At 69.6% G+C, this 113,607-nt stretch carries 101 protein-coding genes, 3 pseudogenes and 1 riboswitch (2 of these 105 running past the window's edge); of the genes and pseudogenes, 48 read left to right on the top strand and 56 right to left on the bottom strand.

Translation table 11 applies throughout. From position 1 onward, the window contains the following. The 7 genes from IG84_RS0112000 to IG84_RS0111970 all read left to right on the top strand — a co-directional run. A protein-coding gene (locus IG84_RS0112000; protein ID WP_051861631.1) for an MFS transporter crosses the window boundary here: on the top strand, positions 1–819 show its 3' portion. The gene continues 591 nt to the left of window position 1, outside the view; only the last 819 of its 1,410 coding nucleotides appear in the window; the start codon falls outside the window, past its left edge; it ends in the stop codon at positions 817–819. A gap of 22 nt (positions 820–841) precedes the next feature. Beyond that, a complete protein-coding gene (locus tag IG84_RS0111995) occupies positions 842–2,323 on the top strand; it encodes an aldehyde dehydrogenase (protein ID WP_031054826.1) in 1,482 nt (493 codons plus the stop codon). Between the two features lie 72 nt (positions 2,324–2,395). Continuing rightward, positions 2,396–3,145 (top strand): SDR family NAD(P)-dependent oxidoreductase, encoded by a 750-nt coding sequence (locus tag IG84_RS0111990; RefSeq protein WP_051861630.1) that lies wholly within the window; start codon positions 2,396–2,398, stop codon positions 3,143–3,145. A 200-nt stretch (positions 3,146–3,345) separates the two neighbouring features. Continuing rightward, positions 3,346–4,125, top strand: coding sequence for an SDR family NAD(P)-dependent oxidoreductase (locus tag IG84_RS0111985; RefSeq protein WP_031054821.1), 780 nt, complete (start codon positions 3,346–3,348; stop codon positions 4,123–4,125). Positions 4,126–4,212: 87 nt separating this feature from the next. Next, positions 4,213–5,634 carry an MmgE/PrpD family protein gene (locus tag IG84_RS0111980; RefSeq protein WP_063761784.1) on the top strand — a complete coding sequence of 474 codons (1,422 nt, stop codon included), beginning with the start codon at positions 4,213–4,215 and terminating at the stop codon, positions 5,632–5,634. A 66-nt stretch (positions 5,635–5,700) separates the two neighbouring features. Continuing rightward, positions 5,701–7,053, top strand: a complete 1,353-nt coding sequence (locus IG84_RS0111975; protein ID WP_051861629.1) for an MFS transporter — start codon at positions 5,701–5,703, stop codon at positions 7,051–7,053. Between the two features lie 105 nt (positions 7,054–7,158). Next, positions 7,159–8,586: an MmgE/PrpD family protein gene (locus tag IG84_RS0111970; RefSeq protein ID WP_211266449.1), complete on the top strand. Its 1,428-nt coding sequence runs from the start codon at positions 7,159–7,161 to the stop codon at positions 8,584–8,586. Between the two features lie 170 nt (positions 8,587–8,756). Here the strand turns inward: IG84_RS0111970 and IG84_RS0111965 are convergent, their stop codons facing one another. The 11 genes from IG84_RS0111965 to IG84_RS0111915 form a co-directional block, all read right to left on the bottom strand. Beyond that, complete coding sequence (locus IG84_RS0111965) at positions 8,757–9,332, bottom strand: class I SAM-dependent methyltransferase (protein ID WP_031054811.1); 576 nt, start codon at positions 9,330–9,332, stop codon at positions 8,757–8,759. 99 nt (positions 9,333–9,431) lie between these two features. Further along, on the bottom strand, positions 9,432–9,869 hold the full coding sequence (locus tag IG84_RS0111960; RefSeq protein WP_031054808.1) for a hypothetical protein: 438 nt from the start codon (positions 9,867–9,869) through the stop codon (positions 9,432–9,434). Positions 9,870–9,958: 89 nt separating this feature from the next. Beyond that, positions 9,959–10,735 carry an aldo/keto reductase gene (locus IG84_RS0111955; RefSeq protein ID WP_031054807.1) on the bottom strand — a complete coding sequence of 259 codons (777 nt, stop codon included), beginning with the start codon at positions 10,733–10,735 and terminating at the stop codon, positions 9,959–9,961. Continuing rightward, positions 10,732–11,322 carry an AAA family ATPase gene (locus IG84_RS0111950; protein WP_245659315.1) on the bottom strand — a complete coding sequence of 197 codons (591 nt, stop codon included), beginning with the start codon at positions 11,320–11,322 and terminating at the stop codon, positions 10,732–10,734. The genes IG84_RS0111955 and IG84_RS0111950 overlap by 4 nt, the downstream gene beginning before the upstream one ends. After that, positions 11,319–11,921: a 3'-5' exonuclease gene (locus IG84_RS0111945; RefSeq protein WP_031054802.1), complete on the bottom strand. Its 603-nt coding sequence runs from the start codon at positions 11,919–11,921 to the stop codon at positions 11,319–11,321. The genes IG84_RS0111950 and IG84_RS0111945 overlap by 4 nt, the downstream gene beginning before the upstream one ends. After that, positions 11,918–13,108, bottom strand: coding sequence for a hypothetical protein (locus tag IG84_RS0111940; protein ID WP_031054800.1), 1,191 nt, complete (start codon positions 13,106–13,108; stop codon positions 11,918–11,920). Before IG84_RS0111940 ends, IG84_RS0111945 begins: the two co-directional genes overlap by 4 nt. 27 nt (positions 13,109–13,135) lie before the next feature. Continuing rightward, complete coding sequence (locus IG84_RS0111935) at positions 13,136–13,693, bottom strand: nucleoside-diphosphate kinase (protein WP_063761783.1); 558 nt, start codon at positions 13,691–13,693, stop codon at positions 13,136–13,138. After that, a complete protein-coding gene (locus IG84_RS0111930) occupies positions 13,690–14,709 on the bottom strand; it encodes a thymidylate synthase (protein ID WP_031054794.1) in 1,020 nt (339 codons plus the stop codon). The genes IG84_RS0111935 and IG84_RS0111930 overlap by 4 nt, the downstream gene beginning before the upstream one ends. A gap of 695 nt (positions 14,710–15,404) precedes the next feature. Then, the gene (locus IG84_RS0111925) at positions 15,405–15,803 is read right to left on the bottom strand and encodes a DUF6415 family natural product biosynthesis protein (protein ID WP_031054792.1); all 399 of its coding nucleotides are present in this window, start codon (positions 15,801–15,803) and stop codon (positions 15,405–15,407) included. After that, positions 15,803–16,252, bottom strand: a complete 450-nt coding sequence (locus tag IG84_RS0111920; RefSeq protein WP_031054790.1) for an ATP-binding protein — start codon at positions 16,250–16,252, stop codon at positions 15,803–15,805. The genes IG84_RS0111925 and IG84_RS0111920 overlap by 1 nt, the downstream gene beginning before the upstream one ends. Then, positions 16,252–16,764 carry a hypothetical protein gene (locus tag IG84_RS0111915; RefSeq protein WP_031054787.1) on the bottom strand — a complete coding sequence of 171 codons (513 nt, stop codon included), beginning with the start codon at positions 16,762–16,764 and terminating at the stop codon, positions 16,252–16,254. Before IG84_RS0111915 ends, IG84_RS0111920 begins: the two co-directional genes overlap by 1 nt. Before the next feature lie 239 nt (positions 16,765–17,003). Here IG84_RS0111915 and IG84_RS0111910 point away from each other — a divergent pair, with 239 nt between their 5' ends. From IG84_RS0111910 to IG84_RS41550, 4 genes are all read left to right on the top strand, one after another. Then, complete coding sequence (locus IG84_RS0111910; RefSeq protein WP_169749870.1) at positions 17,004–18,281, top strand: NsdA family TPR-like regulatory protein; 1,278 nt, start codon at positions 17,004–17,006, stop codon at positions 18,279–18,281. Further along, positions 18,278–18,817, top strand: a complete 540-nt coding sequence (locus tag IG84_RS0111905) for a GNAT family N-acetyltransferase (RefSeq protein ID WP_031054782.1) — start codon at positions 18,278–18,280, stop codon at positions 18,815–18,817. Before IG84_RS0111910 ends, IG84_RS0111905 begins: the two co-directional genes overlap by 4 nt. Before the next feature lie 290 nt (positions 18,818–19,107). After that, the gene (locus IG84_RS41555) at positions 19,108–19,419 is read left to right on the top strand and encodes a trypco2 family protein (protein ID WP_051861628.1); all 312 of its coding nucleotides are present in this window, start codon (positions 19,108–19,110) and stop codon (positions 19,417–19,419) included. A gap of 5 nt (positions 19,420–19,424) precedes the next feature. Continuing rightward, a complete protein-coding gene (locus tag IG84_RS41550; protein ID WP_031054779.1) occupies positions 19,425–23,480 on the top strand; it encodes a trypsin-like peptidase domain-containing protein in 4,056 nt (1,351 codons plus the stop codon). A gap of 226 nt (positions 23,481–23,706) precedes the next feature. Here IG84_RS41550 and IG84_RS0111890 read toward each other — a convergent pair whose 3' ends face one another. After that, the gene (locus IG84_RS0111890) at positions 23,707–24,120 is read right to left on the bottom strand and encodes a pyridoxamine 5'-phosphate oxidase family protein (protein ID WP_031054778.1); all 414 of its coding nucleotides are present in this window, start codon (positions 24,118–24,120) and stop codon (positions 23,707–23,709) included. 604 nt (positions 24,121–24,724) lie between these two features. On the opposite strand from IG84_RS0111890, the gene IG84_RS0111885 reads away from it, so the two are divergent. The 3 genes from IG84_RS0111885 to IG84_RS0111875 are packed head-to-tail and all read left to right on the top strand — an operon-like array spanning position 24,725 to position 27,629. Further along, a complete protein-coding gene (locus tag IG84_RS0111885; RefSeq protein ID WP_245659314.1) occupies positions 24,725–25,309 on the top strand; it encodes a hypothetical protein in 585 nt (194 codons plus the stop codon). A gap of 3 nt (positions 25,310–25,312) precedes the next feature. Beyond that, a complete protein-coding gene (locus IG84_RS0111880) occupies positions 25,313–26,473 on the top strand; it encodes an MAB_1171c family putative transporter (protein ID WP_245659313.1) in 1,161 nt (386 codons plus the stop codon). Next, positions 26,457–27,629, top strand: a complete 1,173-nt coding sequence (locus IG84_RS0111875) for an amidohydrolase family protein (RefSeq protein ID WP_031054771.1) — start codon at positions 26,457–26,459, stop codon at positions 27,627–27,629. The genes IG84_RS0111880 and IG84_RS0111875 overlap by 17 nt, the downstream gene beginning before the upstream one ends. Before the next feature lie 105 nt (positions 27,630–27,734). Here the strand turns inward: IG84_RS0111875 and IG84_RS0111870 are convergent, their stop codons facing one another. Beyond that, complete coding sequence (locus tag IG84_RS0111870; RefSeq protein ID WP_031054768.1) at positions 27,735–28,412, bottom strand: ankyrin repeat domain-containing protein; 678 nt, start codon at positions 28,410–28,412, stop codon at positions 27,735–27,737. 89 nt (positions 28,413–28,501) lie between these two features. Further along, on the bottom strand, positions 28,502–29,389 hold the full coding sequence (locus IG84_RS0111865; protein ID WP_031054767.1) for a helix-turn-helix domain-containing protein: 888 nt from the start codon (positions 29,387–29,389) through the stop codon (positions 28,502–28,504). A gap of 581 nt (positions 29,390–29,970) precedes the next feature. Between IG84_RS0111865 and IG84_RS41115 the strand changes: the two genes are divergently transcribed. From IG84_RS41115 to IG84_RS41110, 10 genes are all read left to right on the top strand, one after another. After that, on the top strand, positions 29,971–30,135 hold the full coding sequence (locus IG84_RS41115) for a hypothetical protein (protein WP_157848860.1): 165 nt from the start codon (positions 29,971–29,973) through the stop codon (positions 30,133–30,135). Positions 30,136–30,137: 2 nt separating this feature from the next. Next, positions 30,138–31,097: a hypothetical protein gene (locus IG84_RS0111855; protein ID WP_031054765.1), complete on the top strand. Its 960-nt coding sequence runs from the start codon at positions 30,138–30,140 to the stop codon at positions 31,095–31,097. Then, positions 31,097–31,804, top strand: a complete 708-nt coding sequence (locus IG84_RS0111850) for an ATP-binding protein (protein WP_031054763.1) — start codon at positions 31,097–31,099, stop codon at positions 31,802–31,804. Before IG84_RS0111855 ends, IG84_RS0111850 begins: the two co-directional genes overlap by 1 nt. A gap of 86 nt (positions 31,805–31,890) precedes the next feature. Next, entirely contained in the window at positions 31,891–32,445 is a 555-nt protein-coding gene (locus IG84_RS0111845; protein ID WP_031054760.1) for a WhiB family transcriptional regulator, read from the top strand. Beyond that, the gene (locus tag IG84_RS0111840; RefSeq protein WP_031054759.1) at positions 32,442–33,443 is read left to right on the top strand and encodes a DUF2637 domain-containing protein; all 1,002 of its coding nucleotides are present in this window, start codon (positions 32,442–32,444) and stop codon (positions 33,441–33,443) included. The genes IG84_RS0111845 and IG84_RS0111840 overlap by 4 nt, the downstream gene beginning before the upstream one ends. A gap of 158 nt (positions 33,444–33,601) precedes the next feature. Continuing rightward, the gene (locus IG84_RS0111835) at positions 33,602–33,826 is read left to right on the top strand and encodes a hypothetical protein (protein ID WP_031054757.1); all 225 of its coding nucleotides are present in this window, start codon (positions 33,602–33,604) and stop codon (positions 33,824–33,826) included. Between the two features lie 248 nt (positions 33,827–34,074). Beyond that, the gene (locus IG84_RS41815) at positions 34,075–34,449 is read left to right on the top strand and encodes a plasmid mobilization protein (RefSeq protein WP_031054755.1); all 375 of its coding nucleotides are present in this window, start codon (positions 34,075–34,077) and stop codon (positions 34,447–34,449) included. Positions 34,450–34,453: 4 nt separating this feature from the next. After that, a complete protein-coding gene (locus IG84_RS0111825; protein ID WP_031054753.1) occupies positions 34,454–36,187 on the top strand; it encodes a relaxase/mobilization nuclease domain-containing protein in 1,734 nt (577 codons plus the stop codon). Positions 36,188–36,257: 70 nt separating this feature from the next. Further along, positions 36,258–36,665 carry a hypothetical protein gene (locus IG84_RS0111820; RefSeq protein WP_031054752.1) on the top strand — a complete coding sequence of 136 codons (408 nt, stop codon included), beginning with the start codon at positions 36,258–36,260 and terminating at the stop codon, positions 36,663–36,665. A gap of 336 nt (positions 36,666–37,001) precedes the next feature. Next, positions 37,002–37,661 carry a hypothetical protein gene (locus IG84_RS41110; protein WP_157848859.1) on the top strand — a complete coding sequence of 220 codons (660 nt, stop codon included), beginning with the start codon at positions 37,002–37,004 and terminating at the stop codon, positions 37,659–37,661. A 706-nt stretch (positions 37,662–38,367) separates the two neighbouring features. On the opposite strand, the gene IG84_RS0111800 is transcribed toward IG84_RS41110, so the two are convergent. The 5 genes from IG84_RS0111800 to IG84_RS39775 all read right to left on the bottom strand — a co-directional run bounded on the left by IG84_RS0111800 (position 38,368) and on the right by IG84_RS39775 (position 42,041). Next, entirely contained in the window at positions 38,368–39,282 is a 915-nt protein-coding gene (locus IG84_RS0111800) for an SPDY domain-containing protein (RefSeq protein WP_031054749.1), read from the bottom strand. Then, positions 39,266–40,564 (bottom strand): hypothetical protein, encoded by a 1,299-nt coding sequence (locus IG84_RS42160; RefSeq protein ID WP_245659312.1) that lies wholly within the window; start codon positions 40,562–40,564, stop codon positions 39,266–39,268. The genes IG84_RS0111800 and IG84_RS42160 overlap by 17 nt, the downstream gene beginning before the upstream one ends. 1 nt (position 40,565) lies before the next feature. Further along, complete coding sequence (locus tag IG84_RS0111785) at positions 40,566–41,135, bottom strand: DUF4913 domain-containing protein (protein WP_031054748.1); 570 nt, start codon at positions 41,133–41,135, stop codon at positions 40,566–40,568. 93 nt (positions 41,136–41,228) lie between these two features. Beyond that, positions 41,229–41,393 (bottom strand): hypothetical protein, encoded by a 165-nt coding sequence (locus IG84_RS41810; protein WP_211266451.1) that lies wholly within the window; start codon positions 41,391–41,393, stop codon positions 41,229–41,231. A 360-nt stretch (positions 41,394–41,753) separates the two neighbouring features. Then, a complete protein-coding gene (locus IG84_RS39775) occupies positions 41,754–42,041 on the bottom strand; it encodes a hypothetical protein (protein ID WP_078648768.1) in 288 nt (95 codons plus the stop codon). Between the two features lie 48 nt (positions 42,042–42,089). Between IG84_RS39775 and IG84_RS0111770 the strand changes: the two genes are divergently transcribed. Continuing rightward, a complete protein-coding gene (locus tag IG84_RS0111770; RefSeq protein ID WP_031054744.1) occupies positions 42,090–43,106 on the top strand; it encodes a nucleotide kinase domain-containing protein in 1,017 nt (338 codons plus the stop codon). A 231-nt stretch (positions 43,107–43,337) separates the two neighbouring features. Here IG84_RS0111770 and IG84_RS0111765 read toward each other — a convergent pair whose 3' ends face one another. From IG84_RS0111765 to IG84_RS0111750, 4 genes are read right to left on the bottom strand one after another with little or no spacing between them, the layout of a single operon-like run. Continuing rightward, entirely contained in the window at positions 43,338–44,180 is an 843-nt protein-coding gene (locus IG84_RS0111765; protein ID WP_031054743.1) for a thymidylate synthase family protein, read from the bottom strand. Positions 44,181–44,232: 52 nt separating this feature from the next. Then, complete coding sequence (locus IG84_RS0111760; protein WP_051861626.1) at positions 44,233–45,147, bottom strand: ImmA/IrrE family metallo-endopeptidase; 915 nt, start codon at positions 45,145–45,147, stop codon at positions 44,233–44,235. Continuing rightward, positions 45,144–45,560 carry a helix-turn-helix domain-containing protein gene (locus tag IG84_RS0111755; protein WP_051861625.1) on the bottom strand — a complete coding sequence of 139 codons (417 nt, stop codon included), beginning with the start codon at positions 45,558–45,560 and terminating at the stop codon, positions 45,144–45,146. Before IG84_RS0111755 ends, IG84_RS0111760 begins: the two co-directional genes overlap by 4 nt. After that, positions 45,557–45,835: a phosphopantetheine-binding protein gene (locus tag IG84_RS0111750; RefSeq protein ID WP_037799987.1), complete on the bottom strand. Its 279-nt coding sequence runs from the start codon at positions 45,833–45,835 to the stop codon at positions 45,557–45,559. The genes IG84_RS0111755 and IG84_RS0111750 overlap by 4 nt, the downstream gene beginning before the upstream one ends. Positions 45,836–45,950: 115 nt before the next feature. On the opposite strand from IG84_RS0111750, the gene IG84_RS0111745 reads away from it, so the two are divergent. Continuing rightward, a complete protein-coding gene (locus IG84_RS0111745) occupies positions 45,951–46,829 on the top strand; it encodes a nucleoside triphosphate pyrophosphohydrolase family protein (RefSeq protein WP_031054733.1) in 879 nt (292 codons plus the stop codon). A gap of 129 nt (positions 46,830–46,958) precedes the next feature. Next, positions 46,959–48,122 carry a hypothetical protein gene (locus IG84_RS0111740; protein WP_031054731.1) on the top strand — a complete coding sequence of 388 codons (1,164 nt, stop codon included), beginning with the start codon at positions 46,959–46,961 and terminating at the stop codon, positions 48,120–48,122. A 79-nt stretch (positions 48,123–48,201) separates the two neighbouring features. Here the strand turns inward: IG84_RS0111740 and IG84_RS0111735 are convergent, their stop codons facing one another. The 12 genes and pseudogenes from IG84_RS0111735 to IG84_RS37900 form a co-directional block, all read right to left on the bottom strand. Beyond that, positions 48,202–49,386: a DnaB-like helicase N-terminal domain-containing protein gene (locus tag IG84_RS0111735; protein WP_037800040.1), complete on the bottom strand. Its 1,185-nt coding sequence runs from the start codon at positions 49,384–49,386 to the stop codon at positions 48,202–48,204. Positions 49,387–49,391: 5 nt separating this feature from the next. Continuing rightward, positions 49,392–49,589, bottom strand: a complete 198-nt coding sequence (locus IG84_RS37905; RefSeq protein WP_037799985.1) for a hypothetical protein — start codon at positions 49,587–49,589, stop codon at positions 49,392–49,394. An 85-nt stretch (positions 49,590–49,674) separates the two neighbouring features. Next, on the bottom strand, positions 49,675–51,471 hold the full coding sequence (locus tag IG84_RS0111725; protein WP_031054726.1) for a type IV secretory system conjugative DNA transfer family protein: 1,797 nt from the start codon (positions 51,469–51,471) through the stop codon (positions 49,675–49,677). Positions 51,472–51,584: 113 nt separating this feature from the next. Beyond that, positions 51,585–52,082, bottom strand: coding sequence for a hypothetical protein (locus IG84_RS0111720; protein WP_031054723.1), 498 nt, complete (start codon positions 52,080–52,082; stop codon positions 51,585–51,587). Between the two features lie 32 nt (positions 52,083–52,114). Beyond that, positions 52,115–52,579, bottom strand: coding sequence for a hypothetical protein (locus tag IG84_RS41105; protein ID WP_031054721.1), 465 nt, complete (start codon positions 52,577–52,579; stop codon positions 52,115–52,117). 317 nt (positions 52,580–52,896) lie between these two features. After that, on the bottom strand, positions 52,897–54,402 hold the full coding sequence (locus IG84_RS0111710) for an ATP-binding protein (protein WP_031054720.1): 1,506 nt from the start codon (positions 54,400–54,402) through the stop codon (positions 52,897–52,899). A 32-nt stretch (positions 54,403–54,434) separates the two neighbouring features. Continuing rightward, complete coding sequence (locus IG84_RS0111705) at positions 54,435–54,887, bottom strand: DUF6238 family protein (RefSeq protein WP_031054719.1); 453 nt, start codon at positions 54,885–54,887, stop codon at positions 54,435–54,437. Between the two features lie 24 nt (positions 54,888–54,911). Then, positions 54,912–56,381 (bottom strand): SCO6880 family protein, encoded by a 1,470-nt coding sequence (locus tag IG84_RS0111700; protein ID WP_031054717.1) that lies wholly within the window; start codon positions 56,379–56,381, stop codon positions 54,912–54,914. A 103-nt stretch (positions 56,382–56,484) separates the two neighbouring features. Continuing rightward, entirely contained in the window at positions 56,485–57,873 is a 1,389-nt protein-coding gene (locus IG84_RS0111695) for an SCO6881 family protein (RefSeq protein WP_037799983.1), read from the bottom strand. A 30-nt stretch (positions 57,874–57,903) separates the two neighbouring features. Continuing rightward, entirely contained in the window at positions 57,904–58,587 is a 684-nt protein-coding gene (locus IG84_RS0111690) for a hypothetical protein (protein WP_031054714.1), read from the bottom strand. Then, positions 58,587–58,895, bottom strand: coding sequence for a DUF6112 family protein (locus tag IG84_RS0111685; RefSeq protein WP_031054712.1), 309 nt, complete (start codon positions 58,893–58,895; stop codon positions 58,587–58,589). Before IG84_RS0111685 ends, IG84_RS0111690 begins: the two co-directional genes overlap by 1 nt. A 73-nt stretch (positions 58,896–58,968) precedes the next feature. Then, positions 58,969–60,100: pseudogene (locus tag IG84_RS37900) on the bottom strand (C40 family peptidase). Positions 60,101–60,711: 611 nt separating this feature from the next. Between IG84_RS37900 and IG84_RS0111675 the strand changes: the two are divergent. Next, positions 60,712–61,461 carry a DNA-methyltransferase gene (locus IG84_RS0111675; RefSeq protein ID WP_031054709.1) on the top strand — a complete coding sequence of 250 codons (750 nt, stop codon included), beginning with the start codon at positions 60,712–60,714 and terminating at the stop codon, positions 61,459–61,461. Positions 61,462–61,546: 85 nt separating this feature from the next. On the opposite strand, the gene IG84_RS0111670 is transcribed toward IG84_RS0111675, so the two are convergent. From IG84_RS0111670 to IG84_RS0111665, 3 genes are read right to left on the bottom strand one after another with little or no spacing between them, the layout of a single operon-like run. Further along, the gene (locus tag IG84_RS0111670; RefSeq protein ID WP_031054708.1) at positions 61,547–62,473 is read right to left on the bottom strand and encodes a DUF5655 domain-containing protein; all 927 of its coding nucleotides are present in this window, start codon (positions 62,471–62,473) and stop codon (positions 61,547–61,549) included. 56 nt (positions 62,474–62,529) lie between these two features. Continuing rightward, positions 62,530–62,892 (bottom strand): LexA family protein, encoded by a 363-nt coding sequence (locus IG84_RS42600; protein WP_281179335.1) that lies wholly within the window; start codon positions 62,890–62,892, stop codon positions 62,530–62,532. Between the two features lie 60 nt (positions 62,893–62,952). Next, entirely contained in the window at positions 62,953–63,213 is a 261-nt protein-coding gene (locus IG84_RS0111665) for a hypothetical protein (protein WP_037799981.1), read from the bottom strand. Between the two features lie 637 nt (positions 63,214–63,850). Here IG84_RS0111665 and IG84_RS0111660 point away from each other — a divergent pair. Then, positions 63,851–64,312: a hypothetical protein gene (locus IG84_RS0111660; RefSeq protein ID WP_157848858.1), complete on the top strand. Its 462-nt coding sequence runs from the start codon at positions 63,851–63,853 to the stop codon at positions 64,310–64,312. Positions 64,313–64,432: 120 nt separating this feature from the next. Here IG84_RS0111660 and IG84_RS0111655 read toward each other — a convergent pair whose 3' ends face one another. The 3 genes from IG84_RS0111655 to IG84_RS38855 form a co-directional block, all read right to left on the bottom strand. Beyond that, positions 64,433–64,612: a helix-turn-helix domain-containing protein gene (locus tag IG84_RS0111655; RefSeq protein ID WP_031054701.1), complete on the bottom strand. Its 180-nt coding sequence runs from the start codon at positions 64,610–64,612 to the stop codon at positions 64,433–64,435. A gap of 611 nt (positions 64,613–65,223) precedes the next feature. Next, positions 65,224–67,353: a hypothetical protein gene (locus tag IG84_RS41100; RefSeq protein ID WP_157848857.1), complete on the bottom strand. Its 2,130-nt coding sequence runs from the start codon at positions 67,351–67,353 to the stop codon at positions 65,224–65,226. Between the two features lie 62 nt (positions 67,354–67,415). Then, positions 67,416–67,673 carry an NlpC/P60 family protein gene (locus tag IG84_RS38855; protein WP_051861622.1) on the bottom strand — a complete coding sequence of 86 codons (258 nt, stop codon included), beginning with the start codon at positions 67,671–67,673 and terminating at the stop codon, positions 67,416–67,418. Between the two features lie 364 nt (positions 67,674–68,037). Here IG84_RS38855 and IG84_RS42155 point away from each other — a divergent pair. Both IG84_RS42155 and IG84_RS37890 read left to right on the top strand, forming a co-directional pair. After that, positions 68,038–68,197: pseudogene (locus tag IG84_RS42155) on the top strand (transcriptional regulator); the annotation flags it as partial. A gap of 240 nt (positions 68,198–68,437) precedes the next feature. Next, a complete protein-coding gene (locus tag IG84_RS37890; RefSeq protein ID WP_037799979.1) occupies positions 68,438–68,623 on the top strand; it encodes a helix-turn-helix domain-containing protein in 186 nt (61 codons plus the stop codon). A gap of 123 nt (positions 68,624–68,746) precedes the next feature. Here IG84_RS37890 and IG84_RS0111630 read toward each other — a convergent pair whose 3' ends face one another. Next, entirely contained in the window at positions 68,747–69,871 is a 1,125-nt protein-coding gene (locus tag IG84_RS0111630; RefSeq protein WP_031054694.1) for a tyrosine-type recombinase/integrase, read from the bottom strand. A gap of 116 nt (positions 69,872–69,987) precedes the next feature. Between IG84_RS0111630 and IG84_RS37885 the strand changes: the two are divergent. After that, a pseudogene (locus IG84_RS37885) lies at positions 69,988–71,190 on the top strand (MFS transporter); the annotation flags it as partial. A 21-nt stretch (positions 71,191–71,211) separates the two neighbouring features. On the opposite strand, the gene IG84_RS0111620 reads toward IG84_RS37885, so the two are convergent. Further along, the gene (locus tag IG84_RS0111620; RefSeq protein WP_037799976.1) at positions 71,212–72,117 is read right to left on the bottom strand and encodes a helix-turn-helix transcriptional regulator; all 906 of its coding nucleotides are present in this window, start codon (positions 72,115–72,117) and stop codon (positions 71,212–71,214) included. Between the two features lie 139 nt (positions 72,118–72,256). Here IG84_RS0111620 and IG84_RS0111615 point away from each other — a divergent pair, with 139 nt between their 5' ends. The 9 genes from IG84_RS0111615 (at position 72,257) to IG84_RS0111570 (ending at position 82,909) form a co-directional block, all read left to right on the top strand. Further along, entirely contained in the window at positions 72,257–73,540 is a 1,284-nt protein-coding gene (locus IG84_RS0111615; protein WP_078648766.1) for an MFS transporter, read from the top strand. 81 nt (positions 73,541–73,621) lie between these two features. Beyond that, complete coding sequence (locus IG84_RS0111610) at positions 73,622–74,644, top strand: zinc-dependent alcohol dehydrogenase family protein (protein ID WP_031054688.1); 1,023 nt, start codon at positions 73,622–73,624, stop codon at positions 74,642–74,644. 71 nt (positions 74,645–74,715) lie between these two features. Then, positions 74,716–75,429, top strand: a complete 714-nt coding sequence (locus IG84_RS0111605; protein WP_031054686.1) for an SDR family NAD(P)-dependent oxidoreductase — start codon at positions 74,716–74,718, stop codon at positions 75,427–75,429. 170 nt (positions 75,430–75,599) lie between these two features. Further along, entirely contained in the window at positions 75,600–76,247 is a 648-nt protein-coding gene (locus tag IG84_RS0111600) for a (2Fe-2S)-binding protein (RefSeq protein WP_031054677.1), read from the top strand. Between the two features lie 13 nt (positions 76,248–76,260). Then, positions 76,261–77,241, top strand: coding sequence for an FAD binding domain-containing protein (locus tag IG84_RS0111595; RefSeq protein ID WP_031054675.1), 981 nt, complete (start codon positions 76,261–76,263; stop codon positions 77,239–77,241). After that, positions 77,238–79,433 carry a xanthine dehydrogenase family protein molybdopterin-binding subunit gene (locus IG84_RS0111590; RefSeq protein WP_031054674.1) on the top strand — a complete coding sequence of 732 codons (2,196 nt, stop codon included), beginning with the start codon at positions 77,238–77,240 and terminating at the stop codon, positions 79,431–79,433. Before IG84_RS0111595 ends, IG84_RS0111590 begins: the two co-directional genes overlap by 4 nt. A 441-nt stretch (positions 79,434–79,874) precedes the next feature. Continuing rightward, complete coding sequence (locus IG84_RS0111580) at positions 79,875–80,663, top strand: SDR family NAD(P)-dependent oxidoreductase (protein WP_031054672.1); 789 nt, start codon at positions 79,875–79,877, stop codon at positions 80,661–80,663. A 46-nt stretch (positions 80,664–80,709) separates the two neighbouring features. After that, positions 80,710–81,855, top strand: coding sequence for a galactonate dehydratase (gene dgoD, locus IG84_RS0111575; RefSeq protein WP_031054670.1), 1,146 nt, complete (start codon positions 80,710–80,712; stop codon positions 81,853–81,855). Between the two features lie 334 nt (positions 81,856–82,189). Next, on the top strand, positions 82,190–82,909 hold the full coding sequence (locus IG84_RS0111570) for a FadR/GntR family transcriptional regulator (RefSeq protein ID WP_031054668.1): 720 nt from the start codon (positions 82,190–82,192) through the stop codon (positions 82,907–82,909). Between the two features lie 172 nt (positions 82,910–83,081). Here the strand turns inward: IG84_RS0111570 and IG84_RS0111565 are convergent, their stop codons facing one another. From IG84_RS0111565 to IG84_RS0111535, 7 genes are all read right to left on the bottom strand, one after another. Continuing rightward, positions 83,082–83,837: an SDR family NAD(P)-dependent oxidoreductase gene (locus IG84_RS0111565; RefSeq protein WP_031054666.1), complete on the bottom strand. Its 756-nt coding sequence runs from the start codon at positions 83,835–83,837 to the stop codon at positions 83,082–83,084. Further along, complete coding sequence (locus IG84_RS0111560; protein ID WP_031054664.1) at positions 83,834–84,805, bottom strand: fumarylacetoacetate hydrolase family protein; 972 nt, start codon at positions 84,803–84,805, stop codon at positions 83,834–83,836. Before IG84_RS0111560 ends, IG84_RS0111565 begins: the two co-directional genes overlap by 4 nt. Before the next feature lie 94 nt (positions 84,806–84,899). Beyond that, the gene (locus tag IG84_RS0111555; RefSeq protein ID WP_031054663.1) at positions 84,900–85,838 is read right to left on the bottom strand and encodes a VOC family protein; all 939 of its coding nucleotides are present in this window, start codon (positions 85,836–85,838) and stop codon (positions 84,900–84,902) included. A gap of 13 nt (positions 85,839–85,851) precedes the next feature. Next, complete coding sequence (locus tag IG84_RS0111550) at positions 85,852–86,850, bottom strand: amidohydrolase family protein (protein WP_031054661.1); 999 nt, start codon at positions 86,848–86,850, stop codon at positions 85,852–85,854. After that, positions 86,847–87,977, bottom strand: coding sequence for an FAD-dependent oxidoreductase (locus tag IG84_RS0111545; protein WP_031054660.1), 1,131 nt, complete (start codon positions 87,975–87,977; stop codon positions 86,847–86,849). The genes IG84_RS0111550 and IG84_RS0111545 overlap by 4 nt, the downstream gene beginning before the upstream one ends. Positions 87,978–88,000: 23 nt before the next feature. Beyond that, positions 88,001–88,963, bottom strand: coding sequence for a cyclase family protein (locus tag IG84_RS0111540; protein WP_031054658.1), 963 nt, complete (start codon positions 88,961–88,963; stop codon positions 88,001–88,003). Beyond that, a complete protein-coding gene (locus IG84_RS0111535) occupies positions 88,960–89,952 on the bottom strand; it encodes a fumarylacetoacetate hydrolase family protein (RefSeq protein ID WP_031054657.1) in 993 nt (330 codons plus the stop codon). The genes IG84_RS0111540 and IG84_RS0111535 overlap by 4 nt, the downstream gene beginning before the upstream one ends. A gap of 134 nt (positions 89,953–90,086) precedes the next feature. On the opposite strand from IG84_RS0111535, the gene IG84_RS0111530 reads away from it, so the two are divergent. Further along, entirely contained in the window at positions 90,087–91,001 is a 915-nt protein-coding gene (locus tag IG84_RS0111530) for a LysR family transcriptional regulator (RefSeq protein WP_031054655.1), read from the top strand. Positions 91,002–91,388: 387 nt separating this feature from the next. On the opposite strand, the gene IG84_RS0111520 is transcribed toward IG84_RS0111530, so the two are convergent. Further along, positions 91,389–92,474: a class I mannose-6-phosphate isomerase gene (locus IG84_RS0111520; protein WP_031054654.1), complete on the bottom strand. Its 1,086-nt coding sequence runs from the start codon at positions 92,472–92,474 to the stop codon at positions 91,389–91,391. 253 nt (positions 92,475–92,727) lie between these two features. On the opposite strand from IG84_RS0111520, the gene IG84_RS0111515 reads away from it, so the two are divergent. Then, positions 92,728–93,852, top strand: a complete 1,125-nt coding sequence (locus IG84_RS0111515) for an acyltransferase family protein (protein WP_051861621.1) — start codon at positions 92,728–92,730, stop codon at positions 93,850–93,852. 23 nt (positions 93,853–93,875) lie between these two features. On the opposite strand, the gene IG84_RS0111510 is transcribed toward IG84_RS0111515, so the two are convergent. Together IG84_RS0111510 and metE are read right to left on the bottom strand one after the other, a co-directional pair. Beyond that, positions 93,876–96,065, bottom strand: a complete 2,190-nt coding sequence (locus tag IG84_RS0111510; RefSeq protein ID WP_051861636.1) for an FUSC family protein — start codon at positions 96,063–96,065, stop codon at positions 93,876–93,878. Between the two features lie 232 nt (positions 96,066–96,297). Beyond that, on the bottom strand, positions 96,298–98,628 hold the full coding sequence (gene metE, locus IG84_RS0111505; RefSeq protein ID WP_031054648.1) for a 5-methyltetrahydropteroyltriglutamate--homocysteine S-methyltransferase: 2,331 nt from the start codon (positions 98,626–98,628) through the stop codon (positions 96,298–96,300). Between the two features lie 148 nt (positions 98,629–98,776). Further along, positions 98,777–98,992: riboswitch (cobalamin riboswitch) on the bottom strand. Positions 98,993–99,112: 120 nt separating this feature from the next. Between metE and IG84_RS0111500 the strand changes: the two genes are divergently transcribed. The 3 genes from IG84_RS0111500 to IG84_RS0111490 all read left to right on the top strand — a co-directional run bounded on the left by IG84_RS0111500 (position 99,113) and on the right by IG84_RS0111490 (position 109,543). Beyond that, a complete protein-coding gene (locus IG84_RS0111500) occupies positions 99,113–99,655 on the top strand; it encodes an enterochelin esterase domain-containing protein (protein ID WP_031054647.1) in 543 nt (180 codons plus the stop codon). A gap of 118 nt (positions 99,656–99,773) precedes the next feature. Beyond that, complete coding sequence (locus tag IG84_RS0111495) at positions 99,774–109,052, top strand: non-ribosomal peptide synthetase/type I polyketide synthase (protein WP_031054645.1); 9,279 nt, start codon at positions 99,774–99,776, stop codon at positions 109,050–109,052. Then, the gene (locus IG84_RS0111490) at positions 109,049–109,543 is read left to right on the top strand and encodes a DUF4188 domain-containing protein (RefSeq protein WP_031054641.1); all 495 of its coding nucleotides are present in this window, start codon (positions 109,049–109,051) and stop codon (positions 109,541–109,543) included. The genes IG84_RS0111495 and IG84_RS0111490 overlap by 4 nt, the downstream gene beginning before the upstream one ends. A 17-nt stretch (positions 109,544–109,560) precedes the next feature. Here the strand turns inward: IG84_RS0111490 and IG84_RS0111485 are convergent, their stop codons facing one another. From IG84_RS0111485 to IG84_RS0111475, 3 genes are read right to left on the bottom strand one after another with little or no spacing between them, the layout of a single operon-like run. Next, positions 109,561–110,241 carry a TetR/AcrR family transcriptional regulator gene (locus tag IG84_RS0111485; RefSeq protein ID WP_078648764.1) on the bottom strand — a complete coding sequence of 227 codons (681 nt, stop codon included), beginning with the start codon at positions 110,239–110,241 and terminating at the stop codon, positions 109,561–109,563. After that, positions 110,238–110,432 (bottom strand): ferredoxin, encoded by a 195-nt coding sequence (locus tag IG84_RS0111480; RefSeq protein ID WP_031054638.1) that lies wholly within the window; start codon positions 110,430–110,432, stop codon positions 110,238–110,240. The genes IG84_RS0111485 and IG84_RS0111480 overlap by 4 nt, the downstream gene beginning before the upstream one ends. Positions 110,433–110,476: 44 nt before the next feature. Next, positions 110,477–111,700 carry a cytochrome P450 gene (locus IG84_RS0111475; RefSeq protein WP_031054637.1) on the bottom strand — a complete coding sequence of 408 codons (1,224 nt, stop codon included), beginning with the start codon at positions 111,698–111,700 and terminating at the stop codon, positions 110,477–110,479. A gap of 224 nt (positions 111,701–111,924) precedes the next feature. Between IG84_RS0111475 and IG84_RS0111470 the strand changes: the two genes are divergently transcribed. Continuing rightward, positions 111,925–113,229, top strand: a complete 1,305-nt coding sequence (locus tag IG84_RS0111470) for an extracellular solute-binding protein (RefSeq protein WP_031054634.1) — start codon at positions 111,925–111,927, stop codon at positions 113,227–113,229. 10 nt (positions 113,230–113,239) lie between these two features. Continuing rightward, positions 113,240–113,607 carry the 5' end (the start) of a carbohydrate ABC transporter permease gene (locus IG84_RS0111465; RefSeq protein WP_051861619.1) on the top strand. It continues 526 nt past the right edge of the window, so only the first 368 of its 894 coding nucleotides appear in the window; the start codon lies at positions 113,240–113,242; the stop codon falls past the right edge of the window.

Genomic DNA, 113,607 nt, shown 5'->3' with positions numbered 1-113,607 from the left:
TGGGGCTGGCGGGTCCCGTTCATCGGGAGCATTGTGATCGTCGCGACAGCGGTGTTCATCCGGCTCAAGCTGGAGGAGACGCCGGCCTTCGCCGACAACAAAAACGCCGAGGCTGCGACGCCCGCAGAAGCCGGCTCCCGCCGCAGCGGAATCCGCGTGCTCAAGACGCACCCGCGCCAGGTGATCGGGCTGATGCTCGCTTGGGCCGGCACGACGCTGAGCTTCTATCTGATCGCGGTGTACGGGCTCAGCTACCTGCCCTCCGCGACCGGCATGTCCGCCCAGACGGCGACGGTCATCATGGTGGTCGCGAACGGCCTCTCCGCCGTCTTCGCGATCGCTGGAGGGTACGTCTGCGACCGCATCGGGCGGCGCCGCGTCTGGCGCATCGGCCTCGGCGGTTGCTTCGTCGGCATCGTGCTCTTCTTCACCGCCGCGGTCCCCAATCCGGTCGTCACCGGAGCCATTGTCGCCCTCGTGATGTGCTCCATCCAGTTCCTCAGCGGCGCCCAACCCGCCCTGTTCGCCGAGCAGTTCCCCACGCAGGTCCGCTTCACCGGCATGGCGCTCGCCTACACCGGCGCCAACGTGCTGTTCGCGGCCCCGGCACCGTTCGTCGCCGCCGGCCTGACGGCACTCGGCGGCAGCAAGCTCGTCATGGCCGTGAACCTCGTCGTCCTGGTGGTGTCCGCCGTCGCCGTCCAGACGTGCCGCGAAGGCGGAAACCGCGACCTGGGCCCGGACATGGAAGCGACGCGGCCGTCCGGCAGACCCGAGACCTCACCCGCAATGACCGCCAGCAACATCCCGCAGCAGTGAACCGCCAGTAAGGACACGCAACATGAAGCAGTACCTCCAGTACATCGACGGCGCCTGGGTACAGCCGGACAGCGGCGCCTGGATCGACTCGACGGACCCCTACCGCGGCGAGACCTGGGCCCGCATCGCCCGCGGCAACGCCACCGACGCGGAGCGCGCCGTCAGCGCCGCCCACCGCGCTATGACGCAGGGACCGTGGTCCACCATGACCGCGTCCGAACGCGGCAGGGTGCTGCGCCGCGTCGGGGACGCGATCACCGAGCACGCCCAGACCCTGATCGAGACCGAGGTACGCGACAACGGCAAGCTGCTCGCGGAGGTCACCGGCCAGATGAAGGCCGTGGCCGAGTGCTGGTACTACTACGCGGGCCTCGCCGACAAGATCGAAGGCTCCTCGATCCCCCTGGAGAAGGCCAACTCGGTCGCCTTCACGCGCCGCGAGCCGGTGGGTGTCGTCGCCGCCCTCACCGCGTGGAACTCCCCGCTGTGGTTCGCCACCGTGAAGGCGGCCCCGGCCATGGCCGCCGGCTGCGCCGTGGTCGTCAAGCCCTCGGAGTACGCCTCCGCCAGCACCTTGGAGCTCGCTGAACTGCTCGCCGGTGCGGGCGTGCCCGCCGGGGTGTTCAACGTCGTCACCGGCCTGGGACCGGACGTGGGCGCGCCCCTGGTGGAGCACCCCGACGTGGCGAAGATCGCGTTCACCGGCTCCGACACGACCGGCGCGAAGCTGTACGAGACGGCCGCACGGGGCGTCAAGCGGGTCTCGCTGGAACTGGGCGGCAAGTCACCGAACATCGTCTTCGAGGACGCCGACCTCGACCTGGCCGCGGTCGGTGTCGTCTCCGGCATCTTCGGCGCGGGCGGTCAGATGTGTGCCGCGGGCTCCCGCCTCCTCGTCCACTCCTCCGTCAAGGAGGAGTTCCTCGCCAAGGTCGTCGAGCTCGCCAAGGGCATCCGGCTCGGCGACCCCATGGACCCGGACACGAACGTGGGCCCGATCTCCACCCGGGCCCAGTACGAGAAGGTCCTCCACTACCTCGGCGTCGCCGAGCAGGACGGTGCCCGCCGCATCCTGGGCGGCAGCCCGGCAACCGGCCCCGGACTGACCGGCGGTCAGTTCGTCGAGCCCACGATCTTCACCGATGTCACCAACGACATGCGGATCGCCCAGGAAGAGGTCTTCGGCCCGATCCTCTGCGTACTCGACTTCGACGACGAGGAAGAGGCGGTTCGGATCGCCAACGACATCCCGTACGGGCTCGTCGCAGGGGTCTGGACGCGCGGCATCGGCCGGGCCATGCGCATGTCCAAGGCGCTCAACGTAGGCAGCGTCTGGGTCAACACCTACCGGACGTACAGCTACATGGTGCCGTTCGGCGGCATGAAGCGGTCCGGGCTCGGGCGCGAGCACGGCGTCGAGGCCGTGGACGCGTACCTGGAGACCAAGAGCGTCGTGCTGTCCACGGACGACGACGCCCCGGCCAACGCGTTCGTGATGCGCTGACCTCACCGTCGCGCCCCTGCCCACGACTGGCAGACCACCCCCTCTCACACATCTACTGGATGGAGCAGAAGCATGAGCAGCGCACCGATACCGGACGATGCCCCGCGCGGCCGACTGCGCGGTCGCCGCATCGCGGTGACCGGCGCGGCATCCGGCATCGGACGGGCCACCGCACGACTCTTCGCACAGGAAGGTGCTTCCCTCGCACTCCTGGACAGGGATCCGACCGGCCTGAAGGAGATCGCCCAGGAGACCGGAGGGTCCGGCTTCGAGGTGGACATCACTGCGGAGGACGAGGTGGCGGCCGCCGCCGAGCGCGCGGCCGTGGAGCTGGGCGGTGTCGATGGCGTGGTGAACGCGGCCGGCATCATGTTCCGCGGGCGGGCCGCCGACGTACCGGCGGCCGACTGGCGCCGAGTCCTGGAGGTGAACCTGACCGGCACGTACCTCGTGACCCGCAGCTTCCTGCCCTGGCTGACCCGCGAGTCCGCCGCGAGCGTCGTCAACATCGCCTCCGCGCAGGGCCTGCTGCCCAACGCCCCGGGCTACACGGCCTACGCCGCGTCCAAGGGTGGGATCATCGCCCTGACGAAGGCCCTGGCCGCCGAACTCGCGCCGCACGTCCGGGTGAACTGCATCTCCCCGGGCATGGTGGACACCGCCATGGCCGACGGGCACCGCGACGGCGCATCGAACTATGCCCTCAAGCGCATCGCCGACCCGAGCGAGATCGCGGCCGCCCTCCTCTTTCTCACGAGCACCGACGCCTCCTACGTCACCGGCTCAGTCCTGGGCGTCGACGGGGGCCGCGCATTCCACTGAGGACGCCTTCTGCCGCCGCCCCCTGGCGTGCGGCGGCACCGGGTGGAGAACCGACGACGACCACCCGCGTCACCACGTCTGCGCGTGACGCTTCCGCGGACCCATCCGCTCACCCATGACGGCACCACCCCTGACGGGCCGGCACCTCCTGCCGTGCTGCCCAGTTCCGCATGCCCACACCAAAGTTGAGGAGTACACCTATGCCCGGACGGCTCGACGGCAAGGTCGCCATCATCACCGGAGCGGCGCGCGGCCAGGGTCTCGCCGCGACCCGTATCTTCCAGGCGGAGGGCGCCAAGGTCGCCATGCTCGACCTCGACGGCGAGAAGGCCGCGGCGGCGGCCGGGGAGCTCGGTGTCCCCGGGCTGCTCCCGCTGACCTGCGACGTCGCCGACTCCGCCAGCGTCCGTACGGCGGTGGAGCGCGTCGTGGAGGAGTTCGGGCGGATCGACGTCCTCTACAACAACGCTGGCGCGAACTTCCGCAGGCCCGGACCGCGCGACGACTCCCAGGACGGCCCGACGATCGACCTCACCGAGGAACTGTTCGACAAGTCCATCGGTGTCAACCTCAAGAGCGTCTTCCTGATGGGGAAGTACGTCCTGCCGCACATGATCGAGGGCGGCGGCGGATCGGTCATCAACGTCGCCTCGCTGGCCGGGCACTGGATCGGCGCCCCCAACCATGCCTACACCGCCGCCAAGGCCGGCGTCGTCGGCCTCACACGAGCCATGGCCCAGACCTACGGCGTCAATGGGATCCGCGCCAACGTCATCACGCCCGGCCTGATCCAGACCGAACTCGTTGCGAACATCCTCGCCGACGAGACCTGGCGGGAGAGCTACGCGCAAGGCACGCCGCTGCGCAAGCTGGGCGAGCCCGAGGACATCGCGCGCGTGGCCCTCTTCCTCGCCTCGGACGACTCCGCGTTCATGACCGGCTCCGTGCTGACTGCCGACGCGGGCTACATGGTCCGGTAGTCCGCCAAACGATGCCCTCACCATGTTCCGGCCCGGGTGCGGCCGGGCCGGGACGCCCCTCAGCACACATCGATCCGGAGGAGACCCATGACGCACTCCACCAGCGTGTCGGACCACCCTGTTGACCTGTCCGCCATTTTGGCCGAGTTCGCCGCAGAGGCCGTTTACGAGAAGCTGCCGCTGCCCGCCGTGGAGGGCGCCAAGAAGTCGCTCCTCGACACGCTCGGCGTGATCCTCGCGGCCAGCGGCACGGAGCCCGCGGCACGCGCCGCCGTCGATGTCGTCCGGGACGTCGGCGGGGGCCCGCAGGCCACCGTCCTCGGCCACGGTTTCCAAGCCCCCGCGGTCATGGCAGCGTTCGCCAACGGTGCCATGGCGCACTGCCTCAACTTCGACGACCAGACACCCTGGGGCCAGCACTCCGGCACCTCCATCGTCCCCGCCGCGCTTGCCGTCGTGGAACGGCAGGGCGGGATCTCCGGCAAGGACCTGATCGCCGCTGTCGCGGTTGGGCAGGACCTCTTCACCCGACTGCGGAGGCACGTCGGCTGGCGCCAGGACTGGAACCTGTCGTCCGTCATCGGTGTCCTCGCCGCCACGGCCACGGCCGGACGCCTGCTGAACCTCCCGCCCGACCGGCTCACCCACGCCTTCAGCTTCGGTGCCGTCCAGTCCGGTGGCTTCATGGACATGGTGAGCGGCCCCGGCAGTGAACTCGGCGGCATGTACGCGGGATTCTCGGCCAAGGGCGGTGTGCTCGCCGCGCTTCTCGCGCAGCGCGGGGCGAAGGGCACGGGCACCCTCTTCGAGGGAACCAACGGCTTCTTCGCCACCTACTTCGGCGGCAGCTACGACCGGGAGAAGATCCTCGAGAACCTCGGCGGGGAGTACTACGGAGCCGCCACGCTCTACAAGCCGTGGGCGGCGGTCGGGACCGCGCACAGCCACATCCACGCGACGCTGGAAGCCATGGTCCGCCACGGCCTGAGCCGCGATGACATCCAGGAGGTGCGCGTCCACGTAGGGGACTGCCACGAGGGACTGTGTGCGCCACTGGAGGCACGGCGGGCGCCGGCCACCCTCATGGACGCGCGTTTCAGCCTGCCGTTCCTGGTGGCGATGGCGGCCGTGCATGGCGACCTGAAAACCCGAGACCTGACACAGGAGGCGCTGAAGGACCAGCGTGTCCTCGACTTCGCGCGCAAGGTCGTGGCCGTGCCCGACCCCGCCCTCGACTGGAAGGATGAACTTCCCAGTGGGCGCGTCGAGATCGTGACCCGGGACGGACGAGTCGTCCAGCAGGGCGGCGAGCACACACCCGGCTCGGCCAGCAGGCCGTTGACCTGGAACGACATCACCGGGAAGTTCGCGGACTGCGCCGCACTGGCCGCCGTACCGCCCTCTCCGGAGCAGATCGCCGCGACCCAGCGCACGGCGGCGAACCTCGAAACGGCCGACGACGCGGCGGAACTGGTCCGGTCCCTCACACGGACCCCGTACGGGCACTGATCTCCCTCCCGCAGGCCCTTCGCCCCTAGTGGAAGTCCTCGACAACAACGAAGTTGGACGGAGTTCATGGCCACAGGCGACACCGCACCACCATCGGGCGTCGACGGTCCCGGCGTCATCCGCAAGGTGAAGCGATCCATTCTGCCGATCGCGTTCCTGCTCTACATGTTCAGCTACATGGATCGCTCCACCATCAGCTACGCGGAGCTGACGATGTCGAAGGACCTCGGCATCGGCCTCGCCACGTACGCGGCGGCCGCGTCCGTGTTCTTCATCGTGTACGTGCTTCTGGAAGTACCCAGCAACATCGTCATGGCGAAGGTCGGGGCCCGCGCCTGGCTCTCCCGCATCGCGATCACCTGGGGAGTTGTCACCCTGCTCACCGGCTTTATCGCCAACACGACACACCTGTACATCGCCCGGGTCGCCCTGGGCATCGCGGAGGCGGGCCTCTTCCCGGGCCTCGTTCTCTATCTCACCTACTGGTTCCTCAGTCAGGACCGCAGCCGGGCGCTGGCCGGCATGGTGTTCGCCCAGCCCGTCGGACTCATCGTCGGCAGTGTGAGCGCCGGCCTGATCCTGGATCACGTCGACTGGTTCGGGCTGGCGTCGTGGCGGTGGTTGTTCGTCCTACAGGGCCTGCCGCCGATCCTCCTGGGCATGTGGACCTTCTTCCGCATGGCCGACCGCCCCGCCAAGGCCCGATGGCTGACCAGCGTGGAATCCACCTGGCTCGATGGCGAGATCAACGCCGACTATCAGTCCAGGGACGGCGCGGAGGCGGAAGCACCCAGTCATCCCGAACTGCGCGCCGTTAGGAACCCCCGGGTTCTCCACCTGGCCGTCGTATCGTTCCTCGGCGGTGTCGGCACCTACGGGATGACCTTCTTCCTCCCGCAGATCGTTGCGCAATTGGACCCCGAATACTCGCCCACCAACATCGGCTTCATAGGAGCCCTTCCCTACGTGTGCGCGGCGCTGGCCATGCTGTTCGTCGCACGCTTCTCCGACCGCACCGGCCAACGCAAGGCTGCGGTCATGGGCTGCCTGATCACAGCCGTTGTGGGCCTCGTCCTGACCATGGTTTACCGCAATGTTCCCGTGCCGGGCCTCATCGGACTGTGTTTGTTTGCCATCGGCATCGTCTCGTACCTCCCACCCTTCTTCGCCCTTGCCACCGAAGTTCTCAGCCGTGCTCAGAGCGCCGTGGGCCTCGCCGTCATCAACTCGGTGGCCTCACTTGGAGGGTTCGTCGGGCCGCTGCTCATCGCGAAGGTGGCCAAGGAAGGCAACACCGCGTTCGGGCTCGTCGTTCCGGCGGTGAGCCTGGCTGTCGCCATCGTGTTGATGGGGTGCCTGCGGTGGCGCAGCGGCCCGGAGATGCCGGAGAGAGGATTGGAACCGACGGTGGTCGGCTGAACCCCGCCGCATACACGGAGTTGAAGTCGACCGGCCTGCCGCAGGATGTTGCTGACCGGCTCGCCTGCGGCGCCGTCGACTGTCTTCGTGACAGCCCCTTGAGGAATGAACGAGCAGCCCACAACCGAGGTACACATGGCCTTTCCGACCACTGACATCGTTCACCAGCTGGCGGCGTGCGCTGCCGAGACCCGGTACGAGGATCTTCCGCCTGAGGCTGCTGAGGCGGCCAAGAAGAGCATCCTCGACACACTCGGCGTGATCCTCGCGGCCAGCGGCACGGAGCCAGCCGTGCGCGGTGTCATCGACTTGGTCATGGAAAGCGGAGGTCGCCCGGAGTCATCCGTTCTCGCATTCGGGGGTAAGGCCCCGGCCATGGCGGCATCGTTCGCCAACGGTGCCATGGCGCACTGCCTCGACTACGACGACCAGACACCGTGGGGCCAGCACTGCTCCAGCTCGATCGTCCCGGCAGTATTCGCTGTTGCCGAACGGCAGGGTGGCGTCCGGGGCGCGGACCTGATCGCCGCGGTCGCGGCCGGCCAGGATCTGTTCGCCCGGTTGCGTCGCAACGTCGGCTGGCGCAAGGACTGGAACTTGTCGACCGTGCTCGGCGTCTTCGCCGCGACCGCGGCGGCGGGCCGCGTCCTCGGTCTGCCTGGCGAGCGCCTGGCCGACGCCCTGGGTATTGCGAGCATGCAGTCCAGCGGTGTCATGGAGGTGGTTGCGGGCACGGGCAGTGATCTACGGGCCATGTACGCGGGGTTCTCCGCCAGGGGGGCGGTCACGGCGGCCCTCCTCGCGCAGAAGGGCATCACGGGTGTCCCGGACGTCTTCGAAGGCGGACACGGCGTCTTCCGCACGTATTTCGATGGTGTGTACGACCGCGAGGCGATCCTGGCCGGACTGGGCACGGACTATCAGGGTGGCGGAACGCTCTACAAGCCCTGGCCCGCGGTCGGTACGGCCCACAGCCATATCCACGCCGCCATCGGCCTCATGGCCGACCACGGCCTGGCCTCGGACGACATCGATGAGGTCCGCGTGCATGTCGGTGATTACCACGACCTGATGTGCCGTCCCCTCGATGCCCGACGCGCCCCATCCACGCTTGTCGACGCGAAGTTCAGCCTCCCGTTTCTGGTGGCCGTCGCCGCCACTCGCGGGACTGTACGGGTGGCGGACTTCCTGCCCGACGCGCTTCGGAACCCCGAGGTGCTGAACATGGCGCGCAAGGTCGTGCCTATAGCTGACGAAAGCCTCGACTGGAAGATGGAACTCCCTCCGGGACGAGTGGAGCTGAGGCTCAGAGATGGTCGTCACGTCACCCGAACCGGCACCGAAGTGCCGGGCAGCACGGAGGCCCCCATGACGTGGGGCGACATTATCCGCAAGTTCGAGGACTGTGCGTCCGCGGCGGCGAGTGCCCCATCCCCAGAACAGGTCCGCATGGCGGTCCGGCTTGTCCGCGACCTCGACACGTCGGACGACGCCACAGAAGTGGTCCGGGCTCTCTCCGCGGCCCCGGGATGACCAAACACCTCAACGCTGAAGAGGTGTGCCCGAGCGGTCAGACCGCCGAGGGGCTCCACCGCGTGATCAAAGCGCAGCTGGGTGTGCTGGCACCTCACGCTCCGCGGCGTCGGTGAGCGACACGGGCCGCACTTCCGCCATGGGTGTGTCCCCTCGGTGCCGGTTGCGGTTCAAGGGCGTAGGGCGTAACAGCGGAGTACGTCGAGGTCAGCGGTGCGCACTACGGACCAGCCTGCGGTGAGGACTTCGGATTCTTCCGGAGTGATCCCGAGGTCCTGGAGGGGATGGGTGGCTGCTCGTCGGCCGGCGACCTCGGTGACGACCCAGAAGGTCCCGCCAGGCGCGAGGAGCCGGTGGATACGGTCGACGAAGGCCGGCTTGTCGTCCATCCACCGGTAGACCAGGCGGCAGGTGATGGCCGCGTACGCGGGATCCGGCAAAGCACTGAGATCGTCGGCGGTGATGTCCAGGCACTTCCAGACCGGCCCGAGGCCGGGCCCGGTGTCTTGGGAGGCGGCGAGGGCGATTGCGCTGGGGGAGCAGTCGACGCCGGTCGTGCGGTACCCGAGTTCGCGGTGGAGATGCCGAGCCAGGGCGCCGTCGCCGCAGCCGATGTCGAGGGCCGGGCGCGCACAGCCGGGACCGAGGTGTTCATCCAACAACTGGGTCTCAGCATCGTTGAGCTGCCGATAACGGCGGCCTTCGGCCCACAACGGCTCCCAGTAGGCGGCGGTATCGGTGGTCATGGCTCTCCTTCACGGGTCCAGGCAGTGCTGCGGGGTGTTCTGCGGGTCTCAGGCAGCGGGGTGGCCTAGCGCCGCCACCTCGCGCGGGGCTCCAGCTCGTCATCTCTGCATGAGCCTCGGTGGTGTGGCGGTGCGCACCACATCCCCTTCGATGTAGGCCGTCTCGCCGGTGGCGAGGGCCTGGAGCCCGACCAAGGCCCGTAGCCGGCCCTTCGGCGTCAGCTTGTCGATGACTTGCAGGGTGGGAAGCACACGCACCTCAGCCCGTGGGTCGCGGTAGATGAGCTGCTCGACGTCCTTGCGGGGCATCGGCTCGGTCGCCAGCACATGGGTGATGACCTTCCTCCGCCGCATCTGCACCCAGGCCAGCGCGACGCGCCGCACCAAAGGGAGGCCGCCCGGGACGCCATGGAGCACGTTCTGAGCCGCCTGCTCCGGAGCTTGGCCGTCATACACGGCCCCGGTGGGCAGCATGGTGCCGCCGAGGAGGTCGACGATGACCAGTGCGTCCGCACCCACCGGGACGAGTAACGTCACGCCGATGATCGGAGGCCGCCAGTCCTCGTACGGGGCTGCCGTCCGGGCTGGCGCCGGAGCGGCGGGAGCTGGTGCCGTGATCGTGGGCATCAGGCTTCGCCCGCCACAGCCGCGACGATCTGTTCGAGGTGCTGCGGACGGCTCGTACTCGGGATGGGGGCGACGTGATCACCCCGGTCGAGCAGCCAGCGCAGCGGCGCCTGTACACCAGCTGCGCGCGCTAGAGATCCGGCGTCGAGCGGCCGGTAGGGCACGTAGGAGATGCCCCGTTCCCGGCAGAGGTCCAGTACCGGGTCGAAGCTGTCGGTCATGTTAAGGACGTTCTGGACGGCAGCGATGGTGACTTCCTTGCCCGCCAGGCGGATGTCCTCGGGGGTGACCTTGGACAAGCCGATGTGCCCGATCTTGCCCTCGTCCTGGAGAGCCCGGAGTGTGCCGAGCTGGTCGGCGGCCGGGACTTCGGGGTCGATGCGATGGAGGTAGCACAGCTCCAGCCGCTCCATGCCGAGGCGGCGCAGGCTTGTTTCGACGCAGGCTCGTAGATACGCGGGGTGGCCGTGAGGGACCCAGATGCTGGGTGCCGGCCGGGCCATGCCCACCTTCGTGGCGATCAGCACGTGCTTCGGGTAGGGGTACAGCGCGTCGCGGATCAGGTGCTCGGCGGTGTGGGGGCCGTAGGCGTCGGCAGTGTCGATGTGGGTGATGCCGTAGGTGTGCACGGCCTGGCGGAGCACGCTGAGCGCGGTGTCCCGGTCCTCGGGGTCTCCCCAGGTGCCGGGGCCGGTCAGGCGCATGGTGCCGAATCCGAGGCGGGACACCGTTTTGCCGGCGATGGTGATGGTGCCCGCGGGCGGCGTGGCGGTCATGCGGCGGTCTCCTGGAGGCAGAGGCGGAGCGCCTGCTCGATGACGTTCGCCTGGCTGGCGGGGGAGCTGGTCACGCGGGTGTGCGGAACCGGGTCGTCGGCGAGGAGGCCGTGGACGTGGCGGTCCACCAGCTGGCGGTAGTGGGGGTCGTAGTCGTGGCTCTGGTCGACGGGGACGTCCGGATCGAGGACGGTGGCCAGGAGCAGGTCGTATTTGGGGAGCTGGGTGGCGGCGAGCAGCCGCAGGCGCTCTCTCTCCAGCTGGTGAAGGTGCTCGCCGCGGTATTCGATGGCGGCGTGGAGGTAGGCGATGGCGTCGAGCGGGGCGCGGTCGGCGAGGATGACCTCGGCGCCCTGTGCGGCGGCCGCGATTTCGTCGGCGATGCCTTGCGTGATGATCCACTCGGTGGACGCCGCGGTGTGCTGGTGCATCTTCGGCAGGCCGATGGCGGCGGCGCGCTTGGCCAGCCGGACGGTGCGGGCCACGGGGATGCCGTGGCCGCGCAGCTCCATCTCTATCCGCTTCAGCAGCGTGGTCTTGCCGGTGGAGTGGGTGCCGAGCACTCCGATGCGGATGGGCTTGTTCACCACAGGGTCGGTTCCTCTTCTGGTTCGGGGGCGCCAGGCAGGCCGGGCGGGACGGCCACGGCGACGAGCTGGTCCCAGGTGTCGTAGTGGGTGGCCATGGCGAGCAGGAGCTGGGCCGTGGCGAAGGCGTCGAACGTGGCGCGGTGCCGCTGTGCGGGGGCCGCGCGCAAGTCCGGCTGGATGTGGTCGATCAGGGCGTCGAGGCTGTACTTCGCCAGGCCGGGGTAGGTGGCTCGGGCGAGCCGGAGTGTGTCGAGCACTCCTGCCGGCTGCCAGTGGGGAAGGTGCGTGGAGAGCACCTTGTAGTCCACGTGCGCGTTGTGCGCGCAGATCCACGAGGTGCCGAGCAGCGTGTGGATCTGGTCGGCGATCTCCTCCCAGCCAGGTTCGCGTGCCAGCCGCTCGTTGGTCAGGCCGTGGACGCGTGCAGCGAAGGGCGTGACGGGGCGTTGCGGCCGGGTCAGCCATGCGCCGGCTGTGCTCGTATCGGGACGTCCCTCGCGTACGGGCAGGACGGCGACCTCGACCAGGTCGGGCGGGTTGGTGCCGTTGCCCTCGACATCGACAACGAACAGCGGAGGCCAGGAGGAGAAGTTCATGCGCTGGTGTTTCCGTTCTCCGCCTTCCAGCCGATGGGGGCTCGGCCGTGCTGGCGGCGGTGGTGGGGCTTGGCGCGGTCATGGCACTGGTAGCCGAAGCCGTGTTGCAGGAAGTAGCGCGGCGGCTCGTCCAGTCCCTCCACGATGATGGCGCGCTCATCGATCTCAACGGGACCCGTTGCGCCAAGGGAACGGGCCTGTTCGGCGACCTCCACGAGGTCGGGCTTGACCCAGGCCGACCTGCACAGGGCGACCTGTTCCTCGGGACAGATGTCGCACAGTTCCTTGACGCCGAAGTGGCCGTTGTAGTCGGCCTCTCCATGGGCGTAGGCCACGCCACAGCTCGTCTTGCGGAACAGCGCTCCCCACGGTGCCGAGCTGTTGTCGTCACGGCGGAAGCGGTCGAGGATCCGCTGCTCGGCCGTCTCCGGCATGATCTTGCGCCGAGCGGTGTCCTCGTACGGCATCGGCAGGCCGTGCGCCTCGTAGTAGGAGGCGATCTCCCGGCGGAAGAACAGACCGGTGAAGATCGTGGCGTGCGCGTGCGCGGACAGCTCGCGGGCCCGCTCGAGGTGGGCGTCGCTGTCATTGAGGCCGGGAACGATCGGCCGCCAGTACAAGACGGTACGGTATCGCTCGGCGTGCTCGAACAGGGTGCGCAGGCTGGTCGCGGCGATGTGGGAGTCGACCGGCTCGATCTTCTCGTTGTCGATACCCGAGTGGGTGACCAGGACCGTCAGCCGCAGGTCCTTGAACGAGTTGAGGACGGCGCAGTCCTCGGGCTCGACACGCCAGCGCGTGATGACCAGCACGTGGTTCGTCAGGCCCTGACTGTCCAGGTGCCGCAGCACGTTGAACAGGTGCGGCTTCACCACCGGCAGCATCGGGTCGGTCGCTCTGTTCAGCAGTTGGATGGGCGTGCGGTGGGCCCGGAAGTAGGGGTGGGAGACGAGGGCCGCCACGGCGTCTCCGTCGCTCATGAGGCGCCGAGGGACCTTCATCTCGAAGTTATCGAAGAGGTGCCTCACGCAGTACCCGCACTCCAGCGGGCAGCCGACGATCCAGTTCAGCGACAGGCCCGACTTGCGGTACTCGATCACGTCGGCGAGCGCCGGCTTCAGGTCGCCGATCTTCTCCTTGGACAGGATCGGCAGGGCGCGGCGGGGCGGGGCTACGGGGACGGACATGTGGTCCTCCAAAGGCGGGGAAGGGGCTCACGCATCAGCGAGGGCGGTCCGGGAGGGGACGGCCACCAGCAGCTCGCGGCGGCCGGCACCGAACCAGGTGCCGAAATCGCGGCGCGCGGCGCCGCTGTCATCGGAGGTGTGCACGAGGTTGCGCACGAGGCGCTTCTCTGCGAGGGCGACTTCGAGGCTGTCGTCACCGAGGTCGCCGCGAATGGTGCCGGGCGCGGCCTGGGTGGGATCGAAGTGGCCAAGGAGCTGCCGCAGACGGGCGTGGACGCCGGGCTCGCCGTACGCGAGGGCGACCGTGACGGGCCGGTCGGCGTACATCGCGTCCAAGCAGGCGGGGATGTCCCTGCCCGGGTACCAGTCGGCGTCGACGAGCAGATCCCAGTAGTGCACGTGAGCCTGCCACGCCTGCGCCGTGAGATCGCGCCGGCCGGTGACGGTGCATCCCGAGGCGGTGATGCGGTCGAGCACCGCCTCCACCAGGCCGCGCTCGACCGCGTCCGGCTTGCACAGGATGACCGACCAGCGGGCGAAGTCGATGCCCTCCACGACGGTCCCGCTCGGCGGCTTGCGGCTCACTGCTCGCCTCCGGCGGTCGCGCAGGGCGGCCAGCGGTGCTGAAGGAGCCAGCGCAGGCCCGGATGCAGGGCGTCGAGCACGTCGCGGCTGACCGTGTCGGTGTTGTCGTGCTCGATCTGCCGGTACACCTCGAAGAGCAGTACGGCCTGCTGCCAGTACACGTCCACATCGAGGTGGGCGATGTCGTCCGCGCTGTACTGCACCTTGTTCGTGCGCAGCAGTTCCTCATGTTCGAGTACCTGCCGGATGGTGGCGGGCGTGGTCTCCGCCGACATCGCCGGGAAGGGGAAGTGCTGCGGAAGGCTCCGCATGTCTGCCTCGGCCAGTACCTTCCTGACGCGCTCGGCGTTCCTGTCGTTGACGTGCGCGGAACCGATGAAGTGGGTGTACGTGCCCAGCTCCAGCCCGAGCTGCACGGCCGCGTACTCCTGGATCATCGTGAAGCTGAAGACATCGGACAGCAGGCCACAGTCCAGGTCGTTGGCCCGCATGTTGCACACCATGTGCAGACGCCCGCCGCGCGCTAACAGGTACAGGCCGGCCAGGCACGCCATGTCGGGGTTGTCCCCGACGGCGAGCTCGGCGGGGGAGAAGACCGGGAGGTAGCCGCGCTTGCTGTCGGTCTCCGTGCGCAGCAGCTCCAGGACCCGGTCGAACGGCGAGACCGTATCGCCGACGGCCGGGTTGAAGAGGGTGTAGCCGTAGGCAGAGCCGCCGAGGTTGACGCCGTCGGGGGAGCCGGCGCGCATGGAGGGCGCGTAGTAGCTGATCATCTCCAGGTCACGGCGGCCGGCCAGGTACCAGAGGGCTTCGGCGAACTGGAAGATCGGATTGGTCTTGCGGGTTGCCAGGTAGGGGAGCCTCTGGCGGGGGTCGGGCAGTCGGAATCCAACACCGATTACCTCGCGGGCCTCGTTCCCGCGGGCCGCGATGTGGTGTTCGTGCTCGTCGGTCGCCAGCTTGAGCAGCGCCAGGTAGGCGCCTTCGATGCTGCGGAAGGTCGGGGGTGTGAGCATGCACGCTCCAAGTGGTGCGATCGGTGCTGAAGGGGGTGAGCGGGGAGGAAGATGAAGAGGTGCCCTCCCCGCGCGTTTCGTCCGGCCCCGAGCCTTGTGTCAGGTGCGGTTGCCGGGTGGTGCCCGTCCTCTCCGCCGCTGCCGTCACGCTGGGCGGAGAGGACGGAGATCAGACAGAGGAGACGCAACGGACTGCCGCGGCTTCCTCAGCGAGGTCGACGACGATGACTCCGCGCAGCTCGCGGACGAGATGGGAGGCCAGGATCCAACGGGTCAGCTGACGGTCCCGGTACGGCAGGGGGCGTCTGCCCCAGGCTTCTCACCGAGGTCGAGAGGCTCGATACCGTGGGGCCGTGGCGGTAGGGCGTTCCGAGCACTCGGTGCAGCCGTGGGTACCGGGCGCGGAGGGCGGACAGCCCTTTCCACGCGAGCCACCAACGACCTCCGGATGACGTCCCGTTCCCGGTTGGTCAGGTTGGGCTTCGCGGTCGTCGCGGTCACGTCGCATCTCCATGTCGCGTACATGAGGTGGTGGAATGCGGCGAAGCGCACGCCGATGGAATGGGTGCCCGGCGCTGGGGCGCTGCGGCTCCGCGGGGGATGGGTGCCGTGTTTTCCCAGCACCGGGCGGTCTGGAGGGGCCTGCGGGAAGCTGTCGCGCGGAGCAGACCACGAGGGGAGGTGTGGGGTGCATGTCACGACGCGGCGTCTCCGATCAGGCCCAGGAGTTCGTCGAGGGTCATGGCGTAGCGGACGAGGTGCCGGTAGGCCTGCTCGGGGCACGGACGCTGGGTGCTCAGGACGATCAGGCGCCGTACCTCATTGGTCGGGTACTGCGTCACGAGGTACGGGATGGCCTGCACGAGCGGAGGGGTGAGCTGCTGGAGCTGTTCCGTGATATTTTTGATCTCGTCCGGGGCGGGGCGTGCGTACTCGTCGAGCACGGCGTTCAGGCCGTCGTACAGCTTCTCCGCGTTGATCTCGTCGTACGCCAGGGAGCGGCGCAGGGCGAAGAGGAGTGTGCTCAGCGTCGGGGTATCGGTGGAGCACTGTCTGGTCAGTTCGCCCGCGGCTTCGCGGGTTACCGCGACCATCACGGCCTCCCTATGGGGAATGCGAAGGTGGCCCATGTCGTGGTCCCGTCGGGGCTGACGCCCCAGTCGTCGGAGAGGGCGTCGACGAGGAGGAGCCCGCGGCCGCTTTCGTCGGCGGCGTCCGCGCACCGCATCCTGGCCGGGGCAGGCGTTCTGTCGGTGACCTCGATGCGCAGTTCGTGAGTCGAACGCGTCACCCTGAGCCCGACCGGCCCCTGGCCGTGCTGGATGGCGTTGGTGACAAGTTCGGAGACGACAACGGTGGCGCTGTCCGCGAGGGCGTCCAGGTCCCAGTAACGCAGGTGCGCCGAGGTGATCCGGCGCATGTGCGCGACACGGCAGTTCTCCGGGAGAAAGGCCACATCGAAGCCGGCAAGGACCGCTGAAACGTGTTCCTGAGCCTGCCGCAGAGAGCTGCTGGTGCGCGTTGCCGCGTACTGTGAGGCCATCACCGCGGCACCGCCGTCGACTCTGGCGTCACCAGGGCGATGAACCCGAAGTGGTCTACGAACCAGTCGAGCTGCCGCTCGTACTCATCCTGGTGCGGGCTGATGACGGAGTAGGTGAGCGCCACGACACCGTCTGCGCGGCCGGACCGGATCTGCTGGCGTACGTAGCTCCACCCCGGCCGCGTCATGAGGTCGGTTACGCCGTGCCGGTCCGTGTAGGACTTGCCCGGTCCGACCTGCCATCCCTGCCGCTCCGCGAAGGCCCGCACCGCGTCCAGAGAGTGGGTGGGCTCTTGCCGGCCTGCGGTGAGTGCGTACAGGCACACCCGCGGGACGCGGCCCTTGGTGCGGAGCTGAGCGACGACCCGCTCAACGTGCCCGCGTCGCGCAGCCGCGAGGGATACGTAAGGGGCGGCCTTGACGCGGACCTGGTCGGGCTTCAACCACGCCTCGAAGTCGCGTTCCCGGTCGATCCAGGAGGTCTGAGTCCTGCGGGCGGTGCTCTGGCACATGCTTGGCCTCGGCTCGTATGGGACTGTGCGGGTGCTGGCGCGGTCCGGCGGTGACGCGAGATTCAGGTGTGCCCTGTGCGTCGTGTTGCGTTGCGTCGACCGGGCGCCGTGCGTAGCAGCTAACTCCCGGGCCAGCAGGCATGGTTAGGGGATCGCGGCCTTTACCGCCGCGTTGCCCCTAGGGGTTTTTGACTACCTCTTTACCTGACTGTGAGTCGGCAACGATCTACTGTGCGGTCATGGACGCCGCGCGTAACCAAGCTCTTGAGGCATGGATGAAGGAGCATGGCCATAGCTCCAACAGCCTCGCCAGAGCCGCGAATGCAGCTCTGGAACGTCTCACCGGCCGACCTGGCCGCTATGAGGGGCGCACGGTTCGGGACTGGCGTTCGGGAAGGGTCCGCTGGCCCAACGCAGCAACGCGACGAGCTTTGGAGGACGTCACCGGGTTGTCCGCCGTCGCCTTAGGCTTCGTGCCACGGGGGCGGCCTTCGCCCACTGCAGCCCCACCGCAGGAGGACCCCATGCACCGCCGTACATTCGTCGCCGGCTCCCTCACGGCGGCCGTGGCAGCCGCTGCCCCCGGAGCTTCCGCGCCCCGCACGATCGGCATGAGCGACGTCGAACGCCTGCAGCGCAAGTTCGCTTCCGTCGTCGCCAGCGACCACCGCCACGGCGGCCAACTCGGCATCGAACAGCGCGCCGTATCCCTCGCCGACGAAGCCCTGAACCTCCAGAACTCCGGCAGTGCCACTCAACGCGTACGCAGCAACCTCTACGCCACCGCGGCTTCGTTCCGTTCCTCCGCGATGTGGGCCGCCATCGACGGCCGCCGCTACCACGAGGCAATCGGTCACATGCGCGAAGCTCAGACCCTCGCCGAACTCTCCGGCGACCAGGCCATCAAGTTCCGCATCTGGTCCCATGCGGGCAGCCTCTACCGGCATATGGGCCGCCCCGCTGATGCGCTCGCGGCCAACGACGTCGCGCGGAACTTGCACATCACGCGCCGCGACCCCATGTTCGCCTCGCTCGCCGCGGCCCGGCAGATGGCCATTCACGGGGTCGCTCAGGATCGCCGCAGTCTGCGCCGAAGCTTCGGCTTGGCACAGGACGCAATGGGCCGCGCCGAGCCGGACACCTTTCGCCCCGTGTGGCTGCTGGCCTTCTACGACGAGGCCGAGCTGCACTCGCTGGCACTCACGGCCTACCTCGCCGTCGGTGACTGGCCCACTGCCGAGTATCACGCGCACCGTTGCCTCGCTGCGTTCAGGCCGCACATGCGCCGATCCCGAGCCATCGCCACCAGCCGCCTTGCCCATGCCCAGCTAGCACAGGGCGACGCCGACACCGCTACACGCACCGCGATGTCCGTGCCGGTCGATGCCGCTACCCAACACGCACGGGTTTCCCGCATGCTTCAGGAGTTCAGTGCTGCCCTGCGCGCCACCGCGCCGGGCAGCTCCAGCACACGCACCTGGACCGAGCACACCGCCGCCTGGAGGGCCACAGCATGACCTCGGCACCCGCCATCGAACTCCGCACGTTCACCGAACTCGACGCCGCCCGCGGCGACCTGCTCGATGTGTACGCGGAAGTGCGCGCCCCGCTGCTGCACCTGCCGAACTACGCCGTCACCGCGTTCGGTGAACGTCTGGACCGGCACGGCGCCGAGCCGGGATTCGCGGCTGTCCTGGCATACGCCGGTGACCACCCGGTGGGCTACGCCTACGGCAACAAGATCGAGGACGGCGACAGGTACTGGCAGCGCACCAGCCCGGCACCGGATGAGAAGTACACGGTGCAACCCGCCGTGGCCCTGAAGGAGATCGGGGTCCGTCCTGGGTGGCGTGGTACCGGAACCGCGCGGCGAATCCACGACACGCTCCTCGCCGGCCGTGACGAGCAGCACGTGACTCTCATGGTCAATGAGGCGGCGGGGGACGGGAAGGTCCACGCGCTCTACCGGTCGTGGGGGTACCAGGACATCGGGCACAGCCAGCCCTCACCGGCCTCCCCCCGCCTCACGGTGATGATCCGGCGCATCCGCTGAGTGTTGCCGGGTGCCACGTAGCTGCCGCAGACGCCCATTCGGCCGAAGCTGGCGGAGCTGCCGAACATCGACCTTGACGAGCTGGCCGTTCCGGTGGCCCCGCCATCGCCTCCTGAGTAAGCCGCAGGGTTGCCGCCACGAGATCACCACGACTCTGGGACATCGATGACATGATCCGACGCGAATTCCGAAGGGCGGGCACGTCAAGGTCAAACGAATCGGGTTCGCATACGAACAAGGTAGCCACCTGGCAGACTCGTGGATATCGACATACGTGGAGGCAGCATCTGATGAGCGATCCCGAGGGCGTGCCCCTGGCCGACTACATCCGCGTACTTCGCGATCAGTTGGAGACGGCACAGCAGGAAGGGGTGGTCCGCGGAGTCAAGTTCGGCGTCGAGACTGTGGAGCTGGAGTTCGAGGTCACGATGACGAGGGAGGCAAGCGGACGTGGCGGGCTGAAGCTGTGGGTGGTCGAGGCGGGCGCCGACGGCAAGCGCAGCGGAGGCCGGACACAACGTGTGCGGATGACGCTTACGCCCACCGACGACGCCGGCCGGCCGCTGTCGGTCACCGACCGGCTGCCCGAGCTCCCACGCTGAGGCCTGTGGTGGTGGACTCGCTCGCGGGACGGTGCGCCGAGGTCCTGGTCGAGCAGGACCTCGGCACAGGGTACGGCTCGGGACTGCGGCTGGCGACGTCCTTGGTGGTGACGGCCGGGCATGTGGTCGAGGACAGTGGTTCGGTCAGGGTGCGGCTGTCCGGCGGCGCCCCCGACGAGATCGTCGTCAACGGCCGGACGGTGTGGCGAGGTGCCCGGCTGGACGTCGCGCTTGTCGAACTCGCGCCGGACGTCCCCCTCGACGAGGTCGCTCCGATGGCCATCGGAGTGGTACCGGACGAGGCCGACGGGCGGCTTCCGTTCACCGCGATCGGTTTTCCGCGCCATCAGAGCTGGACGGACCCGGACACGGCGACCTGGCGCGACAGCGACCAGATCGACGGTGTGATCCCGCTCGGGTCGAGTGTGAAGCGGGGCCGTCTGCTGCTGCATCGGACGGATGGCCGCCGCCTGGAAGCGCGCGACTGGAGCGGTTTCTCGGGTGCGGGCGTCGTCTGTGAGGGGGCGGCTGTCGGCGTCGTCGTGGAGTCGGCCCACTCGGGCGGGCTGGAGGCCGTACGGCTGGCTGCTGTGATCGGCGCGTACGAGCCGCGCGCGGAAGGCGAACGCGAGCCCGAGCCGAGTGCCACCGCCGCGCGTGAGCTGCTGGCCTCGCATGGCGTCGTACCTGAACCCCTGCGTGGGCAGGAGCGGCGTCGTCCGGCTTACGAGGCGATGTTGCGCCAGTACGCAGCTCGGTGCGTTGAACTGACCGGCCGCGAGCGGGAGCTCGCCGACCTCCTGTCGTTCGCGACCGGGCCGGACCCCTACCTGATGCTCGTCGCCGGTCCTTGGGCCGGCAAGACGTCGTTGGTCACCCACTTCGCCACGGGGCCCCACCCCGGGCTGGACGTGGTGTCGTTCGTCATCTCCCGGCGTGATGGGCAGATGCGCGTCCAGCAGTTCCACCGGGCCATGTGTGATCAGCTCGCTGCCCTGCTAAGCGAGTTCCCGCCCGCCGAGCCGGACTCGGCCGCATTCCTCAGCCTCTGGGAACGCGCGATGCGGATCCCCGGACGTTCCCTGCTGCTGCTCGTCGACGGCCTGGACGAGAACGACTACCGCGAGCTGGCCGAGCCCAGTATCGCCGCGCAACTCCCGGCCGCTCTCGGTCCGACGGCACACGTCCTGGTGACCAGCCGCCATTCTGGCGTGCCGCTCGACGTGGACGGCAGTCACCCGCTGCGCACCTGCCGCCGCCAGGTGCTCACACCGTTCCCCGCGGCGACGAGCCTGCTCCTGCGCGCCCGCCAAGAGCTGGATCACGTACTCGCCGAGCCTGTCCCGCGCACCGTCCTGACCACGATGGCGGTCGCCGGCGGCGCGCTGAGCAGCAGAGACATCGCCTCGATCGGCAACGACTCCGCGTTGGCAATCCGCCGGACCCTGGAACGGGGGCTCTCCCGGGTCGTGGAGCCGCGCTCCGGTACGCCGCCCCGGTACACCCTCGCCCATGACATCCTGGCCGCCGCTGTCCAGGAAGACCTCGAACCTGAGGAGTTCGCCCATACCCGCGCCGCCATCGATGGCTGGGCCCTCGGCTTCGCCGCGGCCGGCTGGCCCGATGACACCCCGGACTACCTGACCGAGGCGTACCCGACCCTCCTGCTTACCGAGGGCGCCGGCCGGACGCTGGCAGCCCTGGCCTCCTTCGCTCGCTGCGCCCTGCTCCGCCGCCGGACCGACGGCGATCTGGCCGCGCTGTCCGAGCTGTCCCACGCCGCACGGCTCCTGGCGGCAGCCCCCGACTGCGACCTCACCCTGCTGACGCGAGTGTCGCTGCTCCGCAAGCGCATCGAGGACGACACCTTCACCGTGCCCTCCGCGTATCCGCTGTTGCTGGTACGCGGCGGGCGGGCCGAGGAGGGCATCCAGCTCGCCCGCACCCTGCAGAACGTCTACGTGCAGGCCGACGCTCTGCTGGCGATCGGCGAGCACCTGCTGGACACCCAGCCGATCGAGGCGCGGAACCTCATCCACGAAGCCATGGCCGTACCAGGCAGGTTGCACCTGGAGCAGATGGCGCACACGGTGCGCGCAGCCCTCGCGCTTGCACGGCGCGGCGAACCAGGCGCAGCCGACATCGCTCGCCGGGCCGTCACCGAGAGCGGTGACGAGCGAGGCTGGTTCCTCGCCGACGTCGCCGGCGCTCTGGCTGAGATCGATCCCGCGCTGACACGGACCCTCATCGAGGAGGCCATCGAACGCGTCGATGCCGAGGAACGCCCCGACTTCTGCGGCTTCCTCGCGTCGGCGTTCGCCATCCTCGGAGACCTCGACCGCCTCCTCCAGCACGTGGCCGACCTGGACCGGGACGGCAGGAAACGAGCCCTCCTCGCCGCCTGCGGCGATTACTTCGCCAAGGGAGGTCGCCGAAATGTACCCGACGCGCTCCTCACGGCCCTGAACCAGGAGTTCCCCGCCTCCGAACTGGTGGAATCGGCCGCCTACCAGGACGAGGACCGGGCCCGTCAGCTGCTCGCCATGGCCGCCCCGGATTCTCCCGAGCACGACCTTGCGGAGCTCACCTATACCGCCCTTGCCGCCCACGGCCTCGATCCCCGACAGCCTGGTGCCTCCGACGAGTTGCTCGCCGAGTCCGCGCCGTCCGCCCGGGCCAATGGCCACCTCTCGCTGGCGGTCTCCCTGGCCCGGGACGTCGCCGACCCCGGCATCCGTGCGGACTGCCTCGCGGAGATCGCCCTGACGCTGCTCGACTCCGACACACCCCAGGACGCCGCTCCCGTGGTACGCGAGGTGGAGGTGGCCCTTGACGAGACCAGGAACACGCCGTCCCCGACCGTCCTGGCGGCCTTCGCCCGGGCCGCCGGCACCGCAGGCCGAACGGACCTGGCCACGCCGGCCCTGGAACTGGCCCTCCACACGCTGCTGCAGGACAGCGACGACACCCGTGACAAGTGGGACGCGAAGGCTGTGGCAAGCGCAGCCGCCCGCCTCGGCCACCTCGACCACGTCCTGAGAATCGCGTCGGGGTTCGAGGAGGCAGACCAATTCGACCGCATCGGCATCCTCTTGGACGCCGCGAGGGCCGTCGAAGGGCACGGCGATCACCGCTCAGCCGACCTCGACCTGCTCATCACCCAGGTGACAGAAGGCATCGAGAAGTCGACGGACCCGAGCGTGTCCGGCTGGCGTACCGACGTCACTCACGAACTCATCTCTCTCCACCTTCGCGCCGGGCACGCCGACGCGGCCCTCGATCTGGCCCGTCGGCTCCCGAAGATCGACCTCCCCGGCCGCACGCTCAAGCTACGCGCGCACCTACTGTCCGACGACATTCCCGGGGCGATCTCCCTGACCCGCGAAACGGCCCTGCCCACGTCCGCGAGTTCGCCGCAGTACCTCGCCCGCTGGCAGGAACAGGCAGCGGCGATGATCGTCGAGATGTGCGACGCCGGCCACCAGCGCCTGTGCCGCGACATTACGGCGCAACTCGCCGCAACCGCAGACCCGGGCGTAACACTGGACAGCGGTCTATGGGTCCGTCCCTGGCTCACCGCAGCCTGCCAGGCCACCGGCCTCACCGAGGACTTCACCCGCCTTCTGGACACGCTGCGGCACGCCGTCCTGGTCACGGGCGCCCACCACTCGACGACCGCCGTGCCGCTGGAAGCAGTCGTCCGCCTGCGCCTCTGGGGTCGCTACCACGCCGAAGCCCGCCGGCTGACCGGGGTTCTGGCCGAGGGCGTTCTCACCGACCTGGTCAAAGCGATGCTCGACGCGGGCTTCTTGACCGAGGCCCTCCCCCTCATCGACGACCTCCAGGACGATCACGGCTACTGCCTGGCCCTAGCCGCGGCCGTCAGCTCCCCGCCGCCCATCGACCTGGTCAAGCGCTCCCTGGCCCACGGCTTCACCGAGGACGTCATCGCCCCACTGGCCGCCCTGGAGCCGGCGTGCCTGCAAGAGATCGCAGCCCAGCTCGGGGTGATCCGGCCGCCCGCCGAACAGGTGACGCTTCGAGCCCCCAGGAACAGTTGACCGCCCCGATCCGTTACCCGCGGCACCCGTGTCGTGCATCTGACTGGCCAATACGAGTCGGCATCACTGTCGGCTGCTTGGGCGAGCGCCGCGTGGCAGGCCCCGACCGCAGCCAGGGCGTAGGCGGGTATGGGCCGAGGCCGGAGTTGCCGCCGTAGCGCTTGCCCACGCTTACGCCGTGGCGGCGGTCTGTCTGCTCCGTCTGTGCGTGAGTCCGAGCTGTCACCTAGGACAACGTCGCGCGACCCATCGCACGCTCGATCGCGACGTTGATCACGACGCGCTCCGGATCCGGGGCCGGCGTGCGCCCGTACCGCGCGCCGTACTGCTGAACGGCGTCGTCCACCGCGTCGGTATCGGTGAGAATCTCTGCTGTTCCTTCCAGAGTCGCCCAGCGGCCCCCGTCTACCTGGCAGAGGGCCACACGCGCCCCGCTGGGCTGTGCAGCCTGGATGTTGGCGACCTTCTTACTTCCTTTGCGAGTGATAACTCGCGCGACGCCTGCATCAGCGTCGACTGTGACGCCCACTGGTACAACGTGTGGCCGTCCGTCCGGCCTGATCGTCGTCAGCGTGCACAGATGGTATTCGTTCCAGAACTTGAGGTAGTCATTGCCTTGGTCGTGGAGCACCTTGGACATGGCTGAAACGGTAACTCTTGCTCTTGCTTGATCCGGCCGAGAGTGGCCACGCGCACAGAACGCCTTTTCGGGGCGCATATGGGGCGTCTGGGTGTCTGGGGTCGGCGCTGACGCCCGAAAGTCTCGGATTGGTAACGATCCTCAAGCTGGGGCTACGGCTGAAATGAACATGACGGGCATCTGAAACGCCAGCGCATGGATGTAGGTCAACGATCAAGTGTCCTGTTCATGCTTTTTGTGCGAGTGGAGTGTGCGTCGAGATGTGGGTTGCGGCATCGATATCGAGCCCCGATCTCGTGTACGGATCACGTATCGTCCGCATGTGGCGCCCGACGCCCCGCTGAAGTGCCCAGTGGGGCGTCATTGCTTGTTCGCGGTAGTGATCATGAGGCGCCTTCTGGGGGTTTGGGCGGAGTCCATGACCCCGTTCAAGCCGCTACAGAGCGGTGCGTTCCGACGTACCCCCGACGACCGCGTCTGCCGTGCATGCGCGGTGGCAAGTTGGACGGGGATGGCTCGCCTGGCTCCCGAGAGGAGCTGCTCGGCCGGTACGGAAGGGACTCGAATGCGATCGGGTACGAGTGGTCGCGATCTTGCTGGCGGCATGGCCCATCTTCGGGGTGCGGCGTCGCGCTGGTGGAGGAGTCGCCGGCAGCAGGTACCGCCGACCGCCGAGGCAGAGCTTCTCCATCGGATGCGTCGAGAACTCCGTGACCTCGGCATCCACCCGCCGCTGCACATGGCCCGCCTGTGCCAGGCGCTCGGGGAAAGACGGGGACGTCCGATCGAGCTGGAAGCGAGGCAACTGACCACACTCGGCCCCTCGGGGCTGTTGGTCGAAACGTCTCGACGTGACGTGATCATCTACCAGGCCGAGACGACACGGCTGCACCAGGACCACATCATCCTTCACGAGTTGGGACACATCCTGGTGGCTGACGACGCCGGTGATGAAGAATCCGAGGATGCCGTCGAGACCTGGGCAGGTCTGATTCCGGTGTTCGAGAACGAGATGATCCGCCGGGTGACCCAGCGCTGCTCGTACGAGTCGGAGGAGGAGTGCGTCGTGGAGGCGGCAGCGACGTCCCTGCTGGAGTGGTCTTCTGTGGAAGGCGCCACGCCGTTGGCGGAGGATCCCTCCCTGCGCAGGGTGCAGTCGGTCGTCGGCGACCAGCGCGGTTGGTGGTAGCGCGTGTTCCATCTGTTGCTTCTCGTCCCGGCCGCGGCTGTCGTCTGGAAGCTCTACCAGCTTGCGCGGCATCCGAAGGATGCGCCCCTCCGCTCGGTGACGCTGTGCCTCGTGACCGCAGTGGCCTCCTACCCCTTCGCCTTGCCCAACGCTGCTTCCGAAGCATCGATGAGTGCCGACCATGGAGCAGGGAAGATCGCACAGAACGTGCTGCTGCTGGGCACGGTGTACTTCCTCATGTGTTTCTACCTGTACTCGGCAGACGAACAGGCCGGCGGACGCCGGGCACGTAGGGAAGCGGCCGTGGTGGTGATGGTCGCAGCACTTTTGATCGCCGACGCAGCCACCGTCCCGCACGACGTCTTCGCCGGCTCGTACAGCACGGCGGACATGACCATCCCCCAGGTCGCGTTCTTCTACGGTCTGGCAGGCGCGTACCTGATGTATGCCCTGGCCATCGCGGGGAGGTGGACCCGGCGCTGTGCACGCCAGTCGAGCCGACCACATTCCACGGGTCTGTGGATGGCCGCTGTCGGGCTGAGCGCGATGGCCGCCGCGTGCCTGGTCAGAGGTGTCATGATCCTCATTCGCTGGCGCGGGGGGATTGTGCCGCAGCAAGTGACGGCCGCCGTCGCGTTCTTCCTCGCTGTAGCGATTGTGCTGTTCGTCGTCGGTATCACCTATCCCGCCGTCCGCACGCGGATTACCTCTGCGCGTTTGTGGTTCCGGCACCGTCGAGACCACCGCCGCTTGGCGCCGTTGTGGCAGCTGCTGGCCGAGGCGTATCCCGACAACGTCCTGAAGCCCTGCTCCGATGACCCTCGCGAGGCACGCCGTGCGCGAGGCGTACACCGGCGGTACTACCGCCGCATGGTGGAGTGCCGAGACGGACTCGTTGACGTCAGCCCCTACCTGGCCGGGGGAGAGGACGAAGATGGACTCCTCGACCTCACTCCCGAAGTGCTGGCCGACAGGCTCCGGCGAGCCGTGCAACGCGTTGAGCAGGGGACCCCAGCGCCACGGCACGCAATGCCGCTGGCCATCTCTGATGGAAGAGATCAGGAATCCGATGTCCGTCAGCTGATCGCCATCTCCGAGGCCCTCAGCTCATCCAGTCAACAGCCGACCGACCGAGGAGAACCAGTCGATGCTGATCACCGCTGACCGAATCCTGGGGAGCACCGGCACGTACCTGGAGGACGGCGCAGTCCTCACCGACGGCGACGAGATCATCGCGGTAGGCCCCAGAGAAGAGATCAGCCGGCAAGCAGGACCTGACGTCCGGCGTGTCGAGTTCGCCGGCACGGTCATGCCCGGCCTCATCGATGCCCACGTGCATCTCATCTTCGACGGGAGCCCGGACCCCGTTGCCGCACTACAGAACAGCGACGAGGTACTGCTCGACCAGATGCGGCATCGGGCTGAGCAGCTGCTGCGCAGTGGCGTGACGACGGCGCGTGACCTGGGGGACCGCAACGGTCTGGCGTTCAGGATTGCTGAAGAGGTCGAGGCCGGCCGGCTGTCTGGCTCGCGCATCCTCGCGGCCGGCACCCCGGCGACGCCGCCAGGCGGACACTGCTACTTCCTTGGCGGAGAGGTCACCGGTGAGAAGCAGGTCCGTGACCTGGTCCGGCGCAACGCCGAAGCCGGTGCCGCCGTCATCAAGGTCATGACGAGCGGGGGAGGGCTCACCAAGGACGGCCCACGCAGCTGGCAGAGCCAGTTCTCTCGCGAAGAGCTGCAGGCCCTGGTCGAGGAGGCCCACTCTGCCGGGCTGCCTGTCGCCGCGCATGCGCACGGAACGGAAGCCATCACCGAAGCCGTCGACGCCGGCGTCGATACCCTCGAACACTGCACGTGGATGACCGAGGACGGATTCGATCTGCGTCGCGATGTCCTCCAGCGCATCATCGACGGGAACATCACGGTCAGCACGACCGTGAGCCCGCACTGGCGCATGCTGCCGAAGGTCTTCGGTGAGGAGCGCGCGAACCTCATGTTCGACCAGATCCGGCAGATGGCCGACGCCGGAGCCAACATGATCGCGGGCACCGACGCTGGGGTCCAGCGCACCGGCTTCGACGGCCTGCCCGGCGCGCTGACCTTTTACGCCCACCTCGGCATCCCGAACAGCGCCATCCTCGACATGGCGACCCGCCGGCCTGCCGAGACGCTCGGACTCGGTGAGGTGACAGGACGAGTCGCCCCAGGCTTCCGCGCTGACCTCCTCCTCGTCGACGGTGACCCGCTCCAGGACCTCGAAGCACTGCAGCAGGTCCGGGCTGTTGTCGCCGACGGCCATATGCACGGCCAGGAGTAGGACGGGCGGGCGTTGTGCAGGTGCCACCAGGTCTCGGCAGCGCCCGATCTCTGTAGCCGGGGGGCGCTGGATTGCGTGCGGTCCGTGTCCGGGCTCGTCCGCGGATCAGGACGGCGGGCGTTGCACGGCGCGCGACGACGGAGGCGGCACACGCGTGCGTTCGATCCTGGACCAGCCCTCCGGCGTCACGCGGTAGTGATCCCCGTCGTCGCCGTCCATCCGCGAGTGGGCGCGCACATGCACGTAGTCCTCTTCGAGCCGGTACGTGAAGCCGCCCATCATGCCGACCACCTGGAAGAAGATCTCCACGGCCGGCCCCTCCGTCAGTGGCGCCAGCGGCGGCAGCAGGTGCTCGATCTCCTCGAAGCAGCGGCCGGTACGTTCCCGCAGCAGCGCATGGAAGTGGTCCTCCAGCACCTCCGGAGGGGAGGGGAGCTGTCGCACCATGACCGGCTCCAGGAGTTCCAGCAGATGCGTGTGCCCCTGCTCCCGCGCGATGTCCACGGCGCGCCGTCCGTCCCGGGTGCGCTGCGTGCGCCAGGCGCCGTGCGCGAGCAACCGGGAGACGACGGCGAAGTCCGCGCCGTGCCAGGCCGCCTGATGCAGCGCGGCGAAGCCACTGCGGTACCCGGGCCGGGGAAGGTTCACCCGCCCCGGGTGCCTGCCCAACTCCTCGAACAGGCCGTTCCAGTCGGCGTCCCGGGCCATGTCCGAGAGCCGGTCCCGCTCCTTGAGGTACCACTCGTTGAAGCGCTCGCGGTCGGTGAGTCCGTCCCACTCCATGCTGATCACACGAACACGCTAGCTGAGCCCGCCGGGGCGGTACCGATGGGGAAGGGCCAGCCGCCGGGATCAGAACCTACGAGGCACTACTAGCGAGAGCCGGAGTCTCTCTGCTCCAGCTCATCCACCAGGTCATTGACGATCGACATCACGTCGGCCGGCAGGCCCTGCGCGCCGCCGCGGGCGCGTACGCGGCCCACCGCGCCCCGCCGTGAGGCCGACAGCAACCGCAATCCCTCGTACACCTGTCGTGCCACCGCGTCGTCGGGCTGGAAGTACATCGGCGAGACGCCGAAGAATGCGGCGAGCCCTTCCAGAACGAGCGGGGCGGCGTCCGTCTGCTCACCAGTTCTGAGGGCGCGCACGTCCTCTGCCGAGGCGACATGGGCTTCGGCGTGCGCGTCCACCGCTTCGGCGATCTCCGCGTCCGAGGGTGGCTTCTGCTGGCCGGGGAACGAGCGCTCCAAAAGGAACGTGATCTTTTCTGCGAGGGAGCCGGGCGGTCCGCCAGCCGCGGCCTTGCCTTCTTCTGCAGTCTCCTCCTCGGCGTCTTGCGCCTTGGCGATCGACCGCTCCTGCGCGCGCAGCAGCTCTTCCTCGCTCACCCCGTAAGCGGCGGCGAGCGGCGCGACGTACCGGTCCTTGAGGCGCCGCTCCCCGCGTTCGGCACCCCGGACGGGGCCGGCGCTCTTGGTTCCGAGGATCGCGCTCGTCTCTTTCTGGTACAGCCCTGCATCGCAGCGCAGGTCGGCCAGGTCCGGCAGCCCGGTGCGCGGGAAGAGGTCGTCCAGGTCCCGTCCGAGCACTCTGGCCAGTGCGGGGAGCTTCTCCGGGTCCGGCGAGGTCGGGCTGTCTGCTTCCCAGCCGGCCACGGAGGACGTGGCCACGCCGACGCCAGCTGCGACGTCGCCTTGCGACAGCTCCGCAGCGCGGCGCACCGCACGAAGGCGGCCTCTGTCGAAGTGGCGGGCAGGCATCGGACCTCGTTTTTCGCTGAACCGAAGGAATGTCGGCACGTTGACTTTGTTGCTCTATCGGAATAGGTTCAGCCTAGCGAAAAACGGTGTGGACTGCACCCCGGGCTTCGTGTTGGTCGCGTCCGTCCCGTCGGGGCGGACGCACCGCTCCTCCTGCTGTTGCTGTGGGCGGGGATCATGTGAAGCGGCCCGGTGCCACGCGGTCTCGACCGACGCAGCGCAGTCGGGAGGGGGCTGTGCGCTGCTGCCGCAGGTGCCTGGCTCTGCGCCCCTGCGTCGATCGCCCGGGGGATGCGTCGGGTTGGCGTCGGTGTGGGCCAACCTCCTCTAACGGCTGGAGCGTTGGCCGATCTGCACATATGTTGCTGGTCCCTCGGCGAGAGCCGCCGAGGCACCGCCTGCACGAGGGACAACCGCATCGAGCGTGCCGGAGGGAAAACGTGGCCGGCGCTCGGAAGTAGCAGCCTCCGAGCGCCGGGACCGCCGCCCCGAAGGGGCACGGATTCATAACTGGGGCGGGTCGGCTGACCTTTTCGACGAGAGCGGCCGTCCCTCCCCACCTACGAGCGAGGAATTATCGCATGTCCAACAACGCCCGGGGAGGGGCGCTCGCGGCCCTGCCCACCGAGACCGCCTGCGCCGGCACCCGCCAGCAGCGTCTCGCCGAGCCGCATGACCTGAGTCTGACCGCCGGTGAGCTGACGCCCGCGGTCAAGCAGCACGCCGTCGCCGCAAGGGGGCGCTGAGCATGGCGAGGATCCGTACGTTGAAGCCCGAGGCTTTCGCCTCGGAGTCGCTCGCCGAGGTGAGCGTGCACGCGGAGCGGACGTTCTTCGGGCTGCTGACCCAGGCCGACGACCGGGGCCGCTTCCGAGATCAGCCTGCCGTCATCGCCGGGCTGCTGTGGTCGCTGCGCCCCGAGCACGGCCCGGTCGGAGTCGAGGATGACCTGACTCAACTCGCCGCCGCTGGACTGATCTGCCGCTACGAAGGCCCCGATGCCAAGCGGTACCTGCACATCGTCACCTTCGCCCAGCACCAGCGGATCAACCGGCCCAGCGGCATCCGCCACCCCGGCTGCCCGGTCCACGACTCCGAGGACCCCGCCGCGCAGGATGCGACGCAGACTCCAGGAGTCCTCCGTGAGTCCTCACGGAAGTCTCACGGAGGACTCAGTGAGGGTTCAGTGAGTCCTCATGGAGCAGACCGTGAGCCCTCCGCGGACCGTGAAATAGCAGGTCAGGAGACACTCACTGAGTACTCAGTGAGTCCTCACGGAGGAAGCAGTGAGCCCTCTGTGAGCCCTCATGGTCCGGATCTAGGACCTAGGAACGTGGATCTAGGATCTTCCCCTTCGGGGGGCGCAAGCGCCCCCGCGCCCGGCTCCGCCTCCACCCAGCAGCTCGTCGGCGAGTACGCCGCCTCCTGCGCCCACCGACCGCCCCAGGGCGTGCTTGGGCACCTGGGGCGTGAGGTCTCCAAGCTGCTGAAGGAGGGCGTCGCGCCTGAGCACATCCGTGCAGGGCTGGCCCGTCACCGGGCGAAGGGGCTGCATCCGAGCACGCTGGCGAGCCTGGTGCACGAGGCGATGAACGCCACCAGCCCGACCGGTGGCTTTGTGCGGCCGGAATCCGGGCCTAGCGTGCGCGGTCACCGGGCCTGGGCCAACCCGGCCGATCCTGCCGCTGCCTACGCCGAGGAGCTGTGATGCGCGACCATGACGCCCAGCCCGTTGGCGGTATCGCCCGCCGTCTGACCGGCATCCTCAAGGCCCGGGGCATCGACCCGAGGACACCGGTTGCCGAGGAGGTCGAGCCCAGCCCCGCGCTGGAGGCGGCTCAAGCGCGTATCCCTGCCCGTTACCAGGACGCCGTCGCCGACCACCCGGCCGTCACTGCCTGGGTGAACGAAGTCGCCGCCGCCGGGCGCCGAGGACCGGACGGAGCCCCGGGTATCGCCCAGGGCCGGTCGTTGCTGATCGTCGGCACCACCGGCACCGGCAAGACGCACCAGGCGTACGGCGCCGTCCGCAGCCTGTTGGCCGCCGGAGTCCGGCTGCGGTGGAAGGCGACCACCGCTGCCGACCTGTACGCCGACCTGCGGCCGCGGCCCGGCCACGACGGCGAGCGGGAACTGCAGGACCTGGCGCGCTGCCCACTGCTGATCATCGACGACCTCGGTGCCGCGAAGGCCAGTGAGTGGACCGAGGAGATCACGATGCGGCTGATCGACCGCCGCTACACGCAGATGCTCCCGACCCTGGTGACCACCAACCTCGGCATGGCCGACCTGCGCGCCCACATCGGCGACCGCGTCGCCTCCCGGCTGACCGAGATGACCGACAAGGTCATCCTCGACGGCCCGGACCGCAGAAGGGCCATCGCGGCCGAGCGCCGCCGCCTCACCGCCGCCTGACCGGCACCCCCGCACCTTCCTTCACGCATTACCCCGGGGCCCACGCCTGCCCGAACGCGCCCCGGGGCCGTTCGGAGACCACACTCATGCACCACCACCAGCCCGCCGAGCCGCGCACCCTCGGCGACTACACCTGGCACGACCACGCCGCCTGCCTCTCCTCTCCCGAGAACCCGGTTGACCCGGAGATCTTCTTCCCTGAGCCGGACGAGATGGACCGCATCCGCGCCGCCAAGGCCCTGTGCGAACAGTGCCCGGTCCGCCAGACCTGCCTGGACGCTGCGCTGGAGGACGGCGACCGCGAGGGCATCCGCGGCGGAATGACCGAGGAAGAACGCGACCCTCTGCACCGCAACTTGCCCCACCGCCTGGACTACGCCCGCGTCAACGCCACCCTGGCCGGACGCGACATCCACCTGACCGACGCCGAACGACGCGCGGTCACCCGCGCCGCCTACCAGGCCGGCATCCCGGCCGAACGCCTCGCTTGGCTGCTGAAGGTCACCGAGGAACACGCGGAAAAGCTCTACCGCCAAGTACGCCGCGAGATCCGCAACCGCACGGTCAACCGCAAGAACAAGAGTGACCAGACCTTGGCCACCGCCCGGACCAACTACGACGACCTCGGGGCGGCCGCGTGACCCACACCGACACAACACCGGTGCGTATCACCGGCTGGGACCGCGCCGCCATCGTCACCCTCGGCGGAGCCGGCTGCGCGCTCTCGTACGACGCGCTGCAGCAGATGGCCGTCGCCATCCACATCCGCGGGCTGCTGACCTACCTCTTCCCGTTCGTCATCGACGGGTTCATCGGCTACGGAGTGCGGGCGGTACTGGTCATGCGCAGCGCCTCCCTGGGCGCCCGCTGCTACGTCTGGGCGCTCTTCGGCACCGCCACGGCGGCCAGCATCTGGGCCAACGCCCTCCACGCCGTCCGCCTCAACGACCACCTCAGTGGCGGCGGTCTCCGGCTCGGCGACGTCACGGTCGGCGTGCTGTCCACCCTCGCGCCGCTGGCCCTGGCCGGAGCGGTCCACCTCTACATCCTCATCGCCCGCCGCGCCGCACAGCCCGGACATCCGGAGGCGACGCTCACCCCGGACACCTCGACTGTCCGCACCGAGCGGGGCACCGCCGTCCCGGACAGCCGGTCCGGCCAGGGCGCCCGGAGCGGTCAGGACGCTGTCCGGCCGGTCACCGGTCACCAGCCCTCCGCGCTGACCGCCGCGGCCTCCGACCGGCCGACGGACACCCGTCCGGACAACCGGGGCGCAGGACCGGTCACCGACTCCGAAGACCAACCGGTCACTGACTCCGACGATGTGCCGGAGTACGAGGGCCGGGTCGCTGATTGCGGGGGAGAGCCGGACGCCAGATTCGGACACTGTGCCCTGCCCCGCACATCTGACTTGGACGAACTTGGCCCAGAAATGTCGGTGGACACTGATGCTGCAGAGGCGGCTGACCTGCTGCCGATCGCCCGCTGCGCGGTCACCGACGCCGGGAAGCTGACCCGCAAGGTGGTCGCCGACGCCATCCGCGGACAAGGCCACTCACTGTCCAACGACCGGCTGACCGAGCTGATGCAGCAGCTCCGCGCTGAGGCGGACAACCGGACGCTCCGCCCTACCGGCTGACCGTCCGCACACCCCAGCGGACACCTCGCCCGGACACTCCGGTCACCGGACACTCCGGTTACAGGTCACCCGATCCCGGTCACCGGCAGCGGGGTGTCCGTCCCGGCCCCGGTCACTCCACTCCTTCAGCCGCTGCTTCCTCGCATAGGAGAACCCCCGTGCGTACAACACCGCCCACCACCGACGAGATCGACGTCTGGATCGCTGTCCTGAGCGCCCACGGCCACCTGCACCGCGCCGAGCCCGGCCCCGAAGGGACCTGGACGGTGTGGCGGTCGCCGTCAAGCACAGCCCACACGCTGCACCACCCGGCCCTCGCCCTCGACTACATCACCGAGATCCTGCGCGAGGCCCGCGTCGAAGCCGGAGACAACGCCCGATGATGACCTCGAACCCCTCGGGCACCCCACGCGAGGGGCACCCGTACGAGCACCCGGCACGAGGCCGAGCAAGCTATACCTTGCGAAACTCCCTCGCCGGCGGAGCCGGCGAGGGAGTTTCGCAAGGGCATGCCCCCACCCCAGGGGAAGCGGGGGAGGCCCGGCACCAGGAGGCGCCGGACCGGGCTGCGACCGAGGGCGGATCGCAGCTGAAGGAGGGGGAGACGCCCCGCGCTGTTGTCGAGACGCGTATGCGTCCGCGCCTGCGCCAGTCCCAGCAGCGCGACCGCGTACGCAGCGTCCGCCTAACCGCCGACGAACTGGCCGCCGTCCAACGAGCCGCTGCCACGATGGGCCTGCGCGTTGCTGGATTTCTCGCTGATGCCGCCGTCGCAGTAGCCCGCGCTCAGGAAGGGCCGCAGAGCTGGCTGATGAACCAGCGCACCCTTGTCGAGGAGCTGATGAACGCCTCCGCCCACCTTGCCCGCGTCGGCAACAACCTCAACCAAGTCGCCCGCGTGCTCAACTCCGGTGGTCAGACCTCGTATGCCCAGGACGCCATCGCCCGTGTGCTGCGAGCCGCTGCCCGGGTCGAAGTCGCGGCCACAGAGATCGCGAAGCGCTGAGGCTGTGGTTCCCGACATCTCCCTCGGCGGCCGTACGCACGGTCTGCTTGCCTACCTCTACGGGCCCGGCCGCCGCGACGAACACCTGGACCCGCACCTGGTCGCCGCCTGGGTACCCGAGCTGGCCCCCGACCCCAGCCGGGACCCGGAGGCGACGCTCAAGCAGCTGACCGACCGGCTCGACCTGCCAGTCCAGGCCGTACCGGAGCACCGCCGCCCCGCCCGACACGTATGGCACTGCCCGGTCCGCGCCGCCCCGGGCGACCGGCACCTGACCGACGCGGAATGGGCCGAGGTCGCCCGCCGAGTCGTACACGCCACGGGCATCGCCGAAGAGGGTGACCACCAGGCATGCAGGTGGATCGCCGTACGCCACGCCGACGACCACATCCACATCGTCGCCACCCTCAAGCGCCAGGACGGACGCTCCCCACGGCGGCACGACGACTACAACCGCGCCCAGGCCGAATGCCGCAAGATCGAAGCCGAGTACGGCCTCCGCCGGCTAAACCCCGGCGACGGCACGGCCGCGAAGCGGCCCACCAGCGCCGAGCGCGCCAAAGCCGAACGCGCAGGCCGCACCGCGACTTCGCGCGAGCTGCTGCGCGATCACGTTCGCCAGGCCCTGGCCGGCGCCGCGGACGAAGCTGAGTTCTTCCGCCGCCTGACCGAGGCCGGAGTACGCATCGACCAGCGACTCGCCCCCTCCGGCGACGTACTCGGCTACAAGGTTGCCCTGCCCGGCGACCGCAACCGCCACGGCGAACCGATCTGGTTCCCCGGCTCCCGCCTCGCCCCCGACCTCTCCCTCCCCAAAATCCGCCAACGTCTTGGCACCGACGAGCAAACCGAAGAACAGCCGACTGAGCACCACTCGCAATCGGGCAAGGCGACACCGGCACACGCGCGCCGCGCCGCCGCAGGCATCGTCGACCACACACCCACCGCTCTGGACGTGGGCGACGAAGCCGAGGCCGCTGCCCAGCTCTCCGATCTGGGTGAAGTCCTCGACGCCCTCGCCCAGACGGCCCCCGCCTCCACCCGGCAGCAGACCATCGAGGCAGCTCGCGCCTTCGAACGCGCCACCCGCTGGCACACCCGCGCCGAACGCGCCGACCACCGCGCCGTGCGCTCAGCCGCCCGCGGCATCGTCCGCGCCGGCACCGCACTGGGCCGAGGAGAAGACGGCGGAGCCACCGCCATGCTCCTGTCCACCCTCATCCTGGCCACCATCGCCGCAGCCCGCTGGCACGCCGCCCGCCACCACGCCCAGCAAGCAGCCGCTGCCCACCAGGCCGCCCAGCACCTGCGCACCGCCTACCGCACCGCCGCAACCACGCCGATGCGCGCGATGCGTGACCACGGACGGCGCCTTCCCGGTCCAGCTCGACACCGCCATCAAGGCACCGTCGAAGCAGTCCTTCCCGGGCAGGTTGGCGAGCTGCGCTCGGAACACGGCTTCGATGCCCTCTTGGCCACCCTCGACCAAGCCCAGCGCGCCGGACACGACCCAGAAGCCCTCCTGGAACGCGCGGTTGCTCACCGTGAACTGGACACCGCCGACAAGGTCACGGACGTCCTCGTCTGGCGCCTGCGCCGGCTTGGCAACCTCCCCACACACCCACCTCCTCCTCGCACCACTGCTAAGACCACGCATCAGCAGCCGCGAACTGCTCGCCCGCACACCGCCACACCACCCCAGGTTCCGGCCCAGCCCGAGCACCGGCCCCGGCGCTGAACATCGGCCAATGCCCTGGACGACACCGGAACCTACTGTTACGGCTGATCAAAGGACCACAAGGAGAGCAATGCGCGTGATCACCAACGCCCAGCCGCCCAGAACCACCGTGCCGGAGACCTCTCCGGGAGACGACCCGCTGCTGCGACTGCGGCAGGACACCGAAGAGGACCACCCCCGGATTCGCTTCACCACCCACCCCGACCCCATCACCATCACCGGCATCACCGTGATGTGCCCAGCCTGCGCCGCCCGCCGCGACTGGATGGTCATCTGCGACGTCCCCGGCCGCGTCTTCCTCCGCTGCCGCTGCGCCCACCAATGGCACGAACCCGAACTGACCCGCGCCGACTTCGACGCCATGATCAACGCCCCTGACCGGAAGTACCCCAGCCTCGACGCCGCCGCCCGCGACACCGGCTACGACGGCACCCTGGTTGGTACCTACCTCACCGACGATTTCGACACCGGCGAGTAAATCTGGCAGAGGAAGGGATCAGCATCTGGAACCTCAACATCTACTGCAACTCTCTCCATAGCTCGGCTGATGAAGCTCGTACTCCTCGCCCTTTCATCGTTCAGCTGAGATTGGAGCTGAGCGGGGTGGCTGCCTTGGCACATCAATAAGATCAGGTGGCCTTTCTATCTCAACAAGGAGACTGGACGGTCGAGAAGGTCAGGAGTTTTGGGTGCGGGCATCGGCAACGCCAACGCCTCGACATCACCGGAAGGTGTGAAGCGTCGAGCCGAAATGAGGGTGATCGCTTACATTTTTCGGTGTCCTTGAGGAACTCCGCGATCAGAGGTGAAGAGAATGAGCGAGCGTAGTGCATCAGTCGAGAGCGAAGCTGTTCCCGAGGGTGTCCATGCTGTAGTTGACAGCTATCTGAACGGTCTCGGCTCCCATCTCAGTCGTATGCTCAATAACCAAGCCACCGTTCCTCACGATGTACGGGAATGGGTGCACAAGCAGTTGTATGCGGTAGCGCGTGTTACCTATCACTGCGAACAGCTGACTTCTTTCCTTATGGCCTATGCACTCAACTCCGGAATCTCCAAGGATGACGTGTCGTGGGCAATGGACCGGCCAACGGATGAACTTGGTATCTTCGCAACTGTTTCATCTCAGAGGCTGCTCCAGGGCGCACTCGGAGAGGACCCCAAGGACCACGACGTCGAAAGCGTAGAGGATCTCTTTGTGGCGAGGTCTGTGGCGGAGCATCGAAGCGAGCATCGCAGGCTTGCCGATGAGCTGATGGAGCTACTGCTTCTCCACCGAACCCCGCGCCATGCCGCAAGAGGCCTGTATTGGGCCAGTGACAAGACGAGGACAGCCATCCAGAACGGCTGGTACATCCAGGCCAAGCGTGGGCCGGGAAGGAAGTCGGACGATGATGCTTCCGGGGCGATGGAGACCGCCTCTCCGCCCCACCAGGTTGCTCGATCGTCCGTAACACCACAAAAGTTGGCATAGGACAGTCACCTCCCACGCCTTTAGAGTGGACCAATCCGCGTTGGCTCGCCGCGACCCGCCCCAGGAACTGTCTGGCGGCCGGTGGGAACGGGCTGTGCTGCAAGCGGCTGAACGAGCCGTCCCGGGCTGTAGGAGTCGACCGCAAAGCAGCCGAACGCCGGGGCCCCGCGAGCGGTGCTTGCGGGGCCCCGGCGTTGCGAAGGGGGTGGTGTCGCCGTATGGAGACCATTGATCTGATGCCGTCTTGTCGGTCAGCCGCAGGTGCAGACGAGAATGGGGGAGTGTAGCGCGGCTTGCTTCAGGGCCAGCTCAGTTCTATGCGGACGGCGGGTGGGAGGACGCCTTCCTGGCCGCTCTCGGCGATATAGACCGCGCCGCGATCCGCCCCGGTGAGAGCCATTACTCGGCCGATTCGGTGGGCGTAGGGCCAGTCAGGATTGATTGCGAGGTACACCGGTAGGTCGTGGTCGAGGGTGTGCAGTTGGTGGAGCAGCTGCCCGACGGTCACAGCGTGCGGCACGAAGACCTCCGTGTTGTTCTTTGGCCTGCGATTCTCTCGGATGTCCGTACGTTGACTTGGACTGGGCCCGTCGATCCAGTCGGTGGCAGGGTGTCTGCCATGGGCGAACGCGAGGTGCAGCGGCCGGCCCCTTTTTACTTGGGTAAATGCAACGGGTGCACCCTTTCTGGCTGGAATCGGGGACGTTCACCGTCGGGGGCGGGCTGCCTTGCCGGTAGAAGTGTTGCCGCCGGCGCGCGATGGCGGCGGTGTCGTCTGCGGCTGCGGGCGGGTGACAGTGGTGCGGGTACGGGCGGCCCGAGAGCGCTTCCCACCGGGCTGGCTGTGCGCTGCACGTTGTACGGCGGCGGTGACCGCCGTCTGCTTCACGTCCAGCGGGGTGGGCGCTCGGGACGCGGACTGCATTTCGGCCTCCACGGGTTCGAGCTGGACGAGATGCTCGACGTCGCGGTGGATCATGTGCCGCTCCCGTACGACGGGGGTGGGGTCGCTCATGGTGGCCGCGGTGGCGGCGATGAGGTGGTGCGGGGTGCCGACGGTGAAGGACGCCTCCGCCCGGGTGGCCCAGCCTTGCGACCCGGCCCACAGCAGTACTCGTTCGTCCAGGCGGCCGTAGCTGTGGCGGTCGATGAAGGCCCCGGCCTGGCGGTCGGGGGCGAGGATCTCCACCGTGCCGCGCTCGGCCGGGCTGTGTGTCCACCCGGCGTCGAGCAGGGGCTGAATGCTGTCGGCCCAGTACACCGATGTCGGCGTGAGGAAGCGGTCGCTCTCGGGGGCCCAGTCGTCGGCGAGGACGGAGGTGAGGCCGGCGACGATCTCGGGCGGGAAGGTGTGGTTGAAGGTCGCCTGCCAGTGGGGTGGCGAGACGGCGTCCTGGGCTGCGGTGATCTTCCACAGATCGTAGTCGTCGCCGAACCAGCCGATCTTGATGCGGTGGTCGGGGGAGGTGACAAGGAGCTGGCAGGGGCCGTCGTCGAAGGTGTGGTGCGGCCAGTGGGAGACCGGCTCGAAGCCGGGATCGCCCGCGTAGCCGGAGCCGGCGAGGTAGCGCGGCGTGACGCGGTACTCGCTCCAGTGCTCGATGTCATACTCGGTGGGCATCGTAGGAGGTTCCTGTCGGGGTGAGTTGGTCAGCGCTGGCGATGAGGACGTTGCAGAGGCGGCACCGCGGCATCCGAGGCTGTGGCGGACGTTTGGCGGTGGGTTGTACTGGCGCGGTCGCGGTCGCTGCGGGATCGGGCAGCGCGGGCTCGGCGGGCGTGCGGGCGGCCCCGGTGTGCCGGCGCTCGCGTTGCAGCCGCCAGGCTGCCGCGCGGTAGGCGGCGTGGTCCTGCCGCTCGCCCACGGCCAGGAGGAATATCTCCCGCTGGTGCTGGGAGGAGGCGGGGGCGTCGCGGTACTGGATGACCATCCGCCAGCGGGTCTGCGGATCGACGTAGACCTTGTGACAGCCGGTGAGCTCGCGCTGCAGGGCGGCGCCGCGTTCGTTGCCGTGCACCAGGTGCTGCAGCTCCAGCAACGCCAGGTCGCGGATGTTCTCCGGCGCGTCGCGGAGGTCGGCCAGCGCGTCGGGGTGGGCGGCGAAGGCGTAGCGCGCACTCATCAGCGGCTGCGCTTCGTGCGGCCCGTGCTCGGCGCGATCGCCGGTCCCTGGCTGGGAGCGGTCGGGCTTGGGCCGGGGCATGGGTGCGGTGGTGCGGGCGCGGGCGGCTGCCGCCCGGCGGCCGAGGCCATCCTGCGGTACGGGGGCGAGAGGCAGTGGTGTGTCGCGGGTGCGCATCCAGGCGCCTGCGGCTTCGGCGGTGGGGAAGGCACCTTCGCGCACGGTGTAGGTGGCGAAGGAGGGCACGGTCTCTTCGAGGAAGATCCGGTAGGGCGTGTCGGCCGCATCGGGGTGGTGGTCGTAGAGCAGGGTGCTGACCTGGATGCCCTCGGCGTCGTTGCCGGGGTTGTCGGTGTAGTGGTCCAGCAGCGTGTACCGGCCCTCAGAATGGTGGCGCAGCTGGTCCTCCAGGTGGGCGGTGAGCGCGTCGGCCGGCCGCGGGCTCACCGAGCCGTCCGGCTCGATCACCTCGGCCGGGCAGCCCCGGTGGATGAGCCAGTGCTGGGTGAGGGGGACAGTGGGCCGGCGGACGACATCGAAGCTGAATGTGCTGGCGTTCAGGTCGCGTTCGATGTGCATGCCGAGGTACTCGGCCGTGCCGGGGATGTCCCAGATGGCGGCGCCGTCGTAGAGCAGCAGGAAGCTGTGCCGCCCGTCGGCGGTGTGGTGCGCGGCCAGCCCCGCGTAGGTGTCATCGCCGATGGTGACCCAGTGGAAGTCGTCTTCGACGCGGCCCGAGGCGGGTGCGAAGCCGTCGATGCGGTAGTCGGGCGCGGCCATGTCAGCCTCCGTCCACGGCGCATTCGGGGCCGGTCAGCAGGCGGTGGTTCGGCCGCGTGGGGCTGGTGGTGCATGCGCCGAACGGCCCGTCGGGAGCCCGAAGTTGGAGGAGGGCCGGATCGAGGTGGTCGCGGTGCCAGGTGGAGGGCCCGGCGAGGCCGGCCTCGCCGTCGGTGTACTGCTGCCATGCCAGCCACAGCGCGTGCAGCCGCGCGACGGCTTCGGGGTGCTCGTGCCACTGGTGGCACCAGGGGCGGCTGGTGGTGATCTCGCGGCCGTAGACCGGCAGCAGCAGGTCGCACACCCAGGTCGCCAGCGCCGCCAGCTCCTTGGCGTACGCGCGGCCTGTGAGCGCCATGATGAAGGACGAGGACGTCCCCTCAGCACCGGTCTCGTCGGTCGGCGGTGAAGGGACGTCCTCCTGCGGAGTGGACGGTTCGTCGGTGAGGCGGCTGAGGACCTCGGCCTGCTGCTGACTCTGTGCCACGAGCGCACGGACCGTGGCGGCGAGGTCGTCCAGGTCGTGGTCCGGTATCCGCACCGGACCGCTGTCGTCGGCAGACTCCGACATCGATGCCCCTTCGTAGTCGGGTGGTGGGCGTCGATGATCCGGAGAAGGCACGGTTTGGCCCGGACGGGCAGCAGGGTGTAGCAGGCGACCGTCTCAATCGGCGGCGACGCGGTGGCGGCAGGCCGGCAGGGGCGGTGCGAGGAGACGGAGTGCTTGAGCAGCTTGTTGCGGGACGACGCCGTTGCCCAGGGCTGCGAGCTGGGCGGGACGCCCCAGGCCCGGGGTGGCGGTCACCCAGCCGTCCTCAAGGCCCTGCATCCACTCCACGAACCGCGGTGACAGACGGCCCACCGCGTCGGTCGGCGGCGGTGCCGGGCGGAAGTGCCTCTCCCAACGCGCGACCGCCTCCGCGTACGGGCCCCAGGCTCCGGCGAACCTTTGGCCGGAGTACAGGGTTCGAAGAGCGTCGACATCGTCGGCTGCCTCGTCGGGGTGGTGCTGGCCTGGGACTGGTGGCTGCGTTGAACCGCCGGCATAAGACGGATTGCCCTTGCGAGGGGGCACGGTGACACGGCGGTCCCTCGGTCGACTTGCGAGGTGGCGGACGCCCTTCAAAAGTCGCGGGAGCTGATCTCAGAAGGCCAACCGCCAACCTGCCGTGTGCCGAAACTGTTCGTTTCAAGCGATAGAACGACGTGGCCCTGGTGCTCGCACAGCGGGGAGGTCCTCGCGGTCACTGTCGTGGCCCAGTGCATCGCCAGGCAGACGGCGGTAACGGTGCAGGAGTTCGGCCAGCTGATCGGGGTCCGTCTCGGCGGCAGTAACCAAGGCGGCCAGTAGCTCAGCCCGGTTGGTGCGTTCGCCGGCTGCGGCAGCGGCGCGCACCAGAAGGTTCAATCGGCGGTCGATGTCGGTGGGCCAGGAGACTGAGGTGGTGCGGCGCGTCTGTTGGCACAGCATTTCCATGGCTCCCCCTCCATGACACCCGCCATATAACGAATATATATTCCGTGCATGGCGACGCTGCTGCAAGACCCCCAGTCGACCGCTCCTCCCGCACCCGCCCCGCAGGCTGTGCAGGTAGCAGGACGTCGGCTGCGCCCGACGGCGGTCTTCGACACCTACTGGCGGTTCGCCGCGGCCCGCCAAGCGGTCTACGAGGCACGCCTGGCCGGACGGCCCCAGCCCTGGACAGCGGACCCGATCCTGGCCCGGCACCGGTTCACCAACTGCTACCGTGCCGCCGACCGCGTCAGCCAAATCCTGATCGGTGAGGTGAGCTACCGCGGGCCCCAGCAGTGGGAAGAGATCTTCTTTCGCACCCTGGTGTTCAAGATTTTCAACAAGGCATCCACCTGGCACCTGCTGACGGAGAAGCTGGGGGAGGTGCGCTGGGAGACCTACGACTACCGGGCCTATGACCGTGCGCTCTCCGCGGCTTTCGCCAAAGGTGAGCGGCTGTATTCGGCCGCCTACATCGTGCCCCCGCCGCAGCTGGGGGAGGATCGCAAGCACCGCAATCACCTGCGGCTGCTGGAGAAGATGATGACCTCCGGCGCCCCGGAGCGGGTGCTGGCCGCCCCTTCGATGCGGGCGGCCTACGAGGTGCTGCTCGACTATCCGGCGATCGGCCCGTTCCTGGCCTACCAGTACCTGATCGACCTCAACTACGCGGCACCCATGCGTTTTTCGGAGATGGACTTCGTGGTGCCCGGGCCCGGGGCCCGGGACGGGATCCGTAAGTGCTTCGGCCGCGCCGCCGACGGCATCGAGGCCGACGTCATCCGCTACATGGCCGACACCCAACAGGAACACTTCGCCCGGCTGGGCCTGGCCTTCGGCGGGCTGCGGGGGCGCCCGCTGCAGCTGATCGACTGCCAGAACCTGTTCTGCGAGGTCGATAAGTACGCCCGGGTGGCGCATCCAGAGGTCGCCGGCATCAGCGGCCGCAGCCGCATCAAGCAGGCCTACCGGCAGGACGCGGCACCCGTGCCAGCGTGGTTCCCGCCCAAGTGGGGGCTCGATAGCTGACTCTCCTGCTACACAGCCCACAGCCCCTCGCAAGGCGGGCCCAGGACACCATGCGCGCGGCTCGCGGGAGCGCGAGGTCTACTGCCGGTACCCGCGCAGACGCGCATCCTCTTGCCGGAGGGCGTGGAGGTGTGAGGAGAGGGTGTCGTGCATGCTCGCAGCGGCCATGGGGCGCTGAGCCCGCCCCGCGCCTCAGCGAGCGCGGAGCCGCATCTGGTGAGCCAGTCGAGGTCACCCTAGATCGAACAGCGTCGTGGTGAGCGCCTCCTGCAGGGTATGGAGTTCGGCCTTGGTGCCGTCCCACCGCGCGCAACCGGCCATCACGGTCAGCATGCCCGGCTGCAGATCCGCATGCCGAGCAACCCAGGCACACAGGTGCCCCAGCGCGAGGTAGTTGCCGTAGGCCCGCTCGAACATGTAGTGGCTGCGGTAGTAGGCAGCCAGGTGCAACGTGCCCGTGGGGGCGTCGAGCTGAAAGGAGCAATGGCTCAGGCAGGGAAAGTCCCGAGGCTGGGTGTCCAACGCCGAGGCGCGCACCACGGCTTCGGTGCCGGCCGCGGTGGCCGGAGGTTCCTCTGCCCACGTTGCTTCCTCGCCCTCGTCCAGGACGTGAGCTGTGCCAGCCTCGTAGACGGACCGCCACCGCGAGGAGGAGCGGAGCTGCTTCAGCCGCCGGATGACGCGGGCGAGCTGGTCAACAGGCTCCGGCTTCTCGGCGGTGCCGGGGTAGGCGACCAGCCGCCCGAAGTAGGTGCCGTGCGCGTTGCGCTGCACCTTCTTCAGCCGCGGATACAGCGCTCTGTATCGGTCGGTGAGTTCTTCGTGGGTGTCGACAGTCGCCGCGAGCTGGACGGGGAAGAGCGTGTTGACGACCGTGTCGATTGGATAGAGCTGCTCTTTGCGCGCAGCCCGTAACCGTTCGAGTTCAGTGCGCAGGTGGGCGATCTCTCCCAGCGGGTCGGTGATACGGACCACGGTGTGGAAGGCTTCCTTCCGTGGCAGCTCCGCGAGGCGGGTGCAAGCCTCCAGCCACGCACGGGAGACGTCCGGAGCCGTGAAGGCGAACGTGTGCATCCTTGCTCCTTGTGCTCGTCGGGTCGAAAGGCGCCGCACGCTGAGGTGGCCGTCAGGTCCAGAAACGGTCGGAACCGTGTCGACAGGGCGTACGCCGCAGGTACACGCGGAACAGCTCGCTGGCGCCCGTGGTGGCGGTGACGGTGGAGGTTGTCAGATCCTCGGTCACCCAGGCCGCGCGGGTCTGCAAGGAATCGGCGGTCAGGTCCTCGAAGACCAGCTGACCAGTGGTGTCGGGCGGGGTGCCGGTCAGCCCCGGGGGCAAGTGGTCCCAGGCGGCTGTGGGGACGGCCAGTAGCAGGCAGTCCCCGCTGGCCACGTGGAGGGTGGCCTCGTGCGCGGCAGGCGTCAGGAGGTGGAGGTGTGCGCGGCGGTCGAGCGGCAGGCCGCCGGCGAGTTCGGCCTTCAGGGCGGCCGGGGAGTGCTTGAGCCACACTGTTTCGGTGGCCCGGTCGATCATCTTCAGCCGTACCAGATGGCGCACTGTGGTGGCATAGGGGGTACCTAGCCATCGCGCCATCCGGTAAGCATCCAGCGGGGACCCGGGGCGCTGCAGGCCACAGCGGGCCAGCGCGGTGCGGGCGGCGGGGCTGGGCATCAAGAACCAGGAGGCGAAGGCCTCGGCCTCCTTCTCATGCTGCGGCCAGCCCTCTCCCCAGCGGCCCGGGGACTGCTCTTGGTGGTCGACGCTGGTGCCGTGCCGCAGACGGTGGTGGCCCAGTTCGTGAGCGGCGGTGTGGCGCATGCTCACCTCTTCCAGGCCCGTGTTGACCAAGCAGCCCGGCACGCCCTGCGTGTCGTCCACATACAGCCCCAGCAGGCCACTCAGCTCCTGCCCCATGACTTCAACACCAGCCCGGCGCAGGGCCGCGAAAACATCGATGTACTCGTCATTCCTGGTGGCGAACGCCTCATGGGCCTGGGCCGCCGCGATCATTGCCGCACCGTACGCGGCGTTCCAGCTCATGCACCGCCCTCCGCCTGCGGGTGCGAGGTCGGACTGCCCTCGTCCTCCGCCTGGCGTCGAGCCTGCAGGTACTGGATGAACTTGGCCACCTCGATACGGTCACCCTCACTCAACGGTCGTCCGGTGCGCGGAAGCCCGGCCAGTGCGTGTTCGCCGGCGTCGGCTGCCTCCTCCTCATCGAGGAAGTAGGACGCCGGCAATCGGTACAGGCGGGCAAGCTTCTGCAGTTCCATCACCTCCACCTTGCGCAGACCGCGCTCGATGTCGCTCACCGCGGAGCGGACAATGCCGGTGCGTTCGGCGACCTGCTGCTGCGACAAGCCCAAGTATTCGCGGGTGGCCTTCAACCGCTGTCCCAGGTGCGCTCGCTGCCCCGCATCGGTGTCGGTATGGGAGGGTGCTTTGCCGTTCATAGCTGCTGCTCCTTGGCCTGCATGGTGTCGTACACGGTCGTGGCGAACGCCCACACCGAACGCAGAGAGCGTCCGGCCTCGGCGTCGGCGGGGATGGAGACCTGGAACTGGTGCTCAACGCGCGCCAGTATCTCCATGATCAGTACTGAGTCGACCGGTAGGTCCTGCCCCTGGGCGGCTAGCTCCTCGTACACATCCGGACTTGGCCTGCCCTGCTTCTCGGCGAGGAGATCGACCACGATGTCCACGATCTCCTGAGCGGTGTGCGGCGGCATGCTCAGCTTTCGACCCCTTCGCTCAACTGCCGGACGTGCGGCCCGGTATGACCTACTGTAGAGCGATGTCGGGAAATCCGACAGCCTTGTTGGAAGATCCTTCATAGGAGTGTGCGTGCATCTCGCCCGTTATCAGCAAGCCGCCCGCAAGACCCTGCAGCCCGCCGCCGACGGCACCGACCCGGTCCTCATCCCTCTCCTCGGCCTTGTCGGCGAGACCGGATCCGTGGCCAGCGCCTACAAAAAACGCCAGCGTGACGGCGCCGGGGCCGGCCCGTCCAAACAGCAGCTGCGCGAAGAACTCGGCGACGTCCTGTGGTACACCGCCACTCTCGCCCACCTCCTGGGCCTGGATCTGGAGGACATCGCGGCCGCCAGCCTGGAAAAGACCAAGGACCGCTGGCGCGCCACCCCCGAGGACCAGCGGCCTCGCTTCGACGTGGGCTACCCGCCCCACGAACAGCTGCCCCGCCGCACCACGGTCACCTTCACTCCCACCCTCCGGCCCGACGGCCGCACCGTCATTGTCCTCACTCGGGAAGACGGCACACCGGCCGGCGACCCCCTCACCAGCGCCAGCCACATCGAGGACGACTACCGCTTCCACGACGCCTTCCATCTCGCCCACGCCGCTGTCCTGGGCTGGTCACCCGTCAGCCGCTTCCTGCTGAACCGCAAACGCAAAAGCCACCCCGGCACCGACGAGGCCGAAGACGGCGGCCGCGCCATAGCCATCGAAGAGGGGATCAGCGCCCTGGTCTTCTCCTACGCCAGCCGCCACGACTACTTCGCCGGCGCCGGCCACATCGACCACGAACTGCTCACCACTATCGACCACATGACCGCCCACCTGGAAGTCAGCGTCCTGCGCGCCGCTGACTGGGAGAAAGCGATCACGACCGGCTACAACGCCTGGCGGCAGCTGCGCAAGCACGGCGGCGGCCACCTCGAACTCGACCTTGACGCGCAAACACTGACCTTCCATGAGCCCTGACTTACCGGCACAGCAATCGCACCAGGGAAGCGCGCCGCTCACCCCACCAGCACCCACATATCGACAGCTGGCAGGTCGCGGCGAGTGTCTGCCTGCCACACATGCAATCACCCCCGACAGGAGCACCCCATGAGCGACACCTCCCGACAGCCCAATGACGGCACCGGTCTCCTCGGGCCAAACTACGCCCGGCGCAATTGCTCCGATGTCACCAAAAGTCAGGGGCACTCCGGTCAGTGGGTAGCGGTGGATGAGTCCGGCTGTGACGGGGATCAGCTGCACGGCGCACCGCGCAGCCGCTACATGGCCATGGGCTCAGTGGCCCTCAGCGATGACGAGGCCGGCCCCATCCTCGACGATGTGCGCCAGGCCTGCCGTATCCAGGCCCCCGAGTTGAAGTTCTCCAAGATGTTCACCGGCCCGGACAACCACCGGCGTCGCGCGGTCCTCTCCGAACTCCTGGCCTCGGGAGGTGTCCTGCACGGACGCGCATCGATATACCTGATCGACAAGCACTACTTTGTCGTCGCTAAACTGATCGACTTGTTCATCGAGGAAGCTGCCCATAAGCAGGGGCGCGACATCCGCAATACTGGCCGGGCCCGGCAGATGGCGCGCAGCCTGTTCACCGAGGGCCCCCGGGCTTTGGGCCCCGCTCTCTTTGACCGACTGCTGGCCACTACCGTCGCCTTTACCGCTCACAGAAACCGAGACCAGAAGGTGACGGTCGACGACTTCTACGACGTGGTAGAGGAGGCATGGGCCCGCTCATACCGCCGCAAGGTCACCGAAACGCTGGAACTGCTCCGCGCCACACGGCGGGAGGCTCACGAGTACCTCGATGACGCTCACGGCCCCGACGCAGCAATCCCACAGGCTCTCGAGCCGCTGATTCCGGCGGTCGCCGCCATCACAGGAAACTGGTCAAGGAGGCTGGGTAGAGTCAACATGCTGATCGATGACCAAAGAGCCCTGACCGACGCAAATTTCGATCTCATTGAACAAGACGCGCGAGACCGTGGCCCCCTGGAATTTCGGTACCTGTCCAGAGGAGTGCACCTCGGAAATCTTCTGCGAGGGCAGTCCAAGGACCATCCGTCGCTTCAACTGGCGGATCTGCTATCGGGAGCGGGCTTTGCCGTGGCCATGCGGCACGACGGGGTGGCGAACCCAGCCGGCGATGACCTTTGGCCAGTAGTCGTTCCGCTCATCGACCCGCAGGGCATGCTGCCTCACGATGAGCCGGAGAAGGTCGCCCAACCGCCGGTTACCTCTGCTTCGCGCCGCGCGTAGCCGGCCAGCAGGGTGTCGAGTGGGCTGGTCGCCATAATCGGCCAGCCCGCAGGGCGTGTGGAGTAAAGCGGGGGGAAAGTTACGAGTGGCTCCTGCGGGTGTGAGGACGGCGGGGCTCGGCCGGTGCTGGTGGCGTAGGTGCTGCGGGGGCTGAGGTAGCGGGGAAGCGGGGGCGACTCCGGGTACGGGCAGCGATGGCGCGTGCCGGTGGTGGAGCGGCCTCTTCGGCCTGCTGTGGGGTGTTGGGCGCCGGTTCGGCGTGGGAGGTTTCTCGGCGGCGACGGATCGACTCCAACGGTTCCAAGTGGTGCACGGCATGGCCGATGAGGCGGGTGGGAGCTAGAGATGGGTCCTTGGCCAGGTTTCGGATGTGGTGGGCGCTGGTGGCGGCGGTGCGGAGCAGGGCGGCGTTGAGGACCTGTTCGCCGAAGTAGTCGGCCGAGCCTCCGGCTGCGGTGTCGCACAGGCGGCGGACGCGGTCGGCGTCCAGTGTGCCGTCGGCGAGCGCGCCGCGGCGTTGGCACTCCCACAGCAGGGTGAGCTGATCGATCGGTTCTCCCCGGTGACGGAGGGCCGCCAGCGCGCGGTAGATCTGCCTGTGGCCGGGGTCGGCGAAGTCCTCCGGGCGCAGCCAGTCGGCAACCTCTCCCAGCTGCTGCGGCGAGGTGGTCAGCGTGCCCAGGAGGAACTCCTCGTCGGCCATTAGCCGCTGATCCACCATGTCCGTTGGCGCAGCGGATGCGGTCTGGGGCGCTGCTGGCTGAGTGACACGGGGCTCGGTACCCCAGCGGCGGCCGAGATCATTGAGCACGTCCCGCAGCACATCGGCCTGGCGCAGGGTCTCAGCGACGTCGGCGCCACGGTCGGCGTCGGTGCGCGCGGCGTGGTAAAGGCGCGCGGCGTGCTCGGCGACGCTGCGGTGGATGGCGCCCTCCAGAACCATCCGCCCGTAGAGCGGCGCGTGCGCGGGGCGCGGGCACGCTGAGGCGAGGGCGTGCAGGTGCGAGGCGGTGAGGCCGCGCGTGTGCGCGCTCGCCCGTGCGAGCGTGTCGTTGACCCAGTCCAGCGGGACCGGTACATCAGGCGGCGCTGTCGTCACGGGGTGCTGCTCGCTGTGCAGGTCGAGCATCGCGGCGTACAGGGCGGCGTGTGCGGGCCGGTAGAAGTGTTCGGGCCGGAGCCAGTCGGACAGGGGGCCGAGCTGGCGCGGCTCCAGCAGGGCCGCGCCCAGGACGGCCTGCTCGGCCTGGAACAGCGGCGTCATCACGGTCACGCCTGCTCCAGGGCAGCGACGGCACGGTTGGCCGCGGCCAGGTCAGCGGCGTGACGGTCAAGGGCCCGCGTGAGCGCGTCGTCTGAGGGGACGGCACCGCTGTGGGCGTCGAGCCACCAGCGACCTCCGCGGTAGACGGCGGCGGTACCGGCAAGCCGGTGGGAGATGTACGGAGAGAGGGAGAAGGAAGGCACGAGGGCACCTCGGCGAGAATGGAAGATCAACGGACACAGGAACTGGCCGGGTGTCTCGCTCGGGCGCAGAACGAGGCCGTAGGCGTCATGTCGCGGGGCCGTACTCGTCAGGGTGCGGCCGGTCCTGGGCAAGGGCGCGTTCGGTGATAGCGGCCGTGGCCTGCTGTGACGCGGCGCCGAGTCGGTCGGCGTTCGGTTCGCGGTACCAGGGCTTGAGGTCGAGCAGGGCGGGGCGGATGCCGGTGGCCAGCAGCAACGCGGAGCCCTTGGGCAGCGCGCGGATGGCATCGGCCGGCAGGACGCGTTCCTGCCGCATGGAGAGGGAGGAGGACTTGCCGGACTCGCTGGTGGACACCGACACGGTCTGCACGTCGCGGTCGCCCGCCAGGCGGGAGAGCTTGTCGGCGAAGTCGGCGTCGTCGATGCCGGAGCCGATCAGCTTGATCGTTGCCGCCGACCAGAGGGCGTCCATGCCGGTGTCGCCCCACACCCGCTGGCCCTGTCGGTAGGACTGCAGGATTGTGATCGGGATGACGCCGCGGGAGCCGAGGTGGGAGTAGAGGTCGGGCAGGTCCTGGATGCGGCAGACGTTCGCCGCCTCATCCAGGATTGCCAGCATCGGCGGGTCCAGGCGTCCGCCCGCGCGTTCGGCCTGGACGACGGCCGCGCGCATCACGGCATCGGCAGCGGCGGCGATGATCGCCGAGGCGGAGCCGCCGCCGTCCTTCGATAGAAGGAAGAGGGTGTCGCGGCTGGTGGAGAATGCCTCCGGGCGGAATTGCCGGAGCTTCGTGTTGCCTTGGGGTGGGGTGACCCAGGCGGCGATGCGTGGGTCGAGCAGGCAGCTGGCGTACTGCCGCGCGGTCTCGAAGATGCCGTCGCGGGTCTCCACGGCACCGGCGACGGTGCCCTGTAGCTGGGCGGCGACGGCGTCCAGGCCGGCATCGGTGAGCAGGTCGATGGGCGTGCGGTCGGCCGGGGAGGCCAGCCACGCGGTCACCTCGGTGACGGGGCGTCCGCCGCGGGCGGCGGCGAGGAAGAGTGCGGTGAGGGTGTTGGCGGCGGCGGTGGACCAGAAGTCTCCGGCGCTGGATTCGTTCACGCTGGCGGTGACGAAGTGCTGGGCCAGCCGTCGTGCTCCGGCCAGGTCGTGGGCGTCGGCGAGGATGTCCCACCACATCGTCTGCTCGGCGTGCGCGATCTGCTGAGGGTCCAGCGTCCACACCGTTCCCACGCGAGCGCGTGCGTCGACCGTCGCGGTGAAGGCGTCGTTGGCCGCCTTGTTGGAGGTGAGCAGCACTGGCCCTGGCGCCCTCAGGATCGCGGGGATTGCCAGGCTGGAGGTTTTGCCCGAGCGCGGTGCCATGATCGCCAGCAGTACGTCCTCCCAGGAGGCGCGCACCTCCGCCGCGCCGGGCTGGAGAGTGCCGAGGAGGACACCGCGGTCATCAGGAGCGACAGCCTTGAGCGGGACACCGCTGAGGCTGGCGCGTAGGCCGGTCGCCTTCGCGGCGGCCTTTTTCGGCAGCAGGTCGCCCAGGTCCCGCGGGCCGGCCAGCCCGCGCGGATTCGCACGGAAGCGCAGCCACAGCTTCAGCCCGACGACAGCACCCGTCGCCAGCAGCAGCGTCGGAATGCCGTAGCAGCCCACCAGTAGCGCGGGGCCAGGCAGGTGCGGCCAGAGCTGGTGGGGATGGAAGAGGGCCTGTGTTGGTTCGAAATGTGCCCAGGGCCCGGAGTCGAGAGCGGTGTCGACGAGGTTGCCGAACAGCCAGGCAAGAGAGCCGCCGCCGAAACCCAGGGCGGCCAGGGCGAGTAGGAGATAGAGGAGGACGTCCGTACTCGTGGTCGTCGAGGGCGTCCTGGTACGCGCGTAGGGCAAGGCAGGTTCCAGGCGGAGAGGGAAGGGGGAGCGCGAGGAGCGAGGGACGATCTGCGTACGGTCATGGCTGGGCTCCTGGCGGGCGGTGTGCTGGTGAGAAAGAGGTCCTGGGGTCAGAAGTGCGGGTTCTCGGTGGAGCGGTCGGTCTCGCTGGCGGCCTGGAGAAGTTCTGGCAGGTCAGCGGGGTCGGCGGCGCGCTGGTCTATCCACCAGCCGGCGCGGGTGATGGTTCGTACCGCGTCCTCGATGGCCTCCCAGCCGCTCTCATCGGCCCCGCCTTCGATGACGAGGGTGCTGTACGCAGCAGTGACGAGTTGGCGGCGGCACCGCGCCGCCCAGCCGACGGCGCGCTCGCTGCCCTCCAGCGGTGGCATCCGGTACCTCTCGGCCCACGTCTCTGCCTCGGCCTGTTCCTCGGCACGCTTCTTCGCCAGCCACTCGGCTGTGGATTCGCTGCCCTCCTCACGGGTGGCACGCCAGCAGTCGGTGCAGTCCCGCGCGGCGAGCCATCGGGCATAGCCGGCACGCTGGTCGGCGGGGCGGGCGGTCAGATCGGTCTCAACGCTGTGACCGCACGCATGGTCGATGGGCCAGATCTTCTTCACGGGCACGGGAAATTCCTCGCAGGTGATGGTGGGAGAGGTCAGCGATGGCGGCGGGCGGCAACTTGCGGGACCGCCGATGGCGGGGCGGCCTCGGGAGTGAAGCTCCTCGCCGGTGCGATGGGGCGATGTGGCGAGGAGGCCGTGGCAGCTCGGGCACGGGCTGCGTCATCCGTCTGCAGGTTCTGCGGCCGGCCCTGGGACGGCCCGGAGGCCGGGCCGTTCGAGTGCGAAGTGGAGGAGGCGGGTGGTACGACGAGGCGGGGATCGGCCGCGACCGACAAGCCTGCGCCCTGGAACCGCTGGGTCGCGGCGGCCACCGTCTGCACCGCGGCGTCGTGGGCGGTACCGGGCGGCAGCAGATAGATGTCCCGCCGGGGGCTGTATTCGAAGCCGTGCCGACGCAGTACCTCGTCGAGGAAGGGCCGGTCATCGGCGACGGCGGCGGCGACCCCCAGGTCGGGGATGCGACCGAAGGCGACGGCGGGTTCGGGTGGATGCGGCACGGAAGCGTTCCTCCTAGCGGATATCGGGTGTGGGCGGGCAGCGTGCTGTAGCCCGCGGGACTAGACGTGGGGCAGTGGCCGCAAGCTGCCGTACGGCATGCCCGCGCCGAGGATGGGCTGCGAAGAGGGATTTGGTGGTGCCGAGGGACAGCGATATGGGAACCAGGGGCGTCAGCTGGCAGCGCTCGGCGTATTGGCCGCGACGGCCGGTGGCGGGCGGAGCAGGATTCGACGGCACCAGCGATGGGTCGGCACGGGCGCCTCCGGAAGGGGGTTCAGGTTCACGGTCGATCGGCTCCCACGCCTCCTTGGCGAGTTCAGGCCGACATCCGCGCGTCTGTATCGAAAAGCTCGCGCTCGCGCGGGTGCAGCAAGTGCTGTGTGATGAAGGAGCGGCCCGTCACCTTCCACAAGCCGCGCCCCTTGGTGAGAGCGGAGACGGCCTGTGTCTCGACTCCTGTCAGCCCAAGCAGGGCAGCGGCGGATCGGAGCTGGTCGGCTTCCTGGCGGTAGATGATCCGCGTGGAGCAGTCGGTGAGCAGGCCCTCTGCCAGCGCCCGCCCGCGTGAGCCCGCATCCCCGGCAGCCAGCAGGTCGGAGAGGCGGTGGATGACCATCATGTTGGCGATGCCCAGCCCTCGGCTGAGCTTCCACTGAGACTGCATGCGCTCCAGCAGTGCGGCGTGTCGCATGACCCGCCAGGCTTCGTCGTAGATCACCCATCGCCGCCCGGCTTCGGGGTCGGCGAGCGCGGATTCCATCCACGCGGACGCGCAGGTCATGGCCAGGACGAGGGCGGTGTCGTCGCCGGCACCGCCCAGGCGGGAAAGGTCGATCGACAGCATCGGGGCGCTCGCGTCGAAGGCGACCGTCGAGGGAGCGTCGAAGAGTCCTTCCAGGTCGCCGTGGACCAGGCGGCGCAGGGCGTGGGCGAGATCTTCGGCCGCATGGCCGAGACGGCCGGGCATCTCACCGAGCGCGGCATCGAGCTGTTCCGGTGAGCCCAGAGCGTGTGCGACCTGCCCGAGAAGCGGCGTGGTGCCGCCGGCATCGGCGCGGGCGACCGTCTGGTCGAGGGCGATGTCGAGCGCGGTGTGCTCCATGGGGTGCAGCTCCCGGCGCAGTACCGTCTTCGCCAGTGAGCCAAGCAGGAGCAGGCGGCGCTTGCGGACCTCGGTGCGCCAGTCCTCCGCACTCACCCCGCGCGGCCGGGCCGGGGCGTCCAGGGGGTTCAGCCGCCCGGGGAGGCCCGGGCCGAGGGCGATGGTCTGCCCGCCCAGCTCGCGAGCGACGACGGACCACTCGCCCTTGGGATCGCATGGGACGTAGATGCGGTAGCCGAAGGCGACGGCCCGGACGGCGAGGGACTTGGCCAGGGCGGACTTGCCCATGCCGATGACCCCGGCCAGCAGGATGTTGGGGTTGGTGAAGCCATCCAGCTTGCCGTAAAGGGCGAACGGGTCGAAGACGAAGGCGCCCTCGGCATGGACGTCATGACCGACGTAGAGCCCCTGCGCGCCGAGCCCACCCTCGGCCAGAAACGGATACGCCCCGGCCGCGACGGCCGTCGTCATGCGGTGCGGTGGGAGCTTGAGGCTGCCACCGCGGGCGGAGGCAGGACCTGGGCGTCCCGCCGGTGCGTAGGTGGCCCGCAGCTCAGAGTCAATGCCGGGGCTGATGTGACGCATTGGGGGCCGGGAGGCGTGGCGCGCCTGCTCGCGGGCGGTGGTGAACTGCTCCCGCACCGCCCGGCGTGCGCGACGGTCGGCCTTGCGGGGCGTGTAGAGCGGGCTGGCACTGGCGCGGGGTCGCGTTGCGGGCATGCTCGGCGGTGCTCCTGTCGGTGGGTGGAAAATCAGTGGCGAATGAGGCCGGTGACGGGGTCGTGGAGGTCGGCTGGTGTGTGGTCGCGGCGCACCCGGACGGCGGTGGCGAGATGGCGTCGGCAGATGGTGAGGCCGGGCGCGCCCTCCGGGAGCCGGGCGCGGCACGCCTCCCGGCTCAGGAGACGGCCGTCGGCATGTGGGGCTGCGTGGAAGGCGTCGTGGAGGTGGTCGGCGGCCTGCCATAGCCGGATCCGCGTCGCCCGCAGGTGGTCTCCCTCCACCTTCGCCACCGGGGCGGTGCGGGCGGTGTGGGAGCCGAGCAGCCCGTACAGCGCGAGCACATGGGCGTGCAGGGCGTCGAGCTCCGCCCGGCCGGCGGCGATCTGGGCTGTGGGCAGGTTGAGGGTTCGGTGGAAGTCGAGTGCTGCGGTGGCGAACGGCACGAAGTCCTCGGCCAGGTCGGGCAGCGGGTCGGTCGACATGAAGGAGCCTTCGATCGGGTGACTTCAGAGGCGGGCGAGGGGGACGGCTGCGGCGGTGAAGGCTTCGGCCTGCTGCCAGGTCAGCCGTCGCAGGTCGGTCATGGCGGAGACGGCAGCGGTCTCGATCGCCGCGCACGCGGAGTTGAGGGCCTCGTCGGTTTCGGCGGAGACGGTCAGCAGCCCGGTGAGGGCGACATCTGCGTGACCGGCGATCAACTGGCGTTCGCGGTCCTTGATGTCGGCGTATTCAACGGAGTCCTCTTCGGATTCGACCTGTCCCTTGCGGGCGCGTTCGGCGGCATCGGCGATAACGGACGCCTTCTTGCGTTGGACGTCCTTGAGCGCGGCGTCCAGCCCCTTGGGGGCGTAGGTCAGGGAGAGGGTGCGGCGCACGCCGGAGGCGAACAGCAGCTGATGCAGGAAGCCGGGCGAGGTTTCGATGCGGGGCCAGTTCTCGATCCAGTAGGTGGCATGGTGGGCGGAGTCGGTAGTGATGCGGTCGCTCTTCTCCACCAGCACCACTGGCCCGGCAGCCGACGGAGCGGCCTGGGGGCGGCCCGTGTCGGACCACTGGTCGAGTGCGGCGGAGGCGCCCGGGTCGTAGGCGGTGCGAATCACCGCCGCCACCTCGTCGGCCGACAGCCACGGGCCTGGGGCGAGACCGGAGTTCCGCGCCGCCTGGTCGAAGGTGGAGGTCAGCTGCGCCAGCACGGTGAAGGCACCGGTCAGCCCGCCGCCGGCCTGGTTGATCAGGTGACGGGCCGCCTTCATGTCCAGGGCGAGGGCGACGTATGCCTCGTGCGGTGCGGCGGCCGGCCCGGCGGCCTGGATCAGGTCGCGATAGACCTGCCCGGCCAACGGTGCGTCCGCGATGCCGTGCTCGTTCCAGTAGCGGTGGAGCGCGTCACCGCTGTCGGGGACGGTGCGCTCCAGGACCTGGATGCGAGCGATGTGGCCGGTGCGGGCGAGCGCGGCCAGGGTGCGGCCCCAGCCGGCCACGTTCGCCGACTGCGCCGCCGGGTCCAGCAGTGCGAAGGCGCGGGCCGAGACCCGCACCACCGCGGTCAGCGTGGCCCGGTGCGGGTCGTGTACGGCGCCAAGACGCCCGTCGGGGGAGGAAACCACCCGCAGCGAGGCAGCCGTTCCAGGCAGGTGCAACAGCCCCGCCCGGCGCGGACGGGCTGACGGACGGGCCAGCCAGAGCAGCTGCCCCTTCATCCGGCGTAGGGCATAGCGCAGGGCGATAGGCACCCAGTCCGCCAGCGAGCGTCCCCGATGCCGGACGAAGATCGGCGTCAGCAGCACGGCCCAGACCGGTATCAGTTGCAGCGCGCCGACGACGCCGTAGGTCAGCAGTGTGCCGAGGAGCAGCAGTCCGGTTACTGCGACGCCGGTCAACTGTGGGGCGGATAGCCCCATCAGGATGCCTCGGCGAGTGCGGTGAGGGAATTTCACGGTGGCCGGGCCACCGTTACTGGGCGAGTCGGAGGTCATGGGCAAAGCCGTCCTAGCTAGGAACACGAGCGAAAGAAGGGGGAGGGAAAGGCAGCCTGGGGGCGGGCGCCGCGCGGGCCGGTGCCCGCCCCCGGTTGCCGGGTCAGGAGCCCGACTTATGCGGTGGGCTGGGGTAGACCCACCGCTGCGGAGTCGCACCGCCCTGCGGCGAGGGCCCGCCCGTGGGAGGCGGGCCGTTGCGCCGAGAGGAGTAACCCTGCGGCGCTCCGCTGGATGCACCGCCAGTGGCTCCCTGGGGCGTCGGACCGGAGGAGACGGGTGCGGCGTCCGAGCTGCCTTCGGTCTCCTGGCCGGGGCGGCGGATGAGGGGCTGGCCCCGGTCGCCACCGGTAGGAGAACGCCGGACCAGTGCGCGGCCCTTGTCGCCCGGGGCGTTCGGGTCTTCACCGAAGCGGAAGTGGGTCTGCTTCGGCTTCCCGCTGCCGGAGCCACCGGCCGGGTCGATGCCCGATGCCACCCCTCCGGCACCCTGACCGGGCACCTTCGTCGGGCCCTGCGGGGCGATCCCGCCGGCCTTGGCCTGCAGGGCCAGCTGACCCGCGGTCTTCGCCGCCCCAGCCGCAGTACCGAGGCCCGCGACGCCCGTGCGGTGCAGGTCGTCATGCCCGCCGCCGTCGGAGGCCCAGTGCACGAACTTGTACGTCGCATACGGACAGAGCAGCACCAGGACCATCACGACGATGCCGGCCATGGCGTCCGACAGGGCCCCCAGGCCACCGTGCGAGTCGGACTTGCCCATCGCGGAGACGCCGAGCAGAAAGACGATCGTCATCAAGAGCTTGGAGACGACCAACGTGGCGGTGGCCTCGATCCAGCCGCGCCGCCAGCGCTTGGCGACCTCCCAGCCACCGCCGGCACCAGCGAAGATCGCCAGGGTGACCAGCACCAGGATGCCGACCTTGCGGGCGACCATCACCGCCCAGTACAGAAACGCACCGATCGCGCAGCCCAGCGCGACGATGGCCGGCACGCCCCAGCCCAGGCCGTACATCGCCCCCAGCTCGTTCACCTTGACCACGCGCCGGATCGCATCGTCGATCGAAGAGTTCGCCGCCTTGAACAGGCCGGCGGACAGGGCGTCGGTGACGGTGAGGGCCACAGTGGTGCAGGTGATGGCGGCGAAGGCGAAGAAGACTCCGGTCATCGTCCCGAACGCCGCCTGCGCCAGTGCGCGTTCGTCCCGGCGCCAGGCGGCGCGGGTGAGCTGCAGGCAGAAGGTGCCGACGGTGAGTACCAGGCCGATGGGGAGGATCAGCTCGTAGTTGTGGCGGAACCACTCGGCGTTCAGATCGACGGCGGTGGTCTTGTCCACGGCCCTGGAGGCCAGGTCGGCGGCGGACTGGGCGACCTCGCCCATCGACTTGGCGATCCAGGCGCCGATGCCGCTGGTGACGGCCTCACCGGTCTTGCCGACCACACCACCCACGGCGCCGCACACCTGGTTCATCAGCGGAAGGTCACAGGCCCCCACGGAGCGCCTCCTTCCATACTTCGGTGGCGATCACGGGGCGACCTCCGGCAGCACGCCCGACAGTGCGCAGTCGTGGTGCGGCCGGCACTGGACGGCGAGCGTGACCGAGCGTGGCTCGGCCCCGGAACCGTCGTGCTTCCAGGCGAGGGACTGCTTGCCAGTGACGGTGACGGCATAGACGTACGCCTGCGTGATCGCACCGGGGTCCTCGGCCAAGGCGCTCTTGAACGCCTCGGGCAGATGTCCTTCCTCGACCGACGCGGTGGCGTGCTGAGCGTTGTCGTGCATCTGCGACCACAGGGCCTTACCGGGCACCTGTCCGCTCACGGACTTCCAGTCGCGGTATTGCTTCTCGCCGGTCATCCATTCCTGGAGTCCAGACAGGTGCTCGGTGCGGGAGGCGTGCCGGGTGTCGTACGTCCACAGCGCCTTGGTCGCCGCCTTCGCGAAGGTGACAGGGTTGTTGGTGTGCGGCGGCTTCGCCACCGCTTCCTGGGAACGGGGGTGAGGCGTTTGGCGCGGTGCTGCAGGAGCGGAATGTGAACCGGACGTTGGTCGCGGCCCCGAAGTCTCGGAGCGGGTGAGGTAGCCGACCAGGCCGGCGACGCCGGCCAGCACGGCGAGGATGATGGCAACCATCACGGCACGCCGCGCCACGGAGGACGAGGCACCGACGAACCGGCCCGAGGGGGTGGGGAATCGTTGCTTGGGCATCAGTGCACCTGCGTCCCCATCGCGCTGAAGAAGGCGACGATGCCGTTGGCGGCGCCGAGCAGCAGGGCACATCCGGCGGCCACCGTGACGCCCTTCTTGCCGTTCTGCTCGGCCTGGTGACCACCGGAATGGTGGCCCCAGGCCCAGATCAGCGCTGAGATCGCCAGGGCGCCGACGACGGCGATGATGCCGAAGAGGTTGATCGAGCCCATGACCTTCTTCAGCACGTCGAGACCGGGCAGGCCGCCGTCGTTGGGATGTACGCCTGGGTTGTAGGCCAGATACTGCACATGCTGCGCGAGCTTCAAGAGAACTCCTGGTCGAGTGCGGGCGTGTGAAGGCCCGGAAATCGTGTGAGGGGAGGAAGGGAGGGAAGGCGCGTCAGGCGACGCGGCGTGCGGCGAGGAGGGAGGGGCGCCACTCGGCCAGCCGGGAGATCTTGACGACGTCACCGGTGTGCGGGGCCTGCAGGATCAGACCGTGCCCGATGTACATCCCCACGTGTTCCGGCCGGGCGGCACTGCCTTCGGTGAAGAGCAGATCCCCGGCCTTCACTCGCTCCGGGTTAACCGCCTTGCCCTCCTTGACCTGCGTGTACGTGGTCCGCGAAAGCGCGATCCCACCGGCCTTGTACGACGCCTGCATCAGCGAGGAGCAGTCACACCGGCCCATCGGGTCCCTGCCGTGCGCATGCGCACACGAACCACCCCACTGGTAGGGCGTCCCGAGCTGGCCCAGACCCCACCGGATCGCCCGGCGGACCGGCCTGGGGGCCGATGCTGGGATCGTGTACCCCTTCGGTACCTTGCCCTTCGGGATCGGACCGAACGACGAACCGTCCTCGTTATTGCACTCGGGCGCAGGTGAGACATCGGTCTTGAAACCCTTACCGGCGTCTTTGCCGGAAGCGCCGCTGTCCTTGAGAGACTGAGCCAGGGCTTTCTGCAGCGCGGTGGCCAGCGGCTCCCACTTCGCGTACGCGTCGGGTTGGGCGCTGGCCTGCACGGCTTGGGCGGCCTGGGCGACGGTCATCGACTGCCAGCCCGAGACCTTCTTCAGGTGCTCGTAGAACGTTGTCGACGCATGCACCGGATCCCGCACCTGCGCCGGCGTCCCCCAGCCCTGGCTCGGGCGTTGCTGGAACAAGCCGAGGGAGTCCCGGTCCCCGTAGTTGAGGTTGCGCAGGCCCGACTCCTGCAGGGCCGTGGCCAGTGCGACTACTTGCCCGCGGACCGGCATCTTCAGCGTGACGCCGGTGGCATGGATCTTCTGCGCATTGGGGATCTGCTCCTTGGGAGCACCGAGCCCTGTGACGTGGACCGAATCGGTCTTGCCGCTCTTCAGGAGCGAACGGACCTGCTTCGCGACCGCCGCCGAATCAACGTCGCGACCCGCGCCGTCTTTTACAGGCGGCCTCGGCGCTGTGCGCACCGGCCACGGCCATCGTCATGGGGGCGATCAGCAGCATCGGCGCGGCCACCACCGCGCCAATGACCAGCACGGTCTTGTTCACGAGCGCGGACCAGGTTGGGCAGCGAACCGTATTCCTGGCCGTGCCGCCGGGCATGTCAGGGGAGGCCGCATCAGCAGCGCAGCTCCTTATACGTAAGTGGTGAGCACGGGCGCTCTCGTCGAAAAGGCCCACCCGCACCACACCGCACGAGACTTAGACCCTGAAAAGAGGGGTGGCGAGGCCAGCGGCCGGGCCTGCTATTACCCGGCCACCGGACCGCTCAGCGAAGCGCGGCAGCAAGCCGCGCTGGTAATCTCACGCGCCACATGCGGAAATAGCTCTCTTCCCTGTCCGGAGATGCCCACGGCGTGCTGCTGCGCCCCGAATTGGACGGGACAATATGCATCAGCACAGCTCAGTCAGGCAGAACCGAAGCTCTGGCCGATGAACACGCCGAGACTGTAGACACGAATTCCGGCCGCACCAAGCAGCCCAACCGGCCGCCCGCCGGAGCGTCTTCCTGGCTTGGTCCTGCCGGAATCACTGGACTACTCTCCAGCGATCATTCGCGCTCATCCCGCCGGGCTCACGGGTTGAGCGCCTTCCCCGGCGCACGTACTCCTCTGCGGAATGGGAAACGTGCGCTTGTTCCCGAGAGAGAGCTAGCTGAAATGCCTTACACCTTGCACCGAGGCGACGCGCTGACCAAGCTGTCGGAACTCCCCGACAACAGTGTCGACGCGCTGATCACCGACCCGCCGTACAACTCCGGCGGCCGGACCAGCAGCGAGCGCACCGGCCGTACCGCGCGGGCGAAGTACACCGCCGCGGACGCCGAGCACAACCTCGCCAACTTCCCCGGCGAGAACCGCGACCAGCGCAGCTACGGCTACTGGCTCACCCTGCTGCTGACCGAGTCCTACCGCGCAACTGTCGAGTCCGGCACCGCCCTGGTCTTCACCGACTGGCGCCAGTTGCCCACCACCACCGACGCACTTCAGGCCGCCGGATGGACTTGGCGCGGGATCGCCTCCTGGCACAAGCCGGTCTCCCGCCCCCAGAAGGGCCGCCTGAAGCAGTCCTGCGAATACATCGTCTGGGGCACCAAGGGCCCGGTCGACCCCCACCGCAACCCCGTCTACCTCCCCGGCCTCTACACCGCCAGCCAGCCCCGCAAGGGCCGGGTGCACATCACCCAGAAGCCCACCGAGGTGATGCAGGAACTGGTGAAGATCTGCCCCCAGGGCGGCACCGTCCTCGACCCTTTCACAGGCTCGGGCTCCACCGGCGTCGCCGCCCTGCGTGAAGGCCGGCAGTTCATCGGCATCGAGCTGTCCGACCACTACGCCGACATCGCCGAACAGCGCCTGGAGCGCGCCCTCGCCCAGGACGACTACGACCTCGCCGGCCCCGAAGCATGAGCGCGAGATCCGGCACAGAGCCTCGTACGCAGAAAAAGGGCGGTGCCTCTCCGAGGGGAGGCACCGCCCTGAAAGGTTGTGCAGCTCAGGCTGCCGCGACGCTGCGCTGCAGGAGATCGGCGGCCCGGTGCAGGTCGTTGTAGGAACCCAGGCGCAGCTCGACACCGTTCCGTACGCCCAAGCAGCCCGTCCCGCGGAGGTCGCGGGTGAAGCCATCCTCCAGCTCGACCGTGTCCGGATCCAGCAGCAGGTTCACCACCAGCTGGTGTTTGCGTGGCTGGACGCGCACGGTGGCCAGGTTCTTGATCCGCCGGTAGGCGATGTAGTGCAGCTGCGTCTCCTTGCGCACGCCGTCACACCCGCGAAGCACCGCGTCCAGCCGCTCATACAGATCCCGGAGGGACTGTGGCGCCTCGTCGAGGTACTGCTGCACCGATTTTGCCCCCGCAGTCCGCCCGCTTCCCGACGTGCGCGCCGACGATGCCACGGCGCTGCGCTGGGTGGCGGCACGGCCGGCAACGGAGGCGACCATTTGCAGCGTGAGCACGTCGTCGAAGACCCGGTAGGTCAGCAGGTCGATCCGGTGACCGATCATCTGCACGGCGACCTTGTCGTGGTGCGAGAACGCTCCCGCGATGCACACCAGGCGCGGGTTGCTCCAGTCCACCGACCCTGCCGCCTCGACGCCCAGCTTCTCCTTGACCAGATTCTCGAACTCGTGCGTATGACCCTGCAGCCAGTACAGATAGGACAGCGCCTGGTTGATCACGTTCTGGTCCCGCGAGCGCTTGTACTCCACGATCACCGGATTGCAGTTCTCATCCAGCCCGAGCGAGTCGATCCGTCCACGGTGCTGACCGGTCGGATACTCCGTCGCCAGGAAGCGGATGCCCAGCATCGCCTCCATATTCGCCTCGACCAGCGACTGCAGCTCCCGCTCCACTGCCACCGACGCACCCGGTATCTCCGTGGCCCGGCCGCCTCTGAGCCGGAAAACCTTGAGGTCGCTCATGCTCCTCCCCGCTCTGATGTGATCACTGCCAGGCGAGAATCGCAGCAGCTGTGCGTCTATTCCCGACCGAAGGGCAGCATCCGGGGCGCAGCGCACCGCGCCCGCTGGTCGAGACGGTGCTCATCGCCCGCCGTAGGGCACCGCCCGGACGGTCGCCGCCCCCGCACGTTCACACCGCGGTCCCGCAATCGCCGCAGGTGATACGCCACCGTCGATGCGCTCAGCCCGACGACACCCGCCAGCTCGCGCACCGAAGGTGCCTCCCCGTGCTCGACCACGAAGTCTTGCGCCGCACGAGCGACCCGCTCCTGCTCCCGGGCGTCCCCCTCACGACCCTCCCCTCCCGCCCAGGCGGTGCCCTCCCGGACGCGCCTTCGCAGCTCCGCTCGGGCCCCGGGACTCCCTCCGGCCGACGGCACGGTCAATATGCGCCGCGAGCAGGGCGACTGCGAGGGCTACCTGCCGGACAGTCCGTAGGCTCAAGCGAATGGGTCGCCCGCCACCCCGCTGAGTCGGACCAGCCCGGGCTTGCCCTCGTCGGTGACGCGCACGTACAGCGTGTAGGCCGAGCCCGTCTCCTCCGCCTTGGCGCGCGCCCAGGCCAGGACCTCCTCGACGTCGGCGCCGGTCACCTCGTAGTCATCCGACGTGTTCGCTGACCTGTCCCAGAAATACGCTCGGTAGGTGGCGGCGTCCTGCTCCCAGGTGGTGTCTCGCGGATCCACTCCTCGTACGTGCATGGGGTGATCGTAGCGGCCCGGCCCCTGTCGGCAGGCGGTCCGTCGGCGTGACGACAATGGCCCGGGAGCGTCTCCCGTCATTTCCTCCCCGAGCGCAGCGTGAACGAGCTCCAACCCGAACTCCCCGAAAGTGCGCTCGCACTACCTAACGCCACGGGCAAGCCCCCAGGTGATCGGCTACACCTGGAAACGGTGCCTGAGCGTTCACTAATGCGGCGCGCCGGTCGCTTGTGGCCTAGTGACGTTTTGAGCGTCCACGGCGCTGTAACCAGTGCGACGTCTTATGCGCCGGATGGCCATGTCACATGCTGGACACGCCTGTTCCTACTTTCCGTGACCTTCATGTCGGGCTATCCCGGAATATCAACTATGGGGCGCGATGGGGTTGACCGCGCATTATGGATTGAACCCGTGCGTCAGAATCGCGCCCTAAGATCACCTTATGTCGGGCCCCGCTCGGGAGAACTGTGATGCGATGGCCCCGTGCCCCCGCTACGCACAGTGGCGGCGGGTGTTGTTCGAAATTTGCCGGGAACGGGAATGCCGTTGATCGTTTGCCGCCCCCTGGCTAATCTTCGTTTCGGACATCTAGGTAGGGCCGTGACCTGGCCCGCCGCTATGCAAAGCAGGGGGAAGCATGCGTAACTCGCTCAAGGCGATTGCTGTTTCAGCGACGAGCCTCGTCATGGCCAGCGGGCTGAGCGCCAGCCCCGCGGTGGCCGACAGTCACCATGCGGCTGACGCGCGCAAGTTCGTCTGCAAGGCGTCGGCCGACAGGCCGCACTGGTCCAAGGGGGCCAAGAGCGTCATCTACAAGACCCGTGTCGAGTGCGCCGGCAGCGAGCCGACCATCAAGGTCCACTGCAAGGGTCAGTTGATCTATTCGGCCGGCGGGTCCCCGGCGACGGCCGCCACGTCGAGTGAGACGCGCACGGTCAAGACGGACGGCACGAAGACGACCTTCTATACACCTGAGGCGGGCGGAAAGAAGGTGGACTGGTCGGGCAAGTTCCAGGGTTCGACGCACTGCACCAGCCCGGGTACCAGCGTCGAAATCGGCGACGCCACGACACCTGTGGTCCCGGTGAAGGTTCCGTAGGGAACTGCTGACGCCCTGGTCCTGCGGCTGTCCGATAACCGCTGGCCGTTCGGGTGGGCTGCTCGACGCACCCCACTCGCCGTAGGTGGGTGGCGTCTTCTTGGATCGACGGTAAGGGAGCTACGCCGACTCCCGACAGTTGCTCGTCATCCAATGGCGGACCTCGGCGGGCGCGAATCGGAGATGCTGTCCGATCCGGAAACTGGGGATCTTCTCCTTGGTGTGGTTGTCGTAGACCCAAGAAGTCGGCTTCCCGAGGAAGGCGGCCAAGGCGGGGACGTCCCAGAGTGGCTCGTTCATGGTCGTTCATTCGTGTGAGATTGCGGTGTGCAGAGTGCAATGTACGAATGGAAGGCGGCCGCCCCAAACGGCTCGCTGAGCTGAGGCCACGTAGCCACCTGCGGACACCCGTGGGGCAAGCTCCGTGTCATTGTTCGGCCATCGTGACTCGCCGCCCGTCTCGTCTCCGCACAGGTGCACCTGAGCCAGCACCGATCCAGCGCAACGCACCCGAACGGGCCGGAACGGGCGGCAGCGGAAGTCAGCACGAACTCAGCACGGCTGGGCTTGGCCTCGCTCACCTTGAGCGAGGCCAAGCCTGTGACCTGCATGTTTGTGGACCGAGCCGTACTCTGCTACTTGATCATGGATCAGTGGGAGAACATTTGGCCTTGCGCCTGGGATGGGGTCGCCGACCGCGAATTCATTCTCTCCAGAATGCTAGTCGCAGGGGCCGCCCTAGGGAACACGAAGCGTCGCCTGCGGCCCGTCATTGGCGGGGCCGGCTCCCTACACACTCATGCGAATGCGGTAGGAGTCGGAGGCGCGGTGAGGTCCCGGCGCCCAGTGATTCGCTCCGGTTCACCTGCTCGAGTGAGTGTTGGCTGTAACCGAAAAGATCCGCAGGGACACTACCTTCCTGCCTTGTCCATGTTGTTTGGTGGCTGAAGGGCACGGAGGTTGTCGAGCACGATCAGTTCCATCCGATGTGCTAGGCAGGCTCGTTGTGCGAGGGCGCGGCTGTTTTCGCTGATGGGGTGCACAGACGCCATAAGGTGAATGTTGGCGCCGACGGCGGCGCTGATGCTGGTGTCATGGCTGATTTGCTCGTCGGTGAAGTCGCCTGGACTAGTTTTGACCTCGCCCACCAGAAGACGCCCGTTGTAAGTGCCGATGACGTCGGCTTCACGTTGGTCATGGCCGTCGAGGTAAAGATTCGCGCCGGGAATGAGGTGAGAGTGGGGTTCGAGTTGTTCAAGCCGGGCGATAGCCATGAGATGCGGAAGAACCCCTTGGTCGGCTGCTTGGTCGATGAACGTGTCCAGCCGGTAGTGGACGACGGGTCCTTGTTCGTTTGAGGTGTAATGCGAGGGCGACGCGCAGCCTGGACATGCGGCATCTGGTGTGGTGGCAGCTAGGGGCACAAATGTCTTGAAGCCGCAGCGGGGGCAGTCAGTCTCGAAGCCTCGCTCCACCCACCCCAGGGCGCATAGGTGCTCTGCAGCCTCGACGGCGGAAGCGTTTGCCATGCCTATGTTGCTGGCCTTTCGGTAGCGTCGTCGGGCCCGCCCGCCCCAATTGTGTGCCAACTTCAGCAGCTCGGCGTCATCGCCGCCTTCGGCTACGGCCTGCCTCAATCTCTTGTGCAGTTCCTTGCTCCGGGGGGTGAACAGCTCCATCGTCAGGTTGTACCGGTGCGGTAGCAGCAGTGCCTGGGCGGTGTTCTGCGCCAGGAGAGCGGTACCGATCTGCCCCTTGTCCGATAGCTCCCACCGCTGCGTCAATTGGTTCAGAAGATGGACGGTGGCATTTTCCAAGGAAGGGATGCTCAACTCGAGCACGATGTCCCCCTCGGTGAACACGCCAACTTGTAGTTGCTCACCGCGCCACTGGGCCCCAGGGTGGATGCGCTCGGCAACCGAGGCGTGCCGGGGAAGGCCCGCGAGCGCCTCCCCTGCCAGGCGGACCAGCACTGCCGCCGTTTGGTTCACTCTCACCGGTGAGCGGAACCGCACTCCTGTCGGTCGATCCGTGAACGCGTGAACATCGAAGTCCTGACGCAAGCCCCAGTCCCGCTGGACAGCTAGCCACGGTGAGGGATCGAGGTTGACCTTGTAGGTGAAGGGAGGCGTGCGGGGCGGCGCATGTTCCCAAGGCGCTGGGAGGCCGAAGATGATCTGGTCTTCAGTTTGCTGCTGTAGACCCCACAGTTCAGCGAGCCGGTGAAGTTCTGCTTCCTCAACGCTCCTGCTACGAAGTACCACATCGACGTTGCGTTCTCCGGGACGGGCCAGGTTGTTTCGCACACGCTCGTCGAACAAGTGCCAGGCTTCCACATCGCGGTGCGGTAGCAACACTAGAGGGATACGTGTTGCTTGCTGCCTTGGCCGAAGGGCACGCATGTTCCAAAACTCTAAACAATCGGCCAGAGGAGCCTCGTCATCCGTGATCCAGATGACGGCCGAAGTGTTCTCCACACTGGCAGTGTGATGTTCCTGGAACTGCCAGGAGCTCCCTTCCAGCAATGTCGCACTCCACCGGTCCTGCATCAGGCCGATCTCGGAACCGTCGAGAGCTCGCCTCACCGAAGGGCGGTGATGCTGGCTTGGGGTGGTGTCACCGGCAACGGCCACCTGCCAAAGCGGTCCTTGTTCCTGCGCCACAAGGAACGTGTCGCCACCAGCGAACGCTGGAAGCGGGTAGCTGTATCGGCTGGCTTGGGAGGTCTCCAACTGTGGAAAGTCCACCCAGGGTAGCCCCATGGCTCTCGCAGCTGACGCAGCTATGTCCTGAGGGACGTCAACGGACACAGCAGCTTCGAGCTGCGCCAAATTCACGAGGACGTGATTCTGATCGCTCACCCCGAGTTGAGGGTTCACTTCGACGATGAGTTCGCTGACCCCGCCCCAACGGGAGCTGGCTGCCTGTACTGCCTGTCGGAAGCCGGCAGTGCTGCCCTCCTGAATCAGGTAGACGACCCGGGATGGCAGGACCGCTCCCCACATGACGCTCTGGCCTTTGTATGCCTGCTTGTAGTTCATCAGGCCAGGTTGCCAGCGCACGGAGCATGCCGCTGCCGAATAGCTGCAGTCTCCTGTTGCGGTTAGCACACGGCGAGCCGGGAGATGTTCACGATGGCGTCGGTGCGCGGGGCTTGCAGGATCAGGCCGTGCCCGATGTATATGCCGACGCGTTCCGGCCGGTGGACAGAGCACTCGGTGAAGAGCAGGTCACCTGCCACCAGTCCGTCCAGGCCGACCACCTTACCCTCCTTGACCTGCTTGTACGTGGTCCGAGAGAGCGCGATGCCGCCGGCCTTGTACCACGGCTGAATGGGACGAGAGCAGCCACACCGGCCCATCGGATCGCTCGCCGAATTGGCTTCGGCGCTTTGGAGGACGGGTAGTCCTTCGGCGCGGACCCTTCTGAGTTCGGGCCGAATGACGGACCATCCCTTGCTTTCGCCCTCCCCGGCATAAGCACCCTTGTCGGTGTCGTCTTCGCCGGAACTGCCGGTTGTTGAAGAAGTGTGGCGAGAGCTTTCTGCAGTGAGGTGGCCAGCGGCTCCTATTTTGCATACGCATCGGGCAGAGCGCTGGTCGGCAAGGCTTGGGCCGCCTGGACGACGGCCATCGACTGTCAGCCCTGGACCTTCTTCAGGTCTCGTAGAACTTCAGAACCTCCTCCACTACAGGCACCTCGACTACCGTGGAGGACATAGACGACTGCGCCGAGACCAGGAGTTCCTCGCCTCCTGTCGCGCCCGCATCCCGCCGAGCAGGCGGACTGCCCGCATACGGCTGCAACCGGCGGGTCAAGGAGCTACGGTGCGAGGAGGTCGCGATGCTGGCCGGCGTGGGAAAAATCTTCGGCCGGCGGCTGAAGGGCGACGGGTTCCACCGCGCCCTGCTCGTCATCACCCACCCCACCTGCACAGCCTTGGCCTCGCCGGGCAGGTGGATGATCGCAGATCAACCGACCGCACGGTGGCATAGCAGGACCTACGGAGCGCACCTTTGTCTCGTGCTATCGCATGTACCCGGTCACGCCAAATCGCGCTCGGGGTGAAAACGTGCCGTGCCGCCCGTAAAGCGCGGGCTGTTAGCGATAGCCGGGTGACTGGTAGTGGCCACTGAGTTCATGAGTGTTAAAGAGACTGCGGAATACCTGAACATGTCGGTGACATGGGTGTACCGAGAGGCGCCGAAGCTGGGGATGGCGCCCTACAAGTTTGGGCGCGGTCGCAACGCCAAGGTTCAGTTCAAGCTGTCCGAGGTGAAGGCTTGGGCCATGCAGCAACGGTTGGAGTGAGTACCCCGGCTGCGGGGCGGGACCGTGTGCAGTGGGAGCCGGGCCTGGTCCTCTTGTGGGGGGCACCGATGCGATGACATCAGCGGCCCCGCGAGAGCACCAGGCCAGGCTGGTTGGGGGCTTTCAGGCGGTGAGGACGTGGAGGTATTTGTCGAGGAGTTTCGCCGCACGTCCGATCGAGGCCGGCATCAGGTGGCGATAGATCCGGAACGTTACTTCGATGTTTTTGTGGCCCATCCATTCGGCAACGTCCGTGATGGGGATGTTGTGTGCCAGGCAGTTCGCTGCGAAGAAGTGCCGGTGCCCGTATACCGTCATGCCCGCGGGGATGTCCACGTCCTTGCCTGCCAGCTTTCGGTACCAGATGTAACTGATCGTGCTGTGGTTTATGTGCTTGGCGCGAGTGCCTTGGAGTACGTAGCCGTCCTCGGTGGTGCCGTGCCTCTCGACGAAGCGCTCGATTGCCTCACGAACGCTCGCCGGCAAGGGGACTTCGCGGAACTCGCCAGGCTTCCTGTGCTTGAGCTTTTCGAGCTTCTTGGAGCGGTGGTGGACCTGCTCCGTTACGCGGTAGACATCGTTCGCCACGATGTTGTTCACGTTCAGAGCGAGAGCTTCGCCGTTGCGCAGACCGCAGCCGGCCATCATGTCGATGAACATCGAGAAACGGTCGTTGTCGGCCGCCGATTTGATGCCGATGATCTGTTCCTTGGTGGGAACGACCGCCCGCTCTGCCTCGTACCGTGGTGCGTCCACGCCCTGGAGCGGATGTTCGTCTATCGCGCCCTTACGGTGGGCGTCAAGAAGCAGCGTCTTCAGTAGCACGTACACCTTGAACTGGGTGGGGTCGGGTGTGCCGAGACGCTCCATCGTCGTGAGGAACTTCTCCACGACCATGGGGGTGAAGGTCTCCACCCGTCGTGATCCCAGTTCGGGTATCAAGTGGTTGCGGGCGAGGTGCTCGTAATCGTACGTCGTGCCGTGTGAGAGCCGCCGCTGTCGCCCCATGTAGTCGTCGACGAACTCCTCGAACCGCATCTGCCCGTAGTGTCGGATCAGCTCGGCTTTGGAGGCGGGGGTGTTGGCCCTACGCGCGTGTAGAGCGAGGAGCCGTTCCTTGGCGGCGTCCTGGGTGCGGAAGCCGGTTTCCTCGCGCTGCCTTCCGCCTGCGTCGCGGTACCGGATGAAATAGGGGTGCTGGCAGCGGGTGGGCTGGTTGCAGTCGCACTTCTTGGCGAAGGCGCCCATGCCACGGGCAAGCTGCTTGGACGGGGAAGGCAATGTACAGACCTCGGGCTCGTGCTGACTATTTGCTGACTCAGCGCCCGTGATTATGGTTCTGACCAGCGGCCCCACCAAACAGCGAGTGGTACGACTGGTACACGTATACCTTCCTCGCCACGTACATCGCCGCGCAGATCTTCCCCAAGAGTGCGGGGAATTCGCTGGTGCCGCTGCTGTCGACGTTCGCGGTCTTCGCGGTGGGGTTCTTCATGCGGCCCGTCGGTGGCCTATTGATGGGTGCGGTCGCTGACCGGCGCGGGCGGCGTGCGGCGCTGACGGTGACCATTTTGCTGATGGGCGGCAGCAGCCTGCTGATGGGGCTGACGCCGACGTACGCCGCCGCCGGGATCCTCGCGCCGGTCGTCCTCGTTCTGGCCCGGCTGTTGCAAGGGCTGTCGGTGGGCGGTGAGTTCGCCGCGTCGACCACGTTCCTCGTGGAGTCGGCCGGACCCGGGCGGCGGGGGCTGTTCTCCAGCTTCCAGTACGTGTCGACGACCATCGGGCAGCTCGTCGCGTCCGGTGTCGCGGCGCTGCTCGTCGCGAATCTCGCGCCTGCCACCATGGGCAGTTGGGGCTGGCGGGTCCCGTTCGTGCTGGGCGGTCTCCTGAGCCTTGTGGGCTTCTGGATCCGGCGCGGCGCGAAAGAGACCCGAAGTGAGGAGCAGGCCAAGGCGCCCCGCCCCGGCCTCTTCGAGGCGCTGCGCCGTCATCCGCGCGAGTCGCTGCTGATCTGCGGCATCACCGCGGGCGGCACGCTCGCGTACTACACGTGGACGTCGTACCTGCCGACGTACGCCGAGCTCAACTCGGGGGTGACGAAGGCGGACGCGTTGCTGGCGGGCACCCTCTCGCTGACGTTCTTCGCCGTGCTCCAGCCCGTCGCGGGCATCGCGTCCGACCGCTTCGGGCGAAAGCCGCTGCTGCTGATGTTCGGGATCGGCTTCGCCGTGCTGAGCGTGCCGCTGCTGAGCGCGCTCGACGACTCCTTCGTCACGCTGCTGCTCGTGCAGTGCGCGGGCATGATCCTGCTGAGCGGCTTCACGGCGATCTCGGCGGCCGTGAACGCGGAGACGTTCCCGGCCCGGGTGCGCGCCGCGGGAATCGGATTCCCCTACTCGCTCACCGTCGCCCTCTTCGGCGGCACGGCCCCCTATATCGGCACGCTGTTCAAGGACATGGGGCACGCCGGCCTCTTCCCCGTGTACGTGGCCGTGCTGTGCCTGGTCTCCTCCGCCGTCTACCTCCGACTCCCCGAGACCGCTCACCGCCCGCTGGAGCGGTGAGGACGCGGGGGCAGCGGACGGTCAGCGGTGGCGGGTGGGCCGAGTCGTCCGGGGCTGCGTTGCCGCCCAGCTGGCGAGGAGCTTGAGCCGGTCCTCGAAGAGGGTGCCGGGCTCGGCGGTGTAGAGGGTGAGCTCGTGCACCGCCCGATCGGATACGGGCAGGTCCAGAGCGCGATAGGTCAGCTCCAAGTCGCCGACCTCGGGGTGGCTGAGCCGTTTGATGCCGTCGTGGCGGATGCGGACGTCGTGCGCGGCCCACATGGTGCGGAACTCGGAGCTGAGGGTGGACAGCTCGCCGATGAGTTCGCGCAGCGCCCGGTCGTTGGGATCCCGTCCGGCTTCTGCGCGCAGCAATGCGGCGGTGGTCTGCGCGCCGTCTTTCCAGTCGACGAAGAAGTGCTGGGAGCCGGGGTCGAGGAAGAAGTAACGGGGGAAGTTGGGGCGGCCCCGCTCGTCGGTGGTGTCGCTGTCGAACATCGGGGCGTACAGGGCGCGGCACAGCGCGTTGGCGGCGACGATGTCGCCGCGGCCGCTGCGTACGAACGCGGCGGACATCGTCATGGAGTCGAGCATCCACTGGATGGAGGGCGGGACCTCGACGTCCTTGCGGCGCTGCGTACGGGCGCGGCGGGCGGGCCGGGCAGCTTTGGCCAGGTCGAACAGATAGGTGCGTTCGTCCTCGTCCAGGCGCAGCGCCTGGGCGACCGCCTCGAGCACGTCCTCGGACACGCCGTTGATGTGGCCCTTCTCCAGCCGCGTGTACCACTCGGTACTCACGCCGGCGAGCACGGCGACCTCCTCGCGCCGCAGCCCCGGAACACGGCGTCGGCCGCTGGTGGGCAGCCCCACCTGCGCCGGGGTGATCTTGCCCCGCCGGCTGGCGAGGAAATCCCGGATGTTGTCGCGATGGTCGGGGCGGTGGTCCATACCCTCCACGGTAGTCACGGACAGCCGGGGAGGGAGGTTGCGCTTGTACCCCCTATAACCTCGACCTTCTCCGCGCGTGACGAAGGGGGTTTCGTGGGAGTCGACCGCTTGACCACGACCCCCGTGTGGAGACGTAAGGATGAGTACGCGAGGAGGTGTCCTCGACGACGCCCCCGGCGACGTGCGCGCTGAAGAGCGCGCGCGTACGCCCCACCGGCTGCCGCCGGTGACCTATGTGCTGGCGCTGGGCACGTTCCTGATGGGGACGACCGAGTTCGTGGTGGCGGGCCTGCTGCCGGAGATCGCCGGCGACCTGCGAGTGAGCGTGGGCCAGGCGGGTCTGCTGATCACGGTCTTCGCTCTGGGGATGGTCGTCGGCGCCCCGCTGATGGCGATGCTGACGCTGCGGCTGCCCCAGCGGTGGACGCTGGTGCTGGCCCTGGCCGTGTTCGCCGTCGGTCATGTGATGGTCGCGCTCGGTGACGGTTTCGCGCTGCTGCTGGCGGCGCGCTTCCTGACGGCGATGGCGACCGGGGCGTTCTGGGCGGTGGGCAATGTGGTGGCCGCTCGCGCCGCCGGCCCGGCCGCGAGTTCCCGCGCACTGGGCGTGGTGGGTGCCGGTGCCATGCTGGCCAACGTGGTGGGCGTACCGCTGGGTGCGTTCGCCGGGCAGCTCATGGGCTGGCGGGGTCCCTTCTGGGCCCTCGCCGCCCTGGCCGCCGCCGCCACGGTGCTGATCGCGCGCCATGTCCCGCACGACGGGCCGGACCGCGCAGCGGTGTCGATCCGGTCCGAGGTGTCCGCGCTGCGCTCCGGCCGGCTGTGGCTGGCGCTGGCGGCCTGCGCGACCACCACCGGCGGCGTGCTGTCGACGTACTCCTACATCTCGCCGCTGCTGACCGACCGGGCTCATCTCGCGGCCGGTCTGGTTCCGCTGGTACTGATCGGTTTCGGTATCGGCGCGTTGGCGGGCTTCCTCCTGGGAGGCCGGCTCGGGGACGTGCGCCCGTATGCGACGACCATCGGAGCGGCTGCGGTGAGCACGCTCCTGTTGCTGGGGATCTGCCTGCTGTCCGGCTCCGCGGCGTCCACCATCGTGCTGGTGGCCCTGCTGGGACTGTTCGGGCTCGGCGCCAACCCGGTGCTGATCTCCCTGGCCGTCCGCTTCGCGGGCCGGGCGCCCACGCTGGGCTCGGCCCTGACCGTCTCGGCGTTCAATCTGGGCACCGCGGCCGGCTCCTGGATCGCGGGCCGCGCCCTCGACTCCGCGCTCGGCGCGACCGGGCCCGCCACGGTCGGCGCCGTCATCGCCGCGCTGACCCTGATCCCCACGATCGCCATCGCGCTCATCCACCGCCGCCCGGCGGCCTCCGCCCCGTGGGGCTCCGGAAATGCCGGCAGCGAGGCCGTGCGGAACGGTTGAAGCCAGGGCACCCCCTGAAAGACCGACGCAGCGCGGCCTCGGCCGCAAGAACAGCAACCTCAACACCTAAGGAACACCCCCATGCGCGCAACCATCCTCCACGCCCCCGGCGACGTCCGCGTGGAAGAGACCGACGACCCGAAGATCACCGCCCCCACGGATGCGATCATCCGGCTGTCGGCCACCTGTGTCTGCGGCTCGGACCTGTGGCCGTATCGCGGCGTCGACTCCGTCGAGCAGCCGATGCCGATGGGGCACGAGTACGTTGGCATCGTCGAGGAGGTCGGCGACGAGGTCACGAGCGTCAAGCCCGGCCAGTACGTCCTCGGCTCCTTCGTCGCCTCCTGCGGCACCTGCGAGATCTGCCGTGCGGGTTACCCCTCCTCCTGCGTGAACCGCGTGTTCATGGCCCAGGTCGGCACCCAGTCCGAGCGCGCCCTGATCCCGCACGCCGACGGCACCCTCGTACCGCTGCCGGGCACCCCGGACGCGGACCTGATCCCCGACCTCCTGGCCGCCTCCGATGTACTGGGCACCGGCTGGTTCGGCGCGGTGGCCGCCGAGGCCGGCCCCGGCAAGACGGTCGCGGTCGTCGGCGACGGCGCGGTCGGCCTCCTCGCGGTACTGGCCGCCAAGCAGCTCGGCGCCGAGCGGATCATCGCCATGAGCCGCCACGAGCCGCGGCAGAAGCTCGCCCGCGAGTTCGGCGCCACCGACATCGTCACCGAGCGCGGCGACGACGGCGTGGCCAAGATCAAGGAACTGACCGGCGGGCTGGGCGCCCACTCCGTCGTCGAGGCCGTCGGCACCCAGGAGTCGATGCAGCAGGCCCTCCGCTCCACCCGGCCGGGCGGCCACATGGGCTTCGTCGGCGTCAACCACGACGTCGCCCTCAGCGGCGAGGAACTCTTCTTCTCGCAGGTCCACGTGGTGGGCGGCCCGGCCCCGGTACGCAACTTCCTGCCCCGGCTGATCGACCTGATCTGGCAGCGGAAGATCAACCCCGGCAAGGTCTTCGACCTCACCCTTCCGCTGGAAGAGGCCGCCGAGGCATACCGGGCCATGGACGAGCGCCGCGCCGTCAAGGCCATGCTCACCTTCTGAACCGACCCCTGCGGGTCGCCCGGCAACAGACGCCGGGCGACCCGGCCACCCCACAGACGGGAGAGACCGACATGGCACGGATCCTGGTGACCGGGGCGTCCAGCGGCCTCGGGCGCGACACCGCGGAGGCGCTGGCCGACGACGGGCACGACGTGGTCCTCCACGTACGCAACCGGGCCCGGCTCACCGGCGAGGAATCCACCGCCCGGTGGGAGGGCGTCGTCATCGGGGATCTCGCGAAGCCGGACGAGATCCGCGCCGTCGCCCGGCAAGCCGCTGCATTCGGCCGCTTCGACACCGTCATCCACAACGCCGGCGTCCTGCGCTCTCCCGACGTGACCACCGTCAATATCGTTGCGCCCTACGTGCTGACGGCCCTGATGGAGAAGCCGGACAGGCTCATCCATCTGAGCAGCTCCATGCACCGGACCGGCTCCACCGACCTGCAGAAGCTGGCGGCCGGTACCGCCGGCTACGACGACACCAAGCTGTGGGTCACCACCCTCGCGTTGGCGCTCGCGTCCCGGTGGGAAGGGGTGACGAGCCATGCGGTCGATCCCGGGTGGGTCCCCACACGCATGGGCGGTCCCGGCGCGTCGGATGACTTGGCTGCCGGGCACCAGACGCAGGTATGGCTCGCTACCCACGAGGACGTGGTCCCGAGGACCGGCGGCTATTGGTACCACCGGCAGGTGCAGACGCCGCACCTCGCCTCGCGGGACGAAGACTTCCAGGCGCAGCTCATCCGCGCCTTGGAGAGTCACACCGGCGTGACGCTCGACTGAGGGCAATCCGGCCGCCCGGCATCGCCATTGCCACGCTCACCCTTGTCCCGGCTATCACTGTCGCGCTCACCCAGCGCCGACGTCGTTCAGCGGCGGCCGTCGCCCTGAACACCTGACCTTTTCCGCGCTGCCGTGTGCGGCAGATCCGCCTGTGATGCGAAGGGCTGTGCATGTCCACTGAACTGCCTGAATCCGCCCCACCCCGCAGCGAACCGAAGGAGACTGCCGCTGCGCCCAGCCGGCGCGCCTTCGTCGTCACCAGTACTGCGGTCGCCGGTGCCGTGGCCGCCGGCGGTGTGATCACAGGGACGTCCCTTGCCGGCCCGGATGAGGCGACCGCCGCCGAGGCGGCGCCTGCCAGCCGCGTCTCTCTCACGGTCAACGGCACCCGCCGCACCGTGACGGTCGACAACCGCACCTCGCTGCTGGACCTGCTCCGGGAGCACTTCGGTCTCACCGGCTCCAAGAAGGGCTGCAACGCCGGCGCGTGCGGTGCGTGTACGGTGCTGGTCGACGGCCGCCGGATCAATTCCTGTCTGACGCTCGCAGTCCGGCTGAACGGCGCCGAGGTCACCACCGTCGAGGGCCTGACCGACGGCGACCGGCTCCATCCGCTGCAGCAGGCGTTCATCGACCAGGACGCCTTCCAGTGCGGCTACTGCACGCCCGGCCAGATCGTCTCCGGCGTCGGCTGTATCCAGGAGGGCCACACCCGTTCGCCGGAGGAGATCCGGGAGTGGATGAGCGGCAACATCTGCCGCTGCGGCTGCTACGTGAACATCGTGCGCGCGGTCGAGCAGACCGCGGCCCGGAAGTGAGGCCCGGTCCGTTATGCATCCCTTCTCCTACACGCATGTCTCCGACACCAGGGCAGCCATCGCCGCCGGTCGGCGGGGTGGCCGCTACATCGCCGGCGGCACCACGCTGGTCGACCTGATGCGAGAGACCGTCGAGCGCCCCGAGCGTCTGGTCGACATCTCCGGCCTGCCGCTGGACGAGGTCACTGTCACCGAGCGAGGCGGACTGCGTATCGGCGCCCTGGTCACCATGGCCGAGGCCGCCGCCCACCCCAAGGTCCGCTCCCTGTACCCGGCCATATCCCAGGCGCTGGAGCTGAGTGCGTCGGCCCAGCTCCGGAACATGGCCACCATCGGCGGCAACATCATGCAGCGCACCCGCTGCACCTACTTCCGCGATGTGACGGCTGCCTGCAACAAGCGCGAACCGGGCTCGGGCTGTGCCGCCCGCGACGGCTTCAACCGCACGCACGCGATCCTCGGCACATCGGACCATTGCGTTGCCACTCATCCCTCGGACGTCGCGGTGGCGTTCGCGGCGCTGGAGGCCCGGGTGCACCTGCTGGGCGCGGACGGTGAGCGTCGGGTCCCGTTCGCCGAGTTTCTGCTGCGGCCGGCCAGGAGTCCGCACCGTGAACAGGCCCTGCGAAAGGGTGAGTTGGTAGCCGCTGTGGAGATTCCGGCGCTCCCGCGCCCGCTCCGGTCGGGCTACCTGAAGGTGCGCGACCGGCAGTCCTACGAGTTCGCGCTGACCTCGGCGGCCGTCGCCCTGCACGTACGCGGCGGTGTCATCCGCGAGGCCAAGGTCGCCGCCGGGGGAGTGGGCACCGTGCCGTGGAAGCTGCCCGCCGTGGAACAGCACCTTGTCGGTGAGCGTCCGACCGATGCCCTGTGGGCGGCCGCTGCCCAGAAGGCGGCGGACGGAGCCCGCCCGCTCGCCCACAACGCATTCAAGGTCGAGCTGCTCAAGCGGACGGTCGAACGACAACTGCGCACCGTAGGAGGAAACCAGTGAGCCCCCAGCCGCAGGCGGCCGTCGGCGCCCCGCTCTCCCGCGTGGACGGCCGGCTCAAGGTCACCGGCCAGGCCCGCTACGCCGCCGAACACGACGTCGACGGCACCGTCCACGCCGTCATCGTCGACGCCGCCATCGGCCGGGGCCGCATCACCTCGATCGACACCCGAGAGGCCCTGGCCCACCCCGGCGTACTGCGGGTGATCCACCACGAGAACGCCCCGAAGCTCCCGTACCGCGAGAACACCGCCTCGAACAACCCACCCGGCCGACGCCTGCGCGTCTTCCAGGACGACGAAGTCCTCTTCCACGGCCAGCCCGTCGCCGTCGTGATCGCCACCACGCTGGAGGCCGCGCAGCACGGTGCGGGCCTGGTCAAGGTGGGTTACGACGCCGAGCAGCCCTCGACCGACCTGCACCGGGCCGAGCCGGACAAGCCGACCACCTATGCGCGCGGTGACGCGGAGGCCGCCCTGCGCACGGCCGACGTGCGCCTGGACTTGGAGTACCGTCTCGCCCGCAACCATCACAACGCCATGGAGCCGCACGCCACCGTCGCCCGCTGGGACGGCAACAAGCTGACGGTCTGGGACAAGACCCAGTGGGTGGTCGGGACGCAGACCGAGCTGTCCGCGGTGTTCGGCCTGCCCCTGGACTCGGTGCGCGTCATTTCCCCGTTCGTCGGTGGCGCGTTCGGCAGTGGGCTGCGCTGCTGGCCCCACACGGTCGTCGCCGCGCTCGCTGCCCGCGAGGCAAAACGTCCGGTCAAGCTGGTGCTCAGCCGTCGGCAGCAGTACTTCGGCACCGGGTACCGGCCGTCGTACGAGTACCGGCTGCGCCTCGGCAGCGACCGGCGTGGGCGTCTGCGGGCGATGGCGCACGAGATGGACGCCGAGACGTCGTCGTACGAGACGTTCACCGAGACGGTGATGCCCGCGGGACAGATGCTCTACAGCACGCCGAACGTGAGCCAGGCGTACCGGACGGTGCCGCTGGACGTGAACACCCCGCTGTGGATGCGCGGCCCCGGCTTCGCCACGGCCTCCTTCGTCATCGAGTCGGCCCTGGACGAGCTCGCGGCGAAGCTCGGGATCGACCCGATCGAGCTGCGCCGGCGCAACGAACCGTCCGAGGACGAGTCGTCCGGGCTGCCGTTCTCCACGCGGCGACTGCGCGAGTGCTGCACGGTCGGTGCCCGCGAGTTCGGCTGGCACCGTCGCTCTGCCCGGCCGCGTTCCCGGAGGGAGGGGAACTGGCTGATCGGCATGGGCATGGCCGTCGGCGTCTACGAGACGCAGCGCAACCAGGCGCAAGCCCGGGTCCGCCTGGACGCCGACGGCACGGCGCTGGTGCAGGCGGCCGCCAGTGACATGGGTCCTGGCACCTACACCTCCCAGACCCAGGTCGCCGCCGACGCCCTCGGACTGACCATGCGCACGGTCACCTTCCGCCTCGGCGACTCCCTGTTCCCGCCGACCCCGCCGCACGGCGGCTCCCAGACCATGGCCAGCGTCGGCTCCGCCGTCCTCGACGGCTGCAATCGGGTCCGCCGGCAGGCGATCACGTTGGCCGTCGAGGACCGCGAGTCCCCGCTGTACGGGGTGGACGCCGCCGACATCGTCGTACGCGGTGGCCGGCTGCACACGAAGGACAGCCCTGCGCGCGGCGAGACCTACCGACGCCTGCTGGCCCGTAACAACCGCACCCATCTGGAAGCGCTCGGCTCGTACGCCGGGGCAGCCGGCCCACGGCGGCATTCCTTCTACGCTTACAACGCCACGTTCGCGGAGGTCGCCGTCGACGCGGACCTCGGCCTGGTACGGGTTCGGCGGATGCTCGGCGTGTACGACGCGGGCCGCATCATCAGCCCCAAACTCGCCGAGAGCCAGGCCATCGGCGGCATCGTCGGCGGCATCGGGACCGCCCTGCTGGAGCACACGGTCACTGACCACCGTGACGGACGGATCGTCAATGCGAACCTCGCCGACTACCTCGTCCCCGTCAACGCCGACGTCCCCGAGGTGAAGGCGATCTACCTGGACGGCGAGGATCGCGAGGCCGACCCGCTCGGCGTCAAGGGCTTGGGCGAGGTCGTCCACGTGGGCGTGGCACCGGCGATCGCCAACGCGGTCTTCAACGCCACCGGCCGCCGAATCCGTCAACTCCCCATCACCGCAGAAGCGTTGCTCTGATCCCGCCATACCCCGGAGTCGGGCTGCCCCTCCGGCCGCATCCCCGACCCGGAATCGCTCCGCATCCGCGGCCTGGGCAAGGAGTTCGGGCAATGCACCCGCTGGTACAACGTGCGCGGCGGTTACGCCGTCGACGGCCGTCGGCGCCTGGTCGAGCTGTTCGAGGCTGCCGCCCGGCACGACTGCCGGGCGATCGTGTCCTCGTGGGAGTACCAGCAGTCGCCCTGCTTCGCCGAAACCGACACTTGGTATCGGCGGGCTTCCAGGGTGCCGTGCTGACCTCCAACGCGGCACCTCACCACCCCATGTGGAACACCGACGGGGACTGGATGCGCCGGGCCAACGCGCGGATCACCTCCGGGGCAGGGCTTGGCCTCGCCGATTAATTCATATTTAATAGTGGTGCCGGATCCTCTCTCGCGATCTCACTCGGAGCCGCTCGTGCCCACAGTCCCCACCGCCCCGCACTCCGCCTCTGCACGCCGCTTCGACCACGCATGCGCCCTCGTCACCGGTGGGGCCTCGGGCATCGGCGCCGCGACCGTGCGGCGGCTCGCGGCCGAAGGCGCCGGCGTGGTGATCGCCGACGTGGACGCCGAACAGGGAGAACGCACGGCGGCGGCCGTACGGGAGGAGGGCGGCAGCGCGCACTTCCAACTGTGCGACGTCTCCGACGAGGCGTCCTGGGAGGCGGCCGTCGACGCTGCCCGCCGATGCTTCGGTCCCGTTTCCTGCCTGGTCAGCAACGCCTACACGGTCCGCGTCGCACCCGCTGACGCCACCACCCCCGAGGAGTGGAACCGGCAGCTCGGTGTCTCCCTCACCGGCTCCTTTCTCGGCTTCCGTGCCTGCCTGCCCGATCTGCGCAGCACCCGCGGCAGCGCGGTGCTGGTGTCGTCCGTCCACGCCCTTGTCGGGCTGCCGGGCCGCCCCGCCTACGCCGCGGCGAAGGCGGGGCTCACAGGCCTCGCCCGCCAGCTCGCCGTCGAATACGGCCCCGAGGTGCGGGTCAACGCTCTGCTGCCGGGGCCTGTGGAGACCCGGGCCTGGGACGAGGTGGGCGAACATGAGCGGAAGCTGAGCATCGAGCAGACGGTGGCCGGGAGACTCGGCCGTCCCGAGGAGGCCGCCGCGTGCGCCGCCTTCCTGCTGTCCGCCGACGCCTCCTTCGTGACCGGCGCCTCCCTCGTCGTCGACGGCGGCTGGAGCGTCTACAAGACCTCGGCCTGATGCCGCCCCGGCCGCAGTGCACCCACCCCCTCTCGTCAGGAGCCCCATGAAGATCACCCGTGTTGAGACCTTCGCCGTACCGCCACGCTGGCTGCTGTGCCGGATCGAGACCGATGAAGGGCACGTCGGCTGGGGCGAGCCGGTGGTCGAGGGGCGTGCGGCGACCGTGCGCACCGCCGTGGGGGAGCTGACCGAACAGTTCCTGATCGGCGCGGATCCGCTGCGGATCGAGGACCTGTGGCAGCAGATGACCAAGGGTTCCTTCTACCGCGGCGGCCCGGTGCTCTCCTCCGCCGTCGCCGGGCTCGACCAGGCGCTGTGGGACATCGCGGGCAAGCACTACGGCGCGCCCGTGCACCAGTTGCTCGGTGGCCCCGTCCGCGAGAAGGTCCGCGCGTACAGCTGGGTGGGCGGCGACGAGCCCGCCGAGCTGCGTGACCACGTGCAGCAGCAGGTCGAGGCCGGCTTCACGGCGGTGAAGATGAACGCGAGCGGCCGGATGAACCGGCTCGCCACCGTACGGGACATCGAGGGCATTGTCGGCCGCGCGGAGACCGCCCGCGACGTGCTCGGCCCGGACGGAGACTTCGCCGTCGACTTCCACGGCCGCTTCACCGCGGCGAACGCGCGCAAGGTGTTGCCCCATCTGGCCCCGTACAACCCGCTGTTCGTCGAGGAGCCGCTGCTGCCGGAGTACCCGCACCTGCTCGCCGGCCTCGTCGCCGCCTCCCCGGTGCCGGTCGCCACGGGCGAGCGTCTCTATTCCCGTACCGACGTGCTGCCGGCGCTCCAAGCCGGAGTCGCCGTGCTCCAGCCGGACCTCTCGCACGCCGGCGGGATCTCCGAGACCCGCCGTATCGCCGCACTCGCCGAAACCTTCGACGTACCGGTCGCGCCGCACTGCCCCCTCGGCCCCGTCTCCCTGGCGGCCAGCCTCCAGGTCGCCTTCTGCACCCCGAACTTCCTCATCCAGGAACAGAGCATCGGCATCCACTACAACACCGGCGCCGAGGTGCTGGACTACGTCGTGGACAAGGAACCCTTCCGCTTCCACGACGGGCACCTGGCCCGCCCCACCGCACCGGGCCTCGGCATCACGGTGGACGAGCGCGCCGTGCGTGCCGCGGAGGAATACGACGCCTGGCGCAACCCCGCCTGGCGGCACCCCGACGGATCGTTCGCCGAATGGTGACCGCTGCCCGCTCCCCGCACCCCGCCCGTACCACCTGGAGATCCTCGCCATGGTACGAGCCGGCACGGATCCCCTCACGGATACCGCCACCGACGTTGGCCGCCGACGCGGTACGGGCGGTGGCGTCCGACCGGCTGGAACTGACCCGATCAGGCCGCCGGTGGCCACCAGGCCGAAGGAGAGCCAGAAGGCGGGGTACGAGCCCATCTGCGGGATGCTGACCGCGGCCACGGCGGAGCCGGGCGTTTGCGGAGGTGTTTTATTCGTAATTAAGATCGCGACGTTGTCAGGCCCGAGGCACGGTCCTGCTGTGCCTGTGAGGGGAGCAGCACACATGACGTCATACGCAGGCCGGGGTGTGCACGGCCAGGTTGTCGAGCGACTCGGCTACCGCATCGTCTCCGGAGAGGTGCCGGAGGGTGCCACGCTCGATCTGCGGGAGCTGGCGGAGGAGTTGGACATCAGTCTCACGGTGATCCGTGAGACGTTGAAGGTTCTGGCGGGCAAGGGCCTGGTCGCGGCACGGCAGAAGCGCGGGACGTTCGTCCGCCCGCGCAGTGAATGGAACATGCTCGACGCGGACGTCATCCGCTGGCGCGTGGCAGGCGGCAAAGGCGAAGCGCTGCTGCGCGACCTCGCCGAGCTGCGGGCCATCGTCGAACCCGCCGCGGTACGCCATGCCGCCGAACGCCGCACGGACGCGGACCTGGCCGCTTTGGAGCGGGCGCTGACGGCGATGGGTGAGGCCGGTGACGACACCGACGCTGCTGCGGCAGCGGACGCCGCGTTCCACCGCGCACTGCTCACCGCCTCGGGGAACGAGATGCTGACTCAGCTCGACCAGCTCATGGAGCCGGTGCTGCGTGTCCGGGACGACATCGTGCACGCGCCGCACGGTGTGGCCGACGACCCGGTGCCCAGTCACCGCGCAGTCCTCGAAGCCATCCGGGAACGTGACGCGGACCGCGCGTCCGCCGCCATGGTCGACCTGCTGGCCAAGTCCGTCGCGGACTTCGACCTCGCTGTACGGAGTGCTTCCCGCCCCGGAGAGTGAGCAGGTGCGCCGGGCGAACCGTTGTGGCGGGAGGCATGGGGGTGTGATCCACTCCGGATCGCCTTCAAGCGGTCGGCGGACGGGCCGGTCGTGTCAGCCTGTCCGGCATGCCTGCACCGCGGCGCGGGGGAGTGGCCGACTTCTCCACGGGATTCCGGCCGCGAGCTGGGTTTCATCCCCCGGTATCCCAACGCAGGGCGTCCGAGACGGACTTGACGCCGCCGTGCGCGGTCAGGCCGCCGTCCACGGGGACCTCGGCACCGGTGATGAAGGATGCCTCGTCGGACAGCAGGAAGACGACGAGCGGTGCGACCTCGTCAGCGGTTCCCGTACGGCCGAGTGGCGTCTCGCGGACATTGGCCTCGCGGAAGGCCGGTGCCGCGGATGCGGTCATGTCCGTCTCGATGTAGCCCGGATGGATGGCGTTGACGCGGATACCGCGCGGCCCGAGCTCCAGGGCTGCGGCCCTCGACAGGCCGCGCAGTGCCCACTTGCTGGTCGTGTAGGCGACCGGGTAGTGCGCGGTGAGGGCTGCCGAGGAGCCGACGTTCACCACGCAGGCACCCGGAGGCATGAGCGGCGCGAGGTGCTGGATGCCGAGCAGCGGGCCGGTGACGTTGACCGCGTGGACGCGCGCCATGTCCTCGGGGCGTACCTCGCCGACCCGTGCGCGCCAGGTGATGCCCGCGTTGTTCACCAGGCCGTGCACGTGTCCGTACGTCTTGCGCAGCTCGGCGGCCAGGTCGGCCCAGTCCTGCTCGCTGGCGACGTCGAGACGCCGGCAGCCGCTCGCGGGTTCGACGTCGGTGGCGATGACCTGCGCGCCTTCCCGGGTCAGGGCCTCGGCTTCGGCGGCGCCCTGGCCGCGGGCCGCTCCGGTGACGACGACGACCTTTCCCAGCAGTCTCTGGGAGTGTTCGTCGGTCACGGCCGCTCCCGGTGGCGACGTCGGCCGGCCGGCAGCGGTACGGGATCGGCGCCGGGTACGACGGTGTTGGCGACGGTACCGATGCCCTCGACCGTGAGGGTGACGGTGTCGCCGGGCTTCAGCGGCGGCGGGGTCTGTTCGCCGCGTCGGCCCCACAGCTCGGCCAGGCAGCCGCCGTTGCCGCAGGTGCCGGAGCCCAGGACATCGCCCGGCACGACGCGGGTGCCGCGGGAGGCGTAGGCGGCCATCTCCTCGAAGGTCCAGCTCATGTGGGACAGCAGGTCCTCGCCGACGGCCTCGCCGTTGATCTCCGCGGTCAGGGCCAGGCGCAGGAAGCCGTCGGCGTCCCGATAGGGCTCCAGCTCGTCGGCGGTGACGAGGTACGGGCCGAGGGTGGTGGCGGTGTCCTTGCCCTTGCAGGGGCCGAGGCCCACCTTCATCTCGGCGGACTGCAGATCGCGCGCCGACCAGTCGTTGAAGACGGTGTAGCCGACGATGTGGTCGCGGGCCTGTTCGGGGGTGAGGTCGCTGCCCTCGCGGCCGATGACGGCACCCACTTCGAGCTCGAAGTCCAAGGCGGCGGAGCCGGGCGGCATGGGGACGTCGTCGTGCGGGCCGTAGATGGCGTGCGGGTTGGTGAAGTAGAAGGTCGGCGCCGCGTACCACTGCTCGGGCACCCCGGCGACGCCGTCGACAGCACGGCGGACGCCCTCGACGTGTTCTTCGAAGGTGACGAAGTCCCGTACGGACGAAGGTTGGAGAGGTGGCAGTAGTCGTACCTGGGAGACGTGCGGGCCGGGCGGTGCGTCGAGTGCGGCGGCGCCGGCGTCGAGCAGAGCGGGAAGGCCCTCGCCGGAGCGGATCAGTTCGGTGAGGGAACGGGCTCCGGGTACGGGATGGAGGGTGCCGTCTTCTCCGACGACGGCGGCACAGGGCTGGTGCTGGTGTGCGTACGCGGCGAAGCGCATGCGGGGCCTCCTGGTGCTCGGGCGGGGGCCGGGGGCGCGGACTGCTGGCGTCAGGGCGTTGACAGGGCTGCCGCGCCCCCGGAACTCGGTGTGGTCAGACCGGCGGGGCGACGAAGCAGCCGCGGTCGGGGTCGTTGAAGGACTCCTTGGCGACCAGTTCGTTCATGGGGTTGGCGGTGCCCCACTGGTCGGTGACCTCGGGCTGGGAGAAGTCGTAGACGTGCGGGTGCCAGGTGTCCTCGTCGAGGTTCTCCAGCTCGGTGGTGTACTCGATGGTGTTGCCGTGCGGGTCGAGGAAGTACGTGAAGGTGTTGTCACCGGCCATGTGGCGGCCCGGACCCCAGATCTTGCGGTACCCGGCCCGCATGACGCGCCCGGAGCCGCGCATGTACTCGTCGAGGCCGCGCATCTCGAAGGAGACGTGGTGCAGTGCGGTGTGCGGTCCCTGCGCGATGGCCATCGAGTGGTGCTGGTTGCTGATCCGCATGAAGTGCATGACCTCGCCCATGTGCGGTGAGCTGAGCGTGTCGGAGAGCCGGAAGCCGAGGTGGCGCTCGTACCACTCCCGAGTCCGGTTCAGATCAGGGGAGTTGAGAACGACGTGGGAGAGCTTGACCGGGATGGCCTCCTTCTCCTCGATCTTGCGGTGCTGCCGTACCTCGACGTCGGCGGAGACCTCGATGGTGCGGCCGTCGACATCGAAGAAGCGGAAGCCGTAGCCACCGCCGGGGGTGTCCACCTTCCCCGGCTGTGTCACCAACTGGACGCCGCCCGCCAGCAGGTGCTCGGCAAGGGTGTCGACGTCGGCCGGGGACGCGGCCCCGTAGGAGACGAGGTCGAGGCGCTTCTCCTCGGCCTTGCGCAGCCGGACGACGTACTGCTCGGGGGAGCCCTCGGCGGCGAGGAAGGAGATGCCGGAGTCCTCGGCGACCTTGGTCAGGCCCCAGACGCCGGCATAGAAGTCGAGCTGCTTGTCGTAGTCGGGCACGGCGAGGTCGACGTGCCGCAGGTGGGTGAGCAGACGTGTGCTCATGGTGTGTGCCTCCTCAGACGAGGTCGAGCAGAGTTGCTGCATTGCCGCCGCGGACGGCGTGGAAGTCGAGTTCGGACAGCTGGGCGGCGCGCAGTGCGCCGAGCGGGTCCTCGGTGCCCATGTCGAAGGGGAAGTCGGAGCCGAGCAGTACCCGGTCGGGTCCGGCGGCCCGGATCAGTTCCCGCAGCACGTGGGGGGCGTGAACGAGGGAGTCGAAGTACAGCCGCTTCAGGTAGCTGCTGGGCGGGTGGGCGCAGCCGGCGCGTGCGTCGGAGCGTGCGGACCAGGCGTGGTCGGAGCGGCCGATATGAGTGGGCAGGTAGCCGCCCCCGTGCGCGGCGACGACCTTCAGGTCCGGGTGCCGGTCCAGTACGCCGGAGAAGATGAGGTGGGAGAGTGCCACGGCGTTCTCCGTCGGCTGTCCCACCGTGTTGGACAGGTACCACTGGTCCAGCCGCTCGTCGAGCGTGCACCCGAAGGGGTGCAGGAACAGGAGGGCGCCGGTCTCCTCAGCCCGCGTCCACAGCGGCTCGTACGCCGGGTCGGACAGCTCGCGGCCGGGCGCGTGGCTGGAGATTTCCACTCCCAGCAGGCCCTGTCGCAACGCGTCGTCCAGGGCCTCGACGGCCTGCCCGGGGTGTTGCAGTGGTACGAGACCCAACCCCCGCAGCCGTTCCGGAGCCGCCGCGCAGTGCGCCGCGGTGGCCTCGTTGGCGTGCCGGTAGATCTTCTCGGCCGTCTCCTCGTCCGCCCAGTAGTGGTAGTGCGACGGAGACGGGCTGACGAGCTGGACGTCCACGCCCTGCGCGTCCATCGCGGCCAGGCGTACGGTCACGTCGGTCAGCTTCGGGATGCGGTCGCGCACCATGGGCCCGCTGACGGCGAGTGCCGCGGGGCCGTTGCGCAGGGCGTCCAGCGTCTTGGCCTCGGCGAGGCCGGGCCGGCCGGCCACCAGGGCCTCGACGTCGGGCAGCAGGAGGTGGGCGTGCACGTCCACGGTGGGCGGAGTCACGGCGCCTCCTTGAGCAGGGGCATGGTGCGGGCCATCAGCCCTGGAACATCGGCGTCGCGGACGCCGTCCAGCTGCCACTGTCCGATCTGCACCGACGCCTCCACGACCGCCCGCACCCGCGGGATGCGCCGGTCGTAGTACGCCTGGAACAGCGCGTCGTCCCACTGCTCGGCACCGGTCAGCAGCTCGGCCAGGACGAGGGCGTCCTCCAGGGACATGGCCGCGCCCTGGGCGAGCGTGGGCGGACAGCAGTGGGCGGCGTCACCGGCCAGCACCACGCGGCCGCGGTGCCAGGAGCCCTCCACCAGCATGCGGTCGAACCAGGTGTAGTTGACCTGCGCCGGATCGGTGATGTGCGCGGTGATCTCCGGCCAGAAGCCCCCGTAGGCGGAGGTGAGACGCCGCATTTCGTCCGCGTAGGTCTCGGGCGGTATCGAGGCGCGGTCGCGGTTGGCCTCGACGACGTACGCGTAGAGGGTGGTGTCGCTGGTGGGGCAGTAACCCGCGATGTAGGCCGGGCCGCCGTAGGCGAGGTCGGTGCGGGTCACTCCTGCCGGGCGGGGTGCGGCGATGCGCCAGATGGCCATGCCGGTCGGTTCGGGCTTGTCGGTGATGCCGATCGCGGCGCGGGTCGCGGAGCCGATGCCGTCGGCGGCGATCACCACGTCGTAGCGGCCGGTCGTGCCGTCGCTGAAGCGTACGGACACGCCCTGCGCGTCCTGGTCCAGGCTCTCGGCCCTGGTGCCCAGGCGCACCGACGCCCCGCTCGCGCGCACCGCGTCGATCAGGATCTGCTGGAGCCGGGGGCGTTGCATGCCGACGGTGGCGGGCAGATCGTCACCGCCGGTGCGCAGATCGCTCTGCTCGTGCAGCACGGTGCCGTCGGGAGCGGTGATACCGACCGCGTCGAAGCCGCAGCCGGACGCCTTCACCTGCTCCCACACGCCCAGTTCACGCAGCACACGCAGCGCGTTCCCCTGGAGGGTGATGCCGGATCCGGCGGTGGCGTTCCAGTCGTCCTTGGCCTCGACCAGGTCGACGGCGATACCGGCCCGGCGCAGCAGGACCGTCACGGCGTTACCGGCCGCGCCGCCGCCGACGACGAGCGCGGTACGGGACTGTGTCATGAGTAACTTCCTTGTACGTCGCGCTACTTGACGGCGATCGGGTTGACGGGTGAGCCGACCGCGCCGGTGATGGGCAGGGGAGCGGCGGTGAGCCAGAACGCGTACACACCGTCGGCCGCGCAGTCCTCGGCGAGCGCGTCCAGATCCCACAACTCGCCGACCAAGAGTCCGATGTTGGGGATGGCGACCTGGTGCAGCGGCTGGAAAGCGTTCTCGAACTCGTTGGGCCGCACCTCGAAGCCCCAGGTGTCGGTGGCGATCGCGGCGATCTCGGTGCGGTGCAGCCAGCCCGCGGTGGTGAACGACAGGCCGGGGGCCGGGCCGCCGGCGTAGTCACCCCACCCGTCGCGGCGGACCCGGGCGAGCTGCCCGGTGCGTACCAGGACGATGTCGCCGCGTCCCACGGTCACACCTTGGGCCTCGGCAGTCGCCGTCAGGTGGTCCTCGGTGATGGCGAACCCGTCGGGCAGCTCTCCGCCGGTGCCGATCGCCCGGCCCACGTCCAGCAGCACCCCGCGCCCCGCGACGTACGGCGCCATGTGCTCGATGCCGGTGACCAGGTCGCCCTCGGAGGTGACGGTCCGCGCGGCGTCCCGGCCGTTCCATGCCTTGCCGTGGTCGAAGATGTGCCCGAGCCCGTCCCACTGGGTGGAGCACTGGAGCGGCATGGCGATCACGTCGTCGGCGCCGCCGAGGCCGTGCGGGAAGCCCTGGTGGCCGGCGGCGGCATCGGTGCCGGTGTCGAGCATGGTGTGCACCGGGTTGGTGCGCCGCCGCCAGCCCTTCTGCGGGCCGTTCATGTCGAAGCGCTGGGACAGGGAGAAGCTGACACCCCGTCGGACGAGGCCGGCACCTTCGCGGCGCTTGGTCTCGTCGAGGAAGTTGAGGGTGCCGAGCACATCGTCCTCGCCCCAACGGCCCCAGTTGGAGTACGCCTTGGCGGCTCGGGCTATCGCGCCCTCGGGATCGTTCCGGTCGAGCGTCATGACGCCTCCGCCACACAGCGGGTGCGCTGCACGCCGAGGCCCGTGACGGACCCCTCCATGACGTCGCCGTCGCGCAGCAGCCGGCCCCAGTGCATGCCGTTGCCGGCCGGGCTGCCCGTCAGCACGAGGTCACCGGGCAGCAACCGGGCGGTCTGCGAGGCGTACGACACCATGCGCGCCACGTCGAAGATCATGTCCTGGGTGGACTCGTCCTGCATGGTCTCGCCGTTCAGCTTCAGCGTCACCCGCAGGTCGGAGGGGTCCGCGATCGACCCGGCGGGCACGATCCACGGGCCCAGCGGGGTGAAGCCGGGCGCGTTCTTGCTGCGCAGCCAGTCGGTGCCGATCTGCGGCATGTCGCGCCGGAAGACGGTGGCCCGGTCGGTGAGGTCGTTGGCAATCGTGTAACCGGCGATGTGCTCCAGCGCCTCCTCGACGGACACCCGGTGGGCGGGCCTGCCGATGACGGCCGCCAACTCCAGTTCCCAGTCCGGCTTTTCGGCCCACGATGGCAGTACGACATCGTCGTACGGACCCGTGATCGCGCTCGGCAGACCGATGAACACGTACGGCAGGTCCTCCGCGGCTCGCCGGTCCATGATCTCGGCGGCCTCGGCGCGCCGCTCCTCCTCGGGGCGGTCGTCACCGGGAGCGCGGTGGGCCACGTGCAGGTCGATCACGTGCTGCCGGTAGTTGGCACCCGACTGGAAGACCTGACGCGGAGTGACCGGCGCGTGCACCTGGAACTCGTCGAGCGGACGCCGCTCCGGTCCGGTTTCGGTGACCAGCTCGTGCAGGCGCGGCAGCGCCTCCGCCCAGCGGTCCAGCAGCGAACGAACCGTCAGCTCCGGCTTGTCGAAGGCGGTCCGGAGGTCGATCACCTGCCTGTCCGAGGTGACGAGGGCAGGAAAGGCGGGTCCGTCCGGTGCGGACAGAGTGGCCAGCGCGAAAGGTCCGGCGAAGAGCGGTGATGCGGGTGCGGGTTTCACAGACGTGTCCTCCTGATGGTGATGTCACTAATGTGGACCCACCACCGCTGATCTGGGAAATTGATTCCGTGGATGACCGGCATCCACCTCGTTTATGCCCTGCTGGCAGGCGCAGCGCCGTAAGGGAAGATCCCGTGAATCTGGCTCGTCTCGACATGAACCTCGTCGTCGCCCTGCGCGCCCTGCTGGAGGAGCGCAACGTCACCCATGCCGGGCAGCGCGTCGGCCTCAGCCAGCCTGCGATGAGCGCCGCCCTGGCCCGGCTTCGGCGTCATTTCGATGACGACCTGCTGGCCAGGGTCGGCGGTCACTACGAACTCACCGCTCTCGGGCAGGTCCTCCTCGATCGCACCTCCACCGCCTGCGACCTGCTGGAACGGCTTTTCAGCAGTCAGGCGGACTTCGACCCGGCCACCGAGAGCCGGGAGTTCAAGCTGGTGGGCTCCGACTACGCCGTCGCCGTGTTCGGCACCGAACTCGCACGGGTCGTGCACGAAGAGGCCCCGGGAATCCGACTGCGCTTCACACAGCCCCCCGCCGGCGTGGTCGACGACACCGCGACACTGCTGAGTGCCACGGACGGCCTGCTCATGCCGCACGGCGTCATCAGTGACTTCTCCGCCACCGACCTCTATGAGGACCGGTGGGTCTTTCTCGTCGCCGAGGACCATCCCGACGTCGGTGACCGCCTCGCCCGCGAGGACCTGGCCCGGCTGCCGTGGGTCACCTACCAGCGCACCTATGACGCCCCCGCCGTCCGGCAGCTCGGCATGCTCGGCATCGAACCGCACGTCGAGGTCTCCGTCGACAGCTTCCAGACGTTGCCACTCCTGGTCGCGGGCACCCGGCGGATCGCGCTGGTGCAGGAGCGTCTGGCCAGGGCCTTCGTGCACATCGCCGCCGTGCGCGTACTGGAGCCGCCCTACGAGGCCGTCCCGTTGCGGGAGGCGCTGTGGTGGCACCCGGTGCATACGCACGACGCGGCGCACATCTGGCTCCGCGAGACGGCCGGCCGTGTGGGGACGCGGCTACCGGCCGTGGAGCAGTGACAAGGAAGCTCTCAACTCCGGTCGTGCAGGGGGGACTTCAAGGGCCCGCGAAACGGCGGGCGCCGCCCCTCCCTGGGACGGGGAGGAGCGGCGCCCGATGATGCGGTTCCGTCAGACGAGCCAGCCCACGCAGTGGATGACGCCGGCCAGCACGTTGGTGAGGAAGTCCATCGGGTTGTTCTCCTTGTACATGGTGCGTTTCTGGGACACGCTCCCGTTCCGGAAAGGGACTTCGGCCGAGAGCGGCGCGGTGACGGTCTGCAGCCCGTCGCTTGCGCCCCGTAAGAATCGCCTGCCTCAGGCAACCAAGGAAAGCGCTTTGGTGACTGATCACGCGTTCCGGGGAACAACCGCTCCCGTGTTCGTGTGTTCGGTGCCGGATGTGCGTCAGGCGCCGGGCCGGCCGAGCCCTTCGCCCAGCGCGGCGATCGCGGCCGCGTCATGACCCGCGGCACGGAGCGGGGTGCGGACATCGCGGTCGAGGTCGGGCAGGTAACCGAGAAGGACGTCGGCCGGGCCGTGGATCTCGATCCGCCCCAGCGCCGCGGGGAGCAGCAGCGTCTCTGCCCGCCCGAGCGGCTCGCTCCCGGCCCCGTACGCCACGGTCACCGCGGGCCCGGCGTTGCTCAGGACGACGGCGGTGTCGAACGAGCGGACCAGCGGCGCGGAGGTCCCCGCGTCCCGCGTGCGCCACCGCTCCAGCGCGAAGTAGGGCCCGGCGCACAGCATCCGGCCCTCGGCGCCGTCGGGCGACGGCAGCCGCAGCCCCGGATGGAACTCCGGCCGCGGCTCCGGCTGCCACTCCTCCAGCAGCGCCTCGATGTTCGCCCGCCACTCCGCCTCGTCCAGCGGCGAACCGTCCTCCATCCGGTGCCGCATCGCGTGCTGCTGCAGGTCCGAGGTCTGCTCGATCTCGTACACCAGCGTGTCGGGCCCGAAGCGGTGCAGCGTCCCGGCCGGTACGTACAGGGTGTCGCCCGCGCGGACCGGCAGCCGCCGCAGTACGGAGGCGAAGTCCTGGCCGAGCAGCGCCTGTCGCAGCCGTGCGCGGTCCACCCCTGGGTGCACGCCCGCGTACGCGGTGGCGCCGGGCGGGGCGTCGAGGATGTGCCACGCCTCGGTCTTGCCATTCGGCTCGCCCTCCTTGCCGCGGGCCGCGGCGTCGTCGGGGTGGAGATGGACCGGGAGCGGACGGTGGCCGTCGATGAACTTGGTCAGCAGCGGGAAGCGCGGGCCGTGCCAGCCGCGCCCGACCAGCTCCGCCGGATGCTCCAGGGTCAGGCGGCGCAGCGTCCACCCGGCGAGCGCGCCGTTCCCGATCCGCGCGCCTTCCCCGTCCACGTCGCTGACCTCCCAGGTCTCGGCGACCGGCCCTTCGGGCAGCCCGCCGCGCCCGAGCCGGTCGGGGATGGCCCGGCCGCCGAAGACGTGCTGCTTCACGGGCGTGGTCAGCCGCAGGGGGTACCAATCCATGCGCCCAGTGTCACGCTGCGGCCACAGCTCTGCACGGCCGGGTGCCGCCTCCCCGCACGGCGGGGCGCCGTCGCCCGGGGACGCCGCGCGGCCGTCCGCCACGCCTTCCTGCGACATTCGACGCCGCACCCCCTGGGCCCCTAGGGTCGTCCCCTACAACGTGTAGGAGGAGGGTGGGCCGTCCCGCTCACGGTGACCGGTGGAAGCGGTGGGGACAGCGGGAAGGCGCCGCGGTCATCGCTGAGGAGGTCACGTGGGACAGCGCTCGCCGGACACACAGGGCACGGGACGCGATCCGTTCTTCGACAACGCGAAGCTGCTGGCCATGGTCCTGGTCGTGGCCGGGCACGCCTGGCAGCCGCTCAAGGACAGCCACGCCGTGTGGTCCGGCTATCTGTTCCTTTACATGTTCCATATGCCGCTGTTCATCGTGATCTCCGGCTACTTCTCGCGGAGCTTCGCCTTCAAGCCCGAGCAGGGCAAACGGCTGATCACCGGGGTCGCCGTGCCGTACCTCGTCTTCGAGGCCGCGTACACCCTCTACGGCAACGCCGTCGACGGCCGGCACAACGACCTCAGCCTGCTCTCCCCGTGGTACCTCACCTGGTTCCTCGCGGCGCTCTTCGTATGGCGGCTCACCGCCCCGGTGTGGCGCGCGATGCGCTGGTACGTCGCGGTCGGCCTCGCCCTCGCCGCCGCGCTGATCGGCGCGGCCACCCCTTTGAGCGGCGTCCTCAATCTCGCCCGCGTCCTGCAGTTCCTGCCGTTCTTCGTGATCGGCCTCGTGCTGCGCCCCGAGCACTGGCAACTGCTGCGGGCACGGTGGGTACGGATCGCCGCGGTGCCGGTGCTGGCGGGCGGCGCCGCGATGGCCTACTGGGCCAAGGGCCGGATGACCGCCCAGTGGGCCATGCACAACCACAGTTGGGAGGATCTGCACGTCTCCTGGCCGGTCGGGATGGCGATGACGCTGGCCACCACCGCCTGCTCGCTGGTCCTCGCGGTGGCGTTCCTGGCCTGGGTCCCGCGCCGCCGCACCTGGTTCACCCCGCTGGGCGCCGGCACCCTCTGCGCCTACCTGCTGCACGGCTTCTTCGTCCGCACCGCCGCCTGGAAGGGCTGGTTCGACGCGCCCTTCTGGCACACCCCGGCCGGCGAACTGACCGTCACCGCCTTCGGCGTCGCCCTCGCGCTGGCGCTCACCTCGCCCCCGGTCCGCCGCTTCTTCCGCCCGGTCATGGAACCGCGCCTGAACTGGGCGTTCCGTCTGCCCCGGGCCACGACCGACCGTCCCCGGTCCCGCCCCGTCCCGGAGCACTCGCCCGACGAGCCCGCCGCGGCGGCCGCGACCGCGGGGAGCCGCACGACGTCCGGCTGAGGCCGCCCTCTCGAAGGAGGCGCTCAGCCGGTCGTCCCCACATTGCGGCCCGACACCGGGACCTCCAGCGGGCGGGCGAGGCCGATGACGCCCTCGTCGAGGCGCTGGAGGTGGCGCAGGACGCGGAAGGTGACCGTGCCCGAGGCAGGCCCGGCGGTGCCGTTCGCCTCCAGTACCGAGGCGATGCTCGCGCCGGAGGAGACCTCGCCGCGGGTGCTCTCCTCCACGACGCGCGCCACGATGATGTCGATGTTGCGCGCGATGCGCTTGCCGGCCCGCTCCAGCCGCGGGTCGGCCGCGACGTTCTTGCTGTACGGCACGAGCTCGGCCGTCGCCGCCAGCGAACGGGCGTGGTACGCGCAGGTCTCCAGCAGCGCCACCAGATAGCGGGCGGTCTGCCGGCGCCCCCGCAGCGGCGTGATCGGGTGCGTCAGCGGCTGCGTGGAGGCACGCAGATCGTCCAGCGCCGAGTCCAGGTCGCGCGCCTTGTCCAGCAGGTCGGCTGCGGGGCCGCCACTGAGCTGTGCCACCGCGGCCGTCACCACGTCGCGCAGCCGCTCCAGCACCGTGCCCAGCAGTTCGTCCGTGCGGCGGTCGGTGTGCACCGGCAGCACCAGCACGGCGGCGATGATCCCGCAGGCCGCGCCGAGCGCCGTCTCCTCGATGCGCAGCACCAGCACGGCCAGGCTGTAGGTGTTCAGCAGGGTGTAGAGCAGGCCCAGCATGGCGGTGACGCAGAAGGACATCAGCGCGTACGACAGCGGTGCCGTGAAGAACATCCCGAAGATGAAGAGCAGGACGAGGCCGAACGCGAGCCAGGTGTTGTTCCCGACGAGCCCCGCGAGCGCGACACCGGCGACCACGCCGAGGATCGTGCCCACCAGCCGGCGGTAGCCCTTGACCAGGATCTCGCCCGTCGACGCGGTGTTGAGGAAGACGACCCAGCAGGTCAGCACCGCCCAGTACCAGCGCTGGCTGGAGAGGAACTCGCCGCCGATGATGGCCAGCGTCGAGCCCACCGCGACCTGGAAGGCGGCCCGGGTGGTGGGCCGCTTCAGCCCGGTGCGCTCGTCGGCGGCTTCCTCGTCCGCCTCGTCCAGGCCGGCCATCGCGACGTCCTCGGCGTCGAACTCCTCACGGGAGCGGGCCGTCGCGGGGCTGTCGTCGGACGCGTCCTGCGGCCCGTCCAGCGCGAGCCGCAGACCCAGCACGGCGCGCGCTGCCTCACCGATGCCGCGGAAGACGTCCTGGACGGCGGGCGAGGCCGCCGGCAGCTTGTCCTCGTCGCGGTAGCCGAGCAGTCGGTTCCGTACGTGTGCCAGGGCCATGCCGCGCTCGTCGGCACCGCGGCGCGCGATCAGCAGGTGCAGCGCGCCCAGGTCGCGGCGCAGGGTGCGGGTCTCGGCGTCCTCGCTCGGCAGCCGCTCGGCGGCGACCTGCACCGGCGCGTGCGGCAGATGCATCGTGATGGTGTCGGCGCGCTCGGAGCTGCGCGCGTTGAGCAGGATGACGCCCAGCCGCTCGGCGGCGATCTCGGCGTCCGCGATACGGCGCTGCAGCCGCGCCGCCGTGGCCTCGTCCCGGGTCCCCTCCTCCAGCCGGCCCTGGATCATCAGGGCCGCCTCGTGCAGCCGGGCCGTGCGCCGCCGCAGACTGTCCAGGACCTTGTCCAGGTCGTCGGGGCCGGCGTCCAGCAGCTCGATCTGCGCCGCCAGCAGTTGCGCGAGCCGTGCCCTGAACGCCTCGCGGAGCCGCCCCAGGGTGCGCTGGGGCGTCTCCGGTACGACGGCGAAGCGGACGACCGCGCTGCACGCGAAGGCGACGGCCAGCGTCAGATACAGCTCCGGCAGCGCGCCGACGGTGGCCTGGACGAACAGCGACACGAAGTAGACCTGGAAGCCGATCAGGCCCAGGGCCGTGCCGCGGTCGCCGAACCGCCGCCCGTACACCGCTCCGAAGATCAGCAGCACGAAGAAGATGTCACCGGCGATGATCCGGGTGTGCAGCAGCGCCCCCAGCGACATCGCGGCGAGTGCGACGGGCAGACCGCACGCGAGCGTGACGGCCTGGCCGCGCACCTCCTTCTCCTTGATCGCGAAGGTGGCGACCATGGCCGCCATGGCGCCCGCCACCATGTGCGTGACATCCGTGCCGAGCAGCGCGAGGACGGCGAGGGCCAGCACGATCGCGCCGACCGTCCGCAGCCCCGCCATCAGCCGCAGCAGTCCCGGGTCGGACGCCGCGAAGCGATCCCAGGTGCGGATGCCGGCCCGCCGTGTCGCTGCTATCACGCTGCCGTACTCTCCCGATGCTCGCCATGATCCAAGGACCCGCCCCAGCATCCCACGAGTCACGCCCCGGTACCGAGGTCGGTGTTCCGGCGAATGCCAACGGCGGCGAGCATCAGGGAGAGCCAGCGAAAAGTCAGGACGAGTCAGCGAAGAGTCAGGGAGTGTCCCTCCGCGTCAGGACCGTCCGGCGGACGCGGTGGGCCGCCGCGACCAGGTGCTCCAGTGACGTACAGGTCTCCGGCCAGCCCCTCGTCTTCAGGCCGCAGTCGGGGTTGACCCACAGCCGCTCGGCGGGAACGGCCGTCAGCGCCGCGCGGATCAGGGCCTCGATCTCGTCGGGGTCCGGGACGCGCGGCGAGTGGATGTCGTAGACACCCGGGCCGACCTCGCGCGGATACCCCGCGGCGGCCAGCTCGCCGGCCACCCGCATGTGGGAACGGGCCGCCTCCAGGCTGATCACATCGGCGTCGAGGTCGTCGATGGCCGGCAGGATGTCGCCGAACTCCGCGTAACACATGTGCGTATGGATCTGGGTGTCGGGCCGCACGCCGCCGGTGGCGAGCCGGAACGCCTCGGTGGCCCAGGCCAGGTACGCCGCGTGGTCGGCGGCGCGCAGCGGGAGCGTCTCGCGCAGCGCCGGCTCGTCCACCTGGATGACCGCCGTGCCCGCCGCCTCCAGGTCGGCCACCTCGTCGCGCAGCGCCAGCGCGACCTGGCGCGCGGTGTCGGCGAGCGGCTGGTCGTCGCGGACAAAGGACCACGCGAGCATCGTGACCGGGCCGGTGAGCATGCCCTTGACCGGCCGTCCGGTGAGCGACTGCGCGTACCGGGTCCAGCGCACCGTCATCGGCTCCGGGCGCGAGACGTCGCCGGCCAGCACCGGAGGGCGGACGTAGCGGGTGCCGTAGGACTGGACCCAGCCGTGCCGGGTGGCGAGGTAGCCGGTCAGCCGCTCGGCGAAGTGCTGCACCATGTCGTTGCGTTCCGCCTCGCCGTGCACCAGGACGTCGAGTCCGGCCTTCTCCTGGTAGCCGACGACCTCGCGGATCTCCGCCGCGATGCGCTCCTCGTACGCGGCCTCGTCGATCCGCCCGGCGCGCAGATCGGCACGTGCCGTGCGCAGCGCGGCCGTCTGCGGGAAGGAGCCGATGGTGGTCGTGGGCAGCGGCGGCAGGCCGAGGTGGGCGCGCTGCGCGGCGGACCGCTCGGGATACGGCTGGGAGCGCCGGCAGTCGGCGGCGGTGACGGCCGCGGCGCGGGCCCGGACGGCCGGGTCGTGGGTGAGCGCAGCGCCGGTACGGGAGGCGAGGTCGGCGCGGTTGGCGGCGAGTTCGGCGGCGATGATGCCGGTGCCGTGCGTCAGCCCGCGGGCCAGGGTGACGAGCTCGGCGGTCTTCTGCCGGGCGAAGGCCAGCCAGCGGCCGATCTGCGGGTCGATGTCGCGCTCGGCGGCCGCGTCCAGCGGGACGTGCAGCAGCGAGCAGGAAGCCGCCACGTCGACCCGGTCGGCGAGGCCCAGGAGGGTGCCGAGGGTGGCGAGCGACTTCTCGTGGTTGTCGATCCAGATGTTGCGGCCGTTGACGACGCCCGCGACCAGGCGCTTTCCGGGCAGGCCGCCGGCCGCCGCGAGATCGTCCAGATTGGCGGCCGCCGCTTCGGTGAAGTCCATCGCCAGGCCCTCGACGGGGGCCTTGGCCAGTACCGGCAGGGCCTCGCCGAGGCGGCCGAAGTAGGTCGCGACGAGGAGCTGCGGGCGGTCGGTCAGGGCGCCGAGATCGCGGTATGCGCGGGCCGCCGCGTTCAGTTCGGCCGGGGTGCGGTCCTGCACGAGGGCCGGCTCGTCGAGCTGGATCCACTCGGCGCCGGCGGCCTGCAGATCGGCGAGGACCTCCGCGTACACGGGCAGCAGCCGGTCGAGCAGGGTGAGCGGCTCGAAGCCGGGGTCCACGCCGGGGGCCGGCTTGGCCAGCAGAAGGTAGGTGACCGGGCCGACCAGGACGGGGCGTGCGGTGTGGCCGAGCGCGCGGGCCTCACTCAGCTCGGTGACCTGCTTGCGGGAGTCGGCGGCGAAGACGGTGTCGGGGCCCAGTTCCGGCACCAGGTAGTGGTAGTTGGTGTCGAACCACTTGGTCATCTCCAGCGGCGCCGCGTCCTGCGTGCCGCGGGCCATGGCGAAGTACCCGTCCAGGGCGTCCGTTTCGACAGCGGCGCGGTGCCGGCGGGGGATCGCGCCGACCATGACGCTGGTGTCCAGCACATGGTCGTAGTACGAGAAGTCGCCGGTCGGCACCTCGTCAAGGCCCGCCTCGGTCAGCTCCCGCCAGACGGAGCGGCGCAGGTCGGCTGCGGTCTCACGGAGCGCGTCGGCGGTGACGCGGCCCTTCCAGTACCCCTCGACCGCCTTCTTCAGTTCCCGGTCCGGCCCCTGCCGGGGATAGCCGTACACGGTGGCCCGTACGGCCGTGGCGGTGTTCTTGCTGGTCACGTTGCTCTCCTTCGCGAGCGTGTCTCCGAATGCCCGGCGACGGGCACGAGAGCGCGAAGGGAGTGCACAGCGGAGGGGCCGCTCGTATGCCGCGTCCCTGCTGTACGCCGACCCGCCCTCGAGGTCACCGGGAGGCCGCACACGACAGGTCGCGTGCGGGCAACGGGCAGGTCTTCGGACTCACGAGCACGTCCGCCCAAGGCAGACACCTACTGGCCGTCGCTTCCCGGACCCGGTCGGTCCAGTGCGTATGACGGCGGTCGTTCCCGCTCACCGCTGCGGGGCAGTCCCGGATTCCCACCGGGTTCCCTCTTACGACGCGCCTGCCTGGCGGACAGGGCGAACCAGCTGCACGGGCCAGGCTATGCCCTGCCGCCGTTCCCGTGCCATCCCCCTAGGTCTGTATTAGGTTAGCCTTACCTAAGTTACACTTGTCTGCGGCGCGTGGCTCCAGCGGTCCGCGCTGCCCAGGAAAGCGGGAGAGATGTACGTCCTTGACGGTCCCGGCGTGCGGGACTCGCGGCCATCGCGCACGGCCGGCCTGTGTGTCGAGCGCCTCGCCGCCCGGCTCGCCACCGCCGCCGATGCCCAACGCCCGGCCCTGATCGCGGACTTCTGGGCGGAGGTCGAACGGCGTGGCGCGCCCCTCGTCGAACAGGCCGCCGGAAGTCCCGGGCGGTACGCGGTCACGTTCCTCTGGCGCGGCCACCGCGCCACCTGCCAGGTGCTGCTGCTGGCCGACGGCCTCACCGACCCCGGCGACCTCACCTCCGCGCTGCTGGACCGGCTGCCGGGCACGGATGTCTGGCACCTGACGTACCTGCTGCCCGCCGGCAGCGGTGGCGCGTACCGGCTCGCCGCGGACATCTCGCCGGGCGGCCCGCCCGCCGACCCCGGCCGCCTGCGGCAGCGTCTGCGTGCACTGTGCGTGTATGCCGCGGCCGACCCGCTCAACTCCCACCCGGATGCGGTTACTTGGAGTGACTCGGACGGCTCCGTGTATGCCGTTCCGGCTGCCGCCGGGTAGTCCCGCGCGGCACGGGCGGGCTTCGTCGGGTCGACAGTCCGACTGTCCGACAAGCTGACCTGACGTGTCGTCAGGCGGAGTGCCGGAATGTGCGGTATGTGCGCCTTATTGTGCACTTATGAGTCAAGCGCCTGATTCCGCCCTTCGTGACCGGATCGCCATCATCGGCATCGGCTGCCGCCTGCCCGGCCATGCCAACGACCACCGGGCGTTCTGGCGAAACCTGGCCGAGGGCCGGGACTGCATCGTCCCGACCCCGGCCGACCGGTACGACGTCACTACCCTGGGCACCCGGGACCGGGCCAAGCCCGGGCGGCTGGTCGGCGGACGCGGCGGGTACATCGACGGCTTCGACGCATTCGACCCGGCGTTCTTCGGCATCAGCCCGCGCGAGGCCACCCACCTCGACCCGCAGCAGCGCAAGCTCCTGGAGGTCTCCTGGGAGGCCCTGGAGGACGGCGGGCAGCGCCCGGGCGGCCTGGCGGGTCGCGACATCGGCGTGTTCATCGGCGCTTTCACGATGGACTACAACATCCTCCACTACGCCGACCTGGACTTCCTTACGGCACACACCACGACCGGCACCATGATGACGATGGTGTCGAACCGCGTCTCGCACGCCTTCGACTTCCGCGGCCCCAGTGTCTCCCTCGACACCGCCTGCAGCTCCTCCCTCGTCGCCCTGCACCTCGCCCGGCAGAGCCTGCTGCGCGGCGAGACCGACCTCGCGCTGGCCGGCGGCACGCTGCTGCACTGCGCGCCGCACTTCACCGTCGCCGAGACCAAGGGCGGCTTCCTCTCCGTCGACGGCCGGTCGCGCGCCTTCGACGCGTCGGCCGACGGCTACGTACGCGCCGAGGGCGTCGCCGTCGTGGCACTGAAACGGCTGGCCGACGCCGTGCGCGACGGCGACCCGGTGCACGCCGTGGTGCTCGGCAGCGGGGTGAACCAGGACGGCCGGACCAACGGCATCACCGTGCCGAGCGAGGACGCCCAGGTGGACCTCGTACGGAAGGTGTGCGCCGAGGCGGGCGTCGCGCCCGGCAGCCTGCAGTACATCGAGGCGCACGGCACCTCCACCCCCGTCGGCGACCCGATCGAGGCCCGGGCGCTCGGCCGTGTCCTGTCCGCGGGGCGCCCGCCCGGCGCCCCCTGCTACGTGGGCTCGGTCAAGACCAACATCGGGCACACCGAGGCCGCCGCCGGCATCGCGGGACTCATCAAAACGGTGCTCGCCCTCAAGCACGGGAAGATCCCACCGCATCTCAACCTGGAGCGGCTCAATCCGGCCCTCGACACGGCGGCGCTGCCCTTCGAGATCCCGGACCGGCTGGTCGACTGGCCCGCGCACGACGGGCCCGCCCGGGCGGGCGTCAACTCCTTCGGCTTCGGCGGCACCAACGCCCACGTACTGCTGGAAGAGGCACCGGAGCCCGAGGCACCCTCCCGGTCCGAATCACCGCAGCGCCATCACACGATCCTGCCGCTGAGCGCCCGTCACCCGGAGGGGCTGCGCGCACTCGCCACCGGCCTCCGCGCCGAGCTCTCCGGCGCGCACGGCACGCCGCCCGCCCTCGCCGACCTCGGCCACACCCTCGCCCACCGCCGCGAACACCACGCGCACCGGCTCGCGGTGGTCTACTCCCCAGCGGCCCCCGACTCGCTGGACGAGGCGCTGGCCGCGTACGAACGCGACGAGCAGCACCCGCGTGTCGTCACGGGCCACTGCCGCGAGCGCCAACACCGGGGAGCGGCCTGGGTGTTCACCGGCATGGGACCGCAGTGGTGGGGAATGGGCCGCAAGCTGCTGGCGGCCGAACCGGTGTACCGCGCGGCCGTCGAGGCGTGCGACCGCGAGATCCGGGCCCAGGCCGGCTGGTCCCTGCTGGACGAGCTCGCCAGGGACGAGGCCACGTCGAGGATGGGCGAGACCTGGCTCGCGCAGCCCGCCAACTTCGCGCTCCAGACCGGCCTCGCCGCACTCTGGCGCAGCCACGGGCTCCGGCCCGACGCCGTGGTCGGCCACAGCACCGGCGAGGTCGCCGCGTGCTACGAAGCCGGGGTGCACACCCTCCCGGAGGCCGTATCGGTGATCCTGCACCGCAGCCGTCTCCAGCACCGGCTGGCCGGCACCGGCACGATGCTGGCCGTCGGGCTGACCGAGGCCGAGGCGGCGCGCCGCGTTCGCGCGCTGCGCGACCGGGTGTCGGTCGCAGCGGTCAACAGCCCCCACGGCGTGACCCTTTCCGGGGATGCGGACGCGCTCCGTGCCCTCGCCACCGACCTCGAAGGGGAGGGGATCTTCGCCCGTTTCCTGGCGGTCGACATCCCGTACCACAGCGTGCGCATGGACCCGATCAGGGAGGAGCTGCTGCTGGGACTGGGTGACCTGAAGCCGCGCCCGCCGGAGGTACCGCTGTATCTGACGGCCCGCCAGGACCCCACCCCCGGCGACGCGCCGGACGCCGCGTACTGGTGGGAGAACGTCCGTGAGCCGGTCCGCTTCCGGTCGGCCGTCGACCGGCTGGCCGAGGACGGCCACCGCCTCTTCCTGGAGGTCGGGCCGCACCCGGTGCTCGGCCACTCGATCGCGGAGTGCCTGGAGGCCACGGGCACCGAAGGCCGGACGCTGGCCTCGATGCACCGCCGGGAGGACGAGGTCGAACGGTTCCACCGCACACTCGCCGAACTGCACACGCTGGGCGTTGAGTTGGACTGGGAAGGTCTCCAGCCGGGCGGCCGGGTGGTCCCGCTGCCCCGCTACCCCTGGCGGGAGGAACGGTACTGGTCCGAGCCCGAGGGCATCGCGCAGCTCCGGCTCGGCCGCCTCGACCACCCGCTGCTGGGCCGCCGCACCGCACACACCCGGCCCACCTGGGAGGTCCGGCTCGACACCGAACAGCTGCCGTACCTGGCGGACCACCGCATCCAGGGAAACGTGGTCTTCCCCGCAGCGGGCTATCTGGAGATGGCGGCCCAGGCGGTACGGGCGCTGACCGGCGGCGGCCCGGCGGTGCTGGCCGACATCCGGCTGGCCAAGGCGCTCTTCCTCGACGACGCGCAGCCGACGGCGGTCCAGCTCTCCTTCGACCCGGACGGCGCGGACTTCACCGTCGCGACGGGCGCCACCGACCCCGCCGTGCACGCCACCGGCGTGGTCCGTGCAGGCCAGCGCCGCGCGCCCGGTCCCGCGCTCGACCCGGACACGATCCGCTCCCGCACCCGCCGCCGGCTCTCCGGCCCCGAAACGTACGCGGCGCTGGCCGGGCAGGGATACGAGTACGGCCCGGCGTTCCAGGGCATCGAGGAGGTCTGGACCGGGCCCGGTGAGGCGCTGGCCCGTATCCGGCCGCCGGCCGGGCTCACTGGAGCGGCGGACAGCCAATGCCACCCGGCCCTGCTCGACGCAGCCTTCCAGGCCCTGCTGACGACCCTGCTGACGGAGGACGGCCGCGCGTCCGGCGGCATCCGGCTGCCGCTCGCGATCGCCGAGGTACGCCTCGACCCGGTCGGCGACCGGCCGTTCTGGGTGCACGCCACGCTCACCCGCCAGGACGCCGACGAGATCACCGGCGACCTCGCGCTGTACACCGAGGACGGCACCCCACTGGGCCGGATCGCCGGCTTCCGGGCGGCGGACGTCGAACGCGCCGCGGCCTCGGTCGGCCTCAGCACGATCGACAACTGGCTGGCCGAGGTCGTCTGGACCGACGCCGACAGCCTGCCGGAGAACGTGAATTGCCCCGGTGACCTGCTGATCCTCGCCGACGCGGGCCCGCTCGCCGAGCAACTGGCCGGGCTCACGCGGGCCGGCGGCGGACGCTGCCACCTGGTGCGGCCCGGTACGCGCTACACCCACGGCCCGGAGGAATCCACGGTCCGGCCCGACTCGCCCGAGGACCTGACCCGCCTCTTCGCCGACCTCGACGCGCCCTTCGACGCCGTCGTCCACATGTGGAACCTGGACCTGCCGCCGTTGGATGAAGTCACCCGTACGGAACTGAACCGCTGCACAGGACTCGGCGCGTACTCGCTGGTCCACCTCGCGCGGCTGTTGCCGGACGCGCAGCCCGGCGCGCGGCTGCACATCGTCACCCGTGGCACCCAGGCCGTGGCCGCCGGAGACCCCGTCGAACCGCTGGGCGCCGCCGCCTGGGGCCTCGGGCGGGTCCTGTGGCAGCAGGAACTCACCGCGCAGCGCGGCAAGTTGATCGATCTCCCGGCCGCGCCCGCCGAGGGGGAGGCCGAGGCGCTCCGGCGCGAGCTCGCCACTACCGGCGACGAGGAGATCGCGCTGCGCGGCGGCCGGCGCCGCACCAGCCGACTCCGCCCGCCCGCCGGCCTCACGCGCCCGCTGCCGCTGCGGCTGCGCCCCGATGCCGACTATCTGGTCACGGGTGCGTTCGGCGCGCTCGGCCAGGTGCTCTGCCGCACTCTTGTGGAGCGCGGCGCCCGCCGGCTGATCCTGGTGGGCCGCACCCCGCTGCCCGAGCGTACGGAGTGGCACGGCATTGACCCTGGAACCCCCGCCGGGCAGCGGATCGCCTTCCTCAAGGAGCTGGAGGCGCTCGGCGCCCAACCGGCCCCGGCCCCGCTGGACATCACCGACGAGACGGCGCTGACCGACTGGCTGGCGGACCGCAGAAGTCGTCAACTGCCGCCCATCCGCGGCGTGTTCCACCTCGCCGGGGAAGTCAGGGACGCCCTGGTACCGGGGATGGATCGGGCGGCATTCGACGCCGCGTACGCCCCCAAGGTGGCCGGCGGCTGGCTGCTCCACCACCACCTGCGCGACGAACCGCTCGACCACTTCGTCCTCTTCGGCTCCATCGCGGCTCTGATGACCACCGCCGGACAGACCAACTACGCGGCCGGCAACGCCTTCCTGGACGCGCTCGCCCACCACCGCAGATCCCGCGGCCTGCCCGCGCTCAGCCTGGGCTGGGGCCCCTGGGACGCCGGCATGATCGAGGAGCGCGGCCTCGCGGAGCACTACCGCACGGCACGCGGCATGAACCCGCTCTCGCCCGCCGCCGGCATGGCCGTACTGGAGCGCACCATCGGCCAGGAGCGGGCGCAGCTCGCCGTCGCCACCGTGACCGACTGGCGGACCGCCACCGCCTGGTACAGCGCGCCGCCCCCGCTCGTCGCCGACCTGGCGGCGGCCGCCGCCGACACCCCGGCGACCGAGGTGCGCGGCACCTTCCTGGACACCTTCCACGCGACGGAGGGCGAGGAGGCCCGCCGCCACCTGATCACGGAGCGCTTCGGCGAGCTGGTCGCCGCCGTGCTGGGCGTTCCGTGCGAAAGCGTCGACCCGGCGGCCGGGCTGCTCGCGCTGGGCCTCGACTCCCTGCTGGCGATGGAGCTGCGCGCCAGGACCGGCACGGAGCTGGGCGTCACGCTCCCGGTGGTGGCGCTGCTCAGCGGCGAGCCGGTCGACGCGCTGACCACCCGGCTGTACGAAGGGCTGCTGGCGACCGGCGGGCCCGAGGCCACGCCCGCGGCGGAGCAGCACATCGACGAGGAGCGGTACCCCCTCACGTACAACCAGAAAGCGCTGTGGTTCCTCCGGGAACTCGACCCGGATGCGCACGCCTACAACATCGGCGGCGCGACGCTGGTGCACAGCGAACTCGACCCGGACCTGTTCGTCACCGCCTTCCGCCTCCTGGTGGAACGCCATCCGTGCCTGCGGACCACCTTCGTCGCGGAGGAGGGGCGGCCCGTGCAGCGCGTCTCCCCGGAGGCGCGGGTCGACGTGGCCGTGTTCGACGTGCAGGGCGAGGACTGGGACGCCGTACGGGAACGGCTGATCCAGGAGTACCGCAAGCCGTACGACCTGACGCGCGGCCCGCTGGTCCGGCTCCGCCTCTACAAGCTGGCTCCGGACCGCTGGGTGACCCTCAACGGCGTCCACCACATCATCTCCGACGCCCACTCCGTCTTCACCTTCGTCGAGGAGGTGTTCGCGCTCTACGACGCGCTGCTGCACGGCAGGCCGGCCGAACTCCCGCCGCTGCCCGCCCGGTACCTGGACTTCCTCAATCAGCAGAACAGCCTGCTCGCCGGCCCTGAGGCACAGCGCATGCTCGACTATTGGCGGGGGCACCTGCCGGCGCGCATCCCCTACCTGGAGCTGCCGACGGACAAGCCCCGCCCCGCGGTGGCCACCCACCACGGCGCCTCCGAATTCTTCGAGATCGACGCCGCGCTCGGCGCACGGGTGCAGGCGCTGTCGCTCCGCCACGGCGTCACGCCCTTCATGGTGCTGCTGAGCGCGTACTACCTGCTGCTGCACCGCTACTCGGGCCAGGACGACCTCATCGTCGGCAGCCCCGTCAGCGGCCGTACCCGCCCGGAATACACCGGGGTTTACGGCTACTTCGTGAACCCGCTGCCGCTCCACGTCAGCCTGGCCGGGGACCCTTCCGTGGCCGAGCTGCTGGCCCGTACCCGCGACACCGTTCTGGGCGGCCTGGACAATCAGGAGTACCCGTTCGTCCTCCTGGTCGAGCAGCTGGGGCTGCCGCACGACGCCAGCCGCTCGGCCGTGTTCCAGTCGATGTTCGCCCTGCTCACCCACCAGCTCGGCGAAGAGCTGTCGGGATACCGGGCGGAGAACATTCAACTCCCGGAACAGGAAGGGCAGTTCGAGTTGACGCTGGTGGCCTGCGAGGAGCCGTCGGACGGGCGCTTCACCTGCGCGTTGAAGTACAACACCGACCTGTTCCACGCGGCGACGGCCCGCCGGATGGCCGGGCACTACCTCAATCTGCTGGATGCGCTGACCCGCGCCCCCGCCGAGGCACCGGCCGCCCGGCTGCCCCTGCTCGGCACCGAGGAGCGCGACCGCATCCTGACCCAGTGGAGCGGGACCGGCCGGACCGCCGCCCACGAGGTGCCGGTACCCGACCTCATCCGGCGGCGCGCCGCCGAACGGCCCGGCGCCGTCGCCGTCGTGGCCCCCGCGGCAGCCGGCGAAACCCGTCGGCTCACATACGCCGACCTGGACGCACGGTCCCGCCGGGCGGCCCGCCGGCTGCGCGCGCTGGGCGTGCGCGACGGCGCCGTGGTGGCCGTCCGCATGGCCAAGTCGCCGGAGCTGATCGTCACCCTCCTCGCGGTGCTGCGGGCCGGCGGCTGCTACCTGCCGCTGGATCCCGGCCACCCGGCCGACCGGACGGCCCGCCTGGTCGCGGACGCCGGCGCGGTCCTGGTCGTGGCCGACCGGGCCGCCGAGCCCGACCGGGAGGGTCCCGAGGTGGTGACGCTTGACGAGCTGGACGCGCCCGCGCCGGAGGACACGGAGCCGCTGATCGCCCTGGACGCACCCGCCTACGTCCTCCACACCTCCGGCTCGACCGGCCGCCCCAAGGCCGTCCGGGTCAGCCACCGCAACCTCGCCGCCGTGCACGCCGCCTGGCGCGCCGAGTACCGCCTCGACGACGAGCCCGGCGTCCACCTCCAGATGGCCGCCCCGTCCTTCGATGTCTTCACCGGCGACCTGGTGCGCGCGCTGTGCTCCGGGGGCACCCTGCTCCTCGCCGACCGCGACCTGCTCTTCGACACCCACCGGCTGTACCGGACCATGGCCGAGGAGCGGGTCGACTGCGCCGAGTTCGTCCCGGCCATCGCCCGCGGCCTGATCGGCCACTGCGAGGCGGCCGGGCTGCGGCTGGACTTCCTGCGCCTGCTCATCGTCGGCTCGGACACCTGGCGGGCGGGCGAGCACCGGCGGCTGCGCGCCCTGTGCGGGCCGCGGACCCGCCTGGTCAACTCGTACGGGCTGACCGAGGCCACCATCGACAGCGCGTACTTCGAAGGCCCGGTGGACGGCCTCGCACCGGGCGCGACGGTCCCCATCGGCCGCCCGCTGCCCAACTGCGAGCTGTACCTCCTCGACCGGTACGGCGAGCCGGTGCCGCCCGGCGTGACCGGCGAGCTCTTCATCGGCGGCGCCGGCGTCGCGACCGGCTACCTCGGCGACCCGGAGGAGACCGCACGCCGCTTCCCCACCCGCACGCTGGACGGGGCACCGCGCCGGCTCTGCCGCACCGGCGACCTGGCCCGCTGGTCGGCGGACGGCACGGTCCAGCTGCTGGGGCGCGCGGACCGCCAGGTCAAGGTGCGCGGCCATCGCGTGGAGACCGGCGAGGTCGAGACCCAGCTGTCCCGCTGCGCGGCGCTGCGCCAGGTCCATGTCACCACCCGCCGGACCGACGGCGGCGACAACACCCTGTGCGCCTACTACGTACCGGACGACGGGGCGCGGGTGGACCGGGGCGAGCTGCGCCGGAAGCTCGCCGACCACCTCCCCGCGTACATGATCCCGTCCCACTTCGTGGCGCTGCCTGCGCTGCCGCTGACGGCGAACGGCAAGGTCGACACCGCCGCGCTCCCCGCGCCTGCGTACGAGCCGGCGGACCGGGCCCCCGAAGCGCCGGCCACGCCCTACGAGGCACGGATGGCCGCGCACTGGCAGGCCCTGCTCGGCGGCGAACTCCTCGGCCCGCGCCATGACTTCTTCGAGGCGGGCGGCAGCTCGCTCACCCTCATCGAGCTGATCCATCACCTGCGTACCGAGTACGGCTGCGAGATCCCCGTCGGCCGGCTGTTCAAGGACACCACGCTGCGCGGCATGGCCCGCGCCGTCGAGCAGGTGGTGGCGGGCGAAGCCGGTGACGCCCCGCCCTGCATCCGCTTCGGCCCCGACGACCCGGCACCGGACCGGACGGTCTTCTGCTTCCCGCCGGCGGGCGGCCACGGCGCGGCCTACCGCGAACTGGCCACGCACCTGCCCGACTTCCACGTCGTCGCGTTCGACTACCTCCCCTCCCTCCCCGACTCTCTCCCCGACGAGGACAAGGCCGCCCGCTATGCCGACCTGATCGTCTCCCTCCGGCCGGACGGGCCGTGCGCCCTCCTCGGCTACTCGCTCGGCGGCAATCTCGCCTTCGAAGTGGCCAAGGAGCTCGAACGGCGGGGGAGGGAGGTGTCCCGGCTGGTCCTGCTGGACTCCTATCGCTTCACCGCGGCCGGGCCGCTGGGCGCGGAGGAGCTGGCCCGCTTCGAGGCGGGGCTGCGCGACCGGCTGGGCGCCGGTCCGCTCGCTGAGGAGACCCTTGACCAGGCCCGGGACTACCTCGCCTACTGCTGCCGCACGCCGAATCTCGGCACGGTCGCCGCACCGATCACGGTGATCGCCGCCGAGCGGAGTGGACTGCCGTACGTACTGGGCAAACGGGCCGGCTGGCAGGAGAGTTCCCGTGCCGGCACGGTCCGGCTCGACGGCTCCGGCACACACGACGAGCTGCTCGACTCCGCGCACCTCGGCCACAACGCCCGGCTCGCCCGCGAGGCCCTGGCGGGCGCGGAGTGCGGGGTGCCCGCGTGACCTCTCGTACACCGCCGCCGGAGCTCGGCCGCAACACCGCGGCAGCCACCGGTGACCTGGTCGTCTTCATCGTCGGCATGCGCATCAACCGGCTCCGTGCGCTGCGGGACTGGGTGCCGGTGAGCCGGGCGACGGGGCCGGTGATCAGAGAGCTGCTGGCCGCCCGGGACAGTGGCCTGCTGGGCTCCCGGACCCGGCTGGGCCCGCCCCGGGTGATCGAGGTGATCCAGTACTGGGAGTCGCAGGAGAAGCTGCTCGCGTACGCCTCGGACGCGCAGTGGCAGCACCGGCCCGCGTGGGCGGCGTTCAACCGGCGGGTCCGGGAGAGCCGCGGCGCCGTGGGCATTTTCCACGAGAACTACACCGTGCGGGCGGGCGCGTACGAGACGATCTATGTCGACATGCCGCCGTACGGGCTGGCCGCCGCCACCGGCATCCGCCCGGTCGGCTACCGCGGCGACACGGCGGCCGCCCGGCTGGGCCTGCGGTGAGCCCTGAACGTGGGCTCCTACCGCCCGGCCTCGCCGAGCAGGGCGGAGGAGAGCCCGCACAGTGAAGTGATGAGGTCCTGCCCCAGCAGCCGCCAGCGCGCCTCCGCCTCCCGCTGCTCGATCCGGCCGTTCGCCAGGTCGTACTCCAGCTCCGCGAAGGCGTGCACGCTGAGCTGCCGCACCATCGCGCTGTACCGCTGGAACAGTCCGGGCGCGAAGTCCTTCCTCCGCACCGCGCCGTGGGTGTTGAGGATGCGCAGCGACGGCGTGTTGAGCTGCTCCTGGATCACGTACTCCCGCAGCGCCGGTTCGACGATCGCCTGGGCGAAGAAGCGCGCGCCCCAGGTCGGCGCGGCCGCTTCGATGTGGTACTCGACGCCCGGCAGGATGAGGCACGCGAAGTGCTCCTCCCGCGTCACCGCCCGTTCCGTGCCGAGCAGCGCCTCCACCATGGCGATGCGGCGCTCCTCGATGACGTCCGTGTAGCTCGACAGGATCGCCTTGATGAGCTCGTCACGGCCGTTGAAGTGGTACTGCACCGCGGAGTTGTTGCGCTGGCCGGCCGCCTCGCTGATCTGCCGGACCGAGACGTTCGCGAAGCCCTTCTCGGCATAGAGCCGCTCCGCGGTGCGCATGAGCTTGTTCCGCGCGACCACGGAGCGGGGGGACGGCGGGGCGGCCGGCGCTGGGGTCCTCATTCCGCGAGTCGGATGGCTCCGGTCGGGCACCCCGCGGCCGCGGCGCGCACCTCTTCGAAGTCCTCTGGCGACGGCGCCTCCTCCAGAAGCATCACGACACCGTCCTCCTCCCGCTGGTCAAAGACCTGATCGGCCCTGAGCACACACAACCCGCTGCCGCAGCACGCTTCCTGGTCCACGGTGATCTTCATGCTACCTCCTCGTTCCCCGCCGTCCCGGTGCTCCGCCGCGTCCTTTACCAGGTGACCCACAGCTCCTGCAGACCGCCGGCCGCGACGCCGTCACGGGGGCGCAGCTCCTCCGGCTTGTCCCGCAGCCGCAGGCCCGGCAGCCGCCTGGCGAACGTGCCCAGGACGACCTGCAGTTCCACCCGGGCCAGCGTCTGGCCGACGCAGAAGTGCGGACCCGCGCCGAAGGTGACGTGCTGGCTGTTGTTCTCGCGGAGCGGGTCGAACCGGTCCGGCTCGGGGAACTTGCGCGCGTCCCGGTTGGCGGCCGCCATGTTGACCAGCAGGTTGCTGCCCGCGCCGACCGGTACCCCGCCGACCTCGGTGTCCTCCGTGATGAACCGGGGGATGCCGACGCCCGCGAGGGGGTCCATCCGCAGGGACTCCTCCACCGTGCCCCTGATCAGCTCGGGATCGGCGACCACCGCCTCGTAGCGCTCCCGTTCGGCCAGCAGCAGCGCCGTCATCTTCAGGATCATGTTCGAGGTGGTCTCGTGCCCGGCCAGCAGCAGTCCCCGCGCCGTGGAGACCAGCTCGTCGTGGCTGAGCCGGCCGTCCTCGCTGTCCGAGATCAGGGTCAGCTCGCTGAGCAGATCGTCGCCCGGGTGCGCGCGCTTCTGCTCGACCAGGTCCGAGGCGTAGTCCAGGAACGCCTGCTGCGCCGTGTCGACCTCCTCCTGCGTGTACTTGGTCAGCGTCAGCGCCACCTCCGACCAGTACGCGAACTTCTCCTGGTCCTCGCTCGGCGCGCCCAGCAGGGCACAGATGACCTGGACCGGCAGCGGCAGCGCGAGGGCCGTCCGGAGGTCGGCGGGCGAGCCCCCGGCCATCATGGCGTCCACCAGCTCGTCGGCCATGCCCTGGATGCGCTGCCGCCACGCCTCCATCTTCTTCACCGTGAAGGCGCGGCTGAGCAGCCGGCGCCAGCGCTGGTGACCCGGGCCCTCCTGGATGTCCGTGGCGCCGGGGTTGCGCCGGCTGAACATGCCGCCGTCCTCCGTGTTCGACAGCCGCGCCCCGCCTTCCCGCGCGAGGTTGCGGCTGAAGCGCGGGTCGGCCAGCAGGGTGCGGACCTCGTCGTATCCGGTCAGCAGCCCGACGACGTCGCCGCTGGGCATCCGCACGTGCGCCACCGGGCACTTCGCGCGGTTCTCCGCCCATTCCTGCGGCGGCTCCAGCACGTGGGGCTGGGCGAACGGGTAGTCGGGGATCGGTGTGGCCTCGTCGGTCATGGGGGGCTCCTCCGGGCGTCGGCGTCCGGGCCACCGTAAGACGCGCGTCTTACTAAGACAATCGCCTTAAGTTCGATTGGCCGATACTGAACGCCAGTTGAGTGGTACAGACCACTTGTCGGCGTTCTTCGGCGCGCTTATGATCCCGCCAGTTGTGCAGAGCGAAACGTCCATTGCGTATGTTGCAACATGCGTGTTGCTACGCTCGATCTGTAGGGATGCCGATGACCGCGTATGCCCGAATAGCCGCTCCACTGGCGGGACTTGTGCTCGCCGGCCTCGCCGTCACCGGCTGCGCTCCGCAGACCTCGGCGGGCGGCGGGACCAAGGACGAGAAGAGCGGGACGCTGCGCGTGTGGCTGTTCCGGGAGGTCGGCAACAACCCCAAGGAGAAGGTCGTCGACGCGGCCGTCGCCGCATTTGAGAAGCGGCACAAGGGCTCCGACGTAGAGGTCGAGTACATCCCGGTCGACACCCGCGCCCAGCGCATCAAGGCCGCCTTCAACGACCCCGCGAGCGCGCCGGACCTCATCGAGTACGGCAACACCGACACCGCGGGCTACGTCAAGGACGGCGGCCTCGCCGACGTCACCGCGGAGTACACCGCCTGGGACGAGGCGAAGGACACCGACCCCACCGCCAAGCAGTCCGTGACCGTCGGCGGCAAGGTCTACGGCGCGCCGCTCTTCGTGGGCGTGCGCGCGCTGTACTACCGCACCGACGTCCTCAAAGACCTGGGCATCGACCCGCCCGAGTCCCAGGCCGAGCTGGTCGCCGCCGCGAAGAAGATCCACCAGGCCCGGCCCGGCCTCTACGGCCTCGCGGTCGGCGGCGCGTACACCTACGGCGCCCTGCCCTTCCTCTGGGCCCAGGGCGGCGAACTCGCCGTACAGCGCGGCAACACCTACCGGGCCGCCGTCAACACTCCGAAGGCCCGCAAGGGCATCGAGACATACGCCTCTCTCTTCGGCGACGCCAACTGCCCGGCCGACAAGTGCGCCTCCATGGGCGGCAACGCCACCGTCACCGCCTTCACCTCGGGCAAGGCGGCCATGGCGATCGGCGGCGACTTCAGCCACGCCGCCGTCGAGGCGAGCAAGGCCAAGGGCAAGTACGCGGTCGTCCCGCTGCCCGGCGTGAAGAAGGGATCGATCGCCCCGGCCTTCGCGGGCGGCAACAACATCGGCGTCCTGAAGAGCACCTCGCACCGCACCCTCGCGGTGGCCCTCATGAAGTCGCTGACCGGCAAACAATCGCAGCGGGGACTCTTCGACGCGATGGGCTTCCTGCCGACCTACAGAGACGTGCTGGACGAGGCCGCGAAGAAGCAGCCGTATGTCGCGCCGTTCGTCAAGACCCTGGACGCCGGCGCCAAGTTCGTCCCCGCCTCGCCGGCCTGGGGACAGATCGACGCCTCGCTGATCCTTCCGACCATGTACCAGGAGATCGTCAGCGGCCGGAAGAGCGTGGACCGGGCGTCCGACGACGCGGCGAAGAAGATGGACGCCGCGTTCTCCGCCGCCCGGTGAGGGCCGCCCCTTGACCTCGACCGCCCTGCGCCGCTCCCGCTGGACGCCCTGGCTCTACCTGCTGCCCGCGCTCGTCCTCCTCGCCGGACTGCTCGTCTACCCGATCTACCAGCTCGGCCTGATCTCCTTCCTGGAGTACACCCAGGCCCAGGTCAGCGGCGGGGAGCCGACCTCGTTCCAGGGGTTCGGCAACTACGCGGCGCTGTTCGGCGACGCTGAGTTCTGGCGGGTGCTCCTCGCCACCGTGCTCTTCGCCGCCGCCTGCGTGCTCGCCACCCTCCTGGTCGGCTGCGCGCTCGCCGTCCTGCTGACCCGCGTCCGCGCGCTGCCCCGGCTCGTCCTGATGATGGCCGCGCTCGGCGCCTGGGCCACCCCCGC

The organism is Streptomyces ochraceiscleroticus (genome assembly GCF_000720485.1).
In the GTDB taxonomy this organism is placed as follows: domain Bacteria; phylum Actinomycetota; class Actinomycetes; order Streptomycetales; family Streptomycetaceae; genus Streptomyces; species Streptomyces ochraceiscleroticus.
This window is presented reverse-complemented; position numbering and strand designations above follow the sequence as displayed.

What these genes read in the sequence shown, in the direction of transcription:
- IG84_RS41810 (WP_211266451.1), bottom strand. Translation starts at nt 41,393, where the DNA reads ATGCAGGGCCTTGAGGACGGCTGGGTGACCGCCACCCCGGGCCTGGGG.
- IG84_RS0111760 (WP_051861626.1), bottom strand. Translation starts at nt 45,147, where the DNA reads ATGAGCTGGAACGCCGCGTACGGTGCGGCAATGATCGCGGCGGCCCAG.
- IG84_RS0111910 (WP_169749870.1), top strand. Translation starts at nt 17,004, where the DNA reads ATGGACGCCGCGCGTAACCAAGCTCTTGAGGCATGGATGAAGGAGCAT.
- IG84_RS41110 (WP_157848859.1), top strand. Translation starts at nt 37,002, where the DNA reads ATGAGCGAGCGTAGTGCATCAGTCGAGAGCGAAGCTGTTCCCGAGGGT.
- IG84_RS0111765 (WP_031054743.1), bottom strand. Translation starts at nt 44,180, where the DNA reads ATGCACACGTTCGCCTTCACGGCTCCGGACGTCTCCCGTGCGTGGCTG.
- IG84_RS0111940 (WP_031054800.1), bottom strand. Translation starts at nt 13,108, where the DNA reads ATGTCCGTCCCCGTAGCCCCGCCCCGCCGCGCCCTGCCGATCCTGTCC.
- IG84_RS0111885 (WP_245659314.1), top strand. Translation starts at nt 24,725, where the DNA reads ATGGCCCATCTTCGGGGTGCGGCGTCGCGCTGGTGGAGGAGTCGCCGG.
- IG84_RS0111870 (WP_031054768.1), bottom strand. Translation starts at nt 28,412, where the DNA reads ATGGAGTGGGACGGACTCACCGACCGCGAGCGCTTCAACGAGTGGTAC.
- IG84_RS0111665 (WP_037799981.1), bottom strand. Translation starts at nt 63,213, where the DNA reads ATGCACGTACGAGGAGTGGATCCGCGAGACACCACCTGGGAGCAGGAC.
- IG84_RS0111855 (WP_031054765.1), top strand. Translation starts at nt 30,138, where the DNA reads ATGGCGAGGATCCGTACGTTGAAGCCCGAGGCTTTCGCCTCGGAGTCG.
- IG84_RS0111975 (WP_051861629.1), top strand. Translation starts at nt 5,701, where the DNA reads ATGGCCACAGGCGACACCGCACCACCATCGGGCGTCGACGGTCCCGGC.
- IG84_RS0111560 (WP_031054664.1), bottom strand. Translation starts at nt 84,805, where the DNA reads ATGCGCTTCGCCGCGTACGCACACCAGCACCAGCCCTGTGCCGCCGTC.
- IG84_RS0111955 (WP_031054807.1), bottom strand. Translation starts at nt 10,735, where the DNA reads ATGACCGCCACGCCGCCCGCGGGCACCATCACCATCGCCGGCAAAACG.
- IG84_RS0111915 (WP_031054787.1), bottom strand. Translation starts at nt 16,764, where the DNA reads ATGTGCCAGAGCACCGCCCGCAGGACTCAGACCTCCTGGATCGACCGG.
- IG84_RS41815 (WP_031054755.1), top strand. Translation starts at nt 34,075, where the DNA reads ATGCGTCCGCGCCTGCGCCAGTCCCAGCAGCGCGACCGCGTACGCAGC.
- IG84_RS0111875 (WP_031054771.1), top strand. Translation starts at nt 26,457, where the DNA reads ATGCTGATCACCGCTGACCGAATCCTGGGGAGCACCGGCACGTACCTG.
- IG84_RS0111675 (WP_031054709.1), top strand. Translation starts at nt 60,712, where the DNA reads ATGCCTTACACCTTGCACCGAGGCGACGCGCTGACCAAGCTGTCGGAA.
- IG84_RS0111655 (WP_031054701.1), bottom strand. Translation starts at nt 64,612, where the DNA reads ATGAACGAGCCACTCTGGGACGTCCCCGCCTTGGCCGCCTTCCTCGGG.
- IG84_RS38855 (WP_051861622.1), bottom strand. Translation starts at nt 67,673, where the DNA reads ATGGGCCGGTGTGGCTGCTCTCGTCCCATTCAGCCGTGGTACAAGGCC.
- IG84_RS0111970 (WP_211266449.1), top strand. Translation starts at nt 7,159, where the DNA reads ATGAACGAGCAGCCCACAACCGAGGTACACATGGCCTTTCCGACCACT.
- IG84_RS0111930 (WP_031054794.1), bottom strand. Translation starts at nt 14,709, where the DNA reads ATGCTCACACCCCCGACCTTCCGCAGCATCGAAGGCGCCTACCTGGCG.
- IG84_RS0111920 (WP_031054790.1), bottom strand. Translation starts at nt 16,252, where the DNA reads ATGGCCTCACAGTACGCGGCAACGCGCACCAGCAGCTCTCTGCGGCAG.
- IG84_RS0111845 (WP_031054760.1), top strand. Translation starts at nt 31,891, where the DNA reads ATGCACCACCACCAGCCCGCCGAGCCGCGCACCCTCGGCGACTACACC.
- IG84_RS0111595 (WP_031054675.1), top strand. Translation starts at nt 76,261, where the DNA reads ATGCATCCCTTCTCCTACACGCATGTCTCCGACACCAGGGCAGCCATC.
- IG84_RS0111705 (WP_031054719.1), bottom strand. Translation starts at nt 54,887, where the DNA reads ATGTCGACCGACCCGCTGCCCGACCTGGCCGAGGACTTCGTGCCGTTC.
- IG84_RS0111770 (WP_031054744.1), top strand. Translation starts at nt 42,090, where the DNA reads ATGGCGACGCTGCTGCAAGACCCCCAGTCGACCGCTCCTCCCGCACCC.
- IG84_RS0111545 (WP_031054660.1), bottom strand. Translation starts at nt 87,977, where the DNA reads ATGACACAGTCCCGTACCGCGCTCGTCGTCGGCGGCGGCGCGGCCGGT.
- IG84_RS0111480 (WP_031054638.1), bottom strand. Translation starts at nt 110,432, where the DNA reads ATGAAGATCACCGTGGACCAGGAAGCGTGCTGCGGCAGCGGGTTGTGT.
- IG84_RS0111865 (WP_031054767.1), bottom strand. Translation starts at nt 29,389, where the DNA reads ATGCCTGCCCGCCACTTCGACAGAGGCCGCCTTCGTGCGGTGCGCCGC.
- dgoD (WP_031054670.1), top strand. Translation starts at nt 80,710, where the DNA reads ATGAAGATCACCCGTGTTGAGACCTTCGCCGTACCGCCACGCTGGCTG.
- IG84_RS0111740 (WP_031054731.1), top strand. Translation starts at nt 46,959, where the DNA reads ATGAGCGACACCTCCCGACAGCCCAATGACGGCACCGGTCTCCTCGGG.
- IG84_RS0111965 (WP_031054811.1), bottom strand. Translation starts at nt 9,332, where the DNA reads ATGACCACCGATACCGCCGCCTACTGGGAGCCGTTGTGGGCCGAAGGC.
- IG84_RS0111710 (WP_031054720.1), bottom strand. Translation starts at nt 54,402, where the DNA reads ATGCCCGCAACGCGACCCCGCGCCAGTGCCAGCCCGCTCTACACGCCC.
- IG84_RS0111540 (WP_031054658.1), bottom strand. Translation starts at nt 88,963, where the DNA reads ATGACGCTCGACCGGAACGATCCCGAGGGCGCGATAGCCCGAGCCGCC.
- IG84_RS0111630 (WP_031054694.1), bottom strand. Translation starts at nt 69,871, where the DNA reads ATGGGCGCCTTCGCCAAGAAGTGCGACTGCAACCAGCCCACCCGCTGC.
- IG84_RS0111500 (WP_031054647.1), top strand. Translation starts at nt 99,113, where the DNA reads ATGTACGTCCTTGACGGTCCCGGCGTGCGGGACTCGCGGCCATCGCGC.
- IG84_RS42160 (WP_245659312.1), bottom strand. Translation starts at nt 40,564, where the DNA reads ATGGCCGCGCCCGACTACCGCATCGACGGCTTCGCACCCGCCTCGGGC.
- IG84_RS0111735 (WP_037800040.1), bottom strand. Translation starts at nt 49,386, where the DNA reads ATGACGCCGCTGTTCCAGGCCGAGCAGGCCGTCCTGGGCGCGGCCCTG.
- IG84_RS0111555 (WP_031054663.1), bottom strand. Translation starts at nt 85,838, where the DNA reads ATGAGCACACGTCTGCTCACCCACCTGCGGCACGTCGACCTCGCCGTG.
- IG84_RS0111470 (WP_031054634.1), top strand. Translation starts at nt 111,925, where the DNA reads ATGACCGCGTATGCCCGAATAGCCGCTCCACTGGCGGGACTTGTGCTC.
- IG84_RS0111890 (WP_031054778.1), bottom strand. Translation starts at nt 24,120, where the DNA reads ATGTCCAAGGTGCTCCACGACCAAGGCAATGACTACCTCAAGTTCTGG.
- IG84_RS0111510 (WP_051861636.1), bottom strand. Translation starts at nt 96,065, where the DNA reads ATGGCGGGGCTGCGGACGGTCGGCGCGATCGTGCTGGCCCTCGCCGTC.
- IG84_RS0111755 (WP_051861625.1), bottom strand. Translation starts at nt 45,560, where the DNA reads ATGAACGGCAAAGCACCCTCCCATACCGACACCGATGCGGGGCAGCGA.
- IG84_RS0111925 (WP_031054792.1), bottom strand. Translation starts at nt 15,803, where the DNA reads ATGGTCGCGGTAACCCGCGAAGCCGCGGGCGAACTGACCAGACAGTGC.
- IG84_RS0111980 (WP_063761784.1), top strand. Translation starts at nt 4,213, where the DNA reads ATGACGCACTCCACCAGCGTGTCGGACCACCCTGTTGACCTGTCCGCC.
- IG84_RS41115 (WP_157848860.1), top strand. Translation starts at nt 29,971, where the DNA reads ATGTCCAACAACGCCCGGGGAGGGGCGCTCGCGGCCCTGCCCACCGAG.
- IG84_RS0111820 (WP_031054752.1), top strand. Translation starts at nt 36,258, where the DNA reads ATGCGCGTGATCACCAACGCCCAGCCGCCCAGAACCACCGTGCCGGAG.
- IG84_RS41100 (WP_157848857.1), bottom strand. Translation starts at nt 67,353, where the DNA reads ATGAACTACAAGCAGGCATACAAAGGCCAGAGCGTCATGTGGGGAGCG.
- IG84_RS0111610 (WP_031054688.1), top strand. Translation starts at nt 73,622, where the DNA reads ATGCGCGCAACCATCCTCCACGCCCCCGGCGACGTCCGCGTGGAAGAG.
- IG84_RS0111850 (WP_031054763.1), top strand. Translation starts at nt 31,097, where the DNA reads ATGCGCGACCATGACGCCCAGCCCGTTGGCGGTATCGCCCGCCGTCTG.
- IG84_RS0111485 (WP_078648764.1), bottom strand. Translation starts at nt 110,241, where the DNA reads ATGAGGACCCCAGCGCCGGCCGCCCCGCCGTCCCCCCGCTCCGTGGTC.
- IG84_RS0111495 (WP_031054645.1), top strand. Translation starts at nt 99,774, where the DNA reads ATGAGTCAAGCGCCTGATTCCGCCCTTCGTGACCGGATCGCCATCATC.
- IG84_RS0111520 (WP_031054654.1), bottom strand. Translation starts at nt 92,474, where the DNA reads ATGGATTGGTACCCCCTGCGGCTGACCACGCCCGTGAAGCAGCACGTC.
- IG84_RS0111615 (WP_078648766.1), top strand. Translation starts at nt 72,257, where the DNA reads ATGAGTACGCGAGGAGGTGTCCTCGACGACGCCCCCGGCGACGTGCGC.
- IG84_RS0111700 (WP_031054717.1), bottom strand. Translation starts at nt 56,381, where the DNA reads ATGACCTCCGACTCGCCCAGTAACGGTGGCCCGGCCACCGTGAAATTC.
- IG84_RS0111620 (WP_037799976.1), bottom strand. Translation starts at nt 72,117, where the DNA reads ATGGACCACCGCCCCGACCATCGCGACAACATCCGGGATTTCCTCGCC.
- IG84_RS0111990 (WP_051861630.1), top strand. Translation starts at nt 2,396, where the DNA reads ATGAGCAGCGCACCGATACCGGACGATGCCCCGCGCGGCCGACTGCGC.
- IG84_RS0111905 (WP_031054782.1), top strand. Translation starts at nt 18,278, where the DNA reads ATGACCTCGGCACCCGCCATCGAACTCCGCACGTTCACCGAACTCGAC.
- IG84_RS0111660 (WP_157848858.1), top strand. Translation starts at nt 63,851, where the DNA reads ATGCGTAACTCGCTCAAGGCGATTGCTGTTTCAGCGACGAGCCTCGTC.
- IG84_RS0111600 (WP_031054677.1), top strand. Translation starts at nt 75,600, where the DNA reads ATGTCCACTGAACTGCCTGAATCCGCCCCACCCCGCAGCGAACCGAAG.
- IG84_RS0111800 (WP_031054749.1), bottom strand. Translation starts at nt 39,282, where the DNA reads ATGCCCACCGAGTATGACATCGAGCACTGGAGCGAGTACCGCGTCACG.
- IG84_RS0111570 (WP_031054668.1), top strand. Translation starts at nt 82,190, where the DNA reads ATGACGTCATACGCAGGCCGGGGTGTGCACGGCCAGGTTGTCGAGCGA.
- IG84_RS0111475 (WP_031054637.1), bottom strand. Translation starts at nt 111,700, where the DNA reads ATGACCGACGAGGCCACACCGATCCCCGACTACCCGTTCGCCCAGCCC.
- IG84_RS0111690 (WP_031054714.1), bottom strand. Translation starts at nt 58,587, where the DNA reads ATGCCCAAGCAACGATTCCCCACCCCCTCGGGCCGGTTCGTCGGTGCC.
- IG84_RS0111985 (WP_031054821.1), top strand. Translation starts at nt 3,346, where the DNA reads ATGCCCGGACGGCTCGACGGCAAGGTCGCCATCATCACCGGAGCGGCG.
- IG84_RS0111945 (WP_031054802.1), bottom strand. Translation starts at nt 11,921, where the DNA reads ATGAACTTCTCCTCCTGGCCTCCGCTGTTCGTTGTCGATGTCGAGGGC.
- IG84_RS39775 (WP_078648768.1), bottom strand. Translation starts at nt 42,041, where the DNA reads ATGGAAATGCTGTGCCAACAGACGCGCCGCACCACCTCAGTCTCCTGG.
- IG84_RS0111605 (WP_031054686.1), top strand. Translation starts at nt 74,716, where the DNA reads ATGGCACGGATCCTGGTGACCGGGGCGTCCAGCGGCCTCGGGCGCGAC.
- IG84_RS0111995 (WP_031054826.1), top strand. Translation starts at nt 842, where the DNA reads ATGAAGCAGTACCTCCAGTACATCGACGGCGCCTGGGTACAGCCGGAC.
- IG84_RS0111670 (WP_031054708.1), bottom strand. Translation starts at nt 62,473, where the DNA reads ATGAGCGACCTCAAGGTTTTCCGGCTCAGAGGCGGCCGGGCCACGGAG.
- IG84_RS0111785 (WP_031054748.1), bottom strand. Translation starts at nt 41,135, where the DNA reads ATGTCGGAGTCTGCCGACGACAGCGGTCCGGTGCGGATACCGGACCAC.
- IG84_RS0111750 (WP_037799987.1), bottom strand. Translation starts at nt 45,835, where the DNA reads ATGCCGCCGCACACCGCTCAGGAGATCGTGGACATCGTGGTCGATCTC.
- IG84_RS41555 (WP_051861628.1), top strand. Translation starts at nt 19,108, where the DNA reads ATGAGCGATCCCGAGGGCGTGCCCCTGGCCGACTACATCCGCGTACTT.